Consider the following 115343-nt stretch of genomic DNA (forward strand, 5'->3'; position numbering starts at 1 on the left):
ACAACCCCAGTGGCGCATTGATCAGCCGTGCCGAACTCGACCAGTTGGCAGACTTGATCCGCGATCGCGACATCTACGTGATCAGCGACGAAGTCTATGAACACCTGGTGTATGACGGTGTGCCCCACGTCAGCGTGCTGAATCATGAAGAGCTGTATCAGCGTGCCTTCGTGGTCAGCTCGTTCGGCAAGACCTACCACGTCACAGGCTGGAAAACCGGCTATGTGGTTGCACCACCGGCCCTGACGGCGGAATTGCGCAAGGTGCACCAGTACGTGAATTTTTGTGGGGTGACGCCGCTGCAATATGCATTGGCCGATTACATGGCCGAACATCCCGAACACGTCGAGGAGCTGCCGGGTTTCTATCAGGCCAAGCGTGATTTGTTCTGCGATCTGTTGGCACCGTCGCGTTTCAGCTTCACCCGGGTGACCGGCACCTATTTCCAGTTGGTCGATTACTCGCGGATCCGCCCGGATCTCAATGATGTCGAGATGGCCCTGTGGATGACCCGCGAGCACGGCGTGGCCAGTATCCCGATCTCGGTGTTCTACCAGACGCCACCGGTCGGCCAGCGCCTAGTGCGGCTGTGCTTTGCCAAGCGTGAGGAGACCCTGCGTGAAGCAGCGGAAAAACTATGCGTGATCTGAGTGCATTGCCCAAGCTGACCGTTGCGCTGATCCAGACGTCCCTGGCCTGGCACGACCGCCAGGCCAACCTCGAGCATTTCGAGCCACTGCTGGAGCAGGCTCGCGGCGCCGACCTGATCATTCTGCCGGAGATGTTCACCACCGGGTTCTCCATGGAATCCGAGGCCCTCGCCGAAGCGGAAAACGGCCCCACCAGCAAATGGCTGCGGGTCCAGGCGGCAAAGCTTGATGCGGTGATCACCGGCAGCGTCATCGTCCAGGCCATCGACGGCAGCCATCGCAATCGCCTGCTGTGGGCGCGCCCGGATGGCGAGGTGTTGCACTACGACAAGCGTCACCTGTTCCGCATGGCCGGTGAGCATAACCACTACACCCCCGGCGAACGCCAGGTGCAGTTCGAGCTCAAGGGCTGGCGAGTGCGGCCGTTGATCTGCTACGACCTGCGCTTCCCGGTGTGGAGCCGTGACGCCCAGGACACCGACCTGCTGCTGTACACCGCCAACTGGCCAGGTGCGCGGCGCCAGCACTGGAACCGCTTGCTGCCGGCGCGGGCGATCGAGAACCTGTGCTATGTCGCGGCGGTCAATCGCATCGGGACTGATGGCAAGGGCTTTGCCTATACGGGTGACAGTCAGGTGCTGGATTTCCAGGGCGAGACGCTGCTCAGTGCCGGAGAGGCAGACGGGGTGTTCACGGTGGTGCTGGATGCGGCAGAGCTGGCGGCGTATCGCACGCGGTTTCCGGCGAATCTGGATGCCGATACCTTTGAGTTCATCTGATATTCCGGTGTACTCCAAAAGATCGTCCGAACGCGGCCCGAGCGTTCGGACGATCTTTTGATCTTAAAGCCGCACAAACGAAAAGGCCCCGAGGTTCACACCCCCGGGGCCTTTTGCATTTCTGCGATGGTTTATGCCGCTTTCGCTTCCGGCTGGCTCAGCGACCGGTTCAGCGCACTGAACAGGGCCTTGAAGCTGGCGGTGGTGATGTTTTCGTCGATGCCGACGCCATGCACCGCACGTTCGCCATTCACTCGCAGTTCAATGTAGGCCGCGGCCTTGGCATTGGTGCCCGCGCCGATGGCGTGCTCGTTGTAGTCCATGATTTCCACCGGTACCGGCAGGCCGGCCACCAGCGCTTCCAGGGCACCGTTGCCCTTGCCGCGCCAGTGCAGGTTGGTCTCGCCCTGGCCCTGGCTGGCCACTTCCACTTCAACGGCGCTGTGACCGTTTTCTTCCTGCAGGCGATGGCTGACCAGCGCGTACGGGGTGTTGGCCTGCAAGTACTCGCTGTGCAGCAGTGCGTGGATCTGCTGGGCGGTCATTTCCAGGCCGAGGCGGTCGGTTTCACGCTGCACGACCTGGCTGAACTCGATCTGCATGCGACGCGGCAGGCTGATGCCGTACTCCTGCTCCAGGAGGTAGGCGATGCCGCCCTTGCCCGACTGGCTGTTGACGCGGATGACCGCCTCGTAGCTGCGGCCGATGTCGGCCGGGTCGATCGGCAGGTACGGTACTTCCCACAGTGCATCGGATTTCTGCTGGGCGAAGCCCTTGCGGATCGCATCCTGGTGCGAGCCGGAGAATGCGGTATGCACCAGGTCGCCGACGTACGGGTGACGCGGGTGCACCTGGATCTGGTTGCACTCTTCGACGACTTTGCGCACGCCGTCGATGTCGGAGAAGTCCAGCTCAGGGTTCACGCCCTGGGTGTAGAGGTTCAGGGCCACGGTCACGAGGTCGACGTTACCGGTACGCTCGCCGTTGCCGAACAGGCAGCCTTCGACACGGTCGGCACCAGCCATCAGGCCCAGTTCGGTGGCGGCAACGCCAGTGCCACGGTCGTTGTGGGTGTGCAGGCTGATGATCACGCTGTCACGACGGTTGATGTGGCGGCCGAACCATTCGATCTGGTCGGCATAGATGTTCGGGGTCGCGCATTCCACCGTGGCCGGCAGGTTGAGGATCATCTTGTGCTCGGGCGTCGGGTTCCAGACCTCGATCACCGCGTCGCAGACTTCCTTGGCGAACTCCATTTCGGTGGCGCTGAAGGTTTCTGGCGAGTATTCGAAGGTCCACTCGGTGTCCGGCTGCATGGCCGCGTATTTGACGAACAGCTTGGCGGCGTTCACGGCGATGGCCTTGACCCCGTCCTTGTCCTGGTTGAAGACAATGCGGCGGAAGGAAGGGGAGGTCGCGTTGTACAGGTGAACGATGGCTTTCTTCGCGCCGCGCAGGGATTCGAAGGTGCGCTCGATCAGGTCTTCACGGCCCTGGGTCAGCACCTGGATGGTGGTGTCGTCCGGGATGTGGTTGCCTTCGATCAGGGTGCGGACGAAGTCGAAGTCGGTTTGCGAGGCGGCCGGGAACGACGCTTCGATTTCCTTTACGCCGACCTGCACCAGGGTTTTCCAGAAGCGCAGCTTCTTGACGGCGTCCATCGGCTCGATCAGCGACTGGTTGCCGTCACGCAGGTCGGAACTGCACCAGATCGGCGCGGCGGTGATGGTTTTCGACGGCCAGGTGCGGTCCGGAATGTCGATGGTCGGGAACGCGCGGTATTTCGAAGACGGGTCTTTGAGCATGCTCATCGGGAAATCCTTATTGTGTTGGCCGAAAAAAGGCGGCCTGCCGGTGGATCAAAAGTTCTTGGAGTACAGCCTGGGACGAGACACCACGATTCAGCCCGGCAGTCGTGCACTGACGAGGCACAGGCTGCGGTGCTGGCGGAGCTGAATGAGGGTGTGAGAGGTTTTCATGCCTTCAACCCTAACCTTGGGGGGGAAGGTTGGCAAGCAGTCGAAAAAAATTGAGAGGAATACTCGTGAACGGGTATTTATCGAGATTTTATTGCTGTGATTGGCGGTGATTGTTTTGTTGTTTGCGCGAGGTTTGAGTGGTGCGCAATTGATGAGGTGACACTGCCGGACTGCTTTCGGTGTCTGTGATATTGCCATCGCGAGCAAGCTCGCTCCCACAGGTACAGCGCAATCCCTGTGGGAGCGAGCTTGCTCGCGATGAGGCCAGAGGCCTTATTTTGGAATCAGGGCTGAAACGCACCAATGAAGATTGCCGGATCGACCCGCGCATCGTTCAGGCTGATGTTCCAGTGCATGTGCGGTCCGGTCGCGCGGCCGGTCGCACCGACTTTGCCGACCACGTCACCACGGGCCAGTGGCTGTCCCACCTTCACGTCGATTTTCGACATGTGGCAGAACATGCTGATGAAGCCCTGGCCATGGTCGACGAACACCGTGTTGCCATTGAAGAAGTAGTTGCCGATCAGGATCACCTTGCCGGCAGCCGGGGTTTTGATCGGTGTGCCGGCGCCCACGGCGAAGTCCAGGCCAGAGTGGGGGTTGCGCTCTTCACCGTTGAAAAAACGGCGCACGCCGAACTTGCTCGACAGCGGCCCGTTCACCGGTTTGTCCAGCAGCAGGTTGCTCGGGGTGTTGGGGCTGAACGTGCGGTAAGCGGCAATCTGTTCGGCCAGTTCACGCTCGATGCGCTTGAGGTTCTCCGGGTCCGGATTGACCTGCTGGGTGTTCTTCAGGGTGATGCGCTGTTCCGGGTATTTTTTGTTGCCAACCGTAAAATTCAGGTTACGACCGCCGCTGCTGACCGATTGAGCCCCCGGCTTGACCGTCAGTGGCACGCCGACAATGGCCAGCCAGTTGTTCTGTTCCTTGACTACCAACACCGGTTTGCCTTGATAGGTGGCTTTTGGCGCCTGGGCGGACGTGCCCAGGTCCACCACCGCCACGCCGCCCGGCACCGGTTTGTTCAACTGGCGGGTGATGTAGCTGTCGGCGTGGGCGTTGAAGGTCAGCAGCAGTAACAACAACGGAGCAAAGAAGCGCGGCATGGATCAATCCAGTAAAGAAAGGGTGACGGGCGTCAGGTGATTGTCTTCGACCCGTACTTGCAGTTCGCCTTCGCCCAGTTTGGCCTTCAGGCGCTGGCCGGTATGGGTTTGCGCGGCGTTGCGGATCGCGTTGCCGCGCTCGTCCAGCAAGATGCTGTAGCCACGGCCAAGGGTCGCCAACGGGCTGACCACATGCAGTGTCTGCATCTGGCTGTGCAGTTGCAGGCGACGGTTCTTCAGCCCTTCGCGGATGGCGCGCGGCAGGCGTTCGGCCAGGCTGTCGAGGCGCTGGCGCAGCATTGCCAGTTGCCGGCCCGGATGTTGTGCGGCCAGACGGGTTTCCAGGCGGATCAAGCGTTCGCGACGGGTGTTGAGGCTGCGCTCGAACGCGCGGCGCATGCGCATGTCCAGGTCATCCAGGCGTTGCGCTTGTTGGCGCAGGCGCTCGCCGGGATGGCGCAGGCGTCGGGAAATGCCTTCCAGGCGCAAGCGATCGCGCATCAAGCGGTCACGCATGCGCATCACCAGCCGTCGGTGCAGGCTTTCGACCCGACGCACCAGATCGCTGGAGTCCGGTGCCAGCAATTCGGCGGCAGCGGAAGGGGTGGGCGCGCGTACGTCAGCCACGAAGTCACTGATCGACACGTCGGTTTCGTGGCCGACCGCGCTGACAATCGGTGTCACGCAAGCATCCACGGCGCGGGCCACGGCTTCTTCGTTGAAGCACCAGAGGTCTTCCAGGGAACCGCCACCCCGGGCCAGGATCAGTGCGTCGAAACCGCGGGCATCTGCCAGTTTCAGGGCGCGGACAATCTGCGCGGTGGCTTCGCGGCCCTGCACGGCGGTAGGGATCAGCGTCAGTTGTATTTGCGGTGCACGGCGGCGGAACACGCTGATGATGTCGCGGATCACCGCCCCGGTGGGCGAACTGATGATGCCGATGCGTTGCGGATGCGCCGGCAACGGCACCTTGCGTTCGGCACTGAACAGGCCTTCGGCGCTGAGCTTTTCCTTGAGTGCATCGAAGGCCAGGCGCAAGGCGCCGTCGCCGGCCGGCTCCACGGTGTCGAGGATCAGCTGATAATCACCGCGCCCCTCGAACAGAGAGACCTTGCCGCGCACCTTGACCGCCAGACCGTCCTTCAAGGCCTGGCGAACCCGTGCCGCGTTCTGCCGGAAAAGCGCGCAACGCACCTGGGCGCCGCTGTCCTTGAGGGTGAAATACACGTGGCCGGACGCCGGGCGGGCGAGGTTGGAGATTTCGCCTTCGACCCAGATGTTGCTGAACACGTCTTCGAGCAACACCCGGGCGCGGCCGTTGAGCTGGCTGACGGTCAGGACTTCGCGGTCCAGGCCGAGTCTTGCAAAGGGATCTTTAATCATGGGGCGCAGTTTAAAGGCATTTTCCAACTGAATGCACGATCCCTTGTAGGAGCTGCCGAAGGCTGCGATCTTTTGAATTTGCTTTCAAAAGCAAAAGATCGCAGCCTTCGGCAGCTCCTACGGAGATAACGGATATTCAAGGAAGGTGTACGTGCTCGAGTTGTTGAATCAATGGCCCTTCGGCCCGCTGGACTGGCTGGTGATCGGTGCAGGCGTCGCCCTGGCCTACATCGTGTTCGGCATCGCCGGTTTTGGCACCGCACTGGTGGCGGGGCCGATTCTGATTCTGTTCATGCCGCTGTCCAAGATCGTGCCCTTGCTGGTGTTGCTCGACTTTGTCGCGGCATTCGGCAATCTGTTGCCTTCGCGGCGTGATGTGGCGAAACCGGAACTGCTGCGGTTGCTGCCGTGCATGGCGGTGGGCTGCACCCTCGGCGTGATATTCCTGCTGAACCTTAAGTCCGACCTGTTGCTGCTATTGATGGGGCTGTTTATCAGTGCCTATGCGATTTACAGCCTGTGGATAAAGGTCCGTCCGGCGCAGTTGTCCGCCGCGTGGGCGCTGCCGATGGGGACGGTGGGCGGGATGTTCGGCGCGTTGTTTGGCAGCGGCGGCTTTCTCTATGCGATCTATTTGAACAGCCGATTGCCCAAGGAGGCGGCGCGGGCGACCCAGAGTGCGCTGATCAGTTGCAGTACGGTGGTGCGTCTGAGCCTGTTTGCCATCGCCGGTGTGTATGCCGATTTGCCGTTGCTGGTGCTTGCGGTTTGTCTGTTGCCGGCGATGGTGCTGGGGCTTTGGGTTGGCCGGAAGTTGACCATGCGCCTGTCCCGCGAGGCGTTCGTGCGGCTGGTGACGTGGCTGGTGCTGGCCAGCGGAATTGCGTTGATCGGGCGTTACTTGAGCACCTGAAGATTCAACCTGTGGAGAGGGAGCAAGCTCCCTCTCCACAATTATTCAGTCGTTGTACTGGCTCAACAACCGCTCCAGTCGTGCACTGAGGCGACGTTTGATTTCGGTCTCGATGTGCGGGGCGAAGTCGTCGATCACGTCTTGCATGATCAACTGCGCGGCGGCGCGCAATTCGCTGTCCAGGTGCAGCAGGTCATCCGGGTTCTTGCTGGCGGCAGGCGCCGGCGTTGCCATGGTGACGGGTTCAACGATGGGGGCAGGGGTTGTCGGTACGACAGGGGGCGAAGGCTCGCTCACGGCGTCGAACAACATGGGAATCTGTTCCTGGTCACCTTCCTCGACCGTGTCGGTCAGCAGGGGCGGTTGCAGGTTGTCATCGCCGAGCAATTGGCGGATCGACTCAAGGTCGTCCAGCAGGTGCGCGGACTGTTGCAGCGGTTTTGGAGTGTCCATTGGAAGGCTCAGAGTCGCTGTAAACGGTGATCTTGCAGAGGATAGCCCTGTTCGCGGTAGAAACGGAAACTCTCCCGCGCGGCCGCTCTGATCGTCGGATCCTCCACCACCACTTCCGCCACCCGGGCGAACTTGTTGGCGAAGGCCGGGACCTTCAGGTCGAGATTGACCAGCAAATCCTGATGCTGACCGCAGTCATCGCCCAACCCCAGGACAATAAAACCTTCAGGTTCGCTGTCGGCAGGGCCGTGGGGCACGAAGCTTTCACCCTTGAACGCCCACAGCCGCGCATCGAGATCGTCACGCTGGGCCGCGTCGCTGCAATGCAGGTAGATGCGGTGGCCCATGCGCCAGGCTTTCTCGGTGAGCTTGCAGGCAAAGTCCAGGCGTGCCGAAGGATCGGCGCTGGGCAGGATATAGAAGTCGACTTTGGTCATTGCGGTTCCAGAGCGGCAAGCGGCGTCACCGCAGAGTGACGCCGCCGCCCATCAACGGTTTCAGGCTTTGGCGCGGTCCAGCAGGTATTGGGTCAGCAGGGGAACCGGACGGCCAGTGGCGCCCTTATCCTTGCCGCCGCTGGTCCAGGCCGTGCCGGCGATGTCCAGGTGCGCCCAGTTCAGGTTCTTGGTGAAGCGCGACAGGAAGCAGGCCGCGGTGATGGTGCCGGCTTTCGGGCCGCCAATGTTGGCGATGTCGGCGAACGGGCTGTCAAGCTGTTCCTGGTACTCATCGAACAGCGGCAGTTGCCAGGCGCGGTCGTCGGCAGCTTTGCCGGCGCTCAGCAGTTGGCCGATCAGTTCGTCATTGTTGCCCAGCAGGCCCGAGGTGTGGGAACCCAGGGCAACCACGCAGGCGCCGGTCAGGGTCGCGATGTCGATGACCGCTTGCGGCTTGAAGCGCTCCGAGTAGGTCAGGGCGTCGCACAGCACCAGACGGCCTTCGGCGTCGGTGTTGAGGATTTCCACGGTCTGGCCGCTCATGGTGGTGACGATGTCGCCCGGGCGCGAAGCGTTGCCGCTTGGCATGTTCTCGGCGCAGGCCAGGATGCACACCAGGTTGATCGGCAGCTTCAGTTCGAGCACGGCACGCAGGGTACCGAACACGCTGGCGGCGCCGCCCATGTCGTACTTCATTTCATCCATGCCGGCACCTGGCTTGAGGCTGATGCCGCCGGTGTCGAAGGTGATGCCCTTGCCGACCAGCGCGTACGGCTTCTCGGATTTCTTGCCGCCGTTGTACTGCATGACGATCAGGCGCGGAGGCTGGGCGCTGCCCTGGCCGACGGCGTAAAACGAGCCCATGCCCAGGGCCTTGATCTTCTTCTCGTCGAGGACTTCGACTTTCAGGTCCTTGAATTCCTTGCCCAGGTCTTTGGCCTGCTCGCCGAGGAAGGTCGGGTGGCAGATGTTCGGCGGCAGGTTGCCCAGGTTGCGGGTGAAGGCCATGCCGTTGGCGATGGCGGTGGCGTGGGCCACGGCGCGTTGCACTTCGGCCTGGGCAGCCTTGATGGTCAGCAGGGTGATTTTCTTCAGGGCGCGGGCTTCGGCTTTCTGGCTCTTGAACTGGTCGAAGCTGTACTCGCCGTCCACCAGGGTTTCGGCCAGCAGGCGGGTCTTGCCATAGCTGTCGCGGCCTTTGACCACGACTTCGTCGAGGGCCAGCACCGCGTCGCTGCCGCCCAGGCCTTTGAGGGTGTTGAGGATGCCGGCGATGATCTTGCGGAACGGGCGGTCACCCAGTTCGTCGTCCTTGCCCACACCCACCAGCAGCACGCGCTCGGCCTTGAGGTTCGGCAGGCTGTGCAGCAACAGGCTCTGGCCAACCTTGCCGGCCAGGTCGCCGCGCTTGAGCACAGCGCTGATCGCGCCGCCGCTCAGTTCGTCGAGTTGTCGGGCAACAGCGCCGAGCTTGCGGCCTTCGCCAACGGAGACCACGAGAGTGGCGGTCTTCAACGTTTCGGGGTTGACGCTTTTTACAACCAGTTCCATGTCCGGGTCCCTGAATTGATGGTTATCACGCATGCGCCCGACACCTTATGTGCGTCGATTGCTTATAAATAGAAAGGCGCCAGGATCGACCGGCGACAAAGGCCGCAGTTTGAACCTCGCTACCGGCGGCTGACAACCCTCGGTTGTACGATCTTCAACGCTTTGACAGGCTGCTTGAGCTTGTGCAGTGACAGGCGCACCCAATCACAGGATAATGCGCCATCTTTTTTCGGCGGCTCTGCCTTGCGGGCCGGCCGATATGTTTGCTTGTTTGGCCGCCTTAGCCTGACAACCCTGGAGTGTCTGGTTTGATCGTCTTCCGTTATCTATCCCGCGAAGTCCTGTTGACCTTGAGCGCCGTCAGTGCCGTGCTGCTGGTCATCATCATGAGCGGTCGCTTCATCAAATACCTCGCCCAGGCGGCTTCAGGCCTGCTGGATCCGGGTTCGTTGTTCCTGATCATGGGCTATCGCCTGCCGGGGTTCCTCCAGCTGATCCTGCCGCTTGGGCTGTTTCTCGGGATCCTGCTGTCCTACGGGCGCCTGTACCTCGAAAGCGAAATGACCGTGCTCTCGGCCACCGGCATGAGCCAGCAGCGGCTGTTTTGCATGACGCTGTTCCCGGCCACTCTGGTTGCGCTCCTCGTGGCGTGGCTGAGCCTGAGCCTGGCGCCACAGGGGGCCAATCAGTTTCAGTTGCTGCTGAACAAGCAGGATGCCCTGACTGAATTCGATACCCTGGAGCCTGGGCGCTTCCAGGCTTTGCGTGACGGCACCCGGGTCACCTACACCGAGAGCATGTCCGATGACCGCGTCAATCTGGGGGGTGTGTTCATCTCGCAAAAAAACATCAGTTCCAATAACAAGGATCGCGGGATTTCTGTGCTGGTGGCGGAAAAGGGGCGCCAGGAAATTCGTCCGGACGGCAACCGCTACCTGATCCTTGATAACGGCTATCGCTATGACGGTAGTCCGGGGCAGGCTGACTACCGGGCGATCAAGTACGACGAGTACGGTGTGTTGCTGCCAAAGCCGGAAGTCAGTGACGAAGTCACCGACCGTGACGCGATGCCGACCCGTACCTTGATCGGCAGTGAAGACATTCGCATGCGCGCCGAACTGCAATGGCGTATGTCTCTGCCGTTGCTGGTGTTCATCGTGACCCTGATGGCGGTGCCACTGTCGCGGGTCAATCCGCGCCAGGGCCGATTCCTCAAATTATTGCCGGCGATTCTTCTCTATATGGCTTACCTGACCATTCTGATCGCCGCCCGCGGTGCCCTCGACAAGGGCAAGATCCCCGCGATGTTTGGCTTGTGGTGGGTGCACGGGATTTTCCTGTCCATCGGCCTGGGCTTGCTCTATTGGGAACCCTTGCGCTTGAAGAGGGCGAGTCGCCGCAGCGCGCTGGAGGTGGCCCGTGGTTAAGCTGGATCGCTACATTGGTAGCAGTGTGTTCATGGCGATCCTGGCGGTGCTCGGGATCATTCTTGGTCTGGCGACACTGTTTGCCTTCATCGACGAGATGGGTGAAGTCAGCGATACCTACACCTTGGTCGATGTGCTGAGTTATGTGGTGTTGACCGCTCCGCGCCGGATGTACGAAATGCTGCCGATGGCTGCGCTGATCGGCTGCCTGATCGGTCTTGGCAGCCTGGCCAGCAACAGTGAGCTGACCATCATGCGCGCCGCCGGTGTGTCGATCGGCCGGATCGTCTGGGCGGTCATGAAGCCGATGCTGGTATTGATGCTGGCCGGTGTGCTGGTCGGTGAGTACGTCGCTCCGCCTGCCGAAACCATGGCGCAGGCCAATCGCTCGCTGGCACAGGGCAGCGGTGATGCACAAAGCGCCAAGCACGGCTTGTGGCACCGCCAGGGCGATGAGTTCATTCACGTCAACTCGGTGCAACCCAACGGCATCCTGTACGGCGTGACCCGCTATCGTTTCGACAACGAGCGGCACATGCTGTCGGCGAGCTTCGCCAAGCGTGCCGAGTTCGACACCGATCACTGGCAGTTGACGGATGTCACGACCACGCTGTTCCACGAGCGCAGCACCGAAGTGGTTGCGACCCCGCAAGAGCGCTGGGAAGTTGCGTTGAGCCCGCAGTTGCTCAATACCGTAGTCATGGTGCCGGAGTCGCTGTCGATCAGCGGCCTGTGGGGTTACATCCACTATCTGGCGGACCAGGGGCTGAACAATGGCCGCTACTGGCTGGCATTTTGGGTCAAGGTGTTGCAGCCGCTGGTGACTGCCGCCCTGGTGTTGATGGCGATTTCCTTCATCTTTGGTCCGCTGCGTTCGGTGACCCTGGGTCAACGGGTGTTCACCGGCGTGCTGGTGGGTTTCACCTTCCGCATCGTTCAGGATCTGCTGGGGCCTTCGAGCCAGGTATTCGGCTTCCCGCCGTTGCTTTCGGTGCTGGTGCCGGCGGGTATTTGTGCCGTTGCGGGGCTCTGGCTTTTGCGTCGAGCCGGCTGATGGCGGGCATTTTCCGACCGCTTTGACGTTAAAAAACGCCCTTGTCGCAAGACCGGGGCGTTTTTGTAGGCACCGTCTGACCTGCGAACGTGACGCTCGCGCCGTGGATCAGGTACAATTCCCGGCTATTTTTCGGCGGGCTATGCCTGCAGCCTTTTTGAGTGTTGATCCGTGAGTGATTTGAGTCATATCCGCAATTTCTCCATCATCGCCCACATTGACCATGGCAAGTCGACGCTGGCCGATCGCTTCATCCAGATGTGTGGCGGCCTCGCCGAGCGCGAAATGGAAGCCCAGGTCCTGGACTCCATGGACCTTGAGCGTGAACGCGGGATCACCATCAAGGCGCACAGCGTCACCCTGTATTACAAGGCTCGCGACGGTATCAACTACCAGTTGAACTTCATTGATACCCCCGGCCACGTTGACTTCACCTATGAGGTGAGCCGTTCGCTGGCCGCCTGTGAAGGCGCGCTGCTGGTGGTCGATGCCGGTCAAGGCGTTGAAGCGCAGTCGGTTGCCAACTGCTACACCGCGATCGAGCAGGGCCTGGAAGTGATGCCGGTGCTGAACAAGATCGACCTGCCACAGGCCGATCCGGACCGTGTCAAAGAAGAAATCGAAAAAATCATCGGCATCGATGCCACCGATGCGGTCGAGTGCTCGGCCAAGACCGGCCTGGGCGTCGACGAAGTGCTCGAGCGCCTGGTCGCCACCATTCCAGCGCCGACCGGCAACTACGAAGATCCGCTGCAAGCGTTGATCATCGACTCCTGGTTCGACAACTACCTGGGCGTTGTTTCCCTGGTACGCGTGCGCCACGGTCGTGTGAAGAAGGGCGACAAGATCCTGGTCAAGTCCACCGGCAAGATCCACCTGGTGGACAGCGTCGGTGTATTCAACCCGAAGCATACCCCTACCGCTGACCTGAAGGCCGGTGAAGTGGGCTTCATCATCGCCAGCATCAAGGACATTCACGGTGCGCCAGTGGGCGACACCCTGACCTTGAGTTCGACGCCGGACGTTGACGTACTGCCAGGCTTCAAACGTATTCAGCCGCAGGTTTACGCCGGTCTGTTCCCGGTCAGCTCCGACGACTTCGAAGATTTCCGCGAGGCGCTGCAAAAGCTCACGCTCAATGACTCGTCCCTGCAGTACACCCCGGAAAGTTCCGATGCCCTGGGCTTCGGTTTCCGTTGCGGGTTCCTCGGCATGCTGCACATGGAAATCATCCAGGAGCGCCTGGAGCGCGAGTACAACCTGGACCTGATCACCACGGCGCCGACGGTAATCTTCGAGCTGCTGCTCAAGACCGGCGAGACGATCTACGTCGATAACCCGTCGAAGCTCCCGGACCTGTCCTCGATCGAAGACATGCGTGAGCCGATCGTGCGGGCCAATATTCTTGTGCCGCAGGAGCACCTGGGCAACGTCATTACCCTGTGCATCGAAAAACGTGGTGTACAGGTTGACATGCTGTTCCTCGGCTCCCAGGTACAAGTGACCTACGACCTGCCGATGAACGAAGTGGTGCTGGACTTCTTCGACCGTCTGAAGTCCACCAGTCGCGGCTATGCTTCGCTGGACTACCATTTCGATCGTTATCAATCGGCCAGCCTGGTGAAACTGGACGTGCTGATCAACGGTGACAAGGTCGATGCCCTGGCGCTGATCGTGCACCGTGACAACTCGCACTACAAAGGTCGCCAGCTGACCGAGAAGATGAAAGAACTGATTCCGCGGCAGATGTTCGACGTAGCAATCCAGGCCGCCATTGGCGGGCAGATTGTGGCGCGGACAACCGTCAAGGCGCTCAGAAAGAACGTATTGGCCAAATGCTACGGTGGTGACGTCAGCCGTAAGAAGAAACTGCTGGAGAAGCAAAAGGCCGGTAAGAAACGCATGAAGCAGGTCGGCAACGTGGAAATTCCACAGGAAGCCTTCCTTGCCGTGCTCAGGTTGGATAGTTAGGTCCTATGTCGCTAAATTTCCCGCTGTTGCTGGTCATTGCCGTGTTCGTCTGCGGCCTGTTGGCGTTGCTCGATCTGTTGATCCTGGCCCCGCGTCGGCGTGCCGCCATCGCTTCCTATCAGGGCAGCGTCAGCCAGCCTGACATGGTCGTGGTCGAGAAGCTGAACAAAGAGCCGCTGCTGGTTGAATACGGCAAGTCGTTCTTCCCGGTGTTGTTCATCGTGCTGGTGCTGCGTTCGTTCCTGGTGGAACCGTTCCAGATTCCTTCCGGTTCGATGAAGCCAACCCTGGATGTCGGCGACTTCATCCTGGTGAGCAAGTTTTCCTACGGGATCCGCTTGCCGGTGATCGACAAGAAAGTCATCGAAGTCGGTGATCCGCAGCGCGGCGATGTCATGGTGTTCCGCTACCCGAGCGATCCGAACGTCAACTACATCAAGCGTGTGGTTGGTTTGCCGGGCGACACGGTTCGCTACACTGCCGACAAGCGCCTGTTCGTCAACGGTCAATCGATCGCCGAGCAACTGGTCGGCTCCGAGCCGGGCACGTTGGGCAGCGCTGAGCTCTACAAGGAAAAACTAGGTGCGGCCGAGCACATGATCCGCAAGGAAATGAGCCGCTACCGCGCCATGCCGGACCGTTCGTGGACCGTGCCGGCCGGGCACTACTTCATGATGGGCGACAACCGCGACAACTCGAACGACAGTCGCTACTGGGATGATCCGAACATTCCCAAGGATCTGCTGGGCATGGTTCCCGACAAGAATATCGTCGGCAAGGCCTTTGCGGTCTGGATGAGCTGGCCGGAACCCAAACTCAGCCACCTGCCGAATTTCTCGCGGGTTGGCCTGATCAAGTAATCAGACACGGCGCTGTGAACACAGCGCCGAATGCATTTCTGGAACCGGCACAATGGGCGCCAGAGGCATGCAAACAATGATATTCAGGACGTTATTTTTGAACACAGCTTTAATTGTCCCAAGCCTGCGCCGCCTTACGGCGATGGCGGTGGAATCCAGCCACGAACTCAGCGTGGGTAAACCGTGAGCGTCTCCTTAAGCCGTCTAGAGCGTCAGCTCGGCTACACCTTCAAGGATCAGGAACTGATGGTCCTGGCCCTGACTCACCGCAGTTTTGCCGGGCGTAACAACGAACGCCTGGAATTCCTCGGTGACGCCATTCTCAACTTCGTCGCCGGCGAGGCGCTGTTCGAGCGCTTTCCGCTGGCTCGCGAAGGCCAGTTGTCGCGTTTGCGCGCGCGCCTGGTCAAAGGCGAGACCCTGGCCGTACTGGCCCGTGGTTTCGATCTGGGTGAATACCTGCGCCTGGGGTCGGGCGAGCTGAAAAGCGGCGGTTTCCGTCGCGAGTCGATCCTGGCCGATGCCCTCGAAGCGCTGATCGGTGCGATCTACCTCGATGCCGGCATGGAAATGGCCCGCGAGCGTGTGCTCGCCTGGCTTGCTGGCGAGTTCGAAGGCCTGACGCTGGTCGACACTAATAAAGATCCAAAGACCCGCCTGCAGGAGTTCCTGCAGTCCCGTGGTTGTGAGCTGCCGCGTTACGAAGTGGTGGATATCCAGGGTGAGCCGCATTGCCGGACGTTCTTCGTCGAATGCGAAATCATCTTACTGAATGAAAAAAGCCGAGGTCAGGGTGTGAGTCGTCGTATTGCCGAACAGGTAGCGGCCGCCGCAGCACTGATTGCCCTGGGTGTGGAGAATGGCAATGACTGATACAAACGCAACTCGCTGTGGCTATGTTGCCATCGTCGGCCGTCCGAACGTGGGCAAGTCCACGCTGCTGAACCACATCCTGGGTCAGAAGCTGGCAATCACCTCGCGCAAACCGCAAACCACCCGTCACAACATGCTCGGTATCAAGACCGAGGGCGATGTGCAGGCGATCTACGTCGACACCCCTGGTATGCACAAGGGTGGCGAGAAGGCCCTGAACCGCTACATGAACAAGACCGCTTCGGCGGCGTTGAAAGACGTCGACGTGGTGATCTTCGTGGTCGACCGCACCAAGTGGACCGAAGAGGACCAGATGGTTCTCGAGCGCGTCCAGTACGTGACCGGCCCGCTGATCGTGGCGTTGAACAAGACCGACCGCATCGAAGACAAGGCCGAGCTGATGCCGCACCTGAGCTGGTTGCAGGAGCAGTTGCCGAATGCGCAGATCATCCCGATTTCCGCACAGCACGGGCATAACCTCGATGCTCTGGAGCGCGTGATCGCCGAGCACCTGCCGGAAAACGATCACTTCTTCCCGGAAGACCAGATCACCGACCGCAGCAGTCGTTTCCTCGCCGCCGAGCTTGTGCGCGAGAAAATCATGCGCCAGATGGGCGCCGAGCTGCCGTACCAGATCACCGTTGAAATCGAAGAGTTCAAGCAGCAGGGCAAGACCCTGCACATCCATGCCTTGATCCTCGTCGAGCGCGATGGCCAGAAGAAAATCATCATTGGCGACAAGGGCGAGCGCATCAAGCGTATCGGCACCGAAGCGCGCAAGGACATGGAGCTGCTGTTCGACTCCAAGATCATGCTCAACCTGTGGGTCAAGGTTAAGGGCGGCTGGTCCGATGACGAGCGTGCGTTGCGTTCGTTGGGTTACGGCGACCTGTAACAGGCTTTAAAGATCAAAAGATCGCAGCCTTCGGCAGCTCCTACATGAGATGGTGTGTATCTGTAGGAGCTGCCGAAGGCTGCGATCTTTTTGCAATCCCTGACAGGTAAATCCATCACCATGTCGACCACCGCTCCCATCGCCCAGCCCGCCTACGTCCTGCACTCCCGCGCCTACCGTGAAAACAGCGCGCTGGTGGACTTCCTCACGCCGCAAGGCCGGTTGCGGGCGGTGTTGCGCAGTGCGCGGGGCAAGGCCGGGACGCTGGCGCGGCCATTCGTGCCACTGGAAGTCGAGTTCCGGGGCAAGGGCGAGCTGAAGAATGTCGGGCGCATGGAAAGTGCCGGGGTTTCAACCTGGCTCAATGGCGAGGCGCTGTTCAGTGGGCTTTACCTCAATGAGCTGCTGATTCGCCTGTTGCCCGCTGAAGATCCGCTCCCTTCGGTGTTCGATCACTACGCCGCCACCTTGCTGGCCCTGGCCGAAGGTCGACCACTGGAGCCCTTGCTGCGCTCCTTCGAATGGCGCTTGCTCGATGACCTCGGCTACGGGTTTTCGCTGACGACTGATATTCATGATCAGCCCATCGCGCCGGACGGCCTCTACCGTTTGCAAGTGGATGCAGGGCTTGAGCGGGTCTATCTGCTGCAACCGGGCCTGTTCAACGGCGTCGAACTGCTGGCCATGGCTGAGGCCGACTGGTCCGCCCCCGGCGCCCTGTCTGCCGCCAAGCGCTTGATGCGCCAGGCGTTGGCCGTTCACTTGGGCGGCCGTCCACTTGTCAGTCGCGAGCTGTTTCGCAAGCCCTGATCACACCGTATGCTGTGCACCGAACTTTCTCTTCTTCTGGAGCGCTTTCCGTGACCACCAGCACCCGCATTCTTCTTGGCGTGAACATCGACCACGTTGCCACCCTGCGTCAGGCCCGGGGCACCCGTTACCCGGACCCGGTCAAGGCTGCACTGGACGCGGAAGAGGCGGGCGCCGACGGCATCACCGTGCACCTGCGCGAAGACCGTCGGCACATTCAGGAGCGCGACGTTCTGCTGCTCAAGGACGTGCTGCAAACCCGCATGAACTTCGAAATGGGTGTCACCGAAGAAATGATGCTGTTCGCCGAGCGCATCCGCCCGGCACACATCTGCCTGGTGCCGGAAACCCGTCAAGAGTTGACCACCGAAGGTGGCCTGGACGTGGCGGGGCAGGAAGCGCGAATCAAGGCCGCGGTCGAGCGCCTGTCGAAGATCGGCTCTGAAGTGTCGCTGTTCATTGACGCCGATGAGCGCCAAATCGAAGCCTCCCGCCGAGTCGGCGCGCCGGCCATCGAACTGCACACCGGGCGTTATGCCGATGCCGAGACGCCGATTGAAGTCGCCGAAGAACTCAAGCGTGTGGCCGATGGCGTGGCTTTCGGCCTGGCCCAGGGGCTGATCGTCAATGCCGGCCATGGCCTGCACTATCACAACGTTGAAGCCGTGGCGGCGATCAAGGGCATCAACGAGCTGAACATCGGCCATGCGCTGGTGGCCCATGCGCTGTTCGTTGGCTTCAAGTCGGCTGTTGCGGAGATGAAGGCGCTAATTCTGGCGGCGGCGTTGAAGGGTTAAGAGCAAAAGATCGCAGCCTGCGGCAGCTCCTACAGGTGAACACATAACCCTGTAGGAGCTGCCGCAGGCTGCGATCTTTTGCTTTTTAGAGCGGGGCGGGCTCTTGAGCAGGCTTGCTCTTGTCGATCCCCGGAACAAGCAGTTTGCCCTCGGCGACCTGATCGCCCTCAAGCTGCGGCTGCGTGACCCAGGTCAGGATGTCGTAGTAGCGACGGATGTTCGCCACGAAATGCACCGGTTCGCCGCCACGGGCGTAGCCGTAACGGGTTTTGCTGTACCACTTCTTTTCCGACAGGCGCGGCAGGATCTTCTTCACGTCCAGCCATTTGTCCGGGTTCAACCCTTCCTTGGCGGCCAGTTTGCGGGCGTCGTCGAGGTGACCGCTGCCGACGTTGTAGGCGGCCAGGGCGAACCAGGTGCGATCCGGTTCCTGGATCGAGTCGTCCAACTGGTCCTTCATGTAGGCCAGGTACTTGGCGCCACCCATGATGCTCTGCTTCGGATCGAGGCGGTTGGACACGCCCATGGCCTGCGCGGTGTTCTGGGTCAGCATCATCAGGCCACGCACGCCAGTCTTGGACGTGACGGCCGGTTGCCACAACGACTCCTGATAGCCGATCGCAGCCAGCAGGCGCCAGTCGACTTTCTCCTTCTTGGCGTAGGCCTTGAAGTGCTGTTCGTACTTGGGCAGGCGTTGCTGCAAATGTTGGGCAAAGGTGGTGGCGCCCATGTAGCCGAGGACATCGACATGCCCGTAGTAGCGGTCCTTGAGGCGTTGCAGGGTGCCGTTCTTCTTGACCTTGTCGAGGTAATCGTTGATTTCGTTGAGCAGGCTGTTGTCCTCGCCCGGGGCGACGGCCCAGCTCTGGTTGCTCGCGTCACCGAGGTCGAAGGCGACCCGGATGTTGGTGAAGTACACCTGGTTCATCGCCACTTCGTTGGAGTCGACCAGTGTCAGGTCGATCTGGCCTTCGTCCACCATGCGCAGGAGATCGACGACCTCGACCGCGTCGGACTCTTCGTATTCAATGCCGGGAAATTTCTGCTTCAGTTGCGCGAGTTGTTCGGCGTGGGTGCTGCCCTTGAGCACCATGATCTTCTTGCCCACCAGATCCTTCGCATCGGTCGGCCGGGACTGGCCGTTGCGGTAGATGATCTGCGGGGTGACTTCCAGATAGGAGTGGGAGAAGCGCACCTGCTTCTTGCGCTCTTCGCTGCTGACCAGGCCGGCAGCCGCCAGCACCGGTCCGTTGGGCTTGCCGACCTGGTTGAACAGATCATCGAGGTTGTCGGCGGTCTCGATCTTCAGCTCGACCCCCAGATCGTCGGCGAAGCGCTTCACCAGCTCGTATTCGAAGCCGGTTTCACCGTTGCGATCCTGAAAGTAGGTGGCGGGGCTGTTTCGGGTAACCACCCGCAGCACACCATCCTCCTTTACGCGCTCGAGCGTGTTGGGTTTATCAACACAGCCACCGAGCATCAGGAAGAGTCCGGTTGCGATCAGCCATTTGGCGTACCGCGGACGCAAAGCCGTTGGGAAAAACATCTGCGCAGTATACGCAAAGGACCACGGGCGCCATATCTCGACAGTGAGGGGCTAGTCTGCTAGAGATCACAAAACCGGCCGAAACCCCGCAGGAATGGGCCTTTTCTGCATTTTGTTACAGTAAAAATAAGCTGTCGTCACACGCCCAATTAACCTGACTTTCGAGGCAGAAACACAGATCGGCACCCGAGTGCAACCGTGCGTAGCGTTTCGGGTGATGTCGCGGGCTGTTTAGGCTAGAATGCACGGCCTCAAAGCACACCCCTTCCCGAGGCTGTCCCGAAGATGTTGATCCTGCGCGGCGCTCCTGCCCTTTCTGCCTTTCGCCACAGCAAGCTCCTTGAGCAACTGAGCCAGAAGGTTCCGGCTGTCAGTGGCCTGTATGCTGAATTCGCTCACTTCGCCGAAGTTACCGGCGTCCTGACCGGCGACGAACAGCAGGTGCTTGCGCGCCTTCTGAAGTACGGTCCAAGCGTTCCGGTACAGGAACCGACCGGTCGTCTGTTTCTGGTACTGCCGCGTTTCGGCACCATCTCGCCGTGGTCGAGCAAGGCCAGCGACATCGCTCGCAACTGTGGCCTGGCGAAAATCCAGCGTCTGGAGCGCGGTATCGCGTTCTACGTGGCCGGCCAGTTCAGCGACGCTGAAGCCCAGCTGATCGCCGACGGTCTGCACGACCGCATGACCCAGATCGTCCTGGGCAACCTCGAACAGGCCGCCGGCCTGTTCAGCCACGCCGAGCCAAAACCCCTGACCGCGATCGACGTGTTGGGTGGTGGCCGCGCCGCGCTGGAAAAAGCCAACACCGAGCTGGGCCTGGCCCTGGCCGAAGACGAGATCGACTATCTGGTCAACGCCTTCGTCGGCTTGAAGCGCAACCCGCACGACATCGAACTGATGATGTTCGCCCAGGCGAACTCCGAGCACTGCCGCCACAAGATCTTCAACGCCAGTTGGGATATCGACGGCGAGAGCCAGGAAAAAAGCCTGTTCGGCATGATCAAGAACACCTACGTGATGCACAGCGAAGGCGTTCTGTCAGCTTATAAGGACAACGCTTCGGTGATTGTCGGCTCCGTGGCCGGTCGTTTCTTCCCGGACCCTGAGACCCGCCAGTACGGCGCGGTGCAGGAACCGGTGCACATCCTGATGAAGGTTGAAACCCACAACCACCCGACCGCGATTGCCCCGTTCCCGGGCGCATCCACCGGTTCCGGTGGCGAAATCCGCGACGAAGGCGCGACCGGCCGTGGCGCCAAGCCGAAGGCTGGCCTGACCGGTTTCACCGTGTCGAACCTGCAGATCCCGGGCTTCGAACAGCCGTGGGAAGTGCCGTACGGCAAGCCTGAGCGCATCGTTACCGCGCTGGACATCATGATCGAAGGCCCGCTGGGCGGCGCTGCGTTCAACAACGAATTCGGTCGTCCGGCGCTGACCGGCTACTTCCGTACCTTCGAACAATCGATCACCACCCCGCACGGTGACGAAGTTCGCGGTTACCACAAGCCGATCATGCTGGCTGGCGGCATGGGCAACATCCGTGAAGAACACGTCAAGAAAGGCGAGATCCTGGTCGGCTCCAAGCTGATCGTGCTCGGCGGCCCGGCGATGCTGATCGGCCTGGGCGGCGGCGCGGCTTCCTCCATGGCCACCGGTACCAGCTCGGCAGACCTGGACTTCGCTTCGGTACAGCGCGAAAACCCGGAAATGGAACGTCGCTGCCAGGAAGTCATCGACCGTTGCTGGCAGCTGGGCGACAAGAACCCGATCAGCTTCATCCACGACGTGGGTGCGGGCGGTCTGTCCAACGCCTTCCCGGAGCTGGTCAACGACGGCGACCGTGGTGGCCGTTTCGAACTGCGCAACATTCCAAACGACGAGCCGGGCATGGCCCCGCACGAAATCTGGTCCAACGAATCCCAGGAACGCTACGTTCTGGCGGTCGGTCCGGCTGACTTCGAGCGCTTCAAGGCGATCTGCGAACGCGAGCGCTGCCCGTTTGCCGTGGTCGGCGAAGCCACCGCCGAACCGCAGCTGACCGTGACCGACAGTCACTTCGGCAACAGCCCGGTGGACATGCCACTGGAAGTGTTGCTGGGCAAGGCTCCGCGCATGCACCGTTCGGTGGTTCGTGAAAACGAGCTGGGCGACGATTTCGATCCGTCGACCCTCGACATCGCCAACTGCGTCGAGCGCGTCCTGCATCACCCGGCCGTGGCGAGCAAGAGCTTCCTGATCACCATCGGCGACCGCACCATCACCGGCCTCGTGGCCCGTGACCAGATGGTCGGCCCATGGCAGGTTCCGGTGGCCGACGTTGCCGTCACCGCCACCAGCTTCGACGTCTACACCGGTGAAGCCATGGCCATGGGCGAGCGTACTCCGCTGGCACTGCTGGACGCTCCGGCGTCGGGCCGCATGGCCATCGGCGAAACCCTGACCAACATCGCTGCTTCGCGCATCGGCAAGATCTCCGACATCAAGTTGTCGGCGAACTGGATGTCCGCAGCCGGTCACCCGGGTGAAGATGCACGCCTGTACGACACCGTGAAAGCGGTTGGCATGGAGCTGTGCCCTGAGCTGGGTATCACCATTCCGGTGGGCAAGGACTCGATGTCCATGGCCACCCGCTGGAACGATGAAGGCGTGGACAAGTCCGTCACGTCGCCGATGTCCCTGATCGTGACCGGTTTCGCGCCAGTGACTGACATCCGTCAGACCCTGACCCCGCAACTGCGCATGGACAAGGGCACCACCGACCTGATCCTGATCGACCTGGGCCGTGGCCAGAACCGCATGGGCGCCTCGATCCTGGCACAGGTTCACGGCAAGCTCGGCAAGCAGGCTCCGGACGTCGATGACGCCGAAGACCTGAAAGCTTTCTTCGCGGTGATCCAGGGCCTCAACGCCGACGGTCACCTGCTGGCCTACCACGACCGTTCCGACGGTGGCCTGCTGACCAGCGTTGTCGAGATGGCGTTCGCCGGTCACTGTGGCCTGAGCCTGAACCTCGACGGTCTGGCGGAAACCTCCGACGACATCGCCGCCATCCTGTTCAACGAAGAACTGGGCGCCGTGATCCAGGTTCGCCAGGACGCTACCCCGGACATCCTCGCGCAGTTCAGCGCCGCCGGCCTGGGCGATTGCGTGTCGGTGATCGGTCAGCCAATGAACAATGGCGAGATCAGCATCACCTTCAACGGTGACACCGTGTTCGAAGGCCAGCGTCGTCTGCTGCAACGCCAGTGGGCCGAGACCAGCTACCAGATCCAGCGTCTGCGCGACAATGCCGACTGCGCCGAGCAAGAGTTCGACGTGCTGCTGGAAGAAGACAACCCTGGCCTGAGCGTCAAGCTGAGCTACGACATCAACCAGGACATCGCCGCGCCTTACATCAAGAAAGGCATTCGCCCACAGGTTGCCGTACTGCGTGAGCAGGGCGTCAACGGTCAGGTGGAAATGGCGGCTGCATTCGACCGCGCCGGTTTCAACGCGATCGACGTGCACATGAGCGACATTCTGGCCGGCCGTGTCGACCTGAACGAGTTCAAGGGCATGGTCGCTTGCGGTGGTTTCTCTTACGGCGACGTACTGGGTGCCGGTGAAGGCTGGGCGAAATCCGCGCTGTTCAACAGCCGTGCCCGCGATGCGTTCCAGGGTTTCTTCGAACGCAACGACAGCTTCACCCTCGGCGTGTGCAACGGTTGCCAGATGATGTCCAACCTGCACGAGCTGATCCCGGGCAGCGAGTTCTGGCCGCACTTTGTGCGTAACCGTTCCGAGCAGTTCGAAGCCCGTGTTGCCATGGTGCAGATCCAGGAGTCGAACTCGATCTTCCTGCAAGGCATGGCCGGTTCGCGCATGCCGATCGCCATCGCCCACGGTGAAGGTCATGCCGAGTTCGCCAGCGAAGAAGCACTGTTGGAAGCCGATCTGTCCGGTTGCGTGGCGATGCGTTTCGTCGACAACCACGGCAAGGTCACCGAAAGCTACCCGGCCAACCCGAACGGTTCGCCGCGCGGGATCACCGGTTTGACCAGCCGCGACGGTCGCGTGACCATCATGATGCCGCACCCGGAGCGTGTGTTCCGCGCCGTGCAGAACTCGTGGCGTTCGGACGACTGGAACGAAGATGCACCGCTGATGCGTATGTTCCGTAATGCTCGGGCCTGGGTAAACTAAAAGCGGGTGAACCAAGCGCCGTGTACAAGCTCAGCTTTTTTGTTCCAACCAGTCACGTCGAAGACGTGAAGAGTGCCGTATTCGCCGCCGGTGGTGGTCGAATCGGTGCTTACGACCACTGCGCATGGCAGGTGTTGGGCCTGGGCCAGTTTCGTCCACTGGATGGCAGCCAGCCGTTCATTGGCGAGGCCGGGCAGGTCGAGCAGGTCGAGGAATGGAAGGTTGAGCTGGTGGTGGCCAATGAGTTGATTCGTTCGGTGGTGGCGGCTCTGAAACAGAGCCATCCCTACGAGACGCCGGCTTATGAAGTGTGGCGGTTGGAGGATTTCTGATCTTCCTGGCTGCTGAAATGAGAAACCCGCTGAAAGAGATTTCAGCGGGTTTTTTATTGCCTTGAGTTCCCCTCCTACAATATGTGCGTCGTAGATTAAACCTTGGCACTCACCTCACTGCGATTGACCAACGCTTCCAGCGCATCACTCAAGCTCGACGCCTTGTCGCCAATCAGCAGATGCCAGATGCCGCCTTCAAGCTGGCTGACACCCTGGCAGCCCAGCGCTTTCAAATCACACTCCGAAAGCGCCTTGCCATTGGCCAGTTGCAGGCGGATGCGGGTCATGGCGACGCAATCGAGTTGCAGCACATTGTCGCCACCCCCCAAGGCATTGAGCCATTGCTGCGCCTCGGGTGTCGCCACGGCGGCAGGTGGCGCTGCTTCGGTTTCCGCCGCTGGTGACGACACCAGGGCGCGGCCCAACGCCGGCATTGCCAGGCGAATCTCATCGGCGATGACATCGGCCATTGGCCCGACCACCACCTGCAAACTCCCGCCCTTGCCGGGGCGCACCACGGCCATGGCGCCGAGCGCTTTCAAATCGGTATCCGAGGCCTTGTTGCGATCCACCATGTCCAGGCGCAAGCGGGTGGTACAAGCGCCGACGGTGATCAGGTTTTCGGCTCCGCCCAAGGCCTTGATGTAAGCCCCGGCGCGTTCATTGTCGGCCACCGCAACCTGCGGGCTGGCAGCGCTGGTTTCGCGGCCCGGTGTCTTCAGGTCGAAGCGGCGGATACAGAAATCAAACACCACGTAATAGATCACCGCATACGCCAGGCCCACCGGGAACACCAGCCAGCCGTTGGTGGACTTGCCCCAGCCAAGGATCATGTCGATGAAGCCGCCGGAGAAGGTGAACCCCAGGTGGATGTTCAGGGCATTGGTGATGGCCATCGACAGGCCGGTCAGCAACGCATGCAGCAGAAACAGCAGCGGCGCGAGGAACATGAAGGCGAATTCGATCGGCTCGGTGACGCCGGTCAGGAACGCGGTCAATGCCATCGACAGGAAGATCCCGCCCATCACCTTGCGCCGCTCCGGCAGGGCGTTGCGGTACATCGCCAGGCAGGCGGCGGGCAGGCCGAAGATCATCATCGGGAACATGCCGGTCATGAACTGGCCACCCTTCGGGTCGCCGGCGAAGTAGCGCGACAGGTCGCCAGTCACCAGCGCGCCAGTGGTGGGGTCGGTAAAATTACCGAACACGAACCACGCCATGTTGTTGAGGATGTGGTGCAGGCCGGTGACGATCAGCAGGCGGTTGAACACACCGAAAACGAACGCGCCGAAGCTGCCGCTTTCCATCATCAGCGTGCCGAAGCTGTTGATGCCGTGCTGGATCGGCGGCCAGATGTAGCCGAACACCACGCCCAGCCCCACGGCGGCGAACCCGGTGACAATCGGCACAAAACGCCGGCCACCGAAGAACGCCAGGTACTCCGGCAGCTTGATGTCCTTGAAGCGGTTGTACAGCGCGCCAGCCATCAGGCCGCTGACGATCCCGGCAAGCATGCCCATGTTGATGCTCGGGTCGAGCACCTTGAGGGTGGAGATCATCACCAGGTAGCCGATCACCCCGGCAAGCCCCGCCGTACCGTTGTTGTCCTTGGCGAAACCGACCGCGATGCCGATGGCGAAGATCATCGCCAGGTTGGCGAAGATCACCTGGCCAGCGTCGTGGATGATCGCGATGTTCAGCAGGTCGGTATCGCCCAGGCGCAGCAGCAGGCCGGCAATCGGCAGGATCGCGATCGGCAGCATCAGCGCGCGGCCGAGGCGTTGCAGGCCTTCGATGAAAAGTTGGTACATGGCGGTTCTCCGTGGATTTTTGTTCTTCTTTTGTAAAGAGCTCAGCTCAGCGGCCAATGCTGGTGGCAGGCGTGACGCACCGCGCTGGCGCTGCCCAGCTTGAGCAGATCCTGGCTGATGCGCCGGCATTCGCTGGCGTCGAGGTGACGCACGCGGTCCTTGATTTCACCGACCTGTACCGGGCTCACCGACAACTCACTGACCCCCAGGCCGATCAACACCGGCGTGGCCAATGGATCGGACGCCAGTGCACCGCACACACCCACCCAACGGTTGTGCTGTGCCGCACCGGCGCAGGTCTGGGCGATCAGCCGCAACAGTGCCGGGTGCAGCGCATCGACACGCGCAGCGAGCCCGGCGTGGTCGCGGTCCATGGCCAGGGTGTATTGCGACAGGTCGTTGGTGCCGATGGACAGGAAGTCCGCGTGTTCGGCCAGTTGCTCGGCCAGCAGCGCGGCGGCCGGCACTTCGATCATCACCCCCAGCTCCGGACGTTGTGCCAGGCCAAGTTCACTGCACAAGGCGTCGAGGCGCTGGCGGATGTGCAGCAGTTCATCGACTTCCGTGACCATCGGCAGCAGGATCCGGCAGCGTGACAACGGGTTGAGGTGCAACAATGCGCGCAGTTGCTGGTCGAGCAGTTCTGGACGGACCTGAGCCAGGCGAATGCCGCGCAGACCGAGCACCGGATTGGCCTCGGCGGGCAGTGGCAGGTAGTCCAGTTGCTTGTCGCCGCCGACGTCGATGGTGCGGATGATCACCGACTTGTCGCCCATGGCGTCGAGCACTGCTTGATAGGCGTGGTGCTGTTCCTGTTCGTCGGGGGCGGTGTGGCGGTCGACGAAGAGAAACTCGGTGCGCAGCAAGCCGACGCCGTCGGCGCCATTGGCCAGTGCGTCTGCCGCTTCCGTGCTGGACGCCACATTGGCAGCGACTTCGATGCGCAGGCCATCGGTGGTCAGCGCGGGTGTGTGCGCCTGGGCCTGCTGTTCGGCCCGGCGTTGTTGCTGTTGCTGTTGCAACTGGCGCACGTCGGCCAGGCGCTGTGTGCCGGGTGTCAGTTCGAGGCGGCCACCGTCGGCGTCCAGCACCACCGGTTGCTCCTGTTGCTGATCGAGCAGCGTCGAGCCCAGTGCGACCAAGCATGGCAGGCCTTTGCCTCGGGCCAGAATCGCCACGTGAGAAGTCGCGCCGCCTTCGGCCATGCACAGCCCCGCGACGCCTTGCTGGCTCAGTTGCAGTAAATCCGATGGCGTCAGTTCATGGGCCGCGACGATGGCGCCGGCCGGCACATCGTAATGCCAGGTATCGCCGAGCAACGCGCGCAGCACCCGTTGCTTGAGGTCGCGCAGGTCGTTGGCGCGTTCGGCCAGCAGCGTGCTGCCGGTTTGCTGGAGGACTTCGCATTGCGCGTCGATGGCCTGGCTCCAGGCGTGGGTCGCGGCTGTACCCTGGGCGACGGTTTGGCTGGCGGCGTCCAGCAGGGCCGGGTCTTCGAGCAGTGCCAGGTGCGCGGCGAAAATCGCCTCTTCAGCGGTGTCCTTGTGTTTTCTCGCCAGGGCCAGTGTGTGCTCGATTTCGCTGCGCACCTGGCTCAGTGCCGTGTCCAGCACGTGCTGTTGTTGCTGCGGATCATGATGGCCGGCATCCACCGGCAGGCTGATCGCATTCAGGCGAAACAGCGGCCCGCCGACCAGCCCGGGCGCGGCGCAGACACCGTGCAATACGCCGGCTTCGGCGGGGCGATTGCGTTGGGCAATCGTGGCTGGCGCGGCGGCGTGATGGTCTTCGGCCAGGGCTGTGGATAACGCCGTCAGCAAGGCTTGCAGCGCGGCTTCGGCGTCCGGGCCCTGGCAACTGACCTGGACCTCCGCCTGTTCGCCGATGGCCAGCCCCATCAGGCCGATCAGGCTGTCGCAGGTGGCCGACTTGCCGGCGAAATGCAGCTGCGACTTGCTTTTGAAGCCTTGCGCGGTCTGACGGATCAACGCCGCCGGCCGCGCGTGCAGGCCGCCACGGTGAGCAATGCGCACCAGACCGACAATCTCTGCGCCGGCAAACTCGGTATCCACCTGTGCGCTCGACGTCTGTCGACGAATGATGTGCAGCAGCGGCTCACCGACCTTGACTGACTTGAGGGTGATGGGTCGTGCCTGAAAGTCCTGGCTGTTGGTGAGGATCAGCAGGCTGACCAGGCTCTTGCACTGTTGCGCGACCTTGTCCAGGTCGTAGCGCAGCAGCGGCTGGCCGTTGGCGACGCGCGCGCCTTCCTTGACCAGCATCGAGAAGCCCTGGCCCTGCAACTCGACCGTGTCGAGGCCAAGGTGCAGGAGCAATTCCGCGCCGTTGTCGGCACGCAGGGTTAGCGCGTGACCGGTGCGGGCGACATGCACCACCACGCCCGCGCAGGGGGCGTGGAGCGTGTCGTTGAGCGGATCGATGGCGATGCCGTCACCCATGGCGCCGCTGGCAAACACCGGGTCCGGGACTTTGGCGAGCGTGAGCACCGGGCCGCTGAGCGGGGCGCTTAAGGTCAGCTCTTTATTGTTGTTATGCATGGCTCGGTCTCATCAAAAAATACGGTTCGGATCAACCCACTCCCTGTAGGAGCTGCCGAAGGCTGCGATCTTTTGATCTTGTCTTTAAAAAGATCGCAGCCTCGTTTCACTCGACAGCTCCTACAGGGGAATTCGCACCCCTGGCTCAATGGGTGCGTGTCACTTTGCTCAGGTGCCGTGGCTGGTCCGGGTCCATGCCACGGGCCACGGCCAGGCCGGCGGCCATCACGTAGAAACTCTGGATCGCCAGAATTGGGTCGAGGGCCGGGTGTTCGGCACGGGTCAGGGTCAGGTCGCGTTCAAGCACGTCATCCGGTGCGGCCAGCAGGACACGGGCGCCGCGTTGGCGCATGTCGGCGGCCAGGCTCAGCAGACCGGCCTGTTCGGCACCCCGTGGGGCAAACACCAGCAGCGGGTAGTTGTCGCCGATCAAGGCCATCGGGCCGTGACGAACTTCAGCGCTGCTGAAGGCTTCGGCCTGGATCGCCGAGGTCTCCTTGAACTTGAGCGCCGCTTCCTGGGCGATGGCGAAACCGGCGCCACGGCCGATCACCATCAGCCGCTGACAATCGCGCAGGGCGTCGATGGCCGGGCTCCAGTCCTGTTGCGCGGCGTGGCGCAGGCCATCGGGCAAGGCAGAGCCGGCCTCGAGCAATTCGGCGTCTTCTTTCCAGTGGCCAATCAGCCGGGCGCTGGCGCTGAGGGTGGCGATAAAGCTCTTGGTCGCGGCGACGCTGCTTTCGGTGCCGGCACACAGTGGCAGGCTGAATTCACAGGCGGCCTCCAGTGGCGACTCTTCGGCGTTGACCAGCGAAATGCTCAGGGCACCGCGCTTGCGCAACAGGCGCAGGCTGTTGACCAGGTCCGGGCTTTGCCCCGATTGCGAAAAGGCGAATGCCACCTGGCCACTGACCTTCAATGGCGCCTGCTGCATGGTCACCACCGACATCGGCAGCGAAGCCACCGGGATGCCCAGCAGTTGCATGGTCAGGTAGGCGAAGTAACTGGCGGCATGGTCGGAGCTGCCGCGCGCCACGGTCATGGCCACTTGCGGCGGCTGACGACGCAGGCGCCCGGCGATCTCGATCATCTGCGGGTCGAGTTTTTGCAACTGGGCCTGCACGGCCTCGAACGAGGACAGCGCCTCTTCAAGCATTTTTGAAGTCAATGTCTTCTCCTTCGACCATCACGGCGGTCAGTTTCAGTGAGCGATCCAGCCGCACGCAGTCGGCCCAGGCCCCTGGTTGCAGGCGCCCGCGTTCGGTGATGCCGAGGTAGTCGGCGGGGAATTGCGACAGGCGCTGCGAGGCTTCGGCGATGGGCAGGCCGATCTTCACCAGGTTGCGCAGGGCCTGATCCATGGTCAGGGTGCTGCCGGCCAGGGTGCCGTCGGGCAGGCGCACGCCGCCCAGGCATTTGGTCACGGTGTGGCTGCCGAGCTTGTACTCACCGTCGGGCATGCCGGCGGCGGCGGTCGAATCGGTGACGCAATACAGGCACGGAATAGAGCGCAGGGCCACGCGGATGGCGCCGGGGTGCACGTGCAGCAAGTCCGGGATCAGTTCGGCGTATTTGGCGTGGGCCAAGGCTGCGCCGACGATCCCTGGCTCGCGGTGATGCAGAGGGCTCATGGCGTTGTAGAGGTGGGTGAAACTGCTGGCACCGGCCTCCAGTGCGGCCACGCCTTCCTCATAACTGCCCAGGGTGTGGCCGATCTGCATGCGGATGCCGCGGCTGCTGAGGTCGCGGATCAAGGCGTCGTGACCGGCGATTTCCGGGGCAATGGTGATCACGCGGATCGGCGCGAGCGCCAGGTACGCTTCGACTTCGGCCATCAGCGCGGTGTGGGCGAAGTTGGGTTGCGCGCCGAGTTTGCCGGGGTTGATGTAGGGGCCTTCGAGGTGCACGCCGAGCACCCGGGCGCAGCCTTGGGGCCGCTGCTCACAGAATTCGCCGACGGCCTGGAGCACGCTGGAGATTTCTTCGCTCGGTGCGGTCATGGTGGTGGCCAGCAGCGACGTGGTGCCGAAGCGCACGTGGGTACGGGTGATGGTTTCGAAGGCCGGCGCGCCTTCCATGATGTCTTTGCCGCCGCCGCCGTGAACGTGCAGGTCGATGAAACCCGGCAGCAGGTAGGGCAGGTCATTGTCCGCCGGATCGCAGGGCTGGCCTTCGATCGACACGACTTTGCCGTGTTCGTGCACCAGTCGGCCGCGAACCCAGCCGTGGGCGGTGAGGATGTTGTCTTCGGACATGATCGGGATCTCGGTGTTTGGCGACGCAGTTCTTTATCTTCGAAGCTCTTTATCTGCGGAGCTCTGCGACAAAGTCGTAGTAGTCGTTACGGCAATAGGTGTCGGTGACTTCGATGGGCGTGTTGTCTTCGAGGTAGCCGACCCGGGTCATCAGCAACATGGCGGTGCCGGGGGCGATGCCCACCAGTGCGGCGAACTCGTCCGAGGCATTGATCGCCTGGATGTGCTGCAGGGCGCGGACCACCGGCTTGCCGATGCCGTCGAGGAATTCGTAGAGGGAATCGCCCACCGCCTGGGGCTTGGGAATGATCGAGGCGGGCAGGGTGCTCATCTCGATGGCCATCACCGTGTCGTCGGCCTTGCGCAGGCGTTTGAGGCGCGCAACCTTGTCGTTGGGCGACAGGCCGAGGCGGATCAGCTCTTCGTGGGTCGGCAGGGTGATTTCCCGCTCCAGCCATTGCGAACCGGGCACGAAACCCTTGAGACGGAGCATTTCGCTGAAGCCGGAAAGACGCGACAACGGTTGTTCGAGGCGCGGCGTGATGAAGGTGCCGGAGCCCTGGTTGCGGCGGATCAGGCCTTGTTCGAACAACACTTCCAGCGCCTTGCGGGCGGTGACGCGGGAGATGCCCAGCGCCTCGCTCAAATTGCGTTCCGATGGCATCGCCTGCTCGGCTTTCCACTGGCCGGCGTGGATCGCCGCTTCCAGATTGCGTGCCAGTTGCAGGTACAACGGCGTGGGTTGGGTGTCGTCGGGGCGCAGGGCCTGGAGATCGTTCATGGCGGGTGTCCGGGGCGGATATTGGAATGTTTTTGCCCGTGAATGGACAAAAACTAATACCACTTGAATACCATGTCAACGCCGGAGCTTTGCTGTTTGTGTAGGAAGTGCTGCCTTGTCGACTGCTTGAAATGGAGGTTGGTTTGAAGTGGTATTAGTGGTGGGCTTTGAAGCGACAAAGATCGCAGCCTGCGGCAGCTCCTACAGAGCGAAATGGTATTCACCCTGTAGGAGCTGCCGAAGGCTGCGATCTTTTGAATTTATTTTTTGCGGGCGACCAATGGTCGTGGGGAATTACGGGCGGATTTCGATCATCGTGCCGTCCGGCACCAGGTTCCAGACTTCGCGCATGTCCATGTTGCGCATGGCGATGCAGCCGTCGGTCCAGTCCAGTGTGTGGAACAGGTCTTCGGGCGTGTCTTCGCTGTCCGGAGTGCCGTGGATCATGATCATGCCGCCGGGCTCGACGCCTTCACGACGGGCGCGGGCAGAGTCGCTGATGTTCGGGTAGGAAATGTGCATCGCCAGGTTGAAGCGGTCGCTGATCTTGCGCCAGTCGACCCAGTAGAAACCTTCCGGGGTGCGCTTGTCGCCTTCCATCAGCTTGGGCCCCTTGGGACGCTTGCCCAGGGAAATGCGATAGGTCTTGAGCGGCTTGCCGTCATTGATCAATTGCAATTGATGGGAAGACTTGAGAATCAGAATCTTCTCGATGACCTTGCCGTCCAGGGTTTCCACGGCAGAAGCCTGGGACACCGTGACGAACGACAAACAGAACAGGGCAAGCAACCAGCGCATTGAAACGATTCCCCAGGAGGTGTCGCGACTATTTATGTATAGAAGTTTTTGCAGGAGCTGCCGCAGGCTCGTGCCGCGTTCAGGCGGTCTTTAGGCGCCTTTGAGTGATGCCGCGATGACATCAGATAATGGCAGGCTGAGCAAGTGGCGGGATCGATTCAGACCGAACGGGATAGACCTCGGTCCGCCGGTCAGCGAAGAAGCATTCTAAGGTACGGCCCACCGTGCGGAAAGCCAGCTCATCCCATGGAATGTCCGCTTCGTCGAATAGTTGCACTTCCAGGCTCTCGGGGCCGGCAGAAAAGTCCAGGTCCGCAAGTGTGGCACGGAAGAACACATGCACCTGGCTGATGTGCGGCACGTCGATCAGGGTATAGATGCTCAGGTTGCGCACCCGGGCGCAGGCTTCCTCGGCGGTTTCGCGAATGGCGGCCTGTTCGATGGTCTCGCCGTTCTCCATGAAACCGGCGGGCAGGGTCCAGTAGCCGCGACGTGGCTCGATGGCCCGCCGGCACAACAACACCTTGGTGCCCCAGGTCGCCACGCAACCGGCGACGATGTTGGGGTTCTGGTAGTGAATGGCGTGACAGCTGTCGCAGACAAAACGCAGGCGCGAATCGCCTTCGGGAATGCGCTGGGTCACCGGGTTACCGCACTGGCTGCAAAATTTCATGCTGGGGTTCCTGAATGCTGCGCCTATCTTGGCGTGCGGCAGTGCCGGTCGGCAAGTTGTCGTTTCGCGACATGGGGCGGTTGCGGGGGTTGGGCGACCGCAGCGATTGGTGCATGATGCCGGGTAAGGCACAGATCGAGAACACTCATGCTGGATGAGCTACTGCATCGGGTTAGTCACCACACACCACGCATACTGGAGACCGACCGTCGTTTTCCCGAGGCCGCGGTGCTGGTACCCATCACCCGCAGTGACGAGCCCGAGCTGGTGTTGACCCTGCGTGCCAGCGGCCTGTCGACCCATGGCGGCGAAGTCGCTTTCCCCGGCGGGCGACGTGACCCCGAAGACCCCGACCTGATTTTCACCGCCCTGCGAGAAGCCGAAGAAGAGATCGGCCTGCCGCCCGGGCTGGTCGAGGTGATCGGCCCGCTCAGCCCGTTGATCAGCCTGCATGGCATCAAGGTCACGCCCTATGTCGGGGTGATCCCGGATTTTGTCGAATACCGGGCCAACGACGCCGAGATCGCCGCGGTGTTCAGCGTGCCCCTGGAGTTCTTCCGCAAAGACCCCCGCGAACATACCCATCGCATCGATTATCAGGGCCGCAGCTGGTACGTGCCGAGCTATCGCTTTGGCGAATACAAGATCTGGGGGCTGACGGCGATCATGATCGTCGAGTTGATCAACCTGCTGTATGACGCCAAAATCAGCCTGCATCAGCCTCCCAAAAGCTTTATCAATATCTGAAGCCATCGTTCGAATGGCCTGAATCCTGATTTTGCTGACAAAAAGCCTGCCTGAGCCTTGAGGAATACCACAATGAAATACCGCCTGGGCGACGCCCGCGTCGAAACCCATCCACAGAGCTGGGTCGCACCCAATGCCGTGCTGGTGGGCAAGGTCAAGCTGGAAGAGGGCGCCAACGTCTGGTTCAACGCCGTATTGCGCGGCGACAACGAGTTGATCCTGATCGGCAAGAACAGCAACGTCCAGGACGGCACCGTGATGCACACCGACATGGGCTACCCGCTGACCATCGGCACCGGCGTGACCATCGGCCACAACGCCATGCTCCACGGCTGTACCGTCGGCGACTACAGCCTGATCGGCATCAACGCGGTGATACTCAATGGCGCGAAGATCGGCAAGAACTGCATCATCGGCGCCAACTCGCTGATCGGCGAAGGCAAGGAGATTCCGGATGGATCGCTGGTCATGGGGTCGCCTGGCAAAGTGGTGCGCGAATTGACCGAGCCGCAGATCAAGATGCTGGAGGCCAGTGCTGCTCACTACGTGCACAACTCGCAGCGTTATGCCCGCGACCTGGCCGAGCAGGAAGAATGACTGCCACTGAACGCCCGGTTGCATCGCCCTGCGTGAACATTTGTGCGCTGGATGACGATGACATCTGCACCGGTTGCCAACGTACCGTGGAAGAAATCACCCGCTGGAGCCGCATGGACAACGACGAACGCCGCAAGGTGCTTGGGTTGTGTCATGAGCGGGCGAAGTCCAGTGGGTTGGTGTGGATGATCGGCAAAACGCCTGGTCAGTAATAGAAGATCAAAAGATCGCAGGCTCCGGCAGCTCCTACACCGATCCTTGTAGGAGCTGCCGGAGGCTGCGATCTTTTGACTTTGAGGTCAGCTGAAGTACCCTGTGCACAAAATTGACAGGTACTTGTACACGCCATGCTCTTCCTGATCGCCTACATCAGCAGCGTCGTGCTGATCAACTACGCCTTTTCCACCGCGCCGCACCTGGACATCATCTGGTCGGCCTGGGGTGGGCTGGTGTTTGTGTTGCGCGACATGGTGCAAGCCCGATTCGGGCATGGCGCCCTCGCGGCGATGCTGGTGGCGCTGGTGTTGTCCTATGTCACCTCCGATCCGTCCATCGCCCTGGCCAGCGCCACGGCGTTCGCGGTATCCGAGTGCATCGACTGGCTGGTGTTCAGCATCACCAAACGCCCGCTGCACGACCGTCTGTGGATAAGTTCGGCCCTGAGCATCCCCCTCGATACCTTTATCTTTTTCGGCATGATCGACGCCCTGACGCCGGGGGTGATCCTCACCGCCCTGGGTTCGAAGTTCGCCGGGGTCACCGCCGTGTGGCTGATCATGGCCTGGCGCCTGCGCAAACAGGCTGTCGTCAGCTGAAGTTCATGTAAAATGCCGCGCTTTCTCCCCATGGGAAGCGCGCATGGCGACGCGTCCCTCGATGATCCGCTCCTTGAGGACCTTCAGATGACCCGTATCGGAACCCCATTGTCGCCCACCGCGACCCGCGTATTGATGTGTGGCTGTGGCGAGTTGGGCAAGGAAGTGGTGATCGAGCTGCAACGCCTGGGCGTTGAAGTGATTGCCGTGGACCGCTACGCCAATGCGCCGGCCATGCAGGTGGCGCACCGCAGCCACGTGATCAACATGCTCGATGGTGCTGCCCTGCGCGCCGTGATCGAAGCCGAGAAACCGCATTTCATCGTCCCGGAAATCGAGGCCATCGCCACCGCGACCCTGGTGGAACTGGAAGCCGAAGGCTTCAACGTGATCCCGACCGCCCGTGCCGCGCAATTGACCATGAACCGCGAAGGCATCCGTCGCCTGGCCGCTGAAGAGCTGGACCTGCCAACCTCGCCGTACCACTTCGCCGACACCTTCGAGGACTACAGCAAAGCCGTTGAGGACCTCGGTTTCCCATGCGTGGTCAAGCCGGTCATGAGTTCCTCGGGCAAGGGCCAGAGCCTGCTGCGCAGCATCGATGACGTGCAGAAAGCCTGGGACTACGCCCAGGAAGGCGGCCGTGCCGGTAAAGGTCGGGTGATCATCGAAGGCTTCATCGATTTCGACTACGAAATCACCCTGCTGACCGTGCGCCACGTCGGCGGCACCACCTTCTGCGCCCCGGTCGGTCACCGTCAGGAGAAGGGCGACTATCAGGAATCCTGGCAGCCACAAGCCATGAGCCCGGTTGCCCTGGCTGAATCCGAGCGTGTTGCCAAAGCGGTGACCGAAGCCCTGGGTGGCCGTGGTCTGTTCGGCGTCGAGCTGTTCATCAAGGGCGATCAGGTGTGGTTCAGTGAAGTCTCGCCGCGCCCGCATGACACCGGCCTGGTGACCCTGATTTCCCAGGACCTGTCGCAGTTCGCCCTGCATGCCCGCGCGATTCTGGGCCTGCCGATCCCGTTGATCCGTCAGTTCGGGCCTTCGGCCTCGGCGGTGATCCTGGTGGAAGGGCAGTCGACCCAGACCGCTTTCGCCAACCTGGGTGCTGCCTTGAGCGAACCGGATACCGCGCTGCGTCTGTTCGGCAAGCCTGAAGTCAACGGCCAGCGCCGCATGGGCGTGGCCCTGGCCCGCGACGAATCGATCGAAGCCGCCCGCGCCAAGGCGACCCGTGCTTCGCAAGCGGTTGTCGTAGAGCTGTAAAAACTCTCTCGGGCAGGTCTGTAACCCACAGGTTCAGTGGTCCGGCCCGACTTTACGGGTCGACCTATAATTTGTGAATGCTCAAGTTCCTTTATTAAAGCTCCAGGCCTGTACCTCATGAATTCCCAAAGCATCATCGTCCCGAAAATCTCCACCCTGCCGGTGCACGAACCCCGGGCCCGGGCCGTCGTGCGCTGGCTGGTGCGCAAGAACATCATCGAGGAAGAACTGACCACCTGTGGCCGCACCGGCAATCGCATGGCCCACGCCATCGCCGACGGTGCCCGGGCAGTGGTCCTGCACCCCGAAGCCCTGCCGTTCGGCGAGCCGATCAATGGCCTGGAGATCATCACCAAGCGCTGCATCTACACGCCAGCCAAGGGCTTCCTTGAAGAGGCGGGCTGCGCCGAGTGCCGCAAGGAAGTCGGTGAAGCCCTGTTCGAAAGCCTGGAAGACTGGATGCCGGGGCGTACCGACAACTTCACCTGCCCCGAATGCGGGCATGAAGACGACATCAACGGCTTTCTGTTCCTGCAGGAATGCGGCTTCTCCAACCTCGGTTTCATCTTCAATAACTGGGCCGAAGCCGGGTTCAAGCAGAGCTTTATCGATGAATTCGCCGATTGGCTCGATCAGTCGGTCAGTTGGGTGAAAGTCGAACTCTAAACGCCGTATTCCCCTGTAAGAGCTGCCGCAGGCTGCGATCTTTTGATCTTGTTTTGTGAAAATCAAAGTCAAAAGATCGCAGCCTTCGGCAGCTCCTACGAAAAGCCCGAATCCCCGTATATCTGTAACATCGATAATAGACAGAGTTTTACATTGAACCCGAGGGGGTGTCTGACTATAATGGCGCGCTTCCATTTTCCCGCTCGGGAGCCCCCGCGATGCTGCGTATCAGCCAAGAAGCTCTGACATTCGACGACATTCTCCTAGTGCCCGGTTATTCCGAGGTGCTTCCTAACGAAGTCAGTCTCAAGACCCGCCTTACCCGTGGCATCGAGCTGAATATTCCACTGGTCTCCGCCGCCATGGACACCGTCACTGAAGCCCGTCTGGCAATCGCCATGGCTCAGGAAGGTGGTATCGGTATCATCCACAAGAACATGACCATCGAGCAGCAAGCTGCCGAAGTCCGCAAGGTCAAGCGTTACGAAGCCGGTGTGGTCAAGGACCCGATCACCATCGTCGCCGACGCCACCGTGCGCGAATTGTTCGAACTGACCCGCATGCACAACATCTCCGGCGTTCCGGTGCTGCACAATGGCGACCTGGTCGGCATTGTCACCTCCCGTGACGTGCGTTTCGAGAACCGTCTGGAAGCCACTGTCCGTGAAGTGATGACGCCTAAAGAGCGCCTGGTCACGGTCAAGGAAGGCGCCGACAAGAACGATGTGCGTGAATTGCTGCACAAGCACCGCATCGAACGCGTGCTGATCGTCGACGACAAATTTGCCCTCAAGGGCATGATGACCGTCAACGACATCGAAAAAGCCAAGGCTTACCCGCTGGCCAGCAAGGACGATCAAGGTCGTCTGCGTGTTGGTGCTGCAGTCGGCACCGGTAAAGACACCGGTGACCGCGTTGCCGCGCTGGTCGCCGCCGGCGTTGACGTGGTGGTGGTCGACACCGCTCACGGTCACTCCAAGGGCGTGATCGACCGCGTTCGCTGGGTCAAGCAGAACTTCCCTGAAGTGCAGGTGATCGGCGGCAACATCGCTACCGGCGCTGCCGCCAAGGCCCTGGCCGAAGCTGGCGCGGATGCCGTCAAGGTCGGTATCGGCCCTGGCTCGATCTGCACCACCCGCATCGTCGCCGGTGTCGGCGTGCCGCAAATCAGTGCCATCGCCAACGTCGCCGCTGCCCTTGAAGGCACTGGCGTTCCATTGATCGCCGACGGCGGCATCCGTTTCTCCGGTGACCTGTCCAAGGCCATCGTGGCCGGTGCTTCCTGCGTGATGATGGGCTCGATGTTCGCCGGTACCGAAGAAGCGCCGGGCGAGATCGAACTGTTCCAGGGTCGTTCGTACAAGGCTTATCGCGGCATGGGTTCGCTGGGCGCCATGTCCCAGGCCCAAGGCTCCTCCGACCGCTACTTCCAGGACTCTTCGGCAGGCGCCGAGAAGCTGGTTCCGGAAGGCATCGAAGGGCGTGTGCCATACAAGGGCACCCTGAGCGCGATCATCCACCAGTTGATGGGCGGCCTGCGTTCCTCGATGGGCTACACCGGTAGCGCCAACATCGAAGAGATGCGCACCAAGCCTGAGTTCGTGCGGATCACCGGCGCTGGCATGGCCGAGTCCCACGTCCACGACGTGCAGATCACCAAGGAAGCGCCAAACTACCGCGTAGGTTGAGCCTTCAAGCAACACGTTAAGCAACCGGGGCTGTTTTATTCAGCCCCGAGTTGTTTCTGAATCACGACTGTTTCCGAATTTTTTAGACGAGACTGAATCATGGCCCTCGACATTCACGCTCACCGCATCCTGATCCTCGACTTCGGTTCCCAGTACACCCAGCTGATCGCCCGCCGCGTGCGTGAAATCGGCGTGTACTGCGAACTGCACCCGTTCGACATGGACGAAGATGCGATCCGCGAATTCGCCCCTAAAGGCGTCATCCTCGCCGGCGGCCCGGAGTCGGTCCACGAAGCCAACAGCCCGCGCTGCCCGCAAGCGGTTTTCGATCTGGGCGTGCCGGTCTTCGGTATCTGCTACGGCATGCAGACCATGGCCGAGCAACTGGGCGGCAAGGTTGAAGGTTCCGAGCTGCGTGAGTTCGGCTATGCCCGCGTTGACGTGGTCGGCAAGAGCCGCCTGCTCGACGGCATCGAAGACCACATCGACGCCGATGGCCTGTTCGGCCTCGACGTATGGATGAGTCACGGTGACAAGGTCACCCGCATGCCGGAAGACTTCCACATCCTGGCCAGCACCCCGAGCTGCCCGATTGCCGGCATGTTCAGCGACGAGCGTCGTTACTACGGCGTGCAGTTCCACCCGGAAGTGACCCACACCAAGCAGGGCGGTCGCATCCTGTCGCGCTTCATCCTCGACATCTGCGAGTGTGAAGCACTGTGGACTCCGTCGAAAATCGCTGAAGACGCCATCGCCCAGGTTCGCGCCCAGGTCGGCACCGACAACGTCCTGCTCGGCCTGTCCGGCGGTGTGGACTCGTCCGTGGTTGCCGCGCTGCTGCACAAGGCCATCGGCGACCAGCTGACTTGCGTATTCGTCGACAACGGCCTGCTGCGCCTGCACGAAGGCGAGCAAGTGATGGCCATGTTCGCCGAGAACATGGGCGTCAAGGTGATCCGCGCCAACGCCGAAGAGCAGTTCCTGGGCAACCTGGCCGGCGAAGCCGACCCGGAGAAGAAGCGCAAGATCATCGGCCGTACCTTCATCGACGTGTTCGATGCCGAATCCTGCAAGCTCGACAACATCAAGTACCTGGCCCAGGGCACCATCTACCCGGACGTGATCGAGTCGGCTGGCGCGAAAAGCGGCAAGGCCCACGTGATCAAGTCGCACCACAACGTGGGCGGCCTGCCGGAAGAAATGAACCTCAAGCTGGTTGAACCATTGCGCGAGCTGTTCAAGGACGAAGTCCGTCGTCTGGGCCTGGAACTGGGCCTGCCGTACGACATGGTCTACCGTCACCCGTTCCCGGGCCCGGGCCTGGGCGTGCGTATCCTCGGTGAAGTGAAGAAGGAATACGCCGACCTGCTGCGTCGTGCCGACCACATCTTCATCGAAGAACTGCGCAAGGCCGACTGGTACCACAAGGTCAGCCAGGCATTCGTGGTGTTCCAGCCGGTGAAATCGGTTGGCGTGGTGGGCGATGGCCGTCGTTACGCCTGGGTCGTGGCCCTGCGTGCCGTGGAAACCATCGACTTCATGACCGCGCGTTGGGCACACCTGCCTTACGAACTGCTGGAAACCGTCAGCGGCCGCATCATCAATGAAATCGAAGGCATCTCCCGCGTCACCTACGACGTGTCGAGCAAGCCGCCGGCGACCATTGAGTGGGAATGATCGTATGAGCCTGTGAAGCCAGGCTCAAATCGATTATGCCAAGAAGCCCCGGGTCGAGAGACCCGGGGCTTCTTGCGTTTCAGGGGATGCGTGTGGGTTTCAAGCCGTTGCGGCGCAGTGCATTCGAAAGGTCGGCCAGGCTGGCAAATCGCTTGCAATTGATGCTGCCCCACTGTGGGCGCTCGATGTACACGCCTGTGGCGTCGGCGTGGATGAGTGTGCGTACCAGTGAGCCGTCGCGGGCGCGGTGAACCAATTCGAGTTGGTTGCCGTACTTCTCGATGCTGAGCATGCCCGGTTGATTGAGTGCAGCCTCGAGTACCAGTTCCCTGGCAAGCTCGGGGGATTCCACTTTCAGGAGTAGGTCGTTCTTGACGATGTATACGGTGGTGTCCGTACCGCTGCTTCCGGATTCTCCCGGATCTGGCTCAATGCTCGTGGGCTGGGCGATTTCGGCACTTTTTACCCGCAGTCCGATGCCACCTTCCAGTTCGCTGATGCCCGCGACCCCTTCCCAAGTGTTGGAGTGGGTATTGCCAACCAGTGCAATCCAGCGATGGGGGCCTTTGGCAGCCTGGTCACTTTCAATGATGATCTTGCTGAAGAAATTCATCATTTTGTGCCTGTGGAAGGGGGTTACTTCATGCATGTTTTCGACGCGATAGCTGGCAGCGCAGTCGATCGCCTGCACGCGAATGTGGTTTTTGCGTGCAGCCTTGACCACTTTCAGAAAGGTAAAACGGCCAGTGGGGTCGGTGTGGTGACCCTTGTCCAGATTGTTGAGGTAGCTCTCCAGATCTTCCGAGAGGACGCCATCGCTATTGAAAATATCCAGATCCACCTGGTGAAAGTCGTTGAACAGATGCTCCATGTACAGCGTCTTGACCTGCTGCTTGGCGAGTGTCCCCATGTTCTCAATCAGGAACTGTTTGCTGCCAACGCTGGAGTGGCTTTCGCCGATCACCAGGGAGGGTGATTCTTTGTACAGTGCCTTGATGATGTCCTTGGTTCGGTTCACCGGGCCAAAGTTCGGAACAGTTGGCCTCGGGGGCAGTTCCGGGAGGTTTTGGTAGTAGGCCTGAGCGTCTCGATACAAGGTTTTTCTCAGGGCCTTGAACTGCACCAGGGGGCCGCCGGGATTAGAAATGTCTTCGAAATCGTCACTGAGTGCACGCAGAGAGTTAGCGTCAACGGTACTGACGTACGGCTGCAACTCAGTCCGCAGCGCCTGGGGCACGTCATAAGCCGTGGTGGGGCTGGCTACGTCGGGCAAAGGATCTGGCGTCCGCCCCCATGGCCAGCGTCCGAAAATTTTACCGCCGCCATACAGCCCGGGCCGGGTCAGGAGTTCCCATTCACCCTCGGCGTTCAAGCGAACCGGCAGGTTGCGGAAAAAAGAAAACGGGTTGGCGGGGTCGATGATCACCCAGGTCTTCATTTCGTTGACGTAGCGCACCAGGTAGTAGGAATTGTCGATTCGGATGTAATTTTCGCCTCTTGGTGTTTGGTAAACGTTGCGGTATTGGCCTTCGTCGGCCACGACCTCCATCCCATCGAGTACTTCATTGGTCTCGAACGGAGCCAGCGGGTTTTCACCTTCCAGCACATAGGCCCGGCCAGGGGCGGCGACAGTGATTTTCGGCGGGGCGCCAGTGGGGTGTTCGATTTCGTCGGCGAGGTTCTCCTGGGGGGTGAACTCATCGTTGGCTTCATCGACCTCCGCTATTTCGGCCGAGCCGCCGAGCGCCAGTGCATTGAAGAGGGTTTCGATGCTGCTGGAGATGGCGCCGAGCACACCGGCCTTGCGATCTTGGGCATTCTTCCCGTTGACGGCCTGGTCGATGTTCAGGCCGATGTTGGCCAGGCCGGCGCCGACGGCCGCCAGGGCCACCGGCCAGCCCGCCACGGCCATGGCCCCAAAGAGGCGGGTGACGGTGCTCAGGTAGCCGACCCACATTTTTTCCCGTAGGTCGCCATTGGAACGCAGGGACAGATCGGCATCGTCGAACATACGCTCCCTGACCGAGTCACGGATCCAGCTGAAGGTGTCAACGTTGATGTCAGGTGCGTCCTGATCGAACAGGCTGCTGTCGTATTTGCCCCAGGTCGAATACAACAGGTCGATGGTGTGATTCAGGCCGACGTTGTCGCCGTCCTGTTGTTGCGCCGACAGTGGAAAGTGCGCCATGAACCGGGCGCGATTGTCCGGGTGATTGTTCTGGCACAGCAGCCACCAGTGCAGGTCATGGGAGGTTTCGAACACATGGAAGGCATCTGTTTCGCCAGGTGTATACAGGATCTGCCGACCCTGACGGTCGATGATGCGCAGTATGTCGCAGGCACGGTAGTTGCCGATGTACAACGGCGCGACCCGCAACCCTTCGGCAGGCGGCTCATGGGCGTGGAGCAAATCGAGGGTGATGGGCCAGGAGAGATGGCCGGCCACGGCCTTGAGCACGGTCTTGAGGTTCTCGTTGCTCAGGCGTGAGCCGTCGTGTTCCTCCAGCGCCTTGGAAATGAAGTTGAGCTTGGCCAGGGTTCGGAAGTTGTCCGAATGCCGGCGCCAGAAGGCGCTCATCTTGTCCCAGTAGCGGTCGTGAAAATTGATGCGCCACAGGTCCTTGATGACCTTACTCGGATACATCTTCACTTCGTTGGTTTCGTTGTAGATCCGGGCGTTCGCTCCCTCGTTGTAGAAACCGCCGTCACTGTCCAGCAGGTCGGCGTTGTCCTGGTCATGGGCTTGAAAGCGCTGGATCACCAACTGCGGCAAAGTCAGCGACTCAATGGGCTTGGGGTAGTGTTCCCAGAACAGGAAGGCCTTGGTGCTGGTCACCGAGGTGTTGTCGAAACGGTGCCACCAGATCTGGTCCGGATCGATGTGCCGGATGCTGTACTTGTCGAGAATGCCCTGGGCTTCGATATGGGCCATGTCGTGCATGTCGGGGCACGCTTCCACGAACGGAGTCACCAGGTCTTTGAGGGCCTGCACGTCCTCGGGGTTGGGAAGTAGGAATTGTGAGTTTGTATCTGAAGAATTCATTTCTCTCTCCTTGAGAAATAGATGGGTTTGAAGTCGGCACTATGCCCGCGGACTACAGCCGGATCTGTAGGAATGACGGCGCACGGTGTCAGGTATTGATGGATCGGTGCTGTCAGAGGAGGTGCCGAACAGATTGCAGTCCCGCTGCGGCGTGCCGCCGCGCCCTCTTTGCTGTTTCTTTCACAACTGCGGGTGTATCGTATTCGCCTTTTGCGGGCCCCCGGGCCTGTCGCTGATACGTGAGGTAGTTGAGTTCATGTCGTTTACCCGTCGCCAAATCCTCGGTGGCCTGGCCGGTCTTGTTGTCGTTGGTGTCGGTGCCGGGGGCGCGTCGCGTTACTGGCTGGGCAAGATGGCTGACGCCGAGGCGGGCCACGACTACGAGCTGATCGCGGCGCCGCTGGATGTCGAACTGGTAGCGGGGCACAAGACCCAGGCCTGGGCCTTCGGTCCGTCGGCGCCGGGCACCGAATTGCGGGTGCGCCAGGGTGAATGGCTGCGGGTGCGCTTCATCAACCATCTGCCGGTCGCCACCACCATTCACTGGCACGGCATCCGTCTGCCGCTGGAAATGGACGGTGTGCCTTACGTGTCGCAATTGCCGGTGTTGCCGGGTGAGTACTTCGATTACAAATTCCGCGTGCCGGATGCCGGCAGCTACTGGTATCACCCGCATGTGAACAGCAGTGAGGAGCTCGGTCGTGGCCTGGTCGGCCCTTTGATCATCGAGGAACGCGAGCCGACCGGGTTCAAGTTTGAAAAAACCTTGAGCCTCAAGAGCTGGCATGTCAACGAGGTCGGTAATTTCGTCGAGTTCAGCATCCCCCGGGAAGCGGCCCGTGGCGGTACGGCGGGGCGCCTGGCGACCATCAATGGCGTGCCGCAAGCGGTGATCGACCTGCCGGCCGGGCAGATCACCCGTGTACGCCTGCTCAACCTCGACAACACCCTGACTTATCGCCTGAACATTCCCGGCGTCGAAGCGCAGATCTATGCGCTGGACGGCAACCCGATCGAGCCACGACCATTGGGCAAGGAATACTGGCTTGGTCCGGGCATGCGCATTTGCCTGGCGATCAAGGCCCCGCCGGCAGGTGAGGAGTTGTCGCTGCGCAACGGCCCGGTGCGCCTGGGCACGTTCCGTTCGGTGGCCAACACCGATGCGCCGACCGAATGGCCGCCGGCACTGCCGGCCAACCCGATTGCCGAGCCGGACCTGGCCAATGCCGAGAAACTCAACTTCAATTTCGAATGGGTTGGTTCGGTGTCGGTCAACGTCGACAACGGCAAGCCGCCGAGCCTGTGGCAGATCAACGGCAAGGCCTGGGACATCACCGACAAGACCTGCGCCGACCGCCCGATTGCCAGGCTCGAGAAGGGCAAGAGCTACATTTTCGAATTGAAGAACATGACTCAGTACCAGCACCCGATTCACCTGCACGGCATGAGTTTCAAGGTCATCGCCTCGAACCGGCACAAGGTCATTCCGTATTTCACCGACACCTACCTACTGGGCAAGAACGAGCGCGCGCAGGTAGCGCTGGTGGCGGATAACCCGGGTGTCTGGATGTTCCACTGCCATGTGATCGACCACATGGAAACCGGCCTGATGGCCGCCATCGAGGTGGCATGATGCGTCAGATTCGTCCCGCCGCCATCATCGACCGCAGCCGTGATCGCGAATTCATGCGTGAGGCCCTGGCACTGGCAGCCCAAGGCGCAGCCCTAGGCGAAGTGCCGGTGGGCGCGGTGCTGGTGCAAAATGGAGAGATCATCGGTCGCGGCTTCAACTGTCCGATCACTGGCAGCGATCCGAGCGCTCACGCCGAAATGGTCGCCATCCGCGCCGCCGCCCAGGCGGTTAGCAACTATCGCCTGCCGGGCAGCACGCTGTATGTGACGCTGGAGCCGTGCAGCATGTGCGCAGGCCTGATCGTGCATTCGCGGATTGCGCGGGTGGTGTACGGGGCGCTGGAGCCGAAAGCCGGGATTGTGCAGAGCCAGGGGCAGTTCTTTACCCAGGGATTTTTGAATCACCGGGTGTTGTATGAAGGCGGGGTGTTGGCGCAGGAGTGCGGGGCGGTGCTCAGCGAATTCTTCAAGGCCCGGCGCGCAAAACCTGCAGACTGAACACCGTATCCACATTTTGATCTCCGTTGATCGGGGGATTGGGGTTTACTTACGCGCCACAATCACCGCCCGCATCGGCGCCGGCAGCCCTTCAACGGTCTTGCTGTGATCCTCTGGATCGAGGAAATCACTGAGCGACTGATACTTCATCCACTCCGTCCCGCGCTGTTCCTCGACCGTGGTGGTGCTGACGTCCACGCACTTCACATCCGTGAACCCGGCACGGCGCAGCCACAGCTCCAGCGCCGGCACCGACGGCAGGAACCACACATTACGCATCTGCGCGTAGCGGTCTTCCGGTACCAGCACCTGATGCTTGTCGCCTTCGACCACCAGGGTTTCCAGCACCAGTTCCCCGCCCTTGACCAGGCAATCCTTCAGCGCCAGCAAATGCTCGATGGGCGAACGGCGGTGGTAGAACACCCCCATGGAAAACACTGTGTCGAAACCTTCGAGGTTCGGCGGCAGGTCTTCGAACGGGAAGGGCAGGTGCCAGGCATTCGGCTCGGACAGGTAGCGTTGTACCGCCTGGAATTGGCAGAAGAACAGCCAGTTCGGATCGACACCGATCACGCTGTTGGCGCCGGCGCCGAGCATGCGCCACATGTAATAGCCGTTGCCGCAGCCGACATCGAGGATGCGCTTGCCCTTCAGGTCCAGGTGCGGGGCGACCCGCGACCATTTCCAGTCCGAGCGCCATTCAGTGTCGACGTGCACGCCGAACAGGTCGAACGGCCCCTTGCGCCATGGCGACAGGCCCATCAGCGCGGTGCGCATCTGTGCGCGGGTTTCTTCGTCGCAATCGGTGTCCAGTTTCAAGCCATTGAGCAAGTCGACTTCGCTCGGCTGGATCTTCGGCAGGGCGTCCAGCGCGCTTTGCCAGCGCTCCAGGTCGCCGTGGCCCTTTTCCATTTTCTTGTCGAGTTGCGCTTGCAGGGTGTTGGCCCAATCGGCCAGCGGAGTACCGGCCAGACGGCGGGCGAGGGGAGACAGATCAATCATGGCAAGGCAATCAACGAGGCAAAGTTAAGACACTGGAACCACGGCACGACTTTCGAGAACCCGGCGGCCAGCAGGCGTTCGCGGTGTTCTTCGAAGCTGTCGGGCTTCATGACGTTTTCGATGGCGCTGCGCTTCTGGGCGATTTCCAGCTCGCTGTAGCCGTTGGCGCGTTTGAAGGCGATGTGCAGGTCGGTGAGCAACGCGTGCTCCTGCTCGTCTTCGAAGCGCAGTTTTTCCGAGAGGATCAGCGCACCGCCGGGCAACAGCGACTGACGGATGCGCGACAGCAACGCCGTGCGTTGGTCCGGGGCGATGAATTGCAGGGTGAAGTTCAGCGCGACCACCGAGGCCGGCTGGAACTCCAGCGCGAGGATATCGCCCTCGATCACTTCCACCGGCAGCAACTCCTGGAACATCGAATCCTGCCCGTTGAGGTACTCGCGGCAGCGTTCGACCATGGCCGCGGAGTTATCCACCGCAATGACGCGGCAACCGTCGGTGCGCACATGCCGGCGCAGGGCCTGGGTCACGGCCCCCAGGGACGAGCCCAGGTCGTACAACACGCTATTGGGCTGGGCGAACTGGGCAGCGAGCACGCCGAGGTTTTCGACAATGGTCGGATAACCCGGTACCGAGCGCTTGATCATGTCCGGGAACACCCGCACCACGTCTTCGTTGAAGGCGAAGTCAGGCACCTGGGCCAAAGGCTGGGCGAAAAGGCGATCGGGTTCTTTGCTCACGGCGGTTCCAGCGGTGTAGGTGGAAAAGGCCGGCATTTTAGCCAAGTTGGCGCGGGGATGCGCGGGTTGTCTGATAAACCGCCAAATCAAAAGATCGCAGCCTGCGGCAGCTCCTACCCTGGGAATGCGATCCCTGTAGGAGCTGCCGCAGGCTGCGATCTTTTTCTCATGCTGATTGCGTTTTTTTGCTGAAAGCCGAGGCAGTGATACCCCATTGCCCCAGCCAGTAACTGAGGATGATCACATAAGGCGCCGCATCAAACGGCACCACAAACCGGCTGATGCCAATCACGCTGTCGGAGAACACGAACGCCACTGCGCCCGCCGCCGCCAGCAGCGCCGAACGCTTGGGCACGTCGGTGCCGAGTCGGGCCAGGGCGCGCCAGAGCATGGCGCTGATCGCCGTGCCATAGACAATCACGGGCACCAGCAATGGGCCGAGGCCGTTGGAAATCAGAATCCCCAGCAGGACGGCGCCGACACCGAGGGCCAGCACCAGCGGCAGTACGGCCAGGCGTCGGCAATCGCTCAGATAAGCCTTGAGATAAGCCAGATGCGCGACCAGAAACGCGCCCAGCCCAAACACGAACAAATCCCCCGGCCATGCCAGCAACACATCGCCGACCAGGGAGAAAATCAGGCCCAGGCTGATCCAGCGCCGATACTCGCCGGGCGGTGCGTCGTGCAGCCAGCCGAGCAGGGCCAACACCGGCAGTGGCTTGACCAGCAGGCACAGCAATGACGCATGCACGCTCAAGCCATAAAGGAAGGTCACCGCGCCCATCAGCGCCAGAATCAGCCAGCCCACGGTCAGTTGACCGAGATCGCGCAGTCGAACGAATCCACCGGCAGCACTTCCGGCGCCCATGGTTGTTGCGAAGTTAAACGCAAACGCCCGCTGCCGGGCGCAAAAGCCTGAAAGCGCCAGGTCGAGACCCCGGCCGCGCCGACGATGCCGGCATCTTCCGGATTTCGATAAACCTCTGGCCCCAGGGGGTGCAGTACGCCACCGGCCGAATCCTGGATCGCCCAGCGATAGCCCGTGGTCGGATTGCTCGGCAGGGTCAGGATCAGGTTTTGCCCGTTGCTGAGCCGCACCGGACATTCGCTTTGTTTTTCCACGGTCACGTTGTGTGCAGGTTGCGTGGCGCATCCGGCCAGCAAGGCGAGGGCGAGGGGGGCAAGCAGGCGAATGGGGGACATGGATTCAGGGGCTCCGGCGTTCACGACGAACGGCGAGCATAACTTAAGATGAGACAAAGTGTGACAGTCACCCGCAATGAGGGGGCAGGGTTGATGCTACCGCGAGCGGGCCACACTCAGGGGAGGGAAGTCGCCTCGTGAGAGCGACCTGCTCGGGATAAAGAGATATTAACTGGTTAGTGCCAAGTGGTTAACTCGCAAGAGAAAAACAGAAATCGCTTCTTGATGTAAATTCGATACCTTGTCGATCTTTGAACTTCATGATCGCGTTGCCAGTGAACTGTTGTGTTTTACTGTTCACGACCAGGTTCATGACACCCTCCAACGCCCAGTGGGTGGTGTAGGAAGGGAAGTTTTCGGTATAAGCTATTTCAATTAAATGACCCTGAACATTCAGTGGGTAGGTGCCCGTCTCGATAAGCTTGGGCATGTAAATATCAAAGGCCCGGTCGAGTGGGGTGTTTTTTTCTCCAGTCTTGAATATGGCGATGATTTCCCTGTTTCCGACGCTGGCGAAAAACTCTTCGGAGATGAAGTCTTCACGGTTCTGAAGGGTTGCATTCAAGTGGTTGTTTGGACAGCAACGGCGAAAGTTGATTTCGTCATTGATGCGCTTGTCGACAAGAGTTCTTCGTAGTTTGATATCCATTGGTTCTCTTCTGTGTGCTTGAAACACAATTGATTTGAACCTTGAAAATATAGAGTTTAAGTGCCTTGGTGTACTATCTGTTCTGATAGGCTTTCAACCGGATTAAATATGTATGTCGAAGTTGTTGCTGCCTAAAAAATGGCCAGTTTACTAATCTGGCCATTTGAAAATTACACTGTTTAATCAGAACAGCACCTTCGCCACATCCGCAAAGCGCTTGGCGAAGTGCACGGTGATGCCTTCCTTCAGATACTCCGGCAGCTCCTCGAAATTGCCCTGGTTGGCCTCCGGCAGAATCAGTTCGAAAATCTTCTGCCGCCGCGCTGCAATCACTTTTTCCCGCACTCCGCCAATCGGCAGTACATGCCCGGTCAACGTCAATTCACCGGTCATGGCCACGCCTTTTTTCGGCGGCTGGTTGCGCGCCAGCGATAGCAGGGCGCTGGCCATGGTCACGCCAGCGCTCGGGCCGTCTTTCGGGGTGGCGCCTTCCGGCACGTGCAGGTGAACGAAGGCTTCGTCGAAGAACTTCGGATCGCCGCCAAAGGACTTCAGGTGCGAGCTGACGTAGCTGTAGGCGATTTCCGCCGACTCTTTCATCACGTCACCCAACTGCCCGGTGAGCTTGAAGCCACGGTTGAGGGTATGGATGCGCGTGGCTTCGATCGGCAAGGTGGCGCCGCCCATGCTGGTCCAGGCAAGGCCGGTGATCACGCCGACACCCGACAGCACCTGCTCGTTGCGGAACACCGGTTTGCCGAGGGACGTTTCGAGGTCTTTCGGGCCGAGCTTGATCACCGCCTTTGGGTCGTCGAGCAGTTTCATCACCGCTTTGCGCACCAGTTTGCCGAGGTTTTTTTCCAGCTGGCGCACGCCGGCTTCACGGGCATAACCGTCGACCAACGCCTTGAGCGCACTGTCGGTGATGCTCAGGCTGCCCTTGGACACACCAGCTTTCTCAAGCTGCTTGGGCCACAGGTGACGCTTGGCGATGGCGACTTTTTCTTCGGTGATGTAACCCGACAGGCGAATCACTTCCATCCGGTCCAGTAACGGGACAGGGATCGAGTCGAGAGTGTTGGCGGTGCAGACGAACAGCACCTTCGACAGGTCCATCCGCAGGTCCAGATAGTGGTCGAGGAACTCGACGTTCTGCTCCGGATCAAGGGTTTCCAGCAGTGCCGAGGCCGGGTCGCCCTGGTAGCTCTGGCCCATCTTGTCGATCTCGTCGAGCATGATCACCGGGTTCATCACTTCGACGTCTTTCAACGCCTGCACCAGTTTGCCCGGCTGTGCGCCGATGTAGGTGCGGCGATGACCCTTGATCTCGGCTTCGTCGCGCATGCCGCCAACGCTGAAGCGGTAGAACGGCCGGCCCAGGGATTCGGCGATGGATTTGCCGACGCTGGTTTTACCAACGCCCGGCGGGCCGACCAGCAGCACGATGGAGCCGCTGATTTCGCCTTTATAAGCGCCGACTGCGAGAAATTCGAGGATGCGGTCCTTGATGTCGTCCAGGCCTGCGTGGTGTTTGTCCAGCACCTTGCGCGCGTGCTTGAGGTCGAGTTTGTCCTCGCCGTACACGCCCCAGGGCACCGAGGTCGCCCAGTCGATGTAATTGCGGGTCACCGCATACTCCGGCGAGCCGGTTTCGAGGATCGACAGCTTGTTCATTTCCTCTTCGAGGCGTTTCTGTACCTGCGTCGGCAGGACTTTGCCCACCAGCCGCTGCTCGAACTGTTCGAGGTCGGCGCTGCGGTCGTCCTTGGTCAGCCCCAGCTCCTGCTGGATGACCTTGAGTTGTTCCTTGAGGAAGAACTCGCGCTGATGCTCGCCGATCTTGCGGTTAACTTCGGCGGAAATCTCTTTTTGCAGGCGTGCGACCTCGACTTCCTTGCGCAGCATCGGCAGGACTTTTTCCATGCGCTTGAGCATTGGCACGCAGTCGAGCACTTCCTGCAGCTCGCTGCCGGTGGCCGATGTCAGCGCGGCGGCGAAGTCGGTCAGCGGCGACGGATCGTTGGGGCTGAAGCGGTTGAGGTAGTTCTTCAGCTCTTCGCTGTACAGCGGGTTGAGCGGCAGCAGTTCCTTGATCGCATTGATCAGCGCCATGCCGTAGGCCTTGACCTCGTCGGTCGGCTCGGTGGGCTGGTGCGGGTATTCGACTTCCACCAGGTACGGCGGGCGGTGATGCTTGAGCCAGGTCTTGAGGCGGACGCGGGTCAGGCCCTGGGCGACGAATTGCAGCTTGCCGTTTTCGCGGCTGGCGTGGTGCACCTTGACCAGGGTGCCGTAGAGCGGCAGGGCCGAGGTGTCGAAGTGGCGCGGGTCTTCCTGGGGCGTGTCCATGTAGAACAGGGCCAGGGAGTGGTGTTCGGACTTGGCCACCAGGTCCAGGGTCTCGGCCCACGGTTCTTCGTTGACGATGACCGGCAGCACCTGGGCCGGGAAGAACGGGCGGTTGTGAATCGGGATGATGTAGACCTTGTCCGGCAGGTTCTGGCCAGGCAGGGCCAGGCCTTTGCCAGGTTTGTGCTGCGTGGCGTTTTCCGGATCGGCGTATTCGCTCGGGTCTTCGGGGAATTCCTGCTGGTCGCTCATGGGGGTACCTGCGCAATGGGTATGGGTCTTAGATGGGGCAGGTTGGCGGTGGTTTCAACGGTCATTTTCTGCAATGCCGTGTTTCGAAGGCGTGTTCAGCGCAGAGACAGGTTAGCTGAACCATGGTCGTGCACGGTCAAAATGTGGGAGCGATGTGGCACAAAAAAGGCGACGTCCTCACGGGCGTCGCCTCTGGTTTTACTGCCGCGAAAACTTACTCGGACAGTTTGTACGCAATCACATAGTCACCCATCTTGGTGCCCAGTGAGCCGTGGCCACCGACGACCAGCAGCACGTACTGCTTGCCGTCCTTGCCGGTGTAGGTCATCGGCGTAGCCTGACCGCCAGCCGGCAGGCGCGCTTTCCACAGCTCGCTGCCGGTGTTGACGTCATAGGCGCGCAGGTATTGATCCAGCGTGCCGCTCAGGAAGCCGACGCCGCCGGCGGTGACCATCGAGCCGCCCATGCTTGGCACGCCGAGTGGCAGGCCGATAGGCAATGGCGAGCTGTCGCGGCTGGTGCCGTTCTTGCGTTTCCACACGACTTTGCCCGTGGTCAGGTCGATGCCGGCCACGTAGCCCCAGGCCGGAGCCTGGCACGGTACGCCGAACGGCGACATGAACGGGTGCATGATCACCGCGTAAGGGGCGCCCGTGTTCGGTTGCACGCCTGCGGTTTCGCTTTCGCGCTTGCTGTCGGCCGCGACTTCGGCGCGAGGCACCATCTTCGAGACGAAGGCCATGTAGTTCGGGCTGGTGAACAGCATCTGGCGAACCGGGTCGACCGAAACGCCGCCCCAGTTGAAGACGCCGACGTTCCCCGGATAGATCAGGCTGCCCTGTTCCGACGGCGGGGTGTACTGGCCTTCGTAGCGCAGTTCCTTGAACTGGATGCGGCACAGCATCTGGTCGAACGGGCTGGCGCCCCACATGGCTCTTTCGGTCAGTTCCGGGGCCAGCAGGTTCAGGTCCGAACGGGCCTGGGTCGGCGCGGTGTGGTCACCTTTCACGGCGCCTTGCGGAGCCGGGATTTCCTTGATCGGGATGATCGGCGTGCCGTCACGACGGTCGAGGACGTACAGGCTGCCTTGCTTGGTCGGTTGGATCACTGCCGGCTTGATGCCGTCGGCGGTTTTCATGTCCAGCAAGGTTGGCTGGCTGCCGACGTCCATGTCCCACAGGTCATGGTGAGTGAACTGGTAGTTCCAGCGCACCTTGCCGGTGGCCAGGTCCAGTGCGACCAGGCCGGCACTGAACTTCTCGGCGCCCGGGGTGCGGTCCGCGCCCCACTGGTCAGGGGTCTGGTTGCCCAGTGGCAGGTAGACCATGCCGAGTTTTTCGTCGACGCTGGCCAACGACCACATGTTGGCCGAGTTGCGGCTGTAGTGTTCGCCCTCTGGCAGCGGTTCGGTCGCGTCGGGATTGTTGCTGTCCCAGTTCCACACCAGATGACCGTCGTGTACGTCAAAGGCACGGATCACGCCGGATGGCTCGTTGGTCGACTCGTTGTCGGTGACGTGGCCGCCCATGATCACCAGGTCACGGGTGATCGCTGCCGGCGAGGTGGAGTAGTAGCCACCGGGGGTGAACGGTCCGATGCCTTGAGTCAGGTCAACCACACCGTTTTTACCGAAACCTTCGCAGACCTTGCCGGTGTCGGCATTGAGTGCGATCAGGCGTGCATCGGCGGTTGGCAGGTACAGACGACGCGGGCAGGCCTGGGCGACGGCTTTGCCGGCCTCGGAAATCACTGCCGAAGCAGCGTTTTCAGACTTGGCGTAGGCTGCTTCGTCGTAGTACGACACGCCACGGCAGGTCATGTGGGCGAAGCCCTTGAAGCCCACCGGGCTCTTGATCTGCGGGTCGAAACGCCACAGTTCCTTGCCGGTGTCCGGGTCCAGCGCCAGCACCTTGCTATGGGCCGTGCAGGCGTAGAGCATGCCGTTGGCCTTGAGCGGGGTGTTTTCGTTGGTCAGTTCCACCGGGTCATCGGCGGTCGGCAGATCGCCGGTCTGGATACGCCAGGCTTCTTGCAGCTTGCCGACGTTGGCCGGGGTGATCTGCTTGAGCGGCGAGTAGCGGTCACCGAATTCGCTGCGGCCATAGGCCTGCCAGTCGCCTTCGGGCATCTGCGGCGCGGTGCTGGTCATGTCCGCGGTATCGCGGCCCAGTTCGCCCAAGGTCTCGCCCGGATGGGTGAACTGGCTGGCCACGGCGGTGGCGCCTGCCAGGACCACGGCCACGCCCAAGGCGCCGGTGCCCATGGGGGCAGGGCCGTTGATCAGCAATGGACGACGGAACCACGGCAGCAGCATCACCACACCGAGGGCGAACCACAGCGCCAGGCGCGGCACCAGTTGCCACCAGTCCAGGCCCACTTCCCACAGCGCCCAAACGGTACTGGCGAACAGCACCAGTGCGTACAGGCCCAGCGCCGCACGACGGGCGGCGATCAGCAAGACGCCGCTCAGCGCGATGCCGATACCGGCCAGCAGGTAATACAGCGAGCCGCCGAGCATGCTCAGCTTGATTCCCCCGGCCAGCATGGCCAGGCCCATCAGTAGAAGCAGGATGCCGAGCAGGGTCGGCAACAGACGGCTTCGACCCAAGGCACTATCAGTGCTCATAGTGTGATTCTCCGTGATGTTTCATAGAGTCCCGCGCAAGTTCACTGTAGATGACGATCCGGCGCGGGCGTGGTTCAGATAAAAGCTGTTGGGTTCACGCAATCCCACAGGGTTTTGTGGTGTTTTTTAGAACGAGGACTGGACCTTGATCCCGCCGATCAGCGCGTCATCGACCTCGTTCACGCCACCGGGATGGCGGATGTATTGCAGGTTCGGGCGCACGGTCAGCCAGTGGGTCACGTGCACGCCGTAATAGAGTTCGGCGCTGTATTCGGTGTCCTGGGGCGGCAGGTAGGACGGATTGTCGTAGTCGAAGACGACATTGGCCTGGTTGGTCGCCTCGGCGTTCTTGCGATAGGCCGGGTTGACGTGGACGCGGGCCATGGCAAAGCCGATGTCGTCCCGGGTGCGCGCGTCGAACGGGCCTTTGTAGACGAGGCCGGCCTGGACGTAGTTGTCGATGGCGTTGGTCTTCTTGTCGTGCATCGTGCCGTTGGCGAACAGGCTCAGGCCACGGGAGTGGTCGCTGGCGATACTGGTGACTTGCTGCTGAAGACCCAGCCACACGCCGTGTTTGCTCGACGCGCTGCGGTAGGCTTCGCCGCTCAGGGCGGCAGGCTGGCCATTGCTGTCCTTGTAGACGTCGGTGGCGCTGGCGCTGCTGTAGTAGTAACCGGCGCGGTATTCACCCGGCAGGCCGTTGAGTTTCGGCGTCCACACCAGCTCCACCGGCACGACCGCGCCCTGGGTGCCGCTGCCGCTGAGCTTGAAGCCGTTGTCGCGGTCAAGGTTCGACGGGTTCTGTTCGTACGCGCCAACCTGTGCATAAAGCTCAGGCGTCAGGTGATATTTGACCCGCATCGCCCACTGGCTGACCGGCCAGTTGTACCAGATGTCGCCCGCCCAGTTGCCGACCTGGGAACCGCAGAACGCCAGGTTCTGGAAGTCGCAGGGGAAGCTGTTGAAGTCTTCGCCTTCGCCGAATCGGCCGACCTTGATGTCGAGTTTTTCATCGAGGAATTTCTGCTGGTACCACATCTGCGTCAGGCGCCAGGTCTGGCCGCGGCCCCAGACTTCCTGGGCCGAGGTGAAGCCGCCGACACGCGGGTCGTTGATGCGGTCGTTGCTGATGTTGTTGCCGCTGCGTTCGGTGATGGTCAACTGGAACTCGGCGTCGTCCCAGCCGAGGATCTTCTGCAAGTCCAGGTGAGTGCCCAGGCCGAACTGGTCGCTGTAGCGCGCCGTGCGGTCGTGGTCGTAGCCGCCGTGAAGATTGCTGCCCATTTCACCGGTGTAATCGACTTTGAAGTCGTAGCCTTTTTCCGCGAGTTCTGTGCGAGTGCCATTCCAGTCACCGAGCATCCACGGTGAATCGCTATCGAAGGCCGGTGCCGCCTGAACGCAGGAGGCAAGGCCCAGCGCGGTGAGGCCACCGATCAGGGGCAGGATGTTTCGCTGGGCAGCAGTTGCAAAGACAGCGCTGTCTCGCAAAGATTTAAAGTCAGGCATAGAGACGGAGTTCTTGATCTTTTTCTGGGGGATAAACGGAAAGCAGCAGGCGTGAAGCGAAAGCAGAAGCGTTTCAGCAGGCAGCGGGGTGCAAGGATAATGTTCTGTTACAAATAGAGAAAGTGCTTTTGCTGACATGCATCGTTTCGGATTTGGTAACAGTGACAAAAGATCGCAGCCTGCGGTAGCTCCTACAGGATACGGATTCCAATATAGGAGCTGCCGCAGGCTGCGATCTTTTCCGTTTCACCTACATTTAACGTAAGGTGCGCGGCTTCCAATTCCCACTCTGCTCGAAGGCCCGGCATGACCGAACACAATACCGATCCGTTGCATGGCGTGACGCTGGAACAGATCCTCAACGCGCTGGTTGAACACTACGAGTGGTCGGGGCTGGCCGAGCGCATCGATATCCGCTGCTTCAAGAGCGAACCGAGCATCAAGTCGAGCCTGACGTTCCTGCGCAAGACCCCGTGGGCGCGGGAGAAGGTCGAACGCCTGTATGTGAAGTTGATGCGCACCAAACGACCGCTTTGAACATGGCCGACCCGTCTGCGTTACGCCGTCGTTTTGTGGCCGTGGCTGCCATGCTCGGCTGGGCGGGATTGAGCATCCAGATGTACCTGATTTTCCATTCGCGCTGGACGCTGGGCGCCAGCCTGATCGGCGGGCTGGTAAGTTTTTTCAGCTATTTCACCGTGCTGAGCAACACCCTGGTGGCGACCGTGCTGACCTGTGAATGGACATCCCGCGAGTCAGCCGCGCGGCGCTGGTTCCTGCAGCCTTGGGTCAGCAGTGGCATTGCCGTGAGCATCGCGGTGGTGAGCCTCGCCTACAACCTGCTGCTGCGCCACTTGTGGCATCCCGAGGGCTGGCAATGGCTGGCCGATGAGCTGTTGCACGACATCATGCCGTTGCTGTTCCTGGGCTATTGGTGGCGTTGTGTGCCCAAGGGCACATTGCGCGTGTGGCATATCGCGCTGTGGGTGATTTATCCGCTGCTGTATTTCGCCTATTCACTGTTGCGCGGGCATCTGCTGGCGGTTTACCCGTATCCCTTCGTGGATGTGGACAAACTGGGTTATCCACAGGTGTTCATCAATGCCGGCGGGTTGTTGGTGGGTTTTGTGGTGATTGCGTTGCTGGCGATCGGGCTGGATCGGTGGCGGGCTCGGAAGTGAGCAACCATGGAAAGTTTGAGCACCTTTGTGGCGAGGGAGCTTGCTCCCGCTCGGCTGCGAAGCAGTCGTAAAATCTGTTCATTGGGTTTTTCAGATAAAACCAAGTAGCAGGTTTTGGCACTGCTGCGCAGTGCAACGGGAGCAAGCTCCCTCGCCACAGAACATCCGGCCCACCTATGGATGATCTTTATTCTTCGCCGCAGTCAGCCAATTTCCAGTAACCCACCGCCTTGACGAACTGCTCGTCCAGCCCGTGCTCATCGAGCAACACCCGGCGAATCTGCCGCGACACCTTGCTCTCGGTCGCCACCCACGCGTACAGGCTGCCGGCAGGCACCTGGATCTGGCGCACGGTGCTCAATAAATGATCTTTGCCGCCTTCGCGCAGCACCCAGATCACATTGACCTCGGCCGCACTGTGCAGCACCTGCTGCTCCTTGCCGTTTTCCACTTCCACGATCACCAGCGCACGGCGGTTGGCCGCCAGGCCTTCCAGGCGCCGGGCGATAGCGGGCAGGGCGGTTTCGTCGCCGATCAGCAGGTAGCTGTCGAAGATGTCCGGGACGATCATCGAACCCCGGGGCCCGCCGATGTGCAGGAACTGCCCGGGTTGGGCCTGTGCCGCCCAGGTCGAGGCCGGGCCGTCGCCGTGCAGCACGAAGTCGATGTCCAGTTCCAGGGTGTTCAGGTCATAGCGGCGCGGGGTGTAGTCGCGCATCTCGGGCAGCGGACCGTTGTCCTTGCCGGCGCCCAGCACCAGGTTTTCCAGGGTCGCGGCCTGCTCGGCGTTCTGCGGGAACAACAGTTTGACGTGATCGTCCGTGCCCAGGCTGACGAACCCTGCCAATTCAGGGCCACCCAGGGTAATCCGGCGCATGCGCGGGGTCAGGTCGACCACGCGCAACACTTCCAGGCGACGGCGTTTGATTTCGTGCATGACACGGTGAATGGTTGAGGCGATCACTTCAGTCATTCGGCGTTCTCCTGAACGGGTTGAACGGCGGGGCCGTCGACGATGGCTTTGGCGGTGTCGTTGAGCAGGTCGCGTACCCGCAGGATTTCGTCCGGGCTCCAGCGTCCATGGTGCATTTGCAGGGCGTGGCGCAGGTTATGCACAGCTTCGTGGATCTCTGCCGGACGATCATGGCCGCGCAGTGAACGCTTGCTGACGTCGATGCGCATGCGCACGCCATCCAGTGCTACAGCTTGCTCTTGCAGGAACAGACGTCCGGCATCGGTGATGGTGTAGCGTTTTTTTCCGCCTTCGGCGTCGCCCAGGATCAGTTCGCTTTCTTCCAGGAACGTCAGGGTCGGGTAGATCACGCCGGGGCTGGGACAGTAGGCGCCGTCGAACATGCCTTCGATCTGGCGGATCAAGTCGTAGCCGTGGCACGGCTGTTCGGCGATCAATGCCGGCAGCAACAACTTCAGATCACCGGGGGCAAATACCCGGGGGCCGCGACCACCGCGTTCGCGGGCGGGACGTTTCTCGAAGCCGTCGCGGCCATCGCCGTGCTCACGGTGGGGGGAATGATGGTCTCTCATTTTCTGCTTTCTCTCGTCGTGTTTAGATACAACTTAAGATATATCTTAACGATCTGGCAACGGCTCCCGACCAACGGCATTCCCCCGCGTCGACCCTGGCTTGAAGGTCAAATCGAAAAAATAGTGCTTATTAGTACAGGTCAAACCTCCAGAATTAGTGTTAACTCTCTAATGTATTAGTTTGCTCCATTGTTTACTTGGGTTGTGGTATTGGTCTTACAGAAGTTGCTTTGCTAATATCTCGAGTTTCATGGCGGGCAGGGCGCCATTTGTAGTCTGTCTCTTACAGTCAAACATTGGGTTTGTAGTTGTTTTGGCTTTTTTCTTTCTGCGGTGATGGCACTCCGGCTACGCACTTGCAGGAACTTTCTTGCTTACTTTAAAGATAAATTGATTGATCATCTTTCGGCGTTGAAAGTTCAGCTGGGCAAATGGCTGCTCGTGACGGTTTTTGCTCGGCATGAACTTTCAATACGTCATCCTTTTAAAAACACAGGTACTGAAAGATGTTCAAGAAAATCGCGTTCGCTGCTCCCCTGGCTGTTCTGGCTCTGAGTTCTTCGATGGCGTTTGCCGCTACCGAAGCCCGACACAGCATCAGTCTGGTTGCTACTGTCAATGCTGACGACTTCTATGCGGTGCCGGTTGACTCTGATCTGGTAAACAAGGATCAGGACATGAGCTACAACCCCTCTACCGACTCCATGAGATCCGTCGATGGGCACTTTGATGTGCTTCATACCGCCGGCAAGGTCAACGCACGACTTGAAGGCGTCCCGAAGCTGATTGCCGGTAACAAAAGCATCGACTTGAAAGTCGAACTCAATGGCAAGACGCTGACAACTACTTCACAGGAAGTGGTTGGAGATGAAGAATCCAATACCCGCTATCGTGCACCATTCAAAATCAGTGCAGTCACCACTAAAAAACCAGATGCAGGCGATTACACTGGCGTCGTGATGTTGGTTGTCGAGCCCTCGGTCTAAGTAATATCGGCGACGGCAAACCGTTTACTTATATCAAGTGACGTTCTCGGTCGGCAAACTTTCCGGTTTGTCGGCCGTGCTTGAACTCCTTTGCAATTAGAGAGCCCGTTCATGTTCCCGATGACGCCCATCGCGGCAGCGCTTGCGCTGCTGTTATGTAGCAGTGCATTTGCGGCGCCCACTTCCGTTGATAACACGCCGCGAAGTTTGCTGGCACAGGCCAAGGGCTTGCCGGCCGAGTTCGAGGAGCATTTCTTCGATGTTCCCTTGGCGGTTCGGGTTGAACTCGATCAACTACCGCTGGGTGAGGCAATGATTGTGTTGTCCCGTGATGACCAGGTGACGCTGCTGGATTTCACCGACACCAGCGAAAGCCGTTTCAGCGCGAGTGAGCGTGATACCTGGGCCGATGTTCTCAAACCCGGTGTGACACTGGGCACCTGCACGGGCCAATGCCCGGAGCAGATGCTGGCGGTTCACTACAACCTTGAAAATTCATTGCTGTCGATCGTCACTGAAAATGCCGAGCGCGACAGCGAAGCCAAGCGTTACTACGATCAGCCCGAAGGCGGCAGCAGCGGCCTGATGGTACGTAACCAGCTCAATCTCAATGGCGGCCAGGATCAGGACCTGGGCGGTCGTTTCGGCCTGGAGGCCAGCGGCAGCCTGGGCAACTGGAGCCAGACCTTCAACATGCAACTGTCCCGTCTTGGCGGTCCGGACAACAAGACCTACCACGCAGTGCACCAGCTTTATAGCCAGCGCGAACTGGAGGGCCGTTTTTTCCGCCTGGGCTACTTCACCCCCAACTCCGAAGGCCTGACGCGCGAGCCCCGTTCGTTCGGCGCCAGCCCCGATACGGCGGTGGGCGTGATGTTCGGCAGTTCCGACAGCCTGGCGATCGATAGCCCGAAACCCAGCGTCTATCCGGTCTATGTCACGGCCAACCGACAGGGCTCCGTGGAAATTTACCGCGACGGCTTACTGATCAATACCCAATCGGTCCCGGCGGGTTTGCAAACCCTCGACACCCGTCCGTTGCCCGGTGGCATTTACGAGGTGGAAGTGCGGTTGATCGAAGACGGTCAAATCACCTCGACCACCCAGGAGCTGATCTATAAGCCGAACAATTGGCGCAATCACGATGAACGCTGGCGCTACAACCTGTTTGCCGGTCAGGAAAGCAAATTGCTGAGTAACTGGGATGATCAGGACAGCGGCGATGCGACCGTGGGCGCCTCATTCAATTACTTGCTGCACCCGAGGGTGATACTCGGACTGTCGGCACGCCAGATCAGTGACAAGCTGCAGTACGGCAGCTCCATCGATTGGAGCCTGGCCAACAGCGTCAGCCTCTACGCCAACCTGTACCAGACCGAAGACCATGGTACCGGCGCCGACCTTCAAGGCTTGTATAACTATGGCGCCGGCAGTCTGGTGATCAGCCACAACCGCAGTTGGCTCGACACTACCAACACCTACGAAACATTACCCGACGGCACCCGCGTGCGTCAGCGCAATGTGTTCACCGGCCAGACCAGCAACTCTTCACTGGCGCTGAACCACCGGATCAGCCGCAAAAGCTCGCTCAACGCACGGGTGTCCCATAGCGAGGGCAACGTCGAAGGTGTCGGCGTGGACCTGGGCTGGACGCAACGGACCGTTCTGTTCAGCAGCGATGCCAACTGGCGGCTCTCGCTGTTCGATCGTCCGGGCAGCTACAGCAGTGGTGATGCGCGTAATCGTGGGGTCGATCTGACCATCAACATGGCGCTCGGTGGCCCGGGGCAACAGGTTTCCGGCAGCATCGGCAGCCGCACCGCCCGTGATGGCGGCCGTGATAACAACGCCTCCCTGGGGTGGCGAAAGGACCTGCAAGACCACGTGTTGCAGAGCGTATCGGTGACCGCGCTCACCGATACCTACGGTGTCGGATTGTCGAGCCTGGCGAACTTTCGCACCGATGCCATCAACGGTGACGGGTTTATCCAGCGTTCGTCCTTCAACAACAATTTCACCGGTGGTTTGAACCTCGACAGCACGCTTGTCGTTGGAGCGCAGCGCATGGCACTGACCAGTCAGCATCAAGGCCGCGGCGCCGGGATGATTGTCGATGTCGAGTCCGACATCGACGGCATCGCTCTGCGTGCCGACGACCTCAGCGGCGGCAGCGCTGCCTTGCGTCCCGGACGCAATTTCATACCGCTCACCGCTTACAAAAACAGCTCGGTGAGCTTCGACTTCGAAGGCAACGACGTCCCGGCGGCGAGCATTGAACCGGCACGCACGCGCTATCACCTGAACAAGGGAGGCGTGGAGTACCGCAAGATCCGGGTCATGAAAACCCTGACCGTGCTCGGCCGCTTGCTCGACCCGCAAGGACAGCCGCTCAAAGGCCATCACGTCATCAACCACGCCAGTCGTGGAGTCAGCGAAGTCGACGGCTTCTTCTCCATGGAAATGAATGCCGGCTCGCCCACCCTGGAAGTGCGTTACGCGGACCAGTTGCTGTGCCAGTTCCGCCTTGATGTCGACAAGCATCGCAGTGAAAACAACGTGCTGATGATCGGTGATCTGCGGTGTTCGCCGGACACGTTGGCGGATGCCACTTCCAACCGGCGCACGGCAGGTTGAGCGGCCCCGATTCCGATGTTCAAGAGAGTGTGATCATGAAACCAACGTCTACATGTTCCCGCCTGCTGCGGCGCAGTCGCTGGCTGGGGATGCTGGCCGTCGTCGCGGCGCCTTCGGCCCAGGCGGTGAATCAGGAGATCCGGGCGCTGTTCACCCCGGACTCTGCCAACCCGCAACGAAATTTATTCGTTAATAAAACGCCGGTCAGTGGCTATTGTGCCGACTATCCCAGTGAATGCCGGGACAATGAGACCTTCAGCATTCGCCTGCCCATGCATTTCGAGTCGGCGAGACCCATGCAACCCAATGCGTCGCCGCGCAACAGTGCGATGTTCAGCATTCCGGCCCTGTGGCGTCCGTTAACGGTGACGAACAGGGAAACTGGCGAAACGGAAACCGTCGAGGTGCGTATTGCCGGTTTTGGTTCCCGATACATACTCAGTGATACCGCGGTCAATCTGACAGGTGCCGCGACAGCCATTGAAGGGCATCGGGCCTTATGGGGCGGTCCGGGGGGAGGCTGGGTGAACGCGGCACCTCCCTGCACCTACAGTGGTGTGGGAATGTATTCGGACAACTACTACCGGTTCTTCTGGAAGACTCCGGTACAAGGGACTTGCGTCAAGACGGCGAGTTTTCCGATACCGGCCATGACTTATGACTACCTGGACTTCTCCTATGAACTTAAAACCCCCAATCCGCTGACGATGTCGTCCGGACTTTATACGGGGGACTTGAGTTATCGCATTGGTCCCGGTGGTGACTTCGACATGGGCGATGTGATGTTGCCGACCGACCGCGATTTGACTCTGAATTTTGTGCTGGATGTACAGCACACCCTCAAGGTCGACATCCCCCCCGGCGGCGAGAAAGTCCAACTGGTCCCGGCGGGCGGTTGGCAAAGCTGGTTGCAGGCGGGGCGCAGGCCTGTGCGTTTGTTTCGGGACCAGACGTTCAATATCTCCGCGTCCTCGCGGTTCAAGATGCTGCTGGAGTGCGAAATCAGTGCTTTCCCCTATGACTGCGTGATTCTTGATTCGGTGTCCAGACGCTCGGTCGAATTGCAAGTCAGCGTCAGTCTTCCAAACGGGTTGACCGATCTCGCGGGGCAACCGGTCAAGCGCCGGCGACTCAGGGCTGGACCGGCCAATGCGCAGCAATTTCAACCTGGTTTTTATGTAGATCGGGCGCCGGGAATTCTGCACTTCGAGATCCCGCCAAATCAGATGGAATTCATGATTCAACCTGGTGCGGCATCCACCTATCGCGGCAATGTCACCGTGATCTGGGATTCGGAAGTCTGATGGCCCGCGTATCGATGGCGCGTGTCCGATTTGTGTTCTATGTGATGAGGTTCAAGAGTATGAAACGTTTGTGGGCACTGCTGGGTTTGAGCTGTTTTTCCCTGGCGGCTTTCGCCGGACCGCAAATCAACGTCGGAACGGTTTACGACTACCTCGACAGCGACAAGAGCACCTACCTCAAACGCGTGTTCAACAGCGGTGACAGCACGGCGTTCGTCAAGGTCAGTATCCTGGAGATCATCTACGACGCCGATGGCAGCCCTCGTGAAATTCCGGTCAAGACCCAGGCGGATGGCAGCGCTCGGGATGGCTTGATGGCCAGCCCCGCGCGACTGATCGTGCCGGCCAAGGGCATGCAGGGCACGCGCCTGTTGCACATGGGGGCTCGTGACACCGAGCGTTATTTCCGCGTGCGCTTCGTGCCGGTGGTGCCGGAGAAAGAAGACGAATTCGCCGTGTCGAGTGAAGAGCGCGATGCCTACAAAGAGAACCTGTCGGCGGGGGTCAACGTGATGACCGGGTTTGGCACGGTGTTTTTTGTCCGGCCGAAAAACAGTCGCTTCGACAGCGTGATCGATGACAGTCCCGGCATTTACCGGCTGCGCAACAATGGCAATACCGTGGTGCTGATCGATGAATTTCGCAACTGCTCGCTGAAAAACGAAAGCGAGTGTGAGCCGACCACCAAGCACCACGTTCTGGCCGGTAAAACCTTTGAGTTCGAGAAAAAGCCCGGCCGAGAGTATCGCTTCAACCTGGTGGAAGGCGCATCGAAAAAAACGCTGCGCATCGCCAGCCAGTAATACCGGGAGGGGCGAGTCACCTTGGCTGGCTCGCGGTATTTTTTGACGCAACAGGTACCTGACATGATCAAGCAATCGACCATCGCGGCGTGGATGAGCGTGATGGCGCTGATAAGTACCCAGGCTTTTGCGGCCCGGGAAGAGCGCACGTTCGAGGTGTCGGTGGATATCCCGACGCTGGGGTTTTACATCATTCCGGCCGAGTCGAACTGGATACACCTTGAACAGACGTTAGCGTGGAACATCCATACGAAGACATTGGAGGGGCTGCGCAAGAATTTCGACGTCAAACACGACACCAGCGCGATTGAAGCACGGTTGGAAGCAGAGCCTTACCTGTCCAACGGGCGTGACGATCAGAACATCTATTTGCGCGTCAGCTTCAATGGCAAGGAGTTGAGCCATGACCCACAGCCACGGGAAGTGCTGACTGCCGCGCAAGCAATCGCCGGTGGCCGCTTTCCCTTGGAGATCGTGCCGAAAGTGCCTGCCGGTGGATACAAACCGGGGGTTTATTACGGCAATGTGCAACTGATATTCATCGCCGCTGCGCCTTGATGTGCGGCAGCCTGACAAGTCAGGCTGCCTTTGGCTTGCTTTATGACTTTTATTGGCCGGCTTTGCGCAGAGCCTCTCGGGTCAGTTGTCTCGCCAGCTGTTTCTCCTCGTCACCCAGATCGACGAGGAAGCGATCGAAGTCAGATTCGCTGATCGGCTCATCGGCAAAGACTACGGTCTCTGGGACGGGCAGATCGTTGATGAGCTCCCTGAGCCGGTTGCGCAGTTCGGCTTTCTCAACGTCCGACGTCGACTCGAGCCACTGACGCTGGGTTGTGCGCAGTTCCTCCAGTTTCTCGTATTTGCTCTGGTAGAGAAGTTTGTTCGTCTGCGTTTCAACAGGCCAGGTTTCACGCAGATAACGCTCCCAGAAGTCCTGTTCAAGCATTGTGTTGATCAGGCCGTCGCCTTCACCCAGAGCCAGCACCGTGTTATACGCCTCATCGATCATGGCGTCAGTAACGCCGGCAACCGGTCGATACAGCATGCCTTCGGATTGCCACGGCAAGTTCAACCGCGAGGCGAGACTTGTCTGGTACGCCAGGTAGATTTCGACGTCATCAGGGGTGCCGCCACGACTGGCAACGTCAGCCCGGGCGATTTCGTTGACGTGCTCCAACCGTGCGGCACCTTTGGCAAGGGTCACCAGTTTGCGTTGAAGCTGCGCCGGATCGGTGGAGTACGAATAGGCCTCGGAGGCGAGCACGCGAATGCCCATGCTGTTGAACAACTGAGCACCGGCATCGGCACAATCGACCGGAGCAATGGCCATGGTGTAGAGCTGTTCGCGCAGCTGAGTGTCGATGTACACGGCATCGACCATGCGTGCCATACGCTGTACCAATTGCCGGCGAACAGGGCCACCAGCGGCAAAGTCCGACGAGCTTTCCTGTTTGAGCACGGCTTCAATAAACGCATGGGACCGGGGGTCGTCGGTCAGTTCCCGGAAAGAGACGATCCGTTCTACCCCAAACCCGGGTACATCGGCCCAATCATCGGCAGTGGCGCCGTAGTCCATCGGGTGAGGAATCACCAGTGGCTCGGGAGGCAATCCAACTGAGCGACGAATCTCCTGGTATCGCAGTTGGTTCATCTCCGACAAATCACCGACGTTGAGTCGGGTGCGGGCAATGACCCAGGCTTCTGGCCTGCCGGGTACCACCTCGGGAATAACGCTGAGGGGATTGTCCCGCAGGTCCAGGAAAAACCCCCTTGGGCGGGTTTTGGCCAGGACACCGTCGGGCCAGGTGGCCAGGCCGGTGTTTTTCAAGGCCACAACTTTGAGCCTGGGCATGCGACCAATGTCCGGTGCCATCGCCAGAGGGTTGCCTTCGAGCCTGAGTATTTCCAGGAAGGTCAGTTGCTTGAGTCGCAGGACTGCGCTGGCATCGAACACAATCTGGTTATCACTTAACTGCAGGCGTTCCATGTGGCGCATGTCCCCGATGCTGTCGGGTAGCCGCTTAAGGTCGCAGTTTCGGGCGCTGAGTTCGTGAAGATTTGGGAAGTCTTTCAGCAAGCCATTGAACTCGCTGGAAAAATAAGTTTTGTCGAGTTTCAGCACGTTGACTTTGTCGAGGAACTTTCTCAGCTCGGGAGGCCGCTTTGACCACCAGGTCTCCAGGTCCAGTGGCAGCATTTCTCTGGACAGGTCGAGCGCATAGTTGTCCAGGTCGAGACGACTGCCGAGTCCGGTTTTTTTGCGCTCGAAACATTCGATTAGGCGCTCGGCGATATGCTGTCCGCCGCCGTCACGAAACTCGTTGCTGCCAGGCCCCCACGTTTGCGGTTGCTGGAATTCCCAGCGGTTGAGAATGACGCGCAGTTCATCGAGTTCATCTTCGCATTGCTCAATGGCTCTCAGTGCATCGCCTCTAGCGATCAGGGCGTCGGCAAACGTGTCGACCTCATGCTCGCTGAAGTCCGAGTACAAGTCCTGAATGCGTTCGTGCAGGGTTTCGCCGGCTCTACTGGTGGAGGCGCCTCGCACCAGCAAGAGTGTCTCATGCTCGGCCACGGCGCGAATGGGAGGCGTGGCCAGAACCGCCCGGCGCTCGCTCGGTGTCTCGGTCTTGGCGATGATCCAGTACTTGAAGAACCCGACATCCCCCGCTCGATATCCAATCGCTCTGCGCCCATCCCGGCCCATGGCCTGGAGCAGGGCAGGAAGAAAATCATCGGCCGCATGGATCAGTTGGTCCTCGGTGTCGCGCACTTCGTATTTTCCGGATTCGTTGCGTACCATGACCCTTACTTGTGCTGCATCTTCGGGCCCTGCGCTGCATCGCAGTTCGCCGTCGAGCGCGCCCTGGCGGATTTCGATGCGCAGCTTGCCGAAGGTATCGGTTTGCATGCGCAAGGTGCCCAGCACCAGGCGTTCGGTATCACCACTGACCAAAGCGCTGTCGTACAGGCCATGGGCGGCGCGCACCGCCTGGGTCTCGAACTGGAGTTCCCGGGCCTGGCATCTCAGGCGCAAGGGCAGGCGTTTGTGCCGGGTCATCTGCTGGAGTTCCGACGGGGTGGCACCGGCGAAGATTTTTTCCGCGACGGGTTCAGGCAGTTCGGGATAATCGCTGAACAATGCAGCCACTTCAGGGGGTAACGCAGGAAGCGGATTCACCGGTGCCCCCAGGCGTTGCAGGGTGTCGGTCAGCAAGGGCGGCGGCGGGGCGTGCTCAATGTGCATCCTGCGCAGTTCGGCCTCTTCAGTGCCGCTGATCTGACGGATCCGCTCCAGTTGCGTGTCGCTGAAGGCATCGGTTGTATGGCCCAGGCGTCGCATCAGTGTCGTGCCTTCCCACTCGCGCGGGTTCTCCGTTTCGCAGACCCAGGCACCCTGGCCGTTGTGTCGCAGGGTCGGTGCATAGGCATCGAACCGCTGCGGATGGCGTATGCGCTGTTGCCCGGTAACCGGGTCGTCCAGCACATCGAAGTGTTGATCGTTCAGGCGCAGAATTCGCTGGCCGTGATACTGGTGAATACCCTGTCCATCAGGCCGTGCATCCGCTGGCAAAACCACGTCGGCTTGATGATAAGGGCTCAGGTCAGGGTTCCACAGCCGTGTCTCGCCGTTTGCCAGCTGCACCGGTTTCAGATTTTCGAAAAACGGCGAGAGCTTCGCTCGCGCGACATTGCCGATTGCGCCGCCCGCCGCAAATGTCCCCAACTGGATGACGCTTTCCAGCACGTTGATGGTCTGTTCCGCCGCCTCGGCAAAATGACCTTCGGCCAGGTCGACGATACCCTCGACCACTTCATCGGTCAGTTGATAGGCCGTGTAGGCCAGCATCAGTTCGCCCAGGCCGGGGACAAGTGGCGTCGCCACCAGCAGCGCGACGTTGAAAATGTCCGAGAGCATTTTTTCCAGGTTATCCCACCAGGCCCAGCGGGCCATGCGATCGGCGTACTCGGTGGAAATCGCGATTTCCCGCCCATCGTTGAGAATCTTGTTGAGCTTCTGTTGGTAGTAGTAGCCCCAAAGATCATTCTTGAAAACTGTCTCTCTGTCGGTCCTGACGCTCGACAGGCTGAACCTCAGGTCGGGGTTGGCCACGGGGGTTTCACGCCAACTGGGCAAGTTGGAGCCAGGTGGGGCCGGCTGCCATTTGATTTTACTCAGGCGATCATTGAGTCCGGCAAAGAACGGTCCGCGTTGCTGATGGGGCACGAACTGGCTGAAGTACTGTTGATAGCTTTTGCTGGAGGTGCCGTCGCGCAGCTGGCGTGTCAGCTCCGCCATGAAATCCAGCGTCGACGGGTACAGCTTGAGCGGATGCTCCGGGTCATGGGGAACATACGCCATGACCGGGACGGCGCTTGTCGAGGTGTATACATCGGGGGCGATCAGCACAATGCCAACCAGGCGCGTGTCCATCATCGACAGGTTGTAATAACCGACCGGCTGCCCGCGCCATTGCATTTTCAAGCGATCGTTGAGCATGCCTTGCACGACGTCATAGGCCTCCTGGTCAATGTCCTTTTTCATCAGGGCCATTTGTGCCGCAACATTCAACGCGCTTTTCTGACTGCCAATGACGATGTAACGCAGGTAGTTGCTCGCGACCCTGTTGGGCGACAGCAAAAACTCGTTCAGGTGCTGTTGGTATCTGGCACCGATGTTCAGTTCACGGCACAGTGATTTGAACTGATCGATGCTCAGTTTGTGCTTGAGGTGTTTGACCCAGAAATGCCCGCGAGCGTTAGGGCGGGTGATGAATTCGGAGTCTTGGTGAAACGACTCGTCGAGCGAAAAATTATGTACGGCGGCGTCCAGCAGCGAGACGGTTCGGCTGGTGGTACCGCCGGAAAAGTCATGCACCCACCAGGATGTCTTCACCGGTGCATACAGTCGTAGCCAGGTCTGCTCGACATCGTCGTCGACGCCGAAGCGGTCTTTCAGCGCCTGTTGCAGGATGGGCCGGGCAAACGCGTAGACATCCTGCAACTCGCTCAGTGCGCGATCTACCTGGTTTTGCGCAGTCCAGCTGAGCCTGATGTCATTTTTCAGTTTTTGCTGCAGCGCCCGGGTGGCTTCCCGTAGCGGGTCTGGAAGGATCACCCTGTCGGCTTTCAGTTCGTTGACACGAGCGATGGAAGTTTCTTTCAGCCAGTAAGGGATAGCCTGTTTGACCCGCTCAAAGTGGATACTTTTATCGGCCAGGTCGTCGGCGAGCGAGTCTGGAGTTTTATCGGGGTTGGGCATTGTCTGATCGTCCGTTGATCAAAAATGGAACGAAGAGACTAGGTACGCGTGGCCCCCGAAAAAAGCTCAAAAAATGGTTTGAAAGGGCGCGGTTTTTGCCCCGAGTCCCCCAAAATCAGAGAGTGAAAAATAAATAGTTACCGCCACCCCGGCAGCGTTTTTTTGTAATGGTCAGCGCACAGCCGTTGCCTGGGTTGGCTTGCACATCGTGTGGGTGCCCGGTTGCAGGTATGGCGTCAGAATCGGTGCCATGCCCTTGAGCACCTGCACCGGCAACGCCGAGGTGAAGGTGAAGCTTTCCGCCGAGCGGCCCGGCACGAACGCCGTCAGGGTGCCGAAGTGGCTATCGCCGATGTAGAACACGAACGTGGCCGTGCGGTTGAGCGATTTGGAACTCAGGATCCGTCCGCCGGAGCCGATGGCTTCGATGCGGTTGTCACCGGTACCGGTCTTGCCGCCCATGGCCAGCGGGCTGCCATCCGGCAGTTTGAAACTGCCGGCCACGCGTTTGGCGGTACCGGCATCCACCACTTGTGAAAGGGCTTCGCGCATGGCGCTCGCCACCTCGGATGGCATCACCCGTTTGCCGACGTCCGGGTCATTGACCAGTTGGGTTTCATAGGGGGTGTTCGCAGCGAAATGCAGGCTGTCGATGCGCAGGGTTGGCATGCGCACTCCATCGTTGAGGATGGTGCCGATCAATTCGGCCAGGGCGGCGGGGCGGTCGCCGGAGCTGCCGATGGCGGTGGCCAGCGACGGCACCAGGTGATCGAACGGATAGCCGACTTTCTGCCAGCGCTGGTGGATGTCCAGGAAGGCTTCGATCTCCAGCATGGTGCGGATGCGACTGTCGCGGGCGCCCTTGTGCCGGCTTTTGAACAGCCAGCTGTAGACCTCCTGGCGCTCGAACTGGCTGGCTTTGACGATGTCGCTCCACTTGGCGTCGGGGTGATTGAGCAAGTAGCCCATCAGCCACAGGTCCAGCGGGTGGACCTTGGCGATGAAGCCCTGGTCCGGCAAGTCGTAGGCGCCGGGACCGTAGGATTCGTAGAGCCGCACCAGACGTTCGTCGGTGAGTTTTTCCGTGAGCGTGGCGCCCTTGAGGTGCGAGCGCACGAAGGCGTTGAAGCTTTCCTGGCTGGCCTGCGGCAGCAGGTAGCGGTGCACGGCGGCCATGCGGATCGGGGTCGGGCGCATGCTGTCGAGGAAGGTGTCGAGGCGGTCCTGGGTGTCCTTGTTCTTGTACTTCTTCCAGAACTTGAGCAGGAACGAAGTGCCCTCGCGGTCGGCAAATTCGGCCAGGTACTCCTGGCGCCGCGGGTCGCGGTCGTCCTTGAGCAATTCGGCACTGCTGTTGGGGCCGGAGTAGATGGTGTAGCGCACCAGGTCTCGCATCAGGCGAATGAACGGCAGGTTGATCGACTCGCGCAGGGCGTCGCGCAGGGGGGGTATCCGGCCGTTGTCTTCCTTGCGGAAGTTGTTGAACACGTGCAGGCCGCCACCGGTGAAGAATGCCTCGCCGGGGCTGGCGGAGTATTTGCGGTCCAGGGCGGCACCGAGCATTTTTTTCAGGTCGCGGTCCTTGTTCTCGATCAGGTAATCGACCGCCCAGCGGCTCAGGCGGTCCTGATCCGGTACGTCGACTTTCTTCAGTTCCGGAATGGTCATGCCGACGTATTTGTCGTGCAGCTCGGCGATGATTTGCAGGTAGGTGGTCAGCACGCGCATTTTCGCGGTGGAGCCCAGTTCCAGTTTACTGCCTTCGTTGATGTCGAATGGCTGGTCGGTGCTGTCGGTCTGTACCCGAACCCGCGAGCCGTCCGGGGTCAGTTCGAACAAGGTGAAGCTGTAGCGCACCTGGGTGGTGCTGGTGGTGGTCAGGAGGCGTTCGCCGATCAGGCCGATTTGCGTGGCAAACTCAGGGTCGGCGAGTTTTTTCAGGTACGCGGTGGCCTCGCTTTGCAACTCGCCTTGCAGGGTGCTGGTGGCGGAGAGGTCAAGGCGGTCGAGGTCATACAGCGGGCGATTGAGCATGCCGGCCAGACGGCTGCGCGCGACACTGATGCCCTTGTTGGTTTCAATCGGTTGAATGGTTGGCTGGGTGGCCCAGTCGCGGTAGGTCACTTTGCTGGCCAGGGCGGCGGTGGCGAACTCGGCGTCGATCACATGGTTTTGCGCCAGCAGGCGAATATGGCTGTCGGTGAGGTCGGCCAGTTCATCGTGACCTTTGACCAGGTAGTGCGACGGGCGGCGCTGGGCAATCATCAACGACAGCATCTCACGCAGGGCCAGGCCTTTTTCCGCCATGGTTTTTGGATCCGTCGCGGTGCTGGACAGCGCTTCGTTGGCCTGATTGAAGTCGGTGCCGTACCACACGCGCAACCCTTCAGCCATGCCATGCACTTCACCGTGGCCCGGTACGGCCGACAGCGGCACACTATTGAGGTAGTCGCGAACCACGTTCTGCCGGGCTTCAAGGGTTTGTGGCCCGGCCTGGTAGGCGCGTACGGTGGCGGAAATCATCTGGCGAATCTTCTCCGCGCCATTGACCGTCAAGCCATCGGGGGAATGCCGGTACTTCTCCAGTTGCGTGGCCAGGGTACTGCCACCGGCGGATTGACCGGGTACGTGCAACATCTTGGCCAACTGGGACCACGCCGCCATGCCGAATCGCGGCCAGTCCACTGCCGGGTTGGCCAGCGGTTGTCTGGGGTCGAGCAGGAAGCGGTTCTCGATGAACAGCAGGCTGTTGACCACCACCGGCGGGATCGAGGCAAAGGTCGAATAAAGCTGCTGTGGATAGTTGTACTGGTACAGCGGCGCTGCGCGGCAATCGGTGATCGATAGCCCGGCCTGGATTTTCTCGGCATAAGGCACGAACAGGCCCTTGTCGCTGTATTTCAACAGCGCCGGGGAAAAGCGGGTTTGTGCTTCGACGACGAAATCACGCTTGATCAGGCGCGGCAGGAACTCATCCAGCGAGCTGTAGCCCAGGCGCCGATCGAACGGACCGTCCCCTGGATAGCGAATCGCATCGCTGGGGCCGGGTTTGAGCTCATAGCTCAGGGACGCGGCGTATTTGCTGACCTCCTGGGCCTGGAACTTCGAGGTACGCATCTCCCTCGCGGCGGAAAGCCCCGCGACAACCGCGATTATCAACAGTAATAGCCAGAACGCTCCCCATCCGTGCCTGGAGCGACGGGGTTTTTCAGGTGTAGGCGCTTCATCCTCTCGTTCATTCGGAACCACGGTTTTACTCGAATCGGTTTGCCACAAAGCGCCCATAGTCGACTGATCCATTCACGCAGATTGATCGGACTTGAATGAAGCTTAGACGGTGGTTGGCGAGGGTGAAGAAAATGTGAAGGGTAAAACGTCGGGTAATGGCCTCTTTTTGTGGCGAGGGAGCTTGCTCCCGCTGGACTGCGAAGCGGTCCCCATACCAGCAACTCTGATCTGTCTGGACGATCTGGTTTTTTGGTTTTGCGACTGCTGCGCAGTCGGACGGGACGGTGCGGCGATCCGACAAGCTCCCTCGCCACAGTAGGCAGGAGGGCTGAAACACTTGAACTAGAGCTTTATAGGCTTTGGCTGGGAGCATGACGATGCACCAATGCTGTGCAATACTCCGCGCCCTTTAAATAGCGAAAATTCATACAAAATCCAGTTGATGCCCCTCCGCAAGTCGGGTTATTGCCGGGATTTATGACTGAATTTAGTGGTTTATAGAGTGAATATCTCTGCCGTCAGCTTTTTATACTGCACGACCCGCTGATCCTGCAGGTTTTGTCCTACAGGACGGTTCTGCTTACAAAGCAGGCCCGGTTTCGCGAAGCCATTGGCCTATCGGTCGGCGGCTTCAAAGCTCGGTGGTCATATCCAACAACAAGATGAGGTGCCCCTTATGCCCGTAGGCAATCACCAGCCCCAAGGCGAGACCGCTCAGGGCGGTCCGCTTAAACGCGAACTCGGCGAACGGCATATTCGCCTGATGGCGCTCGGTGCCTGTATCGGCGTCGGCCTGTTCCTGGGCTCGGCCAAGGCCATTGAAATGGCCGGCCCGGCCATCATGCTGTCTTACATCATTGGCGGTCTGGCGATCCTGGTGATCATGCGCGCCCTCGGCGAGATGGCCGTGCACAATCCGGTCGCCGGCTCGTTCAGCCGTTACGCCCAGGACTACCTCGGCCCGCTGGCGGGATTCCTGACCGGCTGGAACTACTGGTTTCTGTGGCTGGTGACCTGCGTCGCGGAAATCACGGCCGTGGCGGTGTACATGGGCGTCTGGTTCCCCGATGTGCCGCGCTGGATCTGGGCGCTCGCCGCGCTGATCAGCATGGGCTCAATCAACCTGATCGCGGTCAAGGCCTTCGGTGAATTCGAGTTCTGGTTTGCCCTGATCAAGATCGTCACCATCGTTGCGATGGTGTTCGGCGGTATCGGCATCATCGCCTTCGGTTTCGGCAACGACGGCGTGGCCCTGGGGATTTCCAACCTGTGGACCCACGGCGGCTTCATGCCCAACGGCGTGCAAGGTGTGTTGATGTCCCTGCAAATGGTGATGTTCGCCTACCTGGGCGTGGAGATGATCGGCCTGACCGCCGGTGAAGCGAAGAACCCGCAAAAGACCATTCCCGACGCCATCGGCTCGGTGTTCTGGCGGATTCTGCTGTTCTACGTCGGTGCGTTGTTCGTGATTCTGTCGATCTACCCGTGGAACGAAATCGGCACCCAGGGCAGTCCGTTCGTGATGACCTTCGAGCGCCTGGGCATCAAGACCGCGGCGGGCATCATCAACTTCGTGGTGATCACCGCGGCGTTGTCGTCCTGCAACGGCGGTATCTTCAGTACCGGGCGCATGCTCTACAGCCTGGCGCAGAACGGCCAGGCCCCGGCGGGCTTTGCCAAGACCTCGAACAATGGCGTTCCACGTCGTGCATTGCTGCTGTCGATTGGCGCGTTGCTGCTGGGCGTACTGCTGAACTATCTGGTACCGGAAAAGGTGTTTGTCTGGGTGACGGCGATTGCCACCTTCGGCGCGATCTGGACCTGGGCGATGATCCTGCTGGCCCAGCTGAAATTCCGCAAAGGCCTGAGCGCCAGCGAAGCGGCTGGCCTGAAATATCGCATGTGGCTGTACCCGGTCAGCTCGTACCTGGCGCTGGCGTTCCTGGTGCTGGTGGTGGGCCTGATGGCGTACTTCCCGGACACCCGCGTGGCGCTGTATGTGGGCCCTGCGTTCCTGGTGCTGCTGACGGTGTTGTTCTACGTGTTCAAGCTGCAACCGACCCATGTTGCGCAAGGTGCGGCGCGTTCGGCTTCGTAAGTCGTAATGCCTGAAAGACAAAAGCCCCGGTCGTAAATGATCGGGGCTTTTTGGTTTTGAAGAGCAAATGATCGCAGCCTGCGGCAGCTCCTACAGGAGGATGCGGTCTGATTCTGTAGAAGCTGCCGCAGGTTGCGATCTTTTGATTGTCTGGTTCAAACGCTTGTTGAACTCCAGCCACGCCGCCAGCAACGCCATCAACCCGGCGCCCACCAGCGCCGTGAAGATCTGCATGGCAAAAGCATCGTCGGTCAATGCATTGACCATGTCCGCCAGGGGCGCCAGCAGCACGCCCAGACAGAAAATCTCCAGCGAGAAACGGCCCATGCGGCAACTTTGCTGCGCCAGCCAGTTTTGCGTCCATCCGCTGTCGGGAATCAGTTTCGCCGTGACGTAGGCCAGTGCGAGGAAATGCAGCAGGCGCACGGGTGACAGGTCGGTCTTGCTGATGGGGTACAGGACGTTTTGCAGGCTCGCCGGCACCACGGCATCGTGTATGTCCGGCCAACGCCACAGCACGGTCAACACACCCGCGACCACGACATACAACGCCGCACCGACAAACAACGGCTGGCGAACCAGTGGGCGGGATTCGGGCAGGCGCGGGCGCTGGCTGTGAATCGCAGCGGCACCGCCGAGCACGAACAGCAACTGCCAGGCGACCGGGTTGAAATACCACACGCCGTCCTTGATGGCGGCCAGGTTCCAGCCAGCCAGCGGCACCATCAGGTACAGCGCCAATGACATCGCGACCACCACCCAGGCCTGGCGCACCAGCAGGGGCAGCGCAAGGGGCAAGCCCGCCAACAGCACGATGTACAGCGGCAGCGGGTCCATCAGGTTCGGCTTGAAGCGCAACAGCAGTTCATCGATTAGCGCCTGCTGCGGGTTGCTGATGAAGTGATGCATGCCCATTTCCTCCACCAGGTCCCGTGTTTCCACGTGGCTGTTGGCGAAAAACACAATGCCCATCAGCATCGCCAGCAGGAATATATGTACCACGTAGAGCACCCACGCCCGGCGCAGGATTTTCACGCAGGCGATCAGAAAGCCTTCGCGCGCCAGGACTTTGCCGTACGCCAATACGGACGCGAAGCCTGCCAGGAACACGAAAATCTCGGCTGCATCGCTGAAACCGAAGTTACGCAGGGTGATTTGCCCCAAGGGGTTGTGGGGCACGTGATCCCAGAAGATGAAGATCAGTGCCAGGCCACGAAAAAAGTCGATCCGGTGATCGCGCGCTAAGGTCATGACAGTAGGCTCGTAACAACGGGTGAAAATGGGATTGGCCACAGGCGCAAAGGCCATGTGCCCGATCGGCGGCGCGCAGGGTGTACTGATTCGCGGGCAATTGCAAAGTCGGGATATTACCGGATGTCTCGGGCGTTGCTTCAAGGCTCAACCGCTGGTCTGAAAGGTCCAACAACCTGCGATTTCTGACAGTAGACAGGCTCAAATACTATTGAATGCAACGTTCTGGAAGCGGGAGCCTCCCATGAGACTGTTGTGGAAAGGTCTGTCCAGTTACACGGTGATCGGGGTCGCCAACACCCTGATTCACTGGCAGATCTTTTTCCTGCTGAGCGTGGCGGCCAGCCTCAGCCAGGCGGTCAGCAACCTGGCTGCCTTTTGCGTGGCTGCGTCGTTTTCCTTCTACATGAACGCGCAATTTACCTTCGCCGCCAGTGCCACGGTCGCGGGTTATCTGCTGTTTCTTTTGGGCATGGGGGCATTGAGCCTGGGTGTCGGTCATCTGGGCGACATCTGGCGATTGCACGGTTTGTTCACCGTGGCCCTGTTTTCGGCGTTGAGCCTGGTGTTCGGTTTCCTGTATTCCAAATACGTGGTGTTTCGTGAGCGTGATCGATGAAAATCTCGCTCATTGTCCCGGTGTTCAACGAAGAGCAGTCCATCAACCTGTTTTATCAGGCGGTGCGACGGGAGTTGAGGCTGGGCGACACCGAAGTCGAGATCGTGTTCATCAACGACGGCAGCTCCGACCGCACGGCCGAACAGGCTACGGCACTGGCCCAGGCGGATGATCGGGTCATGCTGATCAATTTCTCGCGCAACTTCGGCAAGGAGCCGGCACTGTTTGCCGGCCTGGAATACGCCAGTGGCGATGCCGTGATCCCGATGGATGTCGACCTGCAGGACCCGATCAACGTTATTCCGTTGTTGATCGAACAATGGCAAAGGGGGGCCGACGTGGTACTCGCCAAGCGTCGCAGCCGGGCTGACGACGGCTACCTCAGGCGTCACAGCGCGTCGATTTTCTACCATGTGCTCAATCGCATCGCCTACACCCGCATCGAGGAAAACGTCGGGGACTTCCGGCTGATGGATCGCAAGGTGGTCGACGTGATCCGGTCCTTGCCCGAGCATCAGCTGTTCATGAAAGGCGTGCTGTCGTGGGCCGGGTTCAACACCGTGGTGGTGGAGTTCGAGCGGCCAGGAAGGGTGGCGGGGAGCAGCAAGTTCAATGGCTGGAAGCTGTGGAACCTGGCCCTGGAAGGCGTGACCTCATTCAGCACCGTGCCGCTGCGCTTGTGGACTTACGTCGGTGGCGGCATTTCGATTTTCGCGGTGCTCTATGCGGTGTACATGGTGCTGGACAAGATTTTCTTCGGCAACAGCGTCCCCGGTTATCCGTCGCTGATGACTGCGATCCTGTTTCTCGGCGGCGTGCAATTGATCGGCATCGGCATCCTCGGCGAGTACATCGGTCGCATCTACATCGAGGCCAAGCACCGGCCGCGTTATGTGATCAAGGACATCGTCGGTGGCAAAGACCGGGGCGGGCGTTAGCATGGGCCGGTTCAGCGACCTCTTCGTTCGCGAGCTCAGTCGGCATCAGGTCTGGCGGTTTTTTCTGTTTGCCACCCTGCTGTATATCCTGCCGTTGATCCTCGCCGATTATCCCTACATCGATGACAACTGGCGCTCGCTGTCGGCGGGCATGGCCTGGGCCGAGCAGGGCCGACTCTTCGCCCAGCTGTTCTACAACGCGCTGACCTTCAGCCATGCCGCGCCGAACATCTTTCCCTTGCCCTTGCTGATCGCCACGCTGGCCATGGCGTCGGCGCTGACCAGCCTGACGCTCCATTACTTTCACAAGCCAAGCGTCGCTTGTTGCCTGGTACTGTTGCCGCTCTGGTACAACCCGTTCTTCCTGCAAAACCTGTCCTATCAATACGACGGTCCCACCACGACCCTCAGCCTGGTGGCGGTGATCTACGCCATCACCTTCCGTCACCCGTGGCGTAGCGTGCAATGGCTGGTGCCGGCGTTCCTGATTGCATTGGCGCTGGGGTTGTATCAGGTCAGCCTGAATGTGTTCCTGGGCCTGTGTTGCCTGGAAATGCTCAGGGCCGCCAACGATAAGACGGCCCCGTTGTCATGGCGCGACCTGCTGGGCTGGAAAGCCGCCCAGGTCATCCTCGGCGGGTTGATCTACAGCGTCAGTGCGGGTCCGTACATGGACTCCAATCGCACATCGTTGCTCGATTGGACGGCGCACCCTTTTTTGCAGATCCAGATCAACATTGCCCGGGTCCTGGAAAAAGTCGTGCTGCTGTTCCATGGCGGATGGCTCTGGGTGTTCGGCGGGTTGCTGTTGATCGCGATAGCCGGGGCGGTGCGGTTGGGATTGAACATAGCGGTGCGCCAGGACGGTGGGCCAAAGAAGCTGTTGATCGGCCTGATGTGTTTGCTGACTTTGCCGGTGGTGACACTGCTGGTGTCCGGTGTCGCGCTGTTTTTTCGCGACTTCAACGAAGGCGCCCGCACCTTGATGGGCTTCGCCGTGTTGTTGGTGTTGCTGTTCTACCTGGGGCATCTGGCGCTGGCCTCGATCCATGAGCGGCTGCCGCTGCTGTTGATGATTCCCCTGTTGGCCATGTTGTCGCTGTCGTTCGCCTATGGTCGGGTGCTGACGGTGCAGAAAACCTTTGCGTCCACGGCACTGGCCGGTCTTGCGTACGACATCGCCAGCCACCAGTCGCTTCGCGAAGCCAGGCGGATCTACATCTCGGTGAGTTATTCCGACTATTGGTTAGTGGCGGCGGCAGGCTCATTCAAGCAGTTGCCGGTGCTGCACTATTTGCTCAATACCGACTTTTACATGCTGGCCGAAAACCTGCCGAAAGCGGGGATCACCAACGTGGTGGCGGAGCAGGAGCGGCGCAACGCGACGCGGGTCGGGTACCAGGGCTATCCGGCGCTGGTGGACAGCCAGTTCTACCGGATTTACCTGATCGGTGACTACGGTTTTATCGTGATGAAGGAACCGACCCCGAGCAAAATACTGCGCTGGTAACGCGCGATTTTGATCGGGGTGGCGAAGTCATGCCGCCGCTATGTCATTGGGCTCGAAACTGTCGGCCCGGGCCATCTGCCACATCCGCGAGTAGAACTCGCCGTTCACTTCGCCAGTCAGCAATTCCCCCGGTTTGAGGAACACGTGCAACTGCGAGAACAATTTGATCTCGGTCGCCGACATGCGTCGCACCAGATGCTTGGCTGACAGCTGCGACGGGTGTTCGAGGCCGGCGGCGGCGAGCATTTCCGCCAGGGCCTTGAGGGTGTTGCGGTGGAAGTTGAACACGCGCTGGGCCTTGTCCGGAACCACCAGCGCGCGCTGGCGCAGGGTGTCCTGGGTGGCGACGCCGGTCGGGCATTTATTGGTGTGGCAGCTCTGCGACTGAATGCAGCCGATGGCGAACATGAAACCGCGCGCCGAGTTGGCCCAGTCGGCGCCGATGGCCAGCACGCTGGCGATGTCGAAGGCGCTGACGATCTTGCCGCTGGCGCCGAGCTTGATCTTGTCCCGCAGGTTCAGGCCCACCAGGGTGTTGTGCACGAACAGCAGGCCTTCGCGCATCGGCACGCCGATGTGGTCGGTGAACTCCACGGGCGCGGCGCCGGTGCCGCCTTCCTTGCCGTCGACGACGATGAAGTCCGGGAGGATGCCCGTCTCCAGCATGGCCTTGGCGATGCCCATGAACTCCCACGGATGGCCGAGGCAGAACTTGAAGCCCACCGGTTTGCCGCCGGACAATTCACGCAGTTGCGCGATGAAATGCATCATTTCAATCGGCGTGGAAAACGCAGTGTGGCGCGACGGTGACACGCAGTCCTCGCCCATCAGGATGCCGCGGGTTTCAGCGATTTCCCGGGTGACCTTGTGCTTGGGCAGGATGCCGCCGTGGCCGGGCTTGGCGCCCTGGCTCATCTTGATTTCGATCATCCGTACCTGCGGCGTCCGGGCTTGCGCCGCAAAGCGTTCCGGGTCGAAACGGCCGTCGCTGGTGCGGCAGCCGAAGTAACCGCTGCCCAGTTCCCAGGTCAGGTCGCCACCGTTTTCCCGGTGATAGGGGCTGATGCTGCCTTCGCCGGTGTCATGGGCGAAGTTGCCGAGCTTGGCACCCTGGTTCAGCGCGCGGATGGCGTTGGCGCTGAGGGAGCCGAAACTCATGGCCGAGATATTGAACACTGACGCCGAATACGGCTGGGTGCACTGCGGGCCGCCGACGGTGACGCGGAAACTGCTCGGGTCGCTCAAGGGCGCGGGGCGCATGGAGTGGCCGATGAATTCGAAACCCGACTGATACACGTCAATCAGCGTGCCGAAGGGTTTGTCGGCGGTTTCATTCTTGGCCCGGGAATAGACCAGCGAGCGCTGGGCCCGGGAGAAGGGCAGGGCGTCGCTGTCGGATTCGAGCAGGTACTGGCGGATCTCCGGGCGGATGCCTTCGACCAGGTAGCGGATATTGCCGAGGATCGGGTAATTGCGGCGCACTGCGTGGGGGCTTTGCAGCAGATCGAACACACCGATCAGGCTGAGGACAGCGGTGACGGCGGTGACGGCGGTGATCGGCCAGAGCCAGTCATAGTCAAGAAAAGGCAGGCTGGCGAGGGTGAATATCACGCAGGCGGCAAAGAAGGCGTAGCGGCTCAGGAGTGACAGGCTCATACGGTTTCCTTGGGTTCGGACTCGAGTTTAAAGATCGCAGCCTTCGGCAGCTCCTACAGGGAATGCGATCCATGTAGGAGCCGCCGAAGGCTGCGATCTTTTCAGGCATTTTGTGCCTGGAGAAAAATCGAAAACAGCTCGGACTGGGATTTGATCCCCAGCTTGCTGTACATGTGTTTCTTGTGGACTTTCACGGTTTCGACAGAGATTTCCAGCTTACGGGCGATTTCTTTACTGGAGCAACCGCTGAGCATCAAACGCCCGACATCCAGCTCCCGGGCCGTCAACTGCGCGCCTTTGAGCTGCTGCACCGAGGCTTCCAGCTGTACCCGCCAGTCGGCGTGTGGCGGTGCGGGGGCCAGGGCCACGGCTTCGTTGATGTCGTAGGGTAGACGCTGGCGCAACAGGCCGAGCACCCACGGCTGGATCAACGACAACAAGGCGATCTGCTGGCCGCTGAAGCGCTGCTTGCTACCCAGTGACAGGCACAGCGTGCGGTCGCCTTCGAGCTGGCAATTGAACTGGATTTCATCGGCCACCACATTCAGGCGAAAGTAGCGCTGGTAATACTCGGTCCGCTCGAAGTGCTCCGGGGCTACTTCCGACAGACGATAAAGCCCGGTGCGCGACTGCTCGCGGCAGGCGATGTAGAAGGGGTCGAGCAGGTACAGGCCGCGCAGGTAATCCTGGAACAACTGGTCAGGGCTGCCGTCTTCGCCGGGGCATTCGGCGAACACTTGCGGGCGCTGATCGGCACTGAAAAGCAGCGCCACCCAGCTGTCGAAGGGTACGTACTGGTCCAGCAGGCGTACAAGCCGGGTCCAGAAATTGGGCTTGTCCAGGGCGTCGATCAGTTGCCCCACCGAGCGGTGCCAGGCGATGTCGTCCAACGAGAGTGTCATGCATCTACCCCTATCGTGTTACCCCAGCGGCGTGATTCCCCGCCCGGTTGCTTGGTGCGCATACTGGCGCACAGACACCGACCGGGCAATCTTTCTGCCGCCCGGCCCATGACAAGGAATACCCATGAAGGTCGAACTCGCCCAATTGGCAGGCCGTGACAACGACACGGCCTACAACCTCGAACGCACTCTGGCGGCGATGGCTGCGTGTGCAGCCGATACGCAGCTGATCCTGTTCCCCGAAGGCCACTTGATGGGCTTCCCTTCGGCCGAGTCCGTGGCCGAGGTGGCCGAACCACTGGACGGCCTGTCCGTCAGCGCGGTAATCGCCGCCGCCCGCCAGCGCAATATCGGCGTGGCCATCGGCATGGCCGAGAACGACAACGGCCGCTTCTACAACACCACGCTGTTGATCACCCCTGAAGGCATCGCGCTGAAGTACCGCAAGACTCACTTGTGGGCCTCGGATCGCGGCGTCTACGAGGCGGGCGATCGCTACGCCACCTGCCTGTGGAACGGCGTGCGCGTGGGCCTGCTGATTTGCTACGACATCGAATTCCCCGAAAGCGCCCGTGCCCTGGCGCAACTGGGGGCCGAACTGTTGATCGTCACCAACGGCAACATGGACCCCTACGGCCCGACCCACCGCACCGCGATCATGGCCCGCGCCCAGGAAAACCAGGCGTTTGCGCTGATGGTCAACCGGGTGGAAGAGGGTGACGGTGGTTTGCTGTTTGCCGGCGGCAGCGCATTGGTCGATCCAATGGGCACCTTGTTGTTCGAAGCCGGACGCGAGGAAGGGCAGTTTGCGGTCGAGTTGGACCTGAACCAGCTGACGGCGGCACGCCAGGATTACCGTTATCTGGATGATCAGCGGCTGAGGTTGCCGGGGGAGGTGGTTGAGCAGGCGGGTGGGCTGCGGGAGCTGCTGATTCCTTCGAACTGAACATCAAAAGATCGCCCGAGCGCGGACCGAGCCTTCGGCAGCTCCTACAGGTAAATGCGTTCGGCGTAGGAGCTGCCGAAGGCTGCGATCTTTTCAGGCTTTCAACTGGATTCAACGCCAAAGAACAACAACGCAACACCCGTAATTTGCGCCGAACTCGGCTCTGCCATAAATCCAATAAAATCCGGAGTAGTCGCTCATGGCTCGTTTGCAACGCACCCTTTCACTGGGGTCGGTGGTGCTGTTTGGCATCGCCTACATGACGCCGATCATTGTGCTCGGCACCTTTGGCATTCTCGCCCAATCCACCGCCGGCATGGTGCCGGCTGCGTACCTCGCGGCGCTGGTGGCGATGTTCTTTACCGCCATGAGCTACGGGCGCATGGCCTCGGCGTTCCCGGTGGCCGGCTCGGCCTACAGCTACGTGCGCAAGGCCATCAGCCCGAAGCTCGGGTTCATCGCCGGTTGGGCGGTGCTGCTCGATTACCTGTTCCTGCCCATGGCGATCTGGCTGATCGGCGCGGCTTACCTCAACTCCGCATTCCCGGCGGTGCCGCAGTGGATCTGGGTACTGGCGTTCATCGGCATCACCAGCGCGATCAACATCGTCGGCCTGAAACTGGCCAACGGCATCAATGCCTTGCTAATGCTGGTGCAGTTTCTGGTACTGATCGCCTTCGTCGCACTGTGCGTGCATTACGTCGGCGGTGATGCAAGCACGCCGTTGTGGTCGATCAAACCGTTCTTCAATGGCGACATGCAGATGCCGCTGATCATGAGCGGCGCGGCCATCGCCTGTTACTCGTTCCTGGGCTTCGACGCGGTCAGCACCCTGACCGAGGAAACCCGTGATCCACGCCGCACCATTCCCCGGGCGATCATGCTGATCACCCTGATCGGCGGGCTGATTTTCGTCGGTGTGTCGTACTTCGTGCAGGTCGCCCATCCGTCGTTCCAGTTCGACAGCGTCGACTCGGCGGCCTATGAAATTGCCCGCAACATCGGTGGCGACCTGTTCGTCTCGATCTTCCTGATCGGCCTGATCGTCGGCCAGTTCGCCTCGGGCCTGTCGGCCCAGGCCAGCGGTTCGCGGCTGCTGTACGCCATGGGCCGCGACGGCGTGTTGCCGAAGTCGTTTTTCGGCACCTTGCACGAACGCTTCGGCACGCCGATCAACAGCATCCTGCTGTGCGCGGTGGTGGCGTTGCTGGCACTGAAACTGGACGTCACCACCTCGACCTCGTTCATCAACTTCGGCGCGTTCCTGGCGTTCAGCCTGGTGAACCTGTCGGTGATCTTCCATTACTGGATCGGTGGCGAAAACAAAGGTCTGCGCGAGTTCGTGTTGTTCCTGCTGTTCCCGTTCATCGGCCTGGCAGCGGATTTGTGGCTGATGGTCAGCCTCGATCACCTGGCGATTTACCTGGGCTTGAGCTGGCTGGCAATCGGCGTGATGTACTTGGCGGTGCTGACCGGCGGGTTCCGTCGGCAGCCGCCGGAGATGGACTTCCAGGAAGCGCTCTGAGGCGCCGTCAGGCGGCCGGTCGGGTCTGGCGTAGCGGTAGTTGTACGCGAAACGTCGTCCCGCTCCCCAGTTCGCTGCTCACCGAAATATCGCCACCGTGTTTTTTCACAATGCCGTAGGACAGGGACAGGCCGAGCCCTGTCCCTTGGCCCACCGGTTTAGTAGTGAAAAACGGATCGAAGATTTTTTGCAGGGTGTCGGGCGCGATGCCTGATCCTGTATCGGCGATTTCGATCCATGCCGTCTCGCCCTGCGTCCCGGTGCGAAGGGTGATGGTGCCGCGTTCGGGGCCCATGGCCTGCGCGGCGTTGACCACGAGGTTCATGATGACCTGGTTGATTTGCGACGGCAGGCACTCGATTTCCGGCAGCACCTGATAGTCTTTGACTACATCAGCCTTGTACTTGAGTTCGCTGGCGACGATGTTCAGTGTCGACTCGATGCCCTGTTGCAGATTGGCCCATTGCCATTCCTGATTGTTGTCGATCCGGGAGAAGTCTTTCAGGTCCCTGACGATCTGCCCGACCCGGCTGATTCCCTCCTTCGACTCTTTGATCAGCAGCGGCACATCCTCGCGCAGATACTCAAGTTCGATCTGCTCGCGCATGTGCTCAAGTTGCAACGCTGTCTGGCTGCCCGCCAGGACCTGTTCAGCGCTGTGATAGGCGTCGAGCATGGTCAGCAATTGCTGAAAGTAACCGTCAAGAGTGCCAAGGTTGGAGGAGATGAACCCGATCGGATTGTTGATCTCATGCGCGACACCGGCCGCCAGTTGGCCCAGCGAAGCGAGCTTCTCCGATTGCACCAACTGGCCTTCCAGTTGCTTGCGCTCGTCGATTTCCCGCTGCAAAGCCTCGCTGGCCTGCTTGAGCTGGGCGGTGCGCTGATCCACCAGGTGTTCCAGGTGATGCATCTGCAGCGAGGCCCGTTCGGTCATTTCCCATTTGGTCAGCAAGGTGTTGGCCATCTGCTTGACTTCGATATTGTCGAACGGTTTCTTCAGGATCAGCAGCCGGTCATGGGCATTCAGACGATTGAGCAGATCGTCCCAGGAATAATCGGAGTAGGCGGTACAGACCACCACCTGTAATTGCGGATCCTGCTGCCACAGGTGTTCGATGGTCTTTGCCCCGTCCCAGCCGTCGGGCATACGCATGTCGACAAACGCCAGCGCGTAGGGGCGTTGTTCCTGCAGCGCGAGGTTGAGTTTGCCCAGGCCTTCTTCGCCACCATAGGCCGAATCCAGTTCGAAAATCGGGCGCTCGGGTTGGGTCTGTTCGCCAAACAATGCGGCCTCCATCTCGTCGAGTTCTGCCGAGTGAGCCTGGGGCGGGGCGAGGATCTTGCGAAAATCGTCGTGGATCGACGGCATGTCGTCGATCAACAGAATGCGGCGGTTCGAGAGCTCACTCATGCGTTCTCCGTTACGGTGATCAGCGGTATCTGCAAGGTAAACAACGCGCCAAGGCCGGGGCCGTCGCTGTGGGCGGTGAGGTGGCCATTCATCTCGATGGCCGCCAGCGCGCAGCTGTGCAGGCCGAAACCATGACCTTCCTTGCGGGTGGTGAAACCGTGGGCAAAGATCCGCGTCATGTTTTCCGGGGCGATACCTTCGCCATCATCCCTGACGCTGATTTCCAGGAAAGTGTCGTCGACGATTCGCACACCGAGGGTCATTTCCCTTGAGCGGTTGTTGAGGTCGGACATTGCGTACTTGGCATTGCTGATCAGGTTGATCAGGATCAGCAGCAAGCGGTGCTTGTCCCCCATCACCTGAGGCACCTCGCTGTATTCCTTGATCACCGTGACGTGATGCCGGGCCAGCGCACCGGTATTCATGCGCAGTGCGTCTTCGAGCAGTTCGCTGATGTACAGCGGTTCGGTGATGCTGTTGGCCCCGGCATAGGATTGCTGGGTGGCAACGATGTCCTTGATATGGTCGACGCTCTTGCTCATCTGACCCAGTTCGTCGGCCATCTCCTGCTGTTCCTGGGCGATGGCGCCGACCAGTTGATTGAGATAACCGGGCAGTAGCTTGCCCTTTTCGTCCTCGGTCAGGAAATGGCCAAGATCCTCCGGATGGCCGTTGATCAGTTGCATTGCCTTGCCCAGTCCGAGGGTCTTGCTGCTGCGAAGCTTTCGTGCAATCAGGTCGGCAGAGATGTTCACGCTATTGAGCACGTTGCCGACGTTGTGCAGCACGTTGGTCGCGATTTCGGCCATGCCGGCCTGGCGCGCGGCGCCGAGCAGTTCGCTCTGGGCATTCCTGAGCTCGCGGGTACGTTCCTCGACCCGCTGTTCGAGCACGTCGTTGGCGGTTTGCAGAGCATTGTTGACCCGGTTGATCTCGGCGAAGCTGCGGATCAGCCGAAATGCCAGCCACATCAGCAGCAACACCAGCAGGCCGGAAAACACCAGCAGGTAGAAATGGTATTTCTTGTCGATTTTCTCGGACCGTTGCTGATCCAGGTTGAGCATGTTGGTGATGTCGTCCAGACGATCCGCCACGGGAACCGCTTCGATGTCTTCGAGTAAAGCGTTGACAAGCGGCTGCTCGCGCAGGATCAGGGCGACGTGATTGCTGAGGATCCTGATCGGGGTATGAAACTCCCCAGGCAAGCGTTGCGCGTTCACCGCCAGTTTGCTCAGCCCCACCTGAATGTCGGCGGCTTTGTCGACGGAGGTGACCTGGGCGAACTCCAGGGCACTGAGCAACAGGTCATAGGTATCGGTGGCGATGTTTTGCACTTGCAGCTTGTCGAGGTCAGGCAGGTCGGCCAGTTGCGCCTGGATGTCGTCCTCGGCGGTGGGCAGGAAGGCCAGCGAGTTGCGCAGCAAGGCGTTGTGCGACTTGAACTGCTCCACCAGTCGGGTCTTTTCCTGCATCGCCTGCAGAAAAGCCTCGTGGGCATCGTTCCATTGCCGTGAGTCGTTGCGCCCGTGACCTGACTCCATGGTATCGAACTGCTCCCATAGCCGGTTCATCTCGTTCATTGGCGAAACCAGAGGGTCGTAGTTATGCGAAATCGCCACCCGGGACTTGAGGACCTCGTTTTCCCACTGGGCGTCCTGCTGTTTCATCAGGCGGATCAGATCCCGGGATTCCGAGTAGGTCACGGTCTGTTCCGAGTTGGATTTGAAGTACAGAAAAACCAGGGTCGAGGCCAGGAGCACGGCGACGAGCGCGAGTAACAGCAGGCTGAAGCGGCGTGAAAGCTTTATCATGACTTGCCCTTCCATTCGCCGGTCAGGGTCTTGAGAAACTTCACAATCAGCGCTTTGTCTTCAGCGCTCGGCATGCGCCCCAACTGGTACTGGAACATGACGTCCACGGCTCTTTCGAGGGTGGGCGCCGAGCCGTCGTGAAAGTAGGGGGCGGTCAGCGCGACATTGCGCAGGCTCGGGACCTTGAACACCGAGCGGTCCGCTTCGTCACCGGTAATGTTGAACCGTCCCTGGTCAGCGACGGTCGGGTTGCCGCGATCGGCGATGTAATCACCGAACACCCCGAACTTCTGGAACATGTTGCCACCGATGTTCACGCCCTGATGACAGGCGATGCAGCCGTAGTCCTTGAAGCGCTGATAGCCGTATTTCTCGTCGAGGGTCAGGATGCTTGTATTGCCCAGCAGGTATTGATCGAAACGGGATCCGGGCGTCAGCAGGGTGCGCTCGTAGGCGGCCAGTGCGCTCTGTATATTGGCCTTGGTCACTGCCTTCGGGAACGCCGCGCTGAAGCCTGCGCGGTAGTCTGGATCCTCGTTGATCCGCTGGATGATGGTGTTCCAGTCGCTGCCCATTTCGTGGGGACTGGTAATGACGACGTTGCTTTGCGCCTCGAGCGTTTCGACGCGGCCGTCCCAGAATTGGCGAAAGTTGAGGCTGGCGTTGAATACCGTCGGCGTGTTGATCGATACCGGTTGTCCATCGAAGCCGAGGGAAAGCGCGCGGGTGTCGGCTCCGCTCTTGTCCAGTTGATGACAACTGGCGCAGGACAGGGTGTTGTTGACTGACAGGCGCGGATCACTGAAGAGCTTGCGACCGAGTTCGACCTGAGCGGGGTTCTGTTTCGGTATCTCGGGCAACGGTTTGAGCGGTTCGTCCAGCGGCGCGGCACCGGCGATAGCACTGAGCCCGTAAAGCAGGATCGCAAGGGAGTGGGGGACAAGGGAGATGGGCCATCGTCTCGCGAATTTACCGCCGGACTGTCGTGTCTGCCTGTTCATGAGTCGTCTCGCTGTTCTGCCCAGCCAACGGCCAGCAGCCGCGCAAAAGAGTCTGCCGGCAGGGCCTTGCTGAAGTAGTAACCTTGGCCTTCCTCACATTGATGGGCCTTGAGAAACGCCAGTTGTTCCTCGGTCTCGACGCCTTCGGCGATGACATTCAGATCGAGGCTCCTGCCCAGGCTGATGATCGCGCTGACCAGGGCGGCATCGTTGGTGTCATTGCTCAAGCCACGAATGAACGACTGATCGATTTTCAGCACATCGATGGGGAACCGGCGCAGATAGCTCAAGCTGGAATAGCCGGTTCCGAAGTCATCGATGGCCAGCCGCACTCCTAGCGTCTTCAGCCGGTTCAGTGCGGTCATGGTCGCCTCGACGTTCTGCATCAGTACACCTTCGGTGATCTCCAGTTCCAGCAGACAGGGGGGTATTCCCGTCTGTGTGAGTATCTGTTCGACGCCTTCGACGAAATCACGTTGGCGAAAGTCGATGGCCGATGTGTTGACTGACATGCGGATCGCCGGCAGGCCGGCTGCTTGCCAGCGTTGTGCCTGACGACAGGCTTCGGCCAGAACCCACTTGCTCAGTGGCACGATCAGGCCGCTGTCTTCGGCCACGGGGATGAACTCGGACGGATAGACCAGGCCATGCCCGGGTTTTTGCCAACGCACCAGCGCCTCCGCACCGACTACCCGTCCGCTGCTCAGTTCGATTTTCGGTTGGTAGTGCAGGACGAATTCGTGCCTTTGCAGGGCCTGACGAATGCCCGATTCGATGCTCTGCTGCTCCCTGGCACGCTGGTTCATGGCTTCGATGAAGAAACCGATGTCGTTCGGACCGCTCTCCTTGACATGGCGCATGGCGGACTCGGCTTTTTTGATCAGGTCAATGGCCTCGAACCCGTCATCGGGGTAAACGCTGATACCCAGGCTGGCGGTGATGCTGATCTCCTGGCCGGCGATCGACTGTGGGCTGCGCACGGCACTCAGCAGTTTTTCGGCGATGCCGCGGGTCTGCTGGGGGTGGTTGATGTCGCTGAGGATCACCACGAATTCGTCGGCGCCATAGCGAAAGACCGAGTCGGACTCTCGCACGTACTTGAGCAGTTGTTGCCCGACCCGTTTGAGCATTTCGTCCCCGGCCGGGTGGCCCAGCGCGTTGTTGATGCGCTTGAACCGATCCAGTCCGAGAAACATCACCACCAGGTGCTTGTCATGGCGTCGGGCAGCGGCCAGCGACTGGCTCAGGCGATCACCCAGCAAAGTGCTGTTGGGCAGCCCAGTGAGGGCGTCGTACTGCAGCAGGTGCGACACCTTGAGCAGTTCGTGTACCCGTGCCTCGATGGTCTGCTCAAGGCTCAACAACTTCAGCGCCGCGTCCTGTGCCAATTGCCATTTCCAGGTCAGGGCATTGGCCATCTGGCGGATTTCCAGGGTATCGAAAGGTTTTTTCAGAATCAGCAACTGGTCACCGAGCTCCAGTCGTTCGGCCATGGCTTCCCAGCTGTAGTCGGTATAGGCGGTGCACAAGGCAATTTGCAGGTTCGGGTCGGCATTCCACAGGTGTTCAATGGTTTCAAGACCGTCCCAGCCAGGCGGCATACGCATGTCGATAAACGCCAGGGCATAGGGGTGGCCATCGGCCAGTGCGCGTTCGACCAACGCCAGGGCTTCCTTGCCCTGGTAGGCGGAGTCGAGCTGGAAGTTGAGGCGCGAAGATTGCCGAGTCCCGAACAGTGAGTGTTCGAGACTGTTCAGATCCGCTTCGCCGTCGGTGTTCGGGGTGAGGATTTTGCGAAAATCGGCATGGATCGCCGGTGTATCGTCGATGATGAGAATACGTCGGTTGGTCTGGGAGAAAAGTGTTTTCATTCCTCATCCTCCCTGGAGGATGGGGGCGCCATGTTCCCGTCCTTGAGCAACCGGGCCGCTTGTTCCGCGCTTACGGCCTCGCTGAAGTACAGGCCTTGTGCGCTTGGCAGCGGGGCGGTTGACGCTGGCGTGCGGGGCCGATCCGATGGCTGGACGCCTTCGGTAATGATGCCGATTCCCAGGTCCCGGGCGAAGTTGACGATTGCCCGCAGGCTGTTGGCGCCAGCCGCATCCTGAGTCGCGCCGTCGATAAAGGATTGGTTGAGCTTCAGGTGATTGACCCGGTAGGTTTTCAGGTAATCGAATGATGAATATTCGGTGCCGAAATCATCGATGGCGATTTTTACCCCCAGCTCACGCAGTCGTGGCAGCACATCGTTTTGGGTCCACTTGGTTTGTGCCAGAGTCGCTTCGGTCACGTCGAAACGCAGGTCCCAGGGGGCGAGTTCCCAGCGCGCAGTGGTGCGCAGCACGTCGTAAATGAGCTCCGGACCACTCTTTAGCTGCGCCAGGGACAGTTTGATCGCCATCACGGGGGGCGCCATTCCCTCGTTACGCCACAGGCTCATCTGCCGGCAGGCCTGATCCAGCACCCAGCGCCCGAGAGGGATGATGGCACCGGTCTTTTCCGCCGCGGGCACGAAAGCCGGCGCCAGCAGTTCGCCGCGCCGGGGATGACACCAGCGCACTTGCGCTGCCATGCCCAGGATCCTGCCGCTGTGCATATCCACTTCCGGAACGTAATGCAGCGCCAGTTCATCGCGCTCGATGGCCGTCATCAAGTCATTGGCGATGGCCATGCGCTCGGCCACTTCTTGGGTGATCTCCTGCGAGTGGAAGTGATATTGGTTGCGGCCCATTTCCTTGGAGCGGTACAGCGCCATGTCCGCCTGGCTCAGCAGGCTGTCGGCGTCGAGGCAGGCGACGCCGTAGCTACTGATGCCTATGCTGACTGAAATATGCAGGGCATTGCCGGCGAGGTTGTACGGCGTCAGCAGCGCATCGCGGATATTGGCCGCCATGGCGGCGGACTGGGTCGGGTCGCTGACGTCCAGTTGCAGGATCGCGAACTCGTCCCCGCCCAGGCGTGCCACCACATCGTTTTCCCGCACGCCGAATTTGATGCGCCGGGCCACTTCCTGCAACAGCAGATCACCCACCGGGTGGCCGAGGGTGTCGTTGATCCGCTTGAAGTGATCAAGGTCCAGATAAAATACCGCGAATGCCTCTGCGCCTCGACGTGCGGCAGCAAAGGCCTGATGCAGGCGTTCGATCAGGGTGGCGCGGTTGGCCAGGCCGGTGAGCCCGTCCGTGCGGGCGAGCAGGGCCATTTTTTCTTCGGCCTGCCGGCGTTCGGTAATGTCGAGAATGATCCCCTCGACTTCCAGCAGGCGACCGTCATGGTCGCGTACGGGAATGTAGCGGTTCTCTACCCAGCGCCATGCTCCCTGGCCGGTGCGCAGGCGAAATTCAATCGAGGCGCCCAGCGCATGACGGTCCAGCACCCGGGCCATGGCCGCATCGACACTGGCCTGGTCTTCCGGGTGGATCAACTGCTGGGCCCAGTTGGCCGAGCCCACCAGATCGGCGGCGACGTGTCCGTAGCGGGTGATGTTATGGGAAATGTACATCAGCGGAAACGACGGTTCGCCACGCAACCGGTAAAGGATGGTCGGGCTGTTCTGCACGATGATATTGGCGTCGGACAGTTCCCGGGTGCGTTCCTGGACCGCTTGTTCCAGCAGGTTCATCTTGAGCGCGGCGTCTTCGGTCATCTGCCATTTGACCGTGAGGGCGCTGGCCATCTGGCGTATTTCAATTGCATCGAAGGGCTTCTTCAGAATCAGCAGGCGGTCGTTCAGCGCCAGCCGTCGGTCGATGTCCTCCCAGGAGTAGTCGGAGTAGGCAGTGCACAGCGCCACCTGCAGTTTGGGATCGACCTGCCACAACCGTTCGATGGTCTCCAGGCCATCCCAGCCTGGTGGCATTCGCATGTCGATGAAAGCCATGGCGTAGGGGCGATCGTTCGCCAGGGCGGCTTCGAGTTTGTCCAGGGCTTCGCGGCCCTGGAAGGCCGAGTCCAGTTCAAAGTGTTGGGCCGGTGTGGTGGACAGGGTGCCGAACAGGAGGTTTTCGGTTTGCCCCAGACTGTCATCCTCGACAGTGGCCGGGCTGAGTATCTTGGCGAAATCGGCATGAATCGACGCGGTATCGTCGACGATGAGCACACGACGATTGATGCGCGTCTGCCAGGTGTTCATGGGGCGGTACCGGCAGGAGTACGCGCGTTCATTTTCGGGAGCATCCTTTTCCCTCGTCACATGGCTGCCAGCAGGCCGGTTGTACAGTCCATTGCGTTGAGCATAGTCGCCATTGGCCATTTTGCCCGCAGAACTCAAAACAATAATTAGCGCGAGCGATACGGAAAATCATCTAGCCTGTCATTCAAGCGTAGGCGGGAAAGACGGTAGGCCCGCGCTGCCTGTCACACTAAATGACTCGCTTGAGACCATGCCATGGAAGAGCAATCCGTACCGATGTTGAACAGTCGCCCCAAAGTGTTGCTGGTCGATGATGAGGAGCCGATCCTCAACAGTCTGCGTCGCCTGTTGCGCGGCCAGCCCTACGAGGTGCTGCTGGCCACCAGCGGTGCCCAGGCGCTGGAAATCATGGCGTTGCAGCCAGTGGATCTGGTGATGAGCGATGCACGCATGCCCAATATGGACGGCGCCACGTTGCTGGCCCATGTCCGTCAGCGCTATCCGGCGACCATGCGGATCATGCTCACCGGCTATGCAGACCCCTCGGCGATCATCAAAGCCATCAATGAGGGGCAGATCCACCACTACATCAGCAAACCCTGGAATGACGACGAAATGCTCCTGACCCTGCGCCAGGCCCTGGACCACCAGCATTCAGAGCGTGAGCGCCAGCGCCTGGAACAATTGACCCGGGTGCAGAACGACCAGCTCAAGTTGCTCAACAGCACACTGGAAAAACATGTCGCCGCCCGCACCGCCGAATTGCAGCAGACCGCCGACATGCTCGACCTGGCTTACGAGGAGCTCAAGCACAGCTATGTCACCGGCACCGAGGTGTTCTCGCTGTTGGCCAATCTGCGCCTGCCATCGGCCAAGCAGACCAACCGGCAGATCATCGAACTGGTGCGCGGGTACTGCACGGAACATGGGCTGGATGAAGCTGCCAGCCGCGACCTGGCCATGGCGGCCGCTCTGTACAACATCGGCAAGCTGAGCTGGTCCGACAGCATGATGGTCACCCCTTCGGATCTGCTGAGGCACACTGACCGCGACCGCTATCGTGGCTATCCGAAACAGAGCGAATCGTTACTGATGACCCTGGACCCGATGAAGGACGCGGCGCGGTTGATCCTGCACCATCAGGAACGCTGGGACGGCAGTGGTTTCCCCGACCGGCTCAAGGGCAAAGCCATTCCGTTCGGATCGCGATTGCTGAAGCTGGCGGTCGACTTCGTCGAGTTGCAGCGAGGATTGATTCTCGAACGACAGATGAACAGCGACGAAGCGCTGCTCTACCTGCGCCAGTACGCTGGACGGCTTTACGATCCTGACCTGCTCGAAGATTTCATCAAGGTGTGCACCACATTCCTGAGCGATATCACCCTGGCCGATCCGCAGGTCAAGGTCCTGACCACCCGGGAACTGACGGCAGGGATGATGCTGGCGCGCAATCTCAACGCCGATAACGGCATGCTCCTGCTCAATGCCGGCAAGGTGTTGAACGGGCCGCTGGTGGAAAAACTGATCGCCTTCGAAGCCATGGAAGGCGGCAAGTACAGGATTTTCGTGAAGGTCCCGCAGGATACGCCGGAGCTGGTTCAGGCCAAGGCATGACGGCGGACGGTCGGACATGGGATCCTAGTGATTTCCACTAGGGTCCATGGCTGACACATGACATCTGTATCCGCTGTTTTACCGCGTATTATCCATATCGCCGCCGCCCTGCTGATCGGCCCTGATGGCCGCACACTGCTGGTGCGCAAGCGTGGCACCACGGCGTTCATGCAGCCGGGTGGCAAGATCGAGCCCCATGAGTTGCCGGTCCACGCCCTGGCCCGGGAACTGGAAGAAGAGTTGACTCTGGACATCGACCCGGCGCAGGCCGTTTACCTCGGTCACTTCTCGGCACCGGCCGCCAACGAGCCGGGTTTTGTTGTACACGCCGAGCTTTTTCAGCTGAACATTGATTCGGATGTCACCCCGCAGGCAGAGATCGAAGAAGTGATCTGGATCGACCCGGCCACCGAAGGCGATGTCAGCCTGGCGCCATTGACACGGGACCTGATCCTGCCGTTTTATCGTGCATCGCTGACTGCGATCGCCTGATCATCACGCAAAGGACTTCGCCCATGATCCCGCTTCAAGACCTGCTGATTTTTGCTGCCGCCGCGTTGTTGATGGTACTGACGCCGGGGCCGAATATGATCTACCTGATCTCCCGTTCGATCTGCCAGGGGCGCAAGGCCGGGGTGATTTCGTTGCTTGGGGTGGTTGCGGGATTCTTCGTGCATCTGTTTGCCGCCGCCGCCGGTTTGACCGCGGTGTTCCTGGCCGTGCCGATGGCCTATGAAGTGTTGAAGTGGGCCGGTGCGTTGTACCTGTTGTGGCTGGCCTGGCAGGCGATCAAGCCCGGTGCGCGCTCGCCGTTCGAGGCGCAGCAGTTGCCCCCGGATTCGTCGCGCAAGCTGATCACCATGGGCTTTCTGACCAGTGCCCTGAACCCGAAAATCGCAGTGTTCTATCTGTCGGTGTTTCCGCAGTTCATCACGCCGGAGCACGGTTCGGTGTTCAGCCAGAGCATCATCCTCGGCCTGACCCAGATCAGCGTGAGTTTCTGCGTCAACCTGCTGATCGCCATGTTTGCCGCGGGCATCGCCTCGTGGTTTGTCAGCAATCCGACCTGGCTGGCGATGCAGCGCTATTTCATGGGCTTCGTATTGTCGGCGCTGGCGCTGCGGTTGATGCTTGAGCAAAAACGGATGGCTTGAGCATGTGGATCGAACGACTGGATGCCAGCCATGCCCTGGACTACCGGGCGCTGATGCTCGAAGCCTACGACCTGCACCCGCAGGCCTTTACCTCGAGCGTGCGTGAGCGGGCGACGATGCCGCTGGGCTGGTGGGAGTCGCGCCTGACCGGCAAGCTGGACCTGGTGCTAGGGGCGTTCGAAGAAGGCCGGTTGGCCGGCATCGTCGGCCTTGCGTTCGAGCCTCGGGAAAAGGCCCGGCACAAGGTGACGCTGTTTGGCATGTATGTGACCGCCAAGGTTCGCCAGCGCGGCCTCGGCCATCAGCTGGTTCAGGCGGCATTGGCCGAGGCGCAGAACCATGAGGGTTTGCGCCTGGTCCAGTTGACCGTCACCGCCGGCAACGATGCCGCGCTCAACCTCTACCAGCGCTGCGGCTTCATCCAGTTCGGCCTGGAACCGATGGCGGTGCGGGTGGGGGAAGATTACTTCGACAAGATCCACATGTGGCGCGAGCTCTGAAGTCACCGCTCCCACATTTGTACAGTTTTCCTTCATTAAGAAATCAGCGAACCGCACTAACCCCATCCAGCGTCGAAAACGACGTGTCCTTGGCCGTCAGCAGGAAGTCACGCATGTACGGCGCATCGAGCATGTCGGCGCGGATTGCCGCATACAGCGTGGCGAACAGTCCTTTCTCGCCCAGCCGCTTGGCTTTCACATAGCCTCGCGAGCTGTATTCATGCAGCGCCCAATGGGGCATGCCGCACACGCCGCGCCCGCTGGCCACCAGTTGCATCATCATCACCGTCAGTTCCGAGGTACGGACCTGGGCCGGTTCGATGTCGGCGGGTTCGAGGAAACGGGTGAAGATGTCCAGCCGGTCCCGTTCCACCGGGTAGGTGATCAAGGTTTCCGGGAGCAAGTCTTCGGGGACGATATAGGCCTTGCTGGCCAGGCGGTGCTGGTTGGCCACCGCGAGCATCGCTTCATAAGTGAACAGCGGTACATAGGTGATCCCGGCCAGGTCCACCGGATCGGAGGTCACCACCAGGTCCAGGTCGCCACGGGCCAGGGCCGGCAGCGGGGCGAAGGAAAACCCCGAGGCCAGGTCCAGCTCGACTTCCGGCCAGGCGTCACGGAATTGGTCGATGGTCGGCATCAGCCACTGGAAGCAACTGTGGCATTCAATGGCCATGTGCAGGCGTCCGGCGGTGCCCCCGGCCAGGCGACTGATGTCGCGTTCGGCGGCGCGCAGCAGCGGGAGGGTGGCGTCGGCCAGTTGCAGCAGGCGCAAACCGGCGCTGGTGAAGCGCACCGGTTTGGTCTTGCGCACGAACAGTGGCATGCCCATGCGTTCCTCCAGTTCCTTGAACTGGTGGGAAAGGGCTGACTGGGTCAGGTGCAGGCGATCGGCCGCATCCACCAGGCTGTCGGCTTCGCGCAAGGCGTGCAGGGTCTTGAGGTGACGGATTTCAAGCACCGGGGGCTCCATGAGGAAAACTTGTCGATAAATCGAAAAGGTTGAGTTTGTCTCATGTTGGTGCCGCTGTCGACCACAAGCACGGCGGAGCACATTGCGTGCCCCGCCGTTGCTGCTTTACAGCGTGGAAAAGAGTTTGTTGCCCAGCGGTTTGCCGATGTCGCCGCGCCAGATCGCCTCGACCGTACCGCCACTGGCGGCCATGTCCTTCTGCCATTGCAGACCCAGGTTGCGTTGTTCCGGCCGTTTCAGATGGCCTTTGACGAAGTCGCTGAATTGCGGCTTGGCCGAGGTGTAGTGGAAGTGTGCGTACCAGAGGGTTTGCGCCGGTTCGTGGCGCAAGTCACGCACCTCGTACTCCTGGAGGAAATCCCGTCGTCCGTCCGGGCGTTTGCCCAGGTCGCGCAAACCGCCTTCCTTGCGGATGTCCACCATCTGTTGTTCAACCAAATAGTCCAGATAACCTTCGGTCGGGGTTTTGCTGTTCATGCTTTGCTCGATGCGCAGGGTGCGCCCCGTGCTCAGCATTTCATCCGCCCGCGTGCGCAACTGTTGCGCCACGGCCTCGGTGGAGGACAGCCGTTCGATGGCCTGGGCGCGCAGGGTCAACTCCGCCGCTTCGCTGCTCATCATGTGCTCAAGGTCGACCGGCAGCGTGTTTTGCTGCGCGTAGCCTTTGACTTTGTCGGTATAGGCGTCCGTGCTTCCCAGCCTTTTTCTGGCTTCGCTCAGCAGTGGCCTGACGTCGGTCGGCAGTGCCGGTTGCGTGGAGACGGCAGGTTCACTGAGGCGATATCTACCGGGGTGGCGGTCGTGGGGCAGCCAGGTTTCCTTGTAGCCATTGATATCAATGATGAAGTGCTGTTGCTGAGTCTCGACATCGATACCGGGTTCACCAATCAGCAATCGGTTGTCCTCAGTCTCGAACAGTTGTTTTCTGATGCGTTCTGTCGGAGGTGGGGCGGTGGATCGGTCTCTGATGGCATTGCGGGCAAACGCTTCCATCTGGTCGAGGTCGCCCAGAAACGCACGAACTTGCTCCAGATCCAAGTGTTGCGGATAGCCTAGCGTCCAGGCGTCAAGCTGGCGGCGGAACTCGCTGTAAGTGGTCAGGCAATCTTCGAAAACGCGGTTGCGCTGGCCGATACTGGAACTGACTTGTGGTAGTTGATATTGGGTCAATAGAGCGCGCCCGACCTTCTCGCGGGATTTTTTCAACTGTACGTGGAAGTAGACCCAGGACAGGTCGTCAACGGCCTCATAGCGGGTGATGGTTTCCAGAACGTGCGCTGCCTTCAGGTAGTGGTAATTGGCATCGCTGTACGACTGGTTCAAGAGTTCCATGGTCCGGGTCACGTTCTCTCTGTGCTCGGAGCGGGTAATTCGGCGGTACCATCGCCTGGCTTCCTCGACGGCCAGGTGTTGCAGGTCAAGTTCCTGGACAAAAGCCTTTCGAACCGTCGTGCGCTCGGCCATCAGTTTCAAATGGGCGGAGGTATCGCCAACCGGGGTCGTGTCCGAACGGGCGATCAGTTGTTCGGTTCGGTCGAGGCTTTCCAGCAGTCGCTCCCTGGCCAGGTCGATCCTGCGGTTCAGGCGGTCGACGACAATCCCGGCGCACTGGCTTTGAAGCTTCTTGATTTCGGCGCGATTGTTGCCATGACTCAACACCACCCACTCTTCAAGGGTCCGGTGCAAAGCCTGCGCGGTTTCGATATCGTCCAGGCAGGCAAGGTCGACACCGGGGCGAAGAGCCGGGCGCTGCGCGTGCGGAAGAACGAAGTAGTCCCGCATCAGGTTATTGCTCTTGCGGGTCTGGGCTTTGAGGCGCCGGGTATAGGCACCGGCGGTGTTTTTCAGGGTCAGTTGTCGACGCAGGGCCCGATCCGTCCACCAGCGCGGCAGCCAGCGGCGTATGGCGACCGGCCAGAGTGGGTCCAGTCCATCGGCCATGTGCCCAAGCACCGCGCCTCCCCCCACGCCGCCGCCTTCGATCACCGTGCCGAATACCGCGTAGTGGGTGTTCCAGTGGCCGGACTCATCCAGGGCGATTGGCTGTTTGTAGGTCCGGCTGCTGGTGCCGCTCAAACGCCAGCGGGGTGGATTGCCTTCCAGTTCGATGCGATAGATTCGCCCCTGGCTGAGCATGAAGTCGCCGTCGGCGTGGTGATACACGTTGCGATAGATGCCTTCGGTGCCCGGTTGCAGGCCGGCGAGGGAAATCATCTGTTCGTATTCATAGCCCTTGAAGCGTTCCAGGGTTCGTTGTGCCTGGCGCTGCGTCGAACTGCGCAGGGCGCCGACGCTCTTGCTCACGGCGCGCAACTGGCGCTGGCGGGTGATGGCAAGCGCTGCCGAAGGTGCCGCACTGGCGCCGGGCAGCAGATCCATGGCCGCGTCGATTAATGACAACAGCACTGCTTCGACCTCGGCCAGCCCGTGGCCGACATCTCCGCGCAAGAACGCCGCCACTGCCAGGTTGGCGCTGCTCCAGGCGTCGTACAAGGCAATCGCCGTGCCGACGAAGGGCACCACGCCCAGCGCCATTTTCAGGTAGTTGAACATCGCGCCGGATTGCAGCGCAACCTGTTCCAGGTACAACGCATCGTTGGAACGAGACGTCGCCCGATGGGCTTCCAGCAAGCGGCCCATGTGCACATTCAACAGATGTGCTGCCAGGGATGTGCTGGCTGGCCAGGGCGTACCGACGCCGATCAGGGCGTCGAAGTTTCTCAACCGGGCCTGGTTGATCCGGCTGACGTGGTGGGCGACATCGCCCTTCAAGGCCTGGCCGGCCAGGTAGTTGACCATTGAGCTGCGCAGGCAATCGTTGAACAGGCGCATCCGAGCGTCTTCAAGACTGTCGAATTGACGCAGAAAAACACTGTCGGGACTGTCGGGCAGATAAAGCAGGGTCAGGCCGCTGATCTGCTCCACGATAAACGTGACGCCGGACAAGGTGCTCGGTCCCTGGCCATGGGTGTCCTTACCACCCACCGTCAGGTATGCCGGCAGCAGCTGGATGCGTTTGCCATTGGCGCTGAAAGCGTCACGGTTGTTGGCATCGATGGCGATGTCCAGGACTTGCTGGCCATCGGTATTGATGTCTTTGGCGAGCACGGCGAATTCGCCTTGCAGGCGCAGCATCAGGCGCCAGGGTTCGCTCAGGCATTCGTGACGGTATTCATTGCTGAAGGTCGGTGCGTTCGAGGTGCCGAGGAAGGTTTCACGGATCAGCGTTTCATACTGTCCGGCCAGGTCCAGTTCGGTGGCCATCTTTCGCAGCCAGGCCTTGGTGATGCCGGTTTTCAGCTTCTGTCGATCTGTCGGATCGCCGCCGCTGGTCTCGACTTGCATGAACGACAGTCGCCACGACATCGCCTGATCAATGTTGCTTTGCGCAAGGTCTCCGAGGGACAGCTTGCTGCGCTGCTCGCTGGCGACCAGCACGTTTTCCTGGGGGGTTCCCGGTGCCGCACCCTCGATGACGACTTTGCGCCAGGCGGTGGCGTCAGGCACGTCCAGTAGCACGTCAACGCTCCGGGTCAGGCCGAACGCCTGGCGCAGGTGGGCATCAATGGCCTTTTTGCTGAACGCGTCGCGGGGCGGCAACTCGCGCTCCAGCCATTCATGGGAGCGCTTCATGGCCTCGATGTAGGACTTGAACAGCGTCTTGATCCGCTCACGTTGCACGGTGGGCAGGGCGCCGTGCCACGCCGGCAAACGTGCGGCCAGTGCACTGCTGTGAACTTGCTCGACAATGTGCTGGTGCGCCAGCTCTCGGGCTGCGTGGACAGGAACCGTCAGGCAGGCGAGGGTCTGTTCGCGCAGCTTTTCCAGTTCTGTTTCGCGTTGACTGGCGCGAGACGGATCCCGGTTGGCGGAAAGCAGCCGTGCCACTTGTTGTACGCAGCCATGAAGCTGGTTCTGCAAGGCGTATTCGAACGGGTTTGCAGCCAGCGGCAAGAGATGCAGCGCTTGACTGTTGTCGTTGGCCGCCAGTTTGAACAGCGTCTGTTCCAGCGCCTGTCGAGAGGTGAACCGTTGCAGGCCACCGAAACGTCCCGGCCAGTAGAGCAACAGGCTTTCGGTCGAGGACGGCAGCAAGGCCGATGGCTGGGCAAACAGCAATACACCGTCCAGTTCCTGGCTTTGCGTACGGGGGGTATCACCTTCGGTATCCGTCATCGACAACACCAGGCGCGCCACCACCACTCCGGCCGGGCGCGGTTGATCCGGTGCATCCAGTACGCTGATCAGCCACTGATGTTCCTCGTGGCTGATCTGGTTCAGGCTCAATTGCAGCTCGGCTTCGGCGCGCAGGCCGTCCAGGCGCGCCTGGTAAAGGGCGGCGTAGTGCGGGCGGCTTTTGTGGCGCAGTTCCAGCATTTGCTGCGCACTGTCGGTGTGCAGCAGCGCGGTTGCGGCGCTGCTGCTGGCCTGCTCGGCCGTCGCGAGCTCGTCCATTTGCCGTTGCAGACGTTGCAGGCGCGGGTCAGTGTGGTTGCCCTGAAAGTTATCGCCCAGCAAGGCATCCAGTGCCGTGCGCTGTTGCGCCAGTGCATGGAGACGGATGCCCAGTGGAATATCGGGGCTCAACTGGCCGAACAGGACAGCGTCGTTGTTGGTATCCGCGTCCGGCAGGTTGGCGGGCGGGGCCAGGATCAATTCGTTACGCAGTCGATCGCCAGGGGTGACAGGCAATCGTGCCCACAAGGATTGAGCACCGGTCTGCAGTACGCTGCGCTCAAGCACTGTGTAATAGACCCTGAGGGTACCTGTCGGTAGCCGGGGGTGGTCGAACATCTGCGGCTGATGTTCGATCAGCCAGCTTTCCATATCGACTCGGCTTTCAAATGTCATCCAGGCCGATGGCCGGGAAGGCAAGTACAGCAATTGAGCGACCGGCTGGGCTGTGTCCCGGGTGATGACCAACGCGCCCGATAGTTCGATTGACAGGCCTTTGTCATCCTTGAACTGCATTTGCTCGACGTAATGCAGTGCAGTGGCAGGCGTTGCTGTCTGCACGGGCGGATCGATGAACGCCTGCAATGTCTGGAACTGTTCGACATCCAGGATGCCCCGGGCAAACGCCCATTGGCTCGACGCTTCGAAATGCTGACGATACAAGCGGTTGGCCTGAGCCCGGCGTGACTGATCCGTACCGCGCGCACGGGCATTCCACCAAGTGCTGGCGAGCGGCGACTGCGGATTTTGCGCCATAAGCGCCCGCCACTGTTCACAGCATTCATTCCAGCGCTCCGAGGCGCTCAGGGTCAGGCCTTGGTCCGGGTTCGCGGGCAAAGGAACAACAAGGCCGAAATCGGCCGCTAGGGGGGTGGTTTCGTCAACCATGACGATGAATCTCCAGAAGGCCGGGCCGTGCCGGCGGTGCGGGCATTAGGAGACAGTCGTCAAAAGGGCGGGTGGTACATAGTTATTGCGAGGCTGAATCTGACGCCTGATGACCGCTCGGCACTCTTCATCAAATTGTCATGGAACTGTGGCGGCGCGCTTGAACAAACTTCATCAGACTCGCGCTCTACTGGGGTTCTGCGTTTTGGTGTTTTTCCATGGGTGCTTCATTCCTTTCACGAATCGTATTGTTGGCCGCGTTGTTGTTCGGCCTGCCGTCCATGGCGGCTTCGCGTTGTGACGTCAATGTTCCGACCGAACGGGTGGATCTGGCCCAGGTAAGCCTGGCGTACCAGAGCATCGGCCGTGCGTCCGATCCGGCATTGCTGCTGGTGATGGGCCTGGGCGGGCAATTGATTCACTGGCCGGACGAAGTGGTGGTCGCCCTGTGCCAGCAGGGGTTCCGGGTGATCCGCTATGACAATCGCGACGTAGGCCTGTCAACCTGGCGGCAAGCACCGGCCGAAGCCAACCTGACTTTCGAAGTTTTGCGCTACAAACTCGGATTGCCGGTGTCGTCGCCGTATTCGCTGACCGACATGGCCGAGGATGGCCTGGGCTTGATGGACGCCTTGCACATCGACCAATTCCACGTGCTGGGCGCCAGCATGGGCGGAATGATCGCCCAGCGCATGGCGGCCATGGCTCCGCAACGGGTCGAGAGCCTGACCCTGATCATGACCACCTCCGGCGCCGAAGGCTTGCCGGCGCCGAGTGCGGCGCTGGTGCAGTTGTTGGCCCGGCGCGGCGCACCGAACCGCGAAGTGGCCCTGGAGCAACAGGCCGACTTGCTGGCGGCACTGGGCAGCCCGATGGTCACCGACGATCGCCAGGCGCTGCTGCATCAGGCGGCACAGTCCTATGACCGGGCGTTCAATCCCGAGGGCGTGAAACGCCAGATCATGGCGATTCTCGCCGAGCCGAGCCGGGTGACCCTGCTCAATCAGTTGCGGGTGCCGGCGCTGGTGGTGCACGGCACGGCCGACCCGCTGCTGCCGGTGATGCACGGGGTGCACCTGGCGGCGCATCTGCGTGGCAGTCAGTTGGTCCTGATTCCGGGCCTGGCCCATCGCTTCCAGGAGGCATTCAAGGCGCCGTTGCTGGGGGCGGTGTTGCCGTATTTGCGCGAGCACCGTGAAGACACCTCGCACTGGGCGCAGATCGAGCCTGTGGCCGATCGCAACCTCCTCTAACCCCTGATCACCTGTAGGAGCTGCCGGAGGCTGCGATCTTTTGATCTGGATCTTGAAAATCAAAAGATCGCCCGAACGCGGACCGAGCCTCCGGCAGCTCCTACAGAGGTTATGGGCGATCAGGTTTTGCTCAATGGCTCAGGCCGTACTTTTTCACTTTGTCGAACAGCGTGGTCTTGGCCATGCCCAGTTCCTGGCTGGCCTGGGTCAGGTTGCCGCCGCTGCGTTGCAAGGCGTCGCTGAGCAGGTTGCGCTCGAACGCTTCCACCGCTTCGGCAAAGGCCAGCGCCTGGTTGCCGGCGCCGGCACCGGTTTTCTTGAACGCCGGCAGGCCCAGGGCAAAGCGCTCGGCAACGTTGCGCAGTTCACGCACATTACCCGGCCAGTCGTGGCTCATGAGGTTCGAAACGGTCTGGTTGTCCAGTTCCGGTACCGTGCGGTCGAAGCGCAGGGACGACTGCTGCAGGAAGTGTTCGAACAGTTGCAGGATGTCTTCGCGGCGTTCGCGCAGCGGCGGCAGTTCCAGGGTCACCACGTTGAGGCGGTAATACAGGTCGCTGCGGAACTCGCCGGCCTTGCTCGACTCGACGAGGTCGGATTTGGTCGCTGCGATGACGCGGCAATCCACCGCTACGCTCTGGTTCGAACCGAGGCGTTCGAGGGTGCGTTCCTGCAACACCCGCAGCAGTTTGATCTGCAAGGGCAGGGGCATGCTTTCCACTTCGTCGAGGAACAGCGTGCCGCCGTCGGCGTGCTCGATCTTGCCGATCCGACGTTTGCCCGCGCCTGTAAAAGCGTTGGCTTCGTGGCCGAATATTTCGCTTTCGAACAGGTTCTCCGGCAGGCCACCGCAGTTCAAGGCGACAAACTGCTTGGTGTGCCGCCGACTGAAATCGTGCAGGCAACGGGCAACCAATTCCTTGCCGGTGCCGGTCTCGCCTTCGATCAGCACGTTGGCCGAGGTATCGGCAACGTTGGCGATCAGTTCCCGCAGGTTCTGCATGGCCGGCGAGCGACCGATGATCCGCCCTTCGAGGGAATCGCGTTCGGCCAGTTGCCGACGCAACGACGACACTTCCCGCGCCAGGCTGCGTTGCTCCAGGGCGCGGCGGGCCACATCCACCAGGCGCTCCGGGGAGAACGGCTTTTCCATGAAGTCGTAGGCGCCTTTCTGCATCGCGTCGACGGCCATGGAGATATCGCCGTGCCCGGTGATCAGCACCACCGGCAGGCTACGGTCCCGGGCCTTGAGACGGGTCAGCAATTCCAGGCCATCGATGCCCGGCAGGCGAATGTCGCTGACGACGATGCCGGCGAAGTTGTCGCCGACCCGCTCCAGGGCTTCTTCGGCGCTGCCCACGCCAATGCAGGGAATGTCCTCCAGGGTCAGCGCCTGTTGGCAGCCGAGCAGTACATGGGGGTCGTCTTCGACGATCAATACACTAAGGTCGTTGTTCATATTGGCTCGGCGGGAGTGGGGCTTACCAACGGTAAACTGAGGACGAACGCGGTACCACCGCTGGCCGGGTGCTCGACACCCAGGTGACCGCCGGTGGCGGCGGCCAGGCTGGCGGAAAGGGTCAGGCCCAGGCCCAAGCCTTGTTCGCCGGGTTTGGTGGTGAAGAAGGGTTCGAACAGGTGCTTGCGCGCTTCGGCATCGATGCCGTGGCCGTTGTCACGCACCCGCAGGCGGTATTTGCCATCGAACGCTTCGCCTTCGAGCCACAGTTCGGGTTGTGGCTGCGCTTGCATGGCGTCGAGGGCGTTGCCGATCAGGTTGACCAGAATCTGTTCCAGGCGGGTCTGGTCGATCTGCACCTGTACATCGGTGAAATCGCGGTGCAGTTGCAGGTGAATGTTTTCCACCCGGCCGCCGAGCAATTGCAAGGCCGCGTCCACGCCTTTGCCGAGGCAGGCCTGGCCCTTGTCGTCACCGCGCCGGGCGAACGAGCGCAGGCTGGCGGTGATCCGGCCCATGCGGTCGATCAGTTCGTTGATGGTCTTGAGGTTGGTGCTGGCCACGTCGAGCTGGCCGCGTTCGAGGAAGCGCACGGTATTGCCGGACAAGGTGCGCAGCGCTGCCAGCGGTTGGTTCAGTTCGTGGGCGATGCTGGTGGACATCTGGCCGATGGCCGCGAGCTTTCCGGCCTGTACCAGTTCATCCTGGGCGCGGCGCAAGGTCTCTTCGGCTTGCCGGCGTTCGCGGATCTGGCCCTTGAGCCGTTCGTTGCTGGCGCGCAGGTCGGTGGTGCGTTCGGTAATCCGACGCTCCAGCTGACTGTTGGCTTCCTGCAAGGCTTCCCGGGCCGCGAGGCGAGTGGCGATCACCTTGCGCCGCTCGTTCCAGGCGATCAAAAGGAACGCCAGCAGGGCAAACGCCACGGCCACCAGGATCCCCTGGTTGATCGCTTCGCGGCGCAGGTCCTGCAGCGGCGTGAGCAGGGTGAAATTCCACGGCGTATCGCCGAGCGGCCGGGTCTGCGCCAGGTAGCTGATGTTTTCATCGTCGGACACCAGTTCGCTATTGGCCGGGAACGTGAGTTTTTCCACGCCTTCGGACAGGGTTTCCCGGGCCAGCGGCTGCAATTCGTTGAGCGGGAACCAGTAGTACTGCAGGCTGCGGGCGAGTTTTTCCTTGGTTTCTTCGCTCAGCGGTATCACCGATTTCAAGCGTCGTGCCGGATCGCTGGACAGAATGATGATGCCGTTTTCGTCGCTGACGAAGGCTTCCAGGCGTGCCCGTTGCCAGCGTTCTTCCATGGCCTCCAGACGGACCTTGACCACCGCGACGCCGATGATCTTGCCGTGTTCTTCCAGGCCGTGGGCCAGGTAGTAACCGGGTTCGCCATTGGTGCTGCCGATGCCGTAGAAGCGCCCCGGCTGACCGCGCACGGCGTTCTGGAAATAGGCGCGAAAGGACAGGTCTTCACCCAGGTAACTGTCGACATCGCGCCAGTTGCTGGTGGCCATGACGCGACCGGTGGTGTCCATCACGTAGATGGCCCGACTGCGGCTGCGCCGGTTCAGGCCTTCGAGGTAATCGTTGACCGTCTGCCGGTGTTCCGGAGTCGGGTCGGCCAGCAACTGCGCAACGCTGGTTTCGAGTTCCAGCAGGCTGGGCAGGTAGGTGTATTTGCTGATTTCGCTTTCGACTGCACGGGCGTGCAGTTCCAGCTGGCGCTGGCCGTTTTCGCTGAGGCTGCGGATGCCGTAGTGTTCACTGATCCAGAAGCCGATAAAGCCCAGGCCGATCATCATGGCGATGATCAGCGGCGGCAGGAACAAATGGCGAACCAGACGGGGTTTCACGGCGAGTGATGGCGACGTGGCGCGATAAAGAGTGGGGTCGCATTTCATCACAGATGCCTTGGGTCAACCACAACAACAAGCCCAGAGGACTCCCTGTAGGAGCTGCCGCAGGCTGCGATCTTTTGATCTTTGCTTGTTAAAGGCAACATCAAAAGATCGCAGCCTGCGGCAGCTCCTACAGGGGAGACCGTGAAGCTTTTTAGTGCTGCAGGATCTTGTTGAGGAAGTGCTGCGTACGCTCGGCGCGGGCGTTGATGTCACCGAAGAACTCTTCTTTCTTGCAGTCTTCGATGATCTTGCCGGCGTCCATGAAGATCACCCTGTCCGCGACTTTACGGGCGAAGCCCATTTCGTGGGTCACGCACATCATGGTCATGCCTTCGTGGGCCAGTTGCACCATCACGTCCAGTACTTCGTTGACCATTTCCGGGTCCAGCGCCGAGGTCGGTTCGTCGAACAGCATGACGATCGGGTCCATCGCCAGCGCACGGGCAATCGCCACACGCTGCTGCTGACCGCCGGACAGTTGGCCCGGATGCTTGTGGGCGTGGGCCGAGAGACCGACGCGCTCGAGCAGTTGCAGGCCTTTCTTGGTGGCTTCTTCCTTGCTGCGACCCAGCACCTTGATCTGCGCGATGGTCAGGTTTTCGGTGATGGTCAGGTGCGGGAACAGCTCGAAGTGCTGGAACACCATGCCCACGCGCGAACGCAGTTTCGGCAGGTTGGTCTTCGGGTCGGCGATGGAGGTGCCGTCGACCACGATGTCGCCTTTCTGGAAAGGCTCCAGGGCGTTGACGCATTTGATCAGGGTCGATTTGCCGGAACCGGACGGCCCGCACACCACGATCACTTCGCCTTTTTTGACCTCGGTGCTGCAATCAGTCAGTACCTGGAAGTCCCCATACCACTTGTTGATGCTTTTGATAGAGATCATACGGCGAACCTTTTTTGCAGACGCTTGACCAGCTGCGAGGCGGCAAAGCTGATAGTGAAGTACACGAGACCCGCGAAAATCAGGAACTCATTGGAGCGGCCAATGATGTCGCCACTGGCGCGCGACGCATTGAGGAAGTCCACCAGGCCGACGGCGTAGACCAGCGAGGTGTCCTGAAACAGGATGATGCTCTGTTGCAGCAACAGCGGCGTCATCTTGCGGAACGCTTGCGGCAGGATGATCAGGCGCATCATCTGTCCGTAAGTCATGCCCAGCGCTTGGGCAGCGCCCATCTGGCCCTTGGGAATCGACTGCACACCGGCACGGACGATTTCGCAGAAGTACGCCGCTTCGAACATCATGAAGGCCACGATGCACGAGGCGAACGCGCCGATCGGCGTGTCTTCGCCAGTGATCCAGCGCAGCACGAACGGTACCGCCAGGTAGAACCAGGTGATCACCAGCAGCAAGGGGATCGAGCGGAAATAGTTAACGTACGCGCCGGCGATGTTCGACAGCACTTTGTTGTGGGACAGGCGCATCAGGGCAAGGATGGTGCCGAGGATGATGCCGCCGATCACGCCCATGGCCATCAGCTTGAGGGTCATGATCATGCCGTTCCACAGGCCCGGCAGAGACGGGATGATGCCCGAGAAGTCGAATTCCATCATTTACCCCCTACGGAAATCAGGCCCGGTACGGCGACTTTCTTCTCGACCATACGCATCAGCAACATCAGGCTCATGTTCAGGGTGAAGTAGATCAGCGTTGCCAGGGTGAAGGCTTCGAACAGGTTGGCGGAGAACTCGGCGGTCTGCTTGGTCTGCGCGAGCAGCTCCATCAAACCGATCAGCGAGGCCACGGAGGTGTTCTTGAAGACGTTCAGGAATTCCGAGGTAAGCGGCGGAATGATGATCCGGTAGGCTTGGGGCAGCAGCACGTTCCAGTAGATCTGCGGTAGCTTGAAGCCCATGGCGCGAGCCGCGGATTCCTGGCCCTTTGGCAGTGCCTGGATACCGGTGCGCACCTGTTCGCAAACCCGGGCGGTAGTGAACAGGCCCAGGCACACGACGACGCTGAGGAAGGCCGAGGTGGTCGGGTTCAGATCCTGCTTGTACCACTCTTGCAGGTCGGCCGGCAGCAGGTCGGGTACCAGGAAGTACCAGATGAACAGCTGAACCAGCAGCGGCACGTTACGGAAGAGTTCGACGTAGCAGGTGGCGATGCCCGATACGATGCGGTTCGGCACGGTACGCATGACGCCCAGGATCGAGCCCAGTGTCAGGGCGATGATCCAGGCCGCGATGGCGATGCCGATGGTCCAGGCCAGACCGGACACGTACCAGTCGAAATAAGTCTCGCTGCCCACGCCGGTGGACTTGAAGAACACGCCCCAGTCCCAGTTGTAATTCATTAGGGTCTCCCCTCAGTTCAATCGATGTACAAGTGCCCGCTTGGGGGAAGCTCCGTTCCCGCCTGTCCTTGAGGGACAGGCACACGCTACCGGCTCGACAGCCACCGGTTCGAGTGTTTCCAAAAAAATGCCAGCAGGAAGTGACCACCTCCTGAAAGGGCCAGGGCCCTCTCAGGAGATAAGGTTAGTCAGAAATCAGGACTTCTTGTCGTCAGCCGCTTTATCAGTCGGTTTGGCGATCAGGGCCTTGAGTTCGTCGCTCATCGGGAAGTTCAGGTTCAGGCCTTTTGGCGGGATTGGCTGCATGAACCACTTGTCGTAGATCTTGTTGATCTCGCCCGATGCGTAGGTGGCCTTGATAGCGTCATCCACAGCCTTTTTGAACGGCTCGTCGCCCTTGCGCACCATGCAGCCGTAGATTTCGAAGGACTGTGGAGTGCCGGTCACGGCCCAGTCGCTTGCCTTCTTGGCTTTGGCGGCTTCACCGGCCAGCAGGGCGTCGTCCATCATGAAGGCCACTGCACGGCCGGTTTCCAGCATCTGGAACGACTCGCCATGGTCTTTGGCGGAGATGACGTTCATGCCCATCTGTTTGTCGGCGTTCATCGCCTTGAGGATGCGCTCGGACGTGGTGCCGGCGGTGGTCACGACGTTCTTGCCGGCCAGGTCAGGGAAATCCTTGTACTTGGAGTCTGCCTTGGACAGCAGGCGAGTACCGATTTCAAAGATGCCGACGGAGAAGTCAACTTGTTGCTGACGCTCGACGTTGTTGGTGGTGGAGCCGCACTCCAGGTCCACGGTGCCGTTCTGCACCAGCGGGATACGGGTTTGCGAGGTGACCAGGTTGTACTTGACCTGAAGGTTCGGCATGTCGAGGTCTTTTTTCAGCGCTTCGACGACTTTCAACTGGATGTCGTGGGAGTAGCCGACCGGTTTGCCGGAAGCATCCGCGATATAGGAAAACGGAATGGAAGCGTCGCGATGGCCCAGGGTGATGGTGCCGGACTCTTTGATCTTCTTCAGGGTGCCGGTGAGTTCGGCGGCGAAAACTGGCGTGCTGATCAGAGCGGCAGCAATGGCTGCGCCCAGGATATGGGGAACGATGCGCATCAAATTTTCCTCGACTTTGTTTTTTTTATGGAGCCAGTTCATCGGCCCTTTTGTGCTGCAAAACACCTGAGCGCTATTGAGAGCCGGCGCAAAGGACATTCGTCGAAGAAGTGTAGAGCATGACTCGTGCCAGACCAGTCGAAATTGATCATGGCATTGATTTGTAAGGGAATTAAATATTTTTTGCGTTGAAATTTCAGTGAGATGATCCGGTTAACCGAACTGACTCGCGGGTCGCGTTCGGAAAACCGAATGGTGGCAGGGTGCTACCCGATCATCAGCTGTACTTGCGCTTGTCCGGCGCTGGCGGGAAGTACTGGTACAACCAGGTTTCACTCAGGGTGCGGTCGTTGGTGCGGATGAACAGACGCAGTTCGACAGGTTCGACGCTGTCATTGGTCGGGTACCAGTCAAACAGGATGCGGTAGCCCTTGATGTCGTCGAGCTTCAGTATGCTGAAATCCTTGACCTCGCCGTTCGAGCAGGTAACGACCGGCTCGATACCCGTACCTTCGGGCAAGCGGTCCAGGCCGCCGCCGGTGAAGTCCACGGCAAAGCGCCGCGCCCACACCGGCGGGTAATGCTCGCCTGGCGCCCAGCCTTCGGTGAAGCCGCCCATGCCCGAACGGGTCGCGTTGACCCGTGCCAACGGCGTTCCGACTGGCGGCAATGCGCTCCAGTAGAGCTTGTAGCCGTAGTTCAGCGAATCCCCCGCAGCCACCGGTTTCTTCGGCGTCCAGAAGGCGACGATGTTGTCCATGGTCTCGCCGGTGGTCGGGATCTCCAGCAGATCGACCGAGCCTTCGCCCCATGAGGTGGTTGGTTCGACCCACAGGCTCGGGCGGCGGCTGTACCAGTCGACGGTGTCCTGATAGCTGGCGAACTCGTGGTCGGTCTGTACCAGGCCGAAACCTTTTGGGTCGGTATCGGCGAAGGCATTGAATTGCAGGGTAGCCGGGTTGTTCAGCGGGCGGCAGATCCACTCGCCGTTGCCGCGCCACATCGCCAGGCGGTCGGAGTCATGGATTTGCGGGTGAATGGTGTCGCACATGCGACGCTCGTGGGTGCCGCAACTGAACATGCTGGTCATCGGCGCGATGCCCAACTGGTCGATGGCGGTCCGGGCGTTGACATGGGCGTCGATCTCCATCACCACGCGCTCGGCCTGGCAATCGATATCGAAGCGGTAGGCACCGGTGGCGCTCGGCGAGTCGAGCAGGGCGTAGACCACGAAGCGGGTGCTGTCCTTGTTCGGTGTCTCGAACCAGAACTTGGTGAAGTCCGGGAATTCCTCACGTTTTTTGGCGTAGGTATCGATCGCCAGCCCGCGGGCCGACAAGCCGTACTGGCCGGTGGCGTCCACCGCGCGGAAGTAACTGGCGCCGAGGAAAGACACGACATCGTGCTTGTCCAGTTCCGGGGCCTTGAACAACTTGAAGCCGGAGAAGCCCAGGTCGCCCTTGAGCTGTGCGGTGTCGACCGTGGTGTTTTCATAGTTGAACAGCGACGGGCGGAAATGCACCTCGCGGGCCATCCGGGTTTTCGGATCGACGCTGTACATGCGCACCGGCTGCTTGAAGCCCATGCCGACGTGGAAGAACTGCACGTCCAACTGGCCCTTGAGCTCTTTCCACAACGAATGATTGCCGTCGTAGCGGATCGCATTGAAGTTCTGCGGCGTCATGGTCGCCAGGGTCGGCGGCAACTGCTGCTTGGTGTCCTGGTAGCGATTGCTGGCGAGCTGCTTGGCCTGGAGCTTCAGCGCCTCGAAATCGAACACGGTAGCCTCGCCATCAGCGGTGCCACTGCTGGCGGCCCAGGCCTTGGCGGCCAACAGACCCGTGGCGGACAAACCGGTGTAGGCCGCGATGGCCATGGAGGCTTTGAGCAAGTTCCTGCGGTGCATAAATACAACCTGTCGTGAGCAATCCCGCGCCGTTCCTGGCACGTGCTGGATCGGAAATATCGGTTCGGACATGCCTTCGGCCAAACACAACGGACTTTTAAACAGATGCCCGACAGCTTAAACCGTTCGATTGCAGAGCAAAATTGATTGATGGCATTGCGCTGGCTCGGCAATGAAACAAGACATGTCGGGAAACAATTCCGACAGGGGTTTCTGATTTACAGGGCATTTCTGCTTTTTTCGACTAATTACTCTAAAAACCGCTTTTCAGCGCCCGGAATATTTCTATTCTGTGCACATGACCGGTTTATGCCCGAAAGACCGGTGCGGTTCAGTCGGCACGATGCGGCTGCTGAATAGGGGGAGGGCGATGCGGTTTTTTGCAGTTTTCTTTGACGTTTAGAAGGACATCGTCCATGTCGAAAGTACAAGGCATCACCGAAATGTTGGGAATCTTTCCGTGTCTGGCCCTGGGGCGACGAAGACGCCGGCTCAATAGCGAGGAAATGAAACTGGTGGAACGCTATCGGGAGCTGTCGGAGAGCGACAGGATCGCGATGAGGTATCTGGTGGATGCGATGAGGAGTGTTTCGAGGTTTTGAAACAATGGGGCATCCCGTCCTGGCTGGATGCCCTCATCTACCAATCCTGGGAACGCTCGGATCGCTGATGCAGCACGCGCAGAACTTGTACCTGGCCCTGGGAAAATCGGTAAGGGGCGATAAAGGGAAAACGGCCAAGTACCAACTCTCGGACATCGGGCATGCCTGAAGGCCTGCCCGAGCCGGGAAACTGTTCCAACAGTTCAAAGGATTGCAGCATCGTGGAAATGATTTCGAGAGCGGCTTTTGCGCCAACTACCTTTCGGTAGTGTTCGTGGATGGCATCGAGATCGCTATCGGCTTTTTCAGTCAGTACTACGCTCGGCACGTTTTGCCCACTTAGCCTTCACGGCATCCAGATCGGTGAGTTTCCCTGCGTCGGCATCGGCGATGCCGTCACTGATGGCTTGCAGATGCCAGGACTCGGCTTCCACATATCGAACCAATGCACGCTTGAGATGGTACTGACGATCTCTGTCGGTCGCCGCAGCCAATAAATCCAGCTGCTGTGCCAATTGTTCTTCGACGCGAAAAGACAAAACGGGTGAGGCCATGATGGCTCTCCTAAGGTGTATACGCTGTAAACGACGTAAACACCCTAGGCCGAGCCAGGGTTTTCGTCAACCGCAGGCGTGCATGGGTTGCACGAAACTCTAGTGCGGCGAACACGAACGAGAGAGAGGGATGTGTTGCCAGATGCTAACGCAACGAGATGGGGTTAACCGACTCAACCCCTGTCGGGGTGATATCCATATTCAATCCTTGTTGGTTTTTTTAGATCACCCCGGCACCACGACGGCACCGGGGCGAATGCCGTTACCGGCTGACTTTCCAGGCATCCCCAGCAGGCGCCATGCCATGGTCATACGGCTTGGCGAACCACATGTAGAGCAGGCCCAGACCAATCACGATGGCGGTACTCAGCACCATCGCGTAGTTGATGTACCACGCGGCATCCGGGGTGCGTGGCCAGGCCATGTTGATGATGGCGCCGACGCCGTAGACCAGCGCGCCGATGTTCACCGCCCAGCCCCAGGCGCCGAGGGTGAATTTGCCGCTCGGTTTCCAGCCCTTCATGCGGGCGTACAGGGCCGCGAGCACGATCATCTGGAACGCCAGGTAGATGCCGATGGCCGCGAAGCTGACGATGGTGGCGACCGCGTCCTGCAGGAAGAAGCCGAGGATGATGATCAGCGCCGGCAGGACACCGGAGACGAACAGCGCGGCAACTGGAACCTGAGTCGTAGGGGAAATCTTCTTCAGCAGTCGGCTGCCGATGACCATTTCATCACGGGCGTATGAATACAGCAGGCGACTGGCCGCTGCTTGCAGGCTGATCACGCAGGAGATGAAGGAAATCATCACCACGCCCATCACCACTTTCGAACCGACCGGGCCGAAGGCGTTGTTGAGGATGGTGGTGACCGGGTCCTTGTCGGTGCCGTTGATCACCGCTTGCATGTCCGGTACGGCCAGGATCAGCGCCAGGCAGGCGAACATCGCCGCGATGCCGCCGATGTAGATGGTCATGCGCATGGCCACCGGGATTTTCTTGCTCGGGTTCGGGGTTTCTTCGGCCACGTCACCGCAAGCCTCGAAGCCGTAGTACAGGAACATCCCCGCCAGCGACGCGGTGAGGAACGCCGGCAGGTACGAGCCGTCGACGCTGATATCGAAGGTGTTGAACAACACGCTGATGGGTTGATGACGCTCGAAAATCAGCAGGTAAACGCCGACGATCACCGCGCCCACCAGCTCGCACAGGAAGCCGAACATGGCAATGCGCGCCAGCACTTTGGTGCCGCTGAGGTTGACCAGAGTGGCGAACAGCGTCAGGAACAGGGCGATGATGATGTTGGTGTTGTTGCTCGGTTCAAAACCCATCATGGCGGCGAGGTACGGACCGGCACCGACCGCAACGGCGGCGATGGTTACGCACAGGGCGATGGAGTAGATCCAGCCGACCATCCACGCCCAGCGTTTGCCCACCAAGCGGCGAGCCCAGGGGTATACGCCACCGGAAATCGGGAACTGCGAAACCACTTCGCCGAAGATCAGGCACACCAGCAGTTGGCCGCAACCGACCAGCAAGTAAGCCCAGAACATCGGTGGCCCGCCTGCGGCCAGGCACAGGCCGAACAGGGTATACACCCCGACCACCGGGGACAGGTAGGTGAAGCCCAGGGCAAAGTTTTCCCACAGGCTCATGCTGCGATTGAAGTTGGAGGTGTAACCGAGTTTGCGCAGTTGCTCGGCATCGCTGTCGGCAAGGGCTGCAGAGAGATCGGGTGATGCACTCATGTGTGATTGCTCCGGAAAATCGGCAGATTTCGGATGTCCGAAACCGTGGCGGGGCCTTGAGGGCGCCGCCCGGATCGGTGGTTATTGTTTTTTTGAGTTGCGGTGAATCCTTGGTGTAAATCGCTGACATCATCCGTGTGTCTGCTGAAAAGATCGCAGCCTGCGGCAGCTCCTACAGGGTGTACGGCGCTCTTTGTAGGAGCAGCCGCAGGCTGCGATCTTTTCGCGGTTAGTGCTTGAACATCACATGCCGCACAACGGTGTAGTCCTCCAGCCCGTACATGGACATGTCCTTGCCATAGCCGGACAGTTTCTGGCCGCCGTGGGGCATTTCGCTGACGAGCATG

91 protein-coding genes (2 of these 91 cut by a window edge) are annotated in these 115343 nt (G+C 60.5%); 43 read left to right on the forward strand and 48 right to left on the reverse strand.

Annotated elements, in window-relative coordinates:
* On the forward strand, positions 1-650 hold the 3' portion of the coding sequence (locus ACM6IT_RS18765; RefSeq protein WP_414918496.1) for a pyridoxal phosphate-dependent aminotransferase. It extends 499 nt beyond the left edge of the window; only the last 650 of its 1149 coding nucleotides appear in the window; its start codon lies beyond the left edge, outside the window; the stop codon is at positions 648-650.
* Entirely contained in the window at positions 638-1429 is a 792-nt protein-coding gene (locus ACM6IT_RS18770) for an amidohydrolase (protein ID WP_414918497.1), read from the forward strand. The genes ACM6IT_RS18765 and ACM6IT_RS18770 overlap by 13 nt, the downstream gene beginning before the upstream one ends.
* Positions 1430-1560: 131 nt before the next feature.
* Here the strand turns inward: ACM6IT_RS18770 and leuA are convergent, their stop codons facing one another.
* The 3 genes from leuA to xseA form a co-directional block, all read right to left on the reverse strand.
* Positions 1561-3240 (reverse strand): 2-isopropylmalate synthase, encoded by a 1680-nt coding sequence (gene leuA / locus ACM6IT_RS18775; protein ID WP_056721248.1) that lies wholly within the window; start codon positions 3238-3240, stop codon positions 1561-1563.
* A gap of 452 nt (positions 3241-3692) precedes the next feature.
* The gene (locus ACM6IT_RS18780; protein WP_056721246.1) at positions 3693-4514 is read right to left on the reverse strand and encodes a M23 family metallopeptidase; all 822 of its coding nucleotides are present in this window, start codon (positions 4512-4514) and stop codon (positions 3693-3695) included.
* A gap of 3 nt (positions 4515-4517) precedes the next feature.
* A complete protein-coding gene (gene xseA, locus ACM6IT_RS18785; RefSeq protein ID WP_056721244.1) occupies positions 4518-5897 on the reverse strand; it encodes an exodeoxyribonuclease VII large subunit in 1380 nt (459 codons plus the stop codon).
* A 145-nt stretch (positions 5898-6042) separates the two neighbouring features.
* Here xseA and ACM6IT_RS18790 point away from each other — a divergent pair, with 145 nt between their 5' ends.
* Entirely contained in the window at positions 6043-6810 is a 768-nt protein-coding gene (locus tag ACM6IT_RS18790; RefSeq protein ID WP_409078267.1) for a sulfite exporter TauE/SafE family protein, read from the forward strand.
* A gap of 45 nt (positions 6811-6855) precedes the next feature.
* On the opposite strand, the gene ACM6IT_RS18795 is transcribed toward ACM6IT_RS18790, so the two are convergent.
* From ACM6IT_RS18795 to ACM6IT_RS18805, 3 genes are read right to left on the reverse strand one after another with little or no spacing between them, the layout of a single operon-like run.
* On the reverse strand, positions 6856-7263 hold the full coding sequence (locus ACM6IT_RS18795; RefSeq protein ID WP_056721240.1) for a hypothetical protein: 408 nt from the start codon (positions 7261-7263) through the stop codon (positions 6856-6858).
* An 8-nt stretch (positions 7264-7271) separates the two neighbouring features.
* Positions 7272-7700 (reverse strand): DNA polymerase III subunit chi, encoded by a 429-nt coding sequence (locus ACM6IT_RS18800; RefSeq protein ID WP_056721239.1) that lies wholly within the window; start codon positions 7698-7700, stop codon positions 7272-7274.
* A 60-nt stretch (positions 7701-7760) separates the two neighbouring features.
* Entirely contained in the window at positions 7761-9251 is a 1491-nt protein-coding gene (locus ACM6IT_RS18805; RefSeq protein ID WP_056722283.1) for a leucyl aminopeptidase, read from the reverse strand.
* A 308-nt stretch (positions 9252-9559) separates the two neighbouring features.
* On the opposite strand from ACM6IT_RS18805, the gene lptF reads away from it, so the two are divergent.
* From lptF to pdxJ, 8 genes are all read left to right on the forward strand, one after another.
* Positions 9560-10678: an LPS export ABC transporter permease LptF gene (gene lptF / locus ACM6IT_RS18810; RefSeq protein ID WP_056721237.1), complete on the forward strand. Its 1119-nt coding sequence runs from the start codon at positions 9560-9562 to the stop codon at positions 10676-10678.
* Positions 10671-11732, forward strand: coding sequence for an LPS export ABC transporter permease LptG (gene lptG / locus ACM6IT_RS18815; protein ID WP_056721235.1), 1062 nt, complete (start codon positions 10671-10673; stop codon positions 11730-11732). The genes lptF and lptG overlap by 8 nt, the downstream gene beginning before the upstream one ends.
* Positions 11733-11903: 171 nt before the next feature.
* Positions 11904-13703: a translation elongation factor 4 gene (gene lepA / locus ACM6IT_RS18820; protein WP_008053223.1), complete on the forward strand. Its 1800-nt coding sequence runs from the start codon at positions 11904-11906 to the stop codon at positions 13701-13703.
* Between the two features lie 5 nt (positions 13704-13708).
* Positions 13709-14563, forward strand: coding sequence for a signal peptidase I (lepB, locus tag ACM6IT_RS18825; RefSeq protein WP_056721233.1), 855 nt, complete (start codon positions 13709-13711; stop codon positions 14561-14563).
* A gap of 183 nt (positions 14564-14746) precedes the next feature.
* Positions 14747-15436, forward strand: a complete 690-nt coding sequence (rnc, locus tag ACM6IT_RS18830; protein ID WP_008053221.1) for a ribonuclease III — start codon at positions 14747-14749, stop codon at positions 15434-15436.
* Positions 15429-16331 carry a GTPase Era gene (gene era / locus ACM6IT_RS18835; protein WP_007973959.1) on the forward strand — a complete coding sequence of 301 codons (903 nt, stop codon included), beginning with the start codon at positions 15429-15431 and terminating at the stop codon, positions 16329-16331. Before rnc ends, era begins: the two co-directional genes overlap by 8 nt.
* A gap of 120 nt (positions 16332-16451) precedes the next feature.
* The gene (recO, locus tag ACM6IT_RS18840; protein ID WP_223542204.1) at positions 16452-17141 is read left to right on the forward strand and encodes a DNA repair protein RecO; all 690 of its coding nucleotides are present in this window, start codon (positions 16452-16454) and stop codon (positions 17139-17141) included.
* Between the two features lie 50 nt (positions 17142-17191).
* Complete coding sequence (pdxJ, locus tag ACM6IT_RS18845; RefSeq protein WP_414918498.1) at positions 17192-17938, forward strand: pyridoxine 5'-phosphate synthase; 747 nt, start codon at positions 17192-17194, stop codon at positions 17936-17938.
* A gap of 85 nt (positions 17939-18023) precedes the next feature.
* Here pdxJ and mltF read toward each other — a convergent pair whose 3' ends face one another.
* The gene (gene mltF, locus ACM6IT_RS18850; protein ID WP_414913932.1) at positions 18024-19484 is read right to left on the reverse strand and encodes a membrane-bound lytic murein transglycosylase MltF; all 1461 of its coding nucleotides are present in this window, start codon (positions 19482-19484) and stop codon (positions 18024-18026) included.
* Positions 19485-19769: 285 nt separating this feature from the next.
* On the opposite strand from mltF, the gene purL reads away from it, so the two are divergent.
* Both purL and ACM6IT_RS18860 read left to right on the forward strand, forming a co-directional pair.
* Positions 19770-23666, forward strand: a complete 3897-nt coding sequence (gene purL, locus ACM6IT_RS18855; RefSeq protein ID WP_414918499.1) for a phosphoribosylformylglycinamidine synthase — start codon at positions 19770-19772, stop codon at positions 23664-23666.
* Between the two features lie 20 nt (positions 23667-23686).
* The gene (locus tag ACM6IT_RS18860; protein WP_056721222.1) at positions 23687-23998 is read left to right on the forward strand and encodes a YqfO family protein; all 312 of its coding nucleotides are present in this window, start codon (positions 23687-23689) and stop codon (positions 23996-23998) included.
* Between the two features lie 95 nt (positions 23999-24093).
* On the opposite strand, the gene nagE is transcribed toward ACM6IT_RS18860, so the two are convergent.
* The 7 genes from nagE to ACM6IT_RS18895 all read right to left on the reverse strand — a co-directional run bounded on the left by nagE (position 24094) and on the right by ACM6IT_RS18895 (position 32874).
* The gene (gene nagE / locus ACM6IT_RS18865) at positions 24094-25809 is read right to left on the reverse strand and encodes an N-acetylglucosamine-specific PTS transporter subunit IIBC (RefSeq protein ID WP_056721220.1); all 1716 of its coding nucleotides are present in this window, start codon (positions 25807-25809) and stop codon (positions 24094-24096) included.
* Positions 25810-25850: 41 nt separating this feature from the next.
* Positions 25851-28367: a phosphoenolpyruvate--protein phosphotransferase gene (gene ptsP, locus ACM6IT_RS18870; protein WP_414918500.1), complete on the reverse strand. Its 2517-nt coding sequence runs from the start codon at positions 28365-28367 to the stop codon at positions 25851-25853.
* Positions 28368-28512: 145 nt separating this feature from the next.
* Positions 28513-29535 carry an SIS domain-containing protein gene (locus ACM6IT_RS18875; RefSeq protein WP_156385694.1) on the reverse strand — a complete coding sequence of 341 codons (1023 nt, stop codon included), beginning with the start codon at positions 29533-29535 and terminating at the stop codon, positions 28513-28515.
* On the reverse strand, positions 29516-30622 hold the full coding sequence (gene nagA, locus ACM6IT_RS18880) for an N-acetylglucosamine-6-phosphate deacetylase (RefSeq protein ID WP_056721211.1): 1107 nt from the start codon (positions 30620-30622) through the stop codon (positions 29516-29518). The genes ACM6IT_RS18875 and nagA overlap by 20 nt, the downstream gene beginning before the upstream one ends.
* Before the next feature lie 49 nt (positions 30623-30671).
* Complete coding sequence (locus ACM6IT_RS18885) at positions 30672-31403, reverse strand: GntR family transcriptional regulator (protein WP_056721209.1); 732 nt, start codon at positions 31401-31403, stop codon at positions 30672-30674.
* A 294-nt stretch (positions 31404-31697) separates the two neighbouring features.
* Positions 31698-32201 carry a L,D-transpeptidase family protein gene (locus ACM6IT_RS18890; protein WP_007982819.1) on the reverse strand — a complete coding sequence of 168 codons (504 nt, stop codon included), beginning with the start codon at positions 32199-32201 and terminating at the stop codon, positions 31698-31700.
* A 121-nt stretch (positions 32202-32322) separates the two neighbouring features.
* The gene (locus tag ACM6IT_RS18895) at positions 32323-32874 is read right to left on the reverse strand and encodes an NUDIX hydrolase (RefSeq protein WP_056721207.1); all 552 of its coding nucleotides are present in this window, start codon (positions 32872-32874) and stop codon (positions 32323-32325) included.
* Between the two features lie 14 nt (positions 32875-32888).
* On the opposite strand from ACM6IT_RS18895, the gene ACM6IT_RS18900 reads away from it, so the two are divergent.
* The 9 genes from ACM6IT_RS18900 to guaA all read left to right on the forward strand — a co-directional run bounded on the left by ACM6IT_RS18900 (position 32889) and on the right by guaA (position 40333).
* A complete protein-coding gene (locus ACM6IT_RS18900; protein ID WP_185754788.1) occupies positions 32889-33032 on the forward strand; it encodes a hypothetical protein in 144 nt (47 codons plus the stop codon).
* Positions 33022-33621: a CoA pyrophosphatase gene (locus ACM6IT_RS18905; protein ID WP_056721205.1), complete on the forward strand. Its 600-nt coding sequence runs from the start codon at positions 33022-33024 to the stop codon at positions 33619-33621. The genes ACM6IT_RS18900 and ACM6IT_RS18905 overlap by 11 nt, the downstream gene beginning before the upstream one ends.
* Before the next feature lie 72 nt (positions 33622-33693).
* Positions 33694-34218 carry a gamma carbonic anhydrase family protein gene (locus ACM6IT_RS18910; RefSeq protein WP_150754487.1) on the forward strand — a complete coding sequence of 175 codons (525 nt, stop codon included), beginning with the start codon at positions 33694-33696 and terminating at the stop codon, positions 34216-34218.
* Complete coding sequence (locus ACM6IT_RS18915) at positions 34215-34430, forward strand: DUF1289 domain-containing protein (protein WP_056721201.1); 216 nt, start codon at positions 34215-34217, stop codon at positions 34428-34430. Before ACM6IT_RS18910 ends, ACM6IT_RS18915 begins: the two co-directional genes overlap by 4 nt.
* Positions 34431-34565: 135 nt before the next feature.
* Positions 34566-35033 carry a VUT family protein gene (locus tag ACM6IT_RS18920; RefSeq protein WP_056721198.1) on the forward strand — a complete coding sequence of 156 codons (468 nt, stop codon included), beginning with the start codon at positions 34566-34568 and terminating at the stop codon, positions 35031-35033.
* 87 nt (positions 35034-35120) lie between these two features.
* Positions 35121-36302 (forward strand): formate-dependent phosphoribosylglycinamide formyltransferase, encoded by a 1182-nt coding sequence (purT, locus tag ACM6IT_RS18925; protein WP_056721196.1) that lies wholly within the window; start codon positions 35121-35123, stop codon positions 36300-36302.
* Between the two features lie 117 nt (positions 36303-36419).
* Entirely contained in the window at positions 36420-36968 is a 549-nt protein-coding gene (locus ACM6IT_RS18930) for a sugar ABC transporter ATPase (RefSeq protein WP_414913928.1), read from the forward strand.
* A gap of 218 nt (positions 36969-37186) precedes the next feature.
* Entirely contained in the window at positions 37187-38656 is a 1470-nt protein-coding gene (gene guaB, locus ACM6IT_RS18935) for an IMP dehydrogenase (protein WP_102670162.1), read from the forward strand.
* A 99-nt stretch (positions 38657-38755) separates the two neighbouring features.
* Positions 38756-40333, forward strand: coding sequence for a glutamine-hydrolyzing GMP synthase (gene guaA, locus ACM6IT_RS18940; protein WP_008053207.1), 1578 nt, complete (start codon positions 38756-38758; stop codon positions 40331-40333).
* 79 nt (positions 40334-40412) lie between these two features.
* Here guaA and ACM6IT_RS18945 read toward each other — a convergent pair whose 3' ends face one another.
* On the reverse strand, positions 40413-43376 hold the full coding sequence (locus ACM6IT_RS18945; RefSeq protein WP_414918501.1) for a dermonecrotic toxin domain-containing protein: 2964 nt from the start codon (positions 43374-43376) through the stop codon (positions 40413-40415).
* Positions 43377-43632: 256 nt separating this feature from the next.
* On the opposite strand from ACM6IT_RS18945, the gene ACM6IT_RS18950 reads away from it, so the two are divergent.
* Together ACM6IT_RS18950 and tadA are read left to right on the forward strand one after the other, a co-directional pair.
* Positions 43633-45009 carry a multicopper oxidase family protein gene (locus ACM6IT_RS18950; RefSeq protein WP_414918502.1) on the forward strand — a complete coding sequence of 459 codons (1377 nt, stop codon included), beginning with the start codon at positions 43633-43635 and terminating at the stop codon, positions 45007-45009.
* Complete coding sequence (gene tadA / locus ACM6IT_RS18955; RefSeq protein ID WP_414918578.1) at positions 45009-45506, forward strand: tRNA adenosine(34) deaminase TadA; 498 nt, start codon at positions 45009-45011, stop codon at positions 45504-45506. Before ACM6IT_RS18950 ends, tadA begins: the two co-directional genes overlap by 1 nt.
* A 45-nt stretch (positions 45507-45551) precedes the next feature.
* Here the strand turns inward: tadA and cmoB are convergent, their stop codons facing one another.
* The 8 genes from cmoB to ACM6IT_RS18995 form a co-directional block, all read right to left on the reverse strand.
* On the reverse strand, positions 45552-46508 hold the full coding sequence (gene cmoB, locus ACM6IT_RS18960) for a tRNA 5-methoxyuridine(34)/uridine 5-oxyacetic acid(34) synthase CmoB (RefSeq protein WP_056721170.1): 957 nt from the start codon (positions 46506-46508) through the stop codon (positions 45552-45554).
* A complete protein-coding gene (cmoA, locus tag ACM6IT_RS18965; RefSeq protein WP_414918503.1) occupies positions 46505-47284 on the reverse strand; it encodes a carboxy-S-adenosyl-L-methionine synthase CmoA in 780 nt (259 codons plus the stop codon). Before cmoA ends, cmoB begins: the two co-directional genes overlap by 4 nt.
* Positions 47285-47414: 130 nt before the next feature.
* Positions 47415-48056: a lysoplasmalogenase gene (locus tag ACM6IT_RS18970; RefSeq protein WP_414914032.1), complete on the reverse strand. Its 642-nt coding sequence runs from the start codon at positions 48054-48056 to the stop codon at positions 47415-47417.
* 2 nt (positions 48057-48058) lie between these two features.
* Positions 48059-48451, reverse strand: a complete 393-nt coding sequence (locus ACM6IT_RS18975; protein WP_056721165.1) for a protease inhibitor I42 family protein — start codon at positions 48449-48451, stop codon at positions 48059-48061.
* A gap of 190 nt (positions 48452-48641) precedes the next feature.
* Positions 48642-49100 (reverse strand): hypothetical protein, encoded by a 459-nt coding sequence (locus ACM6IT_RS18980; RefSeq protein WP_414918504.1) that lies wholly within the window; start codon positions 49098-49100, stop codon positions 48642-48644.
* A gap of 183 nt (positions 49101-49283) precedes the next feature.
* A complete protein-coding gene (lon, locus tag ACM6IT_RS18985; RefSeq protein ID WP_223542198.1) occupies positions 49284-51701 on the reverse strand; it encodes an endopeptidase La in 2418 nt (805 codons plus the stop codon).
* 214 nt (positions 51702-51915) lie between these two features.
* Positions 51916-54327, reverse strand: coding sequence for a glucose/quinate/shikimate family membrane-bound PQQ-dependent dehydrogenase (locus ACM6IT_RS18990; protein ID WP_414913922.1), 2412 nt, complete (start codon positions 54325-54327; stop codon positions 51916-51918).
* 126 nt (positions 54328-54453) lie between these two features.
* Positions 54454-55836 carry a carbohydrate porin gene (locus ACM6IT_RS18995; protein ID WP_223542196.1) on the reverse strand — a complete coding sequence of 461 codons (1383 nt, stop codon included), beginning with the start codon at positions 55834-55836 and terminating at the stop codon, positions 54454-54456.
* 306 nt (positions 55837-56142) lie between these two features.
* Between ACM6IT_RS18995 and ACM6IT_RS19000 the strand changes: the two genes are divergently transcribed.
* Together ACM6IT_RS19000 and ACM6IT_RS19005 are read left to right on the forward strand one after the other, a co-directional pair.
* Complete coding sequence (locus ACM6IT_RS19000) at positions 56143-56373, forward strand: VF530 family DNA-binding protein (RefSeq protein WP_046041003.1); 231 nt, start codon at positions 56143-56145, stop codon at positions 56371-56373.
* Between the two features lie 2 nt (positions 56374-56375).
* Complete coding sequence (locus ACM6IT_RS19005) at positions 56376-57017, forward strand: Pr6Pr family membrane protein (protein WP_056721157.1); 642 nt, start codon at positions 56376-56378, stop codon at positions 57015-57017.
* A 187-nt stretch (positions 57018-57204) separates the two neighbouring features.
* Here the strand turns inward: ACM6IT_RS19005 and ACM6IT_RS19010 are convergent, their stop codons facing one another.
* Both ACM6IT_RS19010 and ACM6IT_RS19015 read right to left on the reverse strand, forming a co-directional pair.
* A complete protein-coding gene (locus ACM6IT_RS19010) occupies positions 57205-57990 on the reverse strand; it encodes a siderophore-interacting protein (protein ID WP_414918505.1) in 786 nt (261 codons plus the stop codon).
* Positions 57987-58562, reverse strand: coding sequence for a PadR family transcriptional regulator (locus tag ACM6IT_RS19015; RefSeq protein ID WP_056721154.1), 576 nt, complete (start codon positions 58560-58562; stop codon positions 57987-57989). Before ACM6IT_RS19015 ends, ACM6IT_RS19010 begins: the two co-directional genes overlap by 4 nt.
* A 506-nt stretch (positions 58563-59068) precedes the next feature.
* Between ACM6IT_RS19015 and ACM6IT_RS19020 the strand changes: the two genes are divergently transcribed.
* From ACM6IT_RS19020 to ACM6IT_RS19040, 5 genes are all read left to right on the forward strand, one after another.
* Positions 59069-59548, forward strand: a complete 480-nt coding sequence (locus tag ACM6IT_RS19020) for a CS1 type fimbrial major subunit (protein ID WP_414918506.1) — start codon at positions 59069-59071, stop codon at positions 59546-59548.
* 111 nt (positions 59549-59659) lie between these two features.
* Positions 59660-62182 (forward strand): CS1-pili formation C-terminal domain-containing protein, encoded by a 2523-nt coding sequence (locus tag ACM6IT_RS19025; protein ID WP_414918507.1) that lies wholly within the window; start codon positions 59660-59662, stop codon positions 62180-62182.
* Positions 62183-62271: 89 nt separating this feature from the next.
* Positions 62272-63486 carry a hypothetical protein gene (locus tag ACM6IT_RS19030; RefSeq protein WP_414918579.1) on the forward strand — a complete coding sequence of 405 codons (1215 nt, stop codon included), beginning with the start codon at positions 62272-62274 and terminating at the stop codon, positions 63484-63486.
* 59 nt (positions 63487-63545) lie between these two features.
* A complete protein-coding gene (locus ACM6IT_RS19035) occupies positions 63546-64289 on the forward strand; it encodes a molecular chaperone (protein ID WP_414913917.1) in 744 nt (247 codons plus the stop codon).
* 63 nt (positions 64290-64352) lie between these two features.
* Complete coding sequence (locus tag ACM6IT_RS19040; RefSeq protein WP_223542192.1) at positions 64353-64847, forward strand: CS1 type fimbrial major subunit; 495 nt, start codon at positions 64353-64355, stop codon at positions 64845-64847.
* A 49-nt stretch (positions 64848-64896) separates the two neighbouring features.
* Here the strand turns inward: ACM6IT_RS19040 and ACM6IT_RS19045 are convergent, their stop codons facing one another.
* Together ACM6IT_RS19045 and ACM6IT_RS19050 are read right to left on the reverse strand one after the other, a co-directional pair.
* Positions 64897-69552, reverse strand: coding sequence for a dermonecrotic toxin domain-containing protein (locus tag ACM6IT_RS19045; RefSeq protein ID WP_414918508.1), 4656 nt, complete (start codon positions 69550-69552; stop codon positions 64897-64899).
* 171 nt (positions 69553-69723) lie between these two features.
* The gene (locus ACM6IT_RS19050; protein ID WP_414913915.1) at positions 69724-72837 is read right to left on the reverse strand and encodes a transglycosylase domain-containing protein; all 3114 of its coding nucleotides are present in this window, start codon (positions 72835-72837) and stop codon (positions 69724-69726) included.
* Between the two features lie 619 nt (positions 72838-73456).
* Between ACM6IT_RS19050 and ACM6IT_RS19055 the strand changes: the two genes are divergently transcribed.
* Positions 73457-74878 carry an amino acid permease gene (locus ACM6IT_RS19055; protein ID WP_409078259.1) on the forward strand — a complete coding sequence of 474 codons (1422 nt, stop codon included), beginning with the start codon at positions 73457-73459 and terminating at the stop codon, positions 74876-74878.
* 90 nt (positions 74879-74968) lie between these two features.
* On the opposite strand, the gene ACM6IT_RS19060 is transcribed toward ACM6IT_RS19055, so the two are convergent.
* Positions 74969-76129, reverse strand: a complete 1161-nt coding sequence (locus tag ACM6IT_RS19060) for an OpgC family protein (RefSeq protein WP_414918509.1) — start codon at positions 76127-76129, stop codon at positions 74969-74971.
* Positions 76130-76373: 244 nt separating this feature from the next.
* Between ACM6IT_RS19060 and ACM6IT_RS19065 the strand changes: the two genes are divergently transcribed.
* Genes ACM6IT_RS19065 through ACM6IT_RS19075 form a run of 3 tightly spaced genes read left to right on the forward strand, consistent with a single transcriptional unit; the run spans position 76374 to position 79196 of the window.
* Positions 76374-76748, forward strand: coding sequence for a GtrA family protein (locus tag ACM6IT_RS19065; RefSeq protein ID WP_056721138.1), 375 nt, complete (start codon positions 76374-76376; stop codon positions 76746-76748).
* Positions 76745-77686 carry a glycosyltransferase family 2 protein gene (locus tag ACM6IT_RS19070; RefSeq protein ID WP_414918510.1) on the forward strand — a complete coding sequence of 314 codons (942 nt, stop codon included), beginning with the start codon at positions 76745-76747 and terminating at the stop codon, positions 77684-77686. Before ACM6IT_RS19065 ends, ACM6IT_RS19070 begins: the two co-directional genes overlap by 4 nt.
* Before the next feature lies 1 nt (position 77687).
* On the forward strand, positions 77688-79196 hold the full coding sequence (locus ACM6IT_RS19075) for a glucosyltransferase domain-containing protein (protein WP_414918511.1): 1509 nt from the start codon (positions 77688-77690) through the stop codon (positions 79194-79196).
* A 27-nt stretch (positions 79197-79223) separates the two neighbouring features.
* Here the strand turns inward: ACM6IT_RS19075 and ACM6IT_RS19080 are convergent, their stop codons facing one another.
* Both ACM6IT_RS19080 and ACM6IT_RS19085 read right to left on the reverse strand, forming a co-directional pair.
* On the reverse strand, positions 79224-80852 hold the full coding sequence (locus ACM6IT_RS19080; protein WP_414918512.1) for an FMN-binding glutamate synthase family protein: 1629 nt from the start codon (positions 80850-80852) through the stop codon (positions 79224-79226).
* A gap of 101 nt (positions 80853-80953) precedes the next feature.
* Positions 80954-81754: a response regulator transcription factor gene (locus tag ACM6IT_RS19085; protein WP_414918513.1), complete on the reverse strand. Its 801-nt coding sequence runs from the start codon at positions 81752-81754 to the stop codon at positions 80954-80956.
* Between the two features lie 124 nt (positions 81755-81878).
* On the opposite strand from ACM6IT_RS19085, the gene ACM6IT_RS19090 reads away from it, so the two are divergent.
* Together ACM6IT_RS19090 and ACM6IT_RS19095 are read left to right on the forward strand one after the other, a co-directional pair.
* The gene (locus tag ACM6IT_RS19090; protein ID WP_414918514.1) at positions 81879-82700 is read left to right on the forward strand and encodes a carbon-nitrogen hydrolase family protein; all 822 of its coding nucleotides are present in this window, start codon (positions 81879-81881) and stop codon (positions 82698-82700) included.
* 199 nt (positions 82701-82899) lie between these two features.
* The gene (locus tag ACM6IT_RS19095) at positions 82900-84225 is read left to right on the forward strand and encodes an APC family permease (RefSeq protein ID WP_056721125.1); all 1326 of its coding nucleotides are present in this window, start codon (positions 82900-82902) and stop codon (positions 84223-84225) included.
* A 7-nt stretch (positions 84226-84232) separates the two neighbouring features.
* On the opposite strand, the gene ACM6IT_RS19100 is transcribed toward ACM6IT_RS19095, so the two are convergent.
* From ACM6IT_RS19100 to ACM6IT_RS19120, 5 genes are read right to left on the reverse strand one after another with little or no spacing between them, the layout of a single operon-like run.
* Positions 84233-85639 carry an ATP-binding protein gene (locus ACM6IT_RS19100; RefSeq protein ID WP_056721122.1) on the reverse strand — a complete coding sequence of 469 codons (1407 nt, stop codon included), beginning with the start codon at positions 85637-85639 and terminating at the stop codon, positions 84233-84235.
* Positions 85636-87450, reverse strand: coding sequence for a DAHL domain-containing protein (locus tag ACM6IT_RS19105; RefSeq protein WP_414918515.1), 1815 nt, complete (start codon positions 87448-87450; stop codon positions 85636-85638). Before ACM6IT_RS19105 ends, ACM6IT_RS19100 begins: the two co-directional genes overlap by 4 nt.
* Complete coding sequence (locus ACM6IT_RS19110; RefSeq protein ID WP_409078254.1) at positions 87447-88451, reverse strand: cytochrome-c peroxidase; 1005 nt, start codon at positions 88449-88451, stop codon at positions 87447-87449. The genes ACM6IT_RS19105 and ACM6IT_RS19110 overlap by 4 nt, the downstream gene beginning before the upstream one ends.
* The gene (locus tag ACM6IT_RS19115) at positions 88448-90322 is read right to left on the reverse strand and encodes a putative bifunctional diguanylate cyclase/phosphodiesterase (protein ID WP_414918516.1); all 1875 of its coding nucleotides are present in this window, start codon (positions 90320-90322) and stop codon (positions 88448-88450) included. Before ACM6IT_RS19115 ends, ACM6IT_RS19110 begins: the two co-directional genes overlap by 4 nt.
* Positions 90319-92583: an EAL domain-containing protein gene (locus ACM6IT_RS19120; protein WP_056721113.1), complete on the reverse strand. Its 2265-nt coding sequence runs from the start codon at positions 92581-92583 to the stop codon at positions 90319-90321. Before ACM6IT_RS19120 ends, ACM6IT_RS19115 begins: the two co-directional genes overlap by 4 nt.
* Before the next feature lie 255 nt (positions 92584-92838).
* Here ACM6IT_RS19120 and ACM6IT_RS19125 point away from each other — a divergent pair, with 255 nt between their 5' ends.
* From ACM6IT_RS19125 to ACM6IT_RS19140, 4 genes are read left to right on the forward strand one after another with little or no spacing between them, the layout of a single operon-like run.
* Positions 92839-94197 carry an HD domain-containing phosphohydrolase gene (locus ACM6IT_RS19125; protein WP_056721111.1) on the forward strand — a complete coding sequence of 453 codons (1359 nt, stop codon included), beginning with the start codon at positions 92839-92841 and terminating at the stop codon, positions 94195-94197.
* 57 nt (positions 94198-94254) lie between these two features.
* Positions 94255-94689: an NUDIX hydrolase gene (locus ACM6IT_RS19130; RefSeq protein ID WP_223542185.1), complete on the forward strand. Its 435-nt coding sequence runs from the start codon at positions 94255-94257 to the stop codon at positions 94687-94689.
* A gap of 23 nt (positions 94690-94712) precedes the next feature.
* The gene (locus tag ACM6IT_RS19135; RefSeq protein WP_056721107.1) at positions 94713-95351 is read left to right on the forward strand and encodes a LysE family translocator; all 639 of its coding nucleotides are present in this window, start codon (positions 94713-94715) and stop codon (positions 95349-95351) included.
* Between the two features lie 2 nt (positions 95352-95353).
* On the forward strand, positions 95354-95851 hold the full coding sequence (locus tag ACM6IT_RS19140) for a GNAT family N-acetyltransferase (protein WP_223542184.1): 498 nt from the start codon (positions 95354-95356) through the stop codon (positions 95849-95851).
* Between the two features lie 43 nt (positions 95852-95894).
* On the opposite strand, the gene metR is transcribed toward ACM6IT_RS19140, so the two are convergent.
* Entirely contained in the window at positions 95895-96812 is a 918-nt protein-coding gene (gene metR / locus ACM6IT_RS19145; RefSeq protein WP_007985733.1) for a transcriptional regulator MetR, read from the reverse strand.
* A 117-nt stretch (positions 96813-96929) separates the two neighbouring features.
* Entirely contained in the window at positions 96930-102167 is a 5238-nt protein-coding gene (locus ACM6IT_RS19150) for a dermonecrotic toxin domain-containing protein (protein ID WP_414918517.1), read from the reverse strand.
* 218 nt (positions 102168-102385) lie between these two features.
* Between ACM6IT_RS19150 and ACM6IT_RS19155 the strand changes: the two genes are divergently transcribed.
* Positions 102386-103420 carry an alpha/beta fold hydrolase gene (locus tag ACM6IT_RS19155; RefSeq protein ID WP_414918518.1) on the forward strand — a complete coding sequence of 345 codons (1035 nt, stop codon included), beginning with the start codon at positions 102386-102388 and terminating at the stop codon, positions 103418-103420.
* Between the two features lie 130 nt (positions 103421-103550).
* On the opposite strand, the gene ACM6IT_RS19160 is transcribed toward ACM6IT_RS19155, so the two are convergent.
* The 7 genes from ACM6IT_RS19160 to ACM6IT_RS19190 all read right to left on the reverse strand — a co-directional run bounded on the left by ACM6IT_RS19160 (position 103551) and on the right by ACM6IT_RS19190 (position 112093).
* Complete coding sequence (locus ACM6IT_RS19160; protein WP_414918519.1) at positions 103551-104879, reverse strand: sigma-54-dependent transcriptional regulator; 1329 nt, start codon at positions 104877-104879, stop codon at positions 103551-103553.
* Positions 104876-106777 carry an ATP-binding protein gene (locus tag ACM6IT_RS19165; protein ID WP_409078251.1) on the reverse strand — a complete coding sequence of 634 codons (1902 nt, stop codon included), beginning with the start codon at positions 106775-106777 and terminating at the stop codon, positions 104876-104878. The genes ACM6IT_RS19160 and ACM6IT_RS19165 overlap by 4 nt, the downstream gene beginning before the upstream one ends.
* 151 nt (positions 106778-106928) lie before the next feature.
* Positions 106929-107663: an amino acid ABC transporter ATP-binding protein gene (locus ACM6IT_RS19170; protein WP_056721096.1), complete on the reverse strand. Its 735-nt coding sequence runs from the start codon at positions 107661-107663 to the stop codon at positions 106929-106931.
* Positions 107660-108331 (reverse strand): amino acid ABC transporter permease, encoded by a 672-nt coding sequence (locus ACM6IT_RS19175; RefSeq protein WP_056721094.1) that lies wholly within the window; start codon positions 108329-108331, stop codon positions 107660-107662. Before ACM6IT_RS19175 ends, ACM6IT_RS19170 begins: the two co-directional genes overlap by 4 nt.
* Positions 108331-109077: an amino acid ABC transporter permease gene (locus tag ACM6IT_RS19180; RefSeq protein ID WP_056721091.1), complete on the reverse strand. Its 747-nt coding sequence runs from the start codon at positions 109075-109077 to the stop codon at positions 108331-108333. The genes ACM6IT_RS19175 and ACM6IT_RS19180 overlap by 1 nt, the downstream gene beginning before the upstream one ends.
* Positions 109078-109272: 195 nt before the next feature.
* Entirely contained in the window at positions 109273-110187 is a 915-nt protein-coding gene (locus ACM6IT_RS19185) for a glutamate/aspartate ABC transporter substrate-binding protein (RefSeq protein ID WP_414913901.1), read from the reverse strand.
* Positions 110188-110464: 277 nt separating this feature from the next.
* Positions 110465-112093, reverse strand: a complete 1629-nt coding sequence (locus ACM6IT_RS19190) for a glucan biosynthesis protein D (RefSeq protein ID WP_056721089.1) — start codon at positions 112091-112093, stop codon at positions 110465-110467.
* 416 nt (positions 112094-112509) lie between these two features.
* Between ACM6IT_RS19190 and ACM6IT_RS19195 the strand changes: the two genes are divergently transcribed.
* Positions 112510-112695, forward strand: a complete 186-nt coding sequence (locus ACM6IT_RS19195) for a hypothetical protein (RefSeq protein WP_046041279.1) — start codon at positions 112510-112512, stop codon at positions 112693-112695.
* A gap of 37 nt (positions 112696-112732) precedes the next feature.
* On the opposite strand, the gene ACM6IT_RS19200 is transcribed toward ACM6IT_RS19195, so the two are convergent.
* From ACM6IT_RS19200 to ACM6IT_RS19215, 4 genes are all read right to left on the reverse strand, one after another.
* The gene (locus ACM6IT_RS19200) at positions 112733-113023 is read right to left on the reverse strand and encodes a type II toxin-antitoxin system RelE/ParE family toxin (RefSeq protein WP_082562882.1); all 291 of its coding nucleotides are present in this window, start codon (positions 113021-113023) and stop codon (positions 112733-112735) included.
* Positions 113001-113249 carry a CopG family ribbon-helix-helix protein gene (locus ACM6IT_RS19205; RefSeq protein WP_056721085.1) on the reverse strand — a complete coding sequence of 83 codons (249 nt, stop codon included), beginning with the start codon at positions 113247-113249 and terminating at the stop codon, positions 113001-113003. The genes ACM6IT_RS19200 and ACM6IT_RS19205 overlap by 23 nt, the downstream gene beginning before the upstream one ends.
* Positions 113250-113511: 262 nt before the next feature.
* Positions 113512-114996, reverse strand: coding sequence for an APC family permease (locus tag ACM6IT_RS19210; protein WP_414918520.1), 1485 nt, complete (start codon positions 114994-114996; stop codon positions 113512-113514).
* Positions 114997-115225: 229 nt separating this feature from the next.
* On the reverse strand, positions 115226-115343 hold the 3' end of the coding sequence (locus ACM6IT_RS19215) for a gamma-aminobutyraldehyde dehydrogenase (protein ID WP_056721081.1). Its footprint extends 1307 nt past the window's final position; the window shows 118 of its 1425 coding nt (coding positions 1308-1425); the start codon falls outside the window, past its right edge; it ends in the stop codon at positions 115226-115228.

Source organism: Pseudomonas sp. IT-P4 (genome assembly GCF_949767755.1).
Taxonomy (GTDB): domain Bacteria; phylum Pseudomonadota; class Gammaproteobacteria; order Pseudomonadales; family Pseudomonadaceae; genus Aquipseudomonas; species Aquipseudomonas monachiensis.

Bases quoted from the DNA above. Each gene is read 5' to 3' on its own strand.
- ACM6IT_RS19025 (WP_414918507.1), top strand. From the start codon at position 59,660: ATGTTCCCGATGACGCCCATCGCGGCAGCGCTTGCGCTGCTGTTATGT.
- ACM6IT_RS19120 (WP_056721113.1), bottom strand. From the start codon at position 92,583: ATGAACACCTGGCAGACGCGCATCAATCGTCGTGTGCTCATCGTCGAC.
- ACM6IT_RS19040 (WP_223542192.1), top strand. From the start codon at position 64,353: ATGATCAAGCAATCGACCATCGCGGCGTGGATGAGCGTGATGGCGCTG.
- ACM6IT_RS19090 (WP_414918514.1), top strand. From the start codon at position 81,879: ATGAAGGTCGAACTCGCCCAATTGGCAGGCCGTGACAACGACACGGCC.
- ACM6IT_RS19140 (WP_223542184.1), top strand. From the start codon at position 95,354: ATGTGGATCGAACGACTGGATGCCAGCCATGCCCTGGACTACCGGGCG.
- leuA (WP_056721248.1), bottom strand. From the start codon at position 3,240: ATGAGCATGCTCAAAGACCCGTCTTCGAAATACCGCGCGTTCCCGACC.
- ACM6IT_RS18920 (WP_056721198.1), top strand. From the start codon at position 34,566: ATGCTCTTCCTGATCGCCTACATCAGCAGCGTCGTGCTGATCAACTAC.
- ACM6IT_RS19125 (WP_056721111.1), top strand. From the start codon at position 92,839: ATGGAAGAGCAATCCGTACCGATGTTGAACAGTCGCCCCAAAGTGTTG.
- ACM6IT_RS19170 (WP_056721096.1), bottom strand. From the start codon at position 107,663: ATGATCTCTATCAAAAGCATCAACAAGTGGTATGGGGACTTCCAGGTA.
- ACM6IT_RS19155 (WP_414918518.1), top strand. From the start codon at position 102,386: ATGGGTGCTTCATTCCTTTCACGAATCGTATTGTTGGCCGCGTTGTTG.
- ACM6IT_RS18975 (WP_056721165.1), bottom strand. From the start codon at position 48,451: ATGTCCCCCATTCGCCTGCTTGCCCCCCTCGCCCTCGCCTTGCTGGCC.
- guaA (WP_008053207.1), top strand. From the start codon at position 38,756: ATGGCCCTCGACATTCACGCTCACCGCATCCTGATCCTCGACTTCGGT.
- ACM6IT_RS19185 (WP_414913901.1), bottom strand. From the start codon at position 110,187: ATGCGCATCGTTCCCCATATCCTGGGCGCAGCCATTGCTGCCGCTCTG.
- ACM6IT_RS19180 (WP_056721091.1), bottom strand. From the start codon at position 109,077: ATGAATTACAACTGGGACTGGGGCGTGTTCTTCAAGTCCACCGGCGTG.
- ACM6IT_RS19095 (WP_056721125.1), top strand. From the start codon at position 82,900: ATGGCTCGTTTGCAACGCACCCTTTCACTGGGGTCGGTGGTGCTGTTT.
- lon (WP_223542198.1), bottom strand. From the start codon at position 51,701: ATGAGCGACCAGCAGGAATTCCCCGAAGACCCGAGCGAATACGCCGAT.
- ACM6IT_RS19130 (WP_223542185.1), top strand. From the start codon at position 94,255: ATGACATCTGTATCCGCTGTTTTACCGCGTATTATCCATATCGCCGCC.
- ACM6IT_RS19175 (WP_056721094.1), bottom strand. From the start codon at position 108,331: ATGGAATTCGACTTCTCGGGCATCATCCCGTCTCTGCCGGGCCTGTGG.
- lepB (WP_056721233.1), top strand. From the start codon at position 13,709: ATGTCGCTAAATTTCCCGCTGTTGCTGGTCATTGCCGTGTTCGTCTGC.
- ACM6IT_RS19020 (WP_414918506.1), top strand. From the start codon at position 59,069: ATGTTCAAGAAAATCGCGTTCGCTGCTCCCCTGGCTGTTCTGGCTCTG.
- nagA (WP_056721211.1), bottom strand. From the start codon at position 30,622: ATGTCCGAAGACAACATCCTCACCGCCCACGGCTGGGTTCGCGGCCGA.
- purT (WP_056721196.1), top strand. From the start codon at position 35,121: ATGACCCGTATCGGAACCCCATTGTCGCCCACCGCGACCCGCGTATTG.
- ACM6IT_RS19010 (WP_414918505.1), bottom strand. From the start codon at position 57,990: ATGACTGAAGTGATCGCCTCAACCATTCACCGTGTCATGCACGAAATC.
- ptsP (WP_414918500.1), bottom strand. From the start codon at position 28,367: ATGCATAACAACAATAAAGAGCTGACCTTAAGCGCCCCGCTCAGCGGC.
- ACM6IT_RS19205 (WP_056721085.1), bottom strand. From the start codon at position 113,249: ATGGCCTCACCCGTTTTGTCTTTTCGCGTCGAAGAACAATTGGCACAG.
- ACM6IT_RS18895 (WP_056721207.1), bottom strand. From the start codon at position 32,874: ATGAAATTTTGCAGCCAGTGCGGTAACCCGGTGACCCAGCGCATTCCC.
- ACM6IT_RS18990 (WP_414913922.1), bottom strand. From the start codon at position 54,327: ATGAGCACTGATAGTGCCTTGGGTCGAAGCCGTCTGTTGCCGACCCTG.
- cmoA (WP_414918503.1), bottom strand. From the start codon at position 47,284: ATGCCGGCCTTTTCCACCTACACCGCTGGAACCGCCGTGAGCAAAGAA.
- ACM6IT_RS18995 (WP_223542196.1), bottom strand. From the start codon at position 55,836: ATGCCTGACTTTAAATCTTTGCGAGACAGCGCTGTCTTTGCAACTGCT.
- recO (WP_223542204.1), top strand. From the start codon at position 16,452: ATGTCGACCACCGCTCCCATCGCCCAGCCCGCCTACGTCCTGCACTCC.
- ACM6IT_RS19110 (WP_409078254.1), bottom strand. From the start codon at position 88,451: ATGAACAGGCAGACACGACAGTCCGGCGGTAAATTCGCGAGACGATGG.
- ACM6IT_RS19075 (WP_414918511.1), top strand. From the start codon at position 77,688: ATGGGCCGGTTCAGCGACCTCTTCGTTCGCGAGCTCAGTCGGCATCAG.
- ACM6IT_RS19135 (WP_056721107.1), top strand. From the start codon at position 94,713: ATGATCCCGCTTCAAGACCTGCTGATTTTTGCTGCCGCCGCGTTGTTG.
- ACM6IT_RS19050 (WP_414913915.1), bottom strand. From the start codon at position 72,837: ATGGGCGCTTTGTGGCAAACCGATTCGAGTAAAACCGTGGTTCCGAAT.
- mltF (WP_414913932.1), bottom strand. From the start codon at position 19,484: ATGTTTTTCCCAACGGCTTTGCGTCCGCGGTACGCCAAATGGCTGATC.
- ACM6IT_RS18770 (WP_414918497.1), top strand. From the start codon at position 638: ATGCGTGATCTGAGTGCATTGCCCAAGCTGACCGTTGCGCTGATCCAG.
- ACM6IT_RS18885 (WP_056721209.1), bottom strand. From the start codon at position 31,403: ATGAACGATCTCCAGGCCCTGCGCCCCGACGACACCCAACCCACGCCG.
- xseA (WP_056721244.1), bottom strand. From the start codon at position 5,897: ATGATTAAAGATCCCTTTGCAAGACTCGGCCTGGACCGCGAAGTCCTG.
- ACM6IT_RS18980 (WP_414918504.1), bottom strand. From the start codon at position 49,100: ATGGATATCAAACTACGAAGAACTCTTGTCGACAAGCGCATCAATGAC.
- ACM6IT_RS19150 (WP_414918517.1), bottom strand. From the start codon at position 102,167: ATGGTTGACGAAACCACCCCCCTAGCGGCCGATTTCGGCCTTGTTGTT.
- ACM6IT_RS18805 (WP_056722283.1), bottom strand. From the start codon at position 9,251: ATGGAACTGGTTGTAAAAAGCGTCAACCCCGAAACGTTGAAGACCGCC.
- ACM6IT_RS19105 (WP_414918515.1), bottom strand. From the start codon at position 87,450: ATGATAAAGCTTTCACGCCGCTTCAGCCTGCTGTTACTCGCGCTCGTC.
- guaB (WP_102670162.1), top strand. From the start codon at position 37,187: ATGCTGCGTATCAGCCAAGAAGCTCTGACATTCGACGACATTCTCCTA.
- ACM6IT_RS19085 (WP_414918513.1), bottom strand. From the start codon at position 81,754: ATGACACTCTCGTTGGACGACATCGCCTGGCACCGCTCGGTGGGGCAA.
- ACM6IT_RS18890 (WP_007982819.1), bottom strand. From the start codon at position 32,201: ATGCGCTGGTTGCTTGCCCTGTTCTGTTTGTCGTTCGTCACGGTGTCC.
- ACM6IT_RS18945 (WP_414918501.1), bottom strand. From the start codon at position 43,376: ATGAATTCTTCAGATACAAACTCACAATTCCTACTTCCCAACCCCGAG.
- ACM6IT_RS19195 (WP_046041279.1), top strand. From the start codon at position 112,510: ATGTCGAAAGTACAAGGCATCACCGAAATGTTGGGAATCTTTCCGTGT.
- ACM6IT_RS19035 (WP_414913917.1), top strand. From the start codon at position 63,546: ATGAAACGTTTGTGGGCACTGCTGGGTTTGAGCTGTTTTTCCCTGGCG.
- ACM6IT_RS19065 (WP_056721138.1), top strand. From the start codon at position 76,374: ATGAGACTGTTGTGGAAAGGTCTGTCCAGTTACACGGTGATCGGGGTC.
- ACM6IT_RS18780 (WP_056721246.1), bottom strand. From the start codon at position 4,514: ATGCCGCGCTTCTTTGCTCCGTTGTTGTTACTGCTGCTGACCTTCAAC.
- ACM6IT_RS18905 (WP_056721205.1), top strand. From the start codon at position 33,022: ATGCTGGATGAGCTACTGCATCGGGTTAGTCACCACACACCACGCATA.
- ACM6IT_RS19030 (WP_414918579.1), top strand. From the start codon at position 62,272: ATGCTGGCCGTCGTCGCGGCGCCTTCGGCCCAGGCGGTGAATCAGGAG.
- ACM6IT_RS18900 (WP_185754788.1), top strand. From the start codon at position 32,889: ATGCTGCGCCTATCTTGGCGTGCGGCAGTGCCGGTCGGCAAGTTGTCG.
- ACM6IT_RS19210 (WP_414918520.1), bottom strand. From the start codon at position 114,996: ATGAGTGCATCACCCGATCTCTCTGCAGCCCTTGCCGACAGCGATGCC.
- ACM6IT_RS19045 (WP_414918508.1), bottom strand. From the start codon at position 69,552: ATGCCCAACCCCGATAAAACTCCAGACTCGCTCGCCGACGACCTGGCC.
- cmoB (WP_056721170.1), bottom strand. From the start codon at position 46,508: ATGATTGATCTGTCTCCCCTCGCCCGCCGTCTGGCCGGTACTCCGCTG.
- ACM6IT_RS19100 (WP_056721122.1), bottom strand. From the start codon at position 85,639: ATGAGTGAGCTCTCGAACCGCCGCATTCTGTTGATCGACGACATGCCG.
- ACM6IT_RS19080 (WP_414918512.1), bottom strand. From the start codon at position 80,852: ATGAGCCTGTCACTCCTGAGCCGCTACGCCTTCTTTGCCGCCTGCGTG.
- ACM6IT_RS19000 (WP_046041003.1), top strand. From the start codon at position 56,143: ATGACCGAACACAATACCGATCCGTTGCATGGCGTGACGCTGGAACAG.
- ACM6IT_RS19190 (WP_056721089.1), bottom strand. From the start codon at position 112,093: ATGCACCGCAGGAACTTGCTCAAAGCCTCCATGGCCATCGCGGCCTAC.
- ACM6IT_RS19070 (WP_414918510.1), top strand. From the start codon at position 76,745: ATGAAAATCTCGCTCATTGTCCCGGTGTTCAACGAAGAGCAGTCCATC.
- ACM6IT_RS19115 (WP_414918516.1), bottom strand. From the start codon at position 90,322: ATGAAAACACTTTTCTCCCAGACCAACCGACGTATTCTCATCATCGAC.
- ACM6IT_RS18800 (WP_056721239.1), bottom strand. From the start codon at position 7,700: ATGACCAAAGTCGACTTCTATATCCTGCCCAGCGCCGATCCTTCGGCA.
- ACM6IT_RS19005 (WP_056721157.1), top strand. From the start codon at position 56,376: ATGGCCGACCCGTCTGCGTTACGCCGTCGTTTTGTGGCCGTGGCTGCC.
- ACM6IT_RS18795 (WP_056721240.1), bottom strand. From the start codon at position 7,263: ATGGACACTCCAAAACCGCTGCAACAGTCCGCGCACCTGCTGGACGAC.
- ACM6IT_RS19055 (WP_409078259.1), top strand. From the start codon at position 73,457: ATGCCCGTAGGCAATCACCAGCCCCAAGGCGAGACCGCTCAGGGCGGT.
- ACM6IT_RS19165 (WP_409078251.1), bottom strand. From the start codon at position 106,777: ATGAAATGCGACCCCACTCTTTATCGCGCCACGTCGCCATCACTCGCC.
- ACM6IT_RS19060 (WP_414918509.1), bottom strand. From the start codon at position 76,129: ATGACCTTAGCGCGCGATCACCGGATCGACTTTTTTCGTGGCCTGGCA.
- tadA (WP_414918578.1), top strand. From the start codon at position 45,009: ATGCGTCAGATTCGTCCCGCCGCCATCATCGACCGCAGCCGTGATCGC.
- era (WP_007973959.1), top strand. From the start codon at position 15,429: ATGACTGATACAAACGCAACTCGCTGTGGCTATGTTGCCATCGTCGGC.
- nagE (WP_056721220.1), bottom strand. From the start codon at position 25,809: ATGTACCAACTTTTCATCGAAGGCCTGCAACGCCTCGGCCGCGCGCTG.
- ACM6IT_RS18910 (WP_150754487.1), top strand. From the start codon at position 33,694: ATGAAATACCGCCTGGGCGACGCCCGCGTCGAAACCCATCCACAGAGC.
- ACM6IT_RS18915 (WP_056721201.1), top strand. From the start codon at position 34,215: ATGACTGCCACTGAACGCCCGGTTGCATCGCCCTGCGTGAACATTTGT.
- ACM6IT_RS18930 (WP_414913928.1), top strand. From the start codon at position 36,420: ATGAATTCCCAAAGCATCATCGTCCCGAAAATCTCCACCCTGCCGGTG.
- ACM6IT_RS19160 (WP_414918519.1), bottom strand. From the start codon at position 104,879: ATGAACAACGACCTTAGTGTATTGATCGTCGAAGACGACCCCCATGTA.
- ACM6IT_RS18950 (WP_414918502.1), top strand. From the start codon at position 43,633: ATGTCGTTTACCCGTCGCCAAATCCTCGGTGGCCTGGCCGGTCTTGTT.
- ACM6IT_RS19015 (WP_056721154.1), bottom strand. From the start codon at position 58,562: ATGAGAGACCATCATTCCCCCCACCGTGAGCACGGCGATGGCCGCGAC.
- purL (WP_414918499.1), top strand. From the start codon at position 19,770: ATGTTGATCCTGCGCGGCGCTCCTGCCCTTTCTGCCTTTCGCCACAGC.